The following is a 114,338-nucleotide window of genomic DNA, read 5'->3' as shown; positions in this document are numbered from 1 at the left end:
CCTGGAGCTGCGCAAGAACACCGGCGACGACCGCCGCCGCACGCACGACATGAACACGGCCAACTGGATTCCGGACCTGTTCATGAAGCGCGTGATGGAGAACGCCGAGTGGACGCTGTTCTCGCCGTCCACCTGCCCGGACCTGCACGACAAGGTCGGCAAGGCCTTCGAGCAAGCCTACGTGGCCTACGAGGCCAAGGCCGCCAGCGGCGAGCTGAAGCTGTTCAAGAAGGTGCCGGCCATGCAGCTCTGGCGCAAGATGCTGGGCATGCTGTTCGAAACCGGCCATCCGTGGATCACGTTCAAGGACCCGTGCAACATCCGCAGCCCGCAGCAGCACGTGGGCGTGGTGCATAGCTCGAACCTCTGCACGGAAATCACGCTGAACACGAACGACAGCGAAATCGCCGTGTGCAACCTGGGTTCGGTGAACCTGGTGGCCCACCTGAAGCAGCAGGCCGACGGCACTCACGTGCTGGATCACGCCAAGCTGCAGAAGACGATCCGCACCGCGATGCGCATGCTCGACAACGTGATCGACATCAACTACTACGCGGTGGAGAAGGCGCGCAATTCGAACCTGCGCCACCGTCCGGTGGGCATGGGCATCATGGGCTTCCAGGATTGCCTGCACGTGCTGCGCACCCCGTACTCCAGCGACGCCGCGGTGAAGTTCGCCGATACGTCGATGGAAGCGGTCTGCTACTACGCGTACCACGCCTCGACCGAACTGGCCGAGGAACGCGGTCGCTACACCACGTACGAAGGCTCGCTGTGGGACCGTGGCATCCTGCCGCAAGACTCGCTGAAGCTGCTGGCCGAAGAGCGCGGCGGCTACCTGGACGTGGACATGTCGTCGTCGATGGACTGGACGTCGCTGCGTGCCCGCATCAAGCAGCACGGCATGCGCAACTCGAACTGCATCGCCATCGCCCCGACCGCCACGATCTCGAACATCATCGGCGTGTCCGCATGCATCGAGCCGACGTTCCAGAACCTGTACGTGAAGTCGAACCTGTCGGGCGAATTCACGGTGGTGAACGACTACCTCGTGCGTGACCTGAAGGCGCGCGGCCTGTGGGACGAGGTGATGGTTGCCGACCTGAAGTACTTTGACGGCTCGTTGGCCCGTATCGACCGCATTCCGCAAGATCTGCGCGACATCTACGCCACGGCGTTCGAAGTGGAACCGAGCTGGCTCGTGGAAGCGGCCAGCCGCCGCCAGAAGTGGATCGACCAGGCCCAGTCGCTGAACATCTACATGGCCGGCGCATCGGGCAAGAAGCTGGACGATACGTACAAGCAAGCCTGGCTGCGCGGCCTGAAGACGACGTACTACCTGCGTACGATGGCTGCCACGCACGTGGAGAAGTCCACTGTGTCGCGCGGCTCGCTGAACGCGGTGTCGTCGGGTTCGGACAACGGCTCGGCCATGGACGCCGCCGCTGCCGCAGCCCCGGCGATGCCCGAAGCCGAAGGCGCAGTCTGCACGATGCGCCCGGGCGACGCCGGATTCGACGAGTGCGAAGCCTGCCAGTAACAAACTGATTCACCCTCGGTCTGCTCCCCTCTCCCGCTGCGCGGGAGAGGGGCCGGGGGAGAGGGCGGACGCGTCAGATGCCACGGCGTCGCGCCAGAGCCGCCCCTAAATACTGCGAATTTCCGGAGAAACACCATGCTGAGCTGGGACGACGACGTTCAAGCCACCCCGCAGGCCGCACCGCAGCCTGCCCTGCAACCTGCATCCGCCGCATCGGCCGCCGTCGACCAGCATGGCGCACTGCCGCCGGCCGCCACGGCGCCGACTGGCATCCTGGGCAACAACCCCAACGCTGCCGCCGCGCAGAGCTCGCGCCGCGTGAGTGCCGCCGACAAGCGCGTGATCAACGGCGCCACCGACGTGAACCAGCTGGTGCCGTTCAAGTACAAGTGGGCGTGGGAAAAGTACCTGGCCGGCTGCGCCAATCACTGGATGCCGCAGGAAATCAACATGTCGCGCGACATCGCCCTGTGGAAGGACCCGAACGGGCTGACCGAGGACGAGCGCCGCATCATCAGCCGCAACCTCGGTTTCTTCGTGACGGCCGATTCGCTGGCCGCCAACAACATCGTGCTGGGCACCTACCGCCAGATCACGGCGCCGGAATGCCGCCAGTACCTGCTGCGCCAGGCTTTCGAGGAAGCCATCCACACGCACGCCTACCAGTACATCGTGGAGTCGCTCGGCCTGGACGAAGCCGAGATCTTCAACGCGTACCACGAGGTGAAGTCGATCCGCGACAAGGACGAGTTCCTGATCCCGTTCATCGACACGCTGACGGACCCGTCGTTCAAGACCGGCACGCCGGAAAACGATCAGAAGCTGCTGAAGAGCCTGATCGTGTTCGCCTGCATCATGGAAGGCCTGTTCTTCTACGTGGGCTTCACGCAGATCCTGGCGATGGGCCGCCAGAACAAGATGACCGGTGCCGCCGAGCAGTACCAGTACATCCTGCGCGACGAGTCGCTGCACTGTAACTTCGGCATCGACCTGATCAACCAGATCAAGCTCGAGAATCCGCACCTGTGGACGCCCGAGTTCAAGGCCGAGATCACGGAACTGTTCAAGAAGGCCGTGGACCTGGAATACCGCTACGCCGAGGACACCATGCCGCGCGGCGTGCTGGGCCTGAACGCACCGATGTTCAAGGGTTACCTGCGCTTCATCTGCAACCGCCGCTGCCAACAGATCGGCCTGGATCAGCTCTTCCCGAACGAGGAAAACCCGTTCCCGTGGATGAGCGAGATGATCGACCTGAAGAAGGAACGCAACTTCTTCGAAACGCGCGTGATCGAGTACCAGACCGGCGGCGCGCTGTCCTGGGATTGATCGGCGCGGCGACGACGAGACGCCACGATTGAAGGGTCGGCTGCAGCAGTACGAGAAGTCAAAAATGTAGAAACAAGTCCAGCAGCCAGGACGGGTGAGAGGCGGCCATCGGGTGAGAACCCGGTGGCCGTTTTTCTTTTTGGGGGCGATATCGGGCAACTTCACTTGATCCGATACCACCTCATCCCCCTTTTCAGAATCGGCTCAAATCGTTCGGCATTCCTCCTCCTTACGATGGCTTCCGACATCACCAAGGAGGTCGTCACGATGCAAGCTGTAGTGCTGGAAAACCTGGGGGAAGCGCCTCGCTTCGCCACATTTCGCGATCCGGTGGTTCGCGATCAGGAGGTCTTGGTACGCGTGGGTGCCGCCGCGATCCGTCCGGGCGATCTTAAGATTGCGCGGGGTCATCATCCGCGGATACCCATGGAACTGCCCCACATCTGCGGACGAGATGGCACGGGGTACATTGCCAACGGGCAGCCGGTGTACTTCCGGACCATCCGGAGTCCGTACGGGTCGATGGCAGAGTACGCGCCGGCGGATTGGACCGTGCCGATTCCGGAAGGCGTGGACATGGCAATGGCCGCCGCACTGATCGGGCCGGCAATGCGTGCCTGGCTGCCGCTGACCATGCGTGCCGACCTGGAGCCCGGCGAAACGGTGCTGGTGTTGGGCGCCTCGGGGATCATGGGGCGGCTGGCGGTGCAGGCCGCGCGCCTGCACGGCGCTGGCCGTGTGATCGTGGCGGGGCATCGTATCGACCTGCTATCGGTCACGGGGGCCGATGCGCTGATTGATCTCGGGCAATCGCCGAGCATGCTGCACTATGCATTTGCTTCGCATGTGGCGGACGGAATAGATGTCGTGCTCGATTTTGTATGGGGCGAGACCTTGGAATTGCTGCTGGCCGCGTTGATCGAGCCGGTGGGCGCCGCACACGCATCCGAGTACCGGGAGGTCCGCATCGTGTCCGTGGCAGAGCGTGGAGCGAGCAGCCTGATGATGGCGCCAACCGCGCTGCGGGATTCACGGGCCGTGTTGATGGGATCGGGGCCAGCGAATCATCCCGGTGTGGAGGACACGAGGCTGCTGGTCGAGGAAATCCTCGCTTGTATGCGCAAGGGCGACCTGCAGATGGTCGTGGATGCGATGCCGATGGTGTCGGTGGAGACCGCCTGGCAGGCCGCCCGCGACCCTGCGCGCAGGATCGTGCTGACGCTGGATTGAGGGACAGCGGGACAAAGGACCCTCAATCCAGCCTCTTGTCAGGCTGCCTTGCGCTGCTCCACCGGGGCTGCGCCTTCGGGCCGGCGTTCGCCGCCCAGGGCATCGGTGAGGTCGGTCAGCAGGCTGGCCAGTTCGCCGGCCATCAACGCGAAATCGGCGTCGAAACGTTCGGCTTCGTCATGGAGCGTGGCGTCGGCCTGCTCCTTGATGACGTCGAGCGGGTTCACGCGCTTGACGGCCAGCGCGTCGGTCAGCACAAAGGAGACACGGTCGTTCCACGTCATGGCCAGTCGCGTGCAGCGCTTGCCGGCGGCGATGTGGCGGCGCAGGTCTTCGGGATCGAGCGGATGGCGCACATAGCGGACCGTGGCCTTGCTCTCGTTGCTCGATTGGAGCTCGATTTCCTGATCGACTGTGAAGCCGGCCGGGGCGGTCTCGGTCGCCAGCCATTCGGTCATGGCGGCAACGGGCGAGAGGTTGACCTGCAGGCCGACTACCGGCAGCGGGTCGATGGCCTTGAACAGCATGCCGCGCACTTCGTCCGCCTTGGCAGTACCAGCAGCGTCGATGGCGAGCCAGCCGCTGACGGGATCGATCCAGACGCGCGTATCGCGTCGAATGCTGAACGCCCGGGGTAGCAGCTCCTCGGTGATCTGCTCCTTGAGTTCCTTGAGTTGCTTGCGGCCGGGCTTGAAGCCTTGCTGCTCTTCGAGTTCGGCGGCGCGTGCCTTGGTGACCTGGTTCACCACGGTGGCGGGCAGCAGCTTCTTCTCGGTTCGGAGCACCAGCAGCATCTGGCGGTTGACGGTATGCACGAGTTGGTCGTTATCGCGCGGCGATGCCCAGCCCTGGGTTTGCATTTCGAGGCTGGTGCCCGGATAGAACGCGTGCTTGGCCAGGCAGGCTTCCACGTCTTCGGCGCTCAGCGTCCACGGGGCGGAGAAACGATGGATCTGGAGATTCTTGAACCACATAGGGAATTCGGCCTCGCGTACGGATTGGAAATTGGCAAGGGACGAATTCTAACGGGTCGGGGCCGCGCGGCGCGCCAAGAAAAACGCCCATTGCGCGGAGGCTTCCGCACAATGGGCGCATTCAAAGTCCCTCGGCTTGCTCAGATGTCGAGCTTCGAGATCTTGGTGCCTTCCAGGCTCAGGCCCGCCATCACGCCGGCGTTGGTCATCGCGAAACCGATGATCGGCTGCTGCGCCGTGTTGGTATCGATCTGGCCGTTGGCGCCAATCGTGGCGAGTGCCACGGTGGCATCTGCACCAACTTGCCAGCCGCTGCTGCGTACGAACTTGTCGTAGGCGTCCTGCGTCATGAACATCAGCACGAAGGCTTTGGACTGCGCGCCGATCTGCCAGCCGATCGAGCCGGAGATTGCGCGATAGTAACCACGGTTGGCGCCACCGGAGCGCAACACGCCATCGCCGTATTCGCCACCCACGATGAAGCCGGCGGACAGCAGCTTGGGGAAAATCAGGATGCCCTTGGCCTTGGCGCCCAGGTCACGCGCGCCGCTGGCGGTGGCGTAGAGGCGATTCAGCGTATCGCTGGCATTGGTATCGATTTCGCGGCGCTTGGACGCGGGATCACCCCCGTCCTTGGGGCCAGTGAAACTGCAACCCGTAAGCGACAGCGCACCGAGGGAAAGACCGGTAAGTCCGACAACACCGGCGCTGCCGGCGGACAGGAAGGTTCGACGTTTCATTATTTCCTCCAGGGGGTTCGTGTGTTGCAACCGCCTCTACAGCATAGGCGGGCAAGGCACTTCCGCAAATGCGATTTTGTCTGACACGGGGCCGGAGGGACTCTGACATGACCTCTACATACTTTCTTGCAAATTGACGGAACTTATTCAGGAACTGCATTGTTCGATGGGAGTCTTTGAGTCATGCACAAGACATATGCCCCCTCCGCAAGCGCCGCACGCCAACCCGGTCGTGTGGATTCCCAACCTGTCGCGGCTGCGATTGATGCAGTGCAGCGATGCACGCCGCGCCTGCCCAGCAGCCGTCTGGGTGCCGCCGCGGTGCCCCTGGCGGCGCTGTTTCTGGCGGCGTGTTCCTCGGCGCCTTCGGTAGAAACACCCGAAACCAAGCAGGAAGTTGCCCAGCTGAATTCTGGCTGGCAGGCCGAGCGCGCTAAATATATGGAGTGCGTCCAGGAAAAGGCGGACACGGGCGCGAAGGGTAAGGGCACCTCGCGCGACGTGGCCGCCGGTGCCCTCGATGCCTGCAAGGGTCAACTTACCGTCATGCACGACGCCTTCCAGTCCTACCTTTCCGCGCAGATGAGTTCGGCTCATGGCCAGAACAGCGCCCGCCAGGCGGCGGATCGCGTGACGACGGATACGCGCGAGAAGGCGCGCACATATCTGACGCGTTATGTGGAAGTGGAGCGCTACAAGGCGGGGCAGCGCTGAATTTCTTCTCACGCGCCGATAGAAATAGCTAACGACGATGCGACGCCCCTAAGCGTCGCATTTTTCTTTTTTTAAAGCATGGCGAGCGGCTGTGCATGGCGGGGCGGCGGAAATAGTTGATCGAGTTCTGCCCGCTGGGCCACCGTCAGCGTGATGGAGAGCGCGCCCGCGTTCTCACGCAGACGCTCGCGGTTGCCCGTCTTGGGAATGGCGATGACGTCATCCCGATCAATCAGCCATGCCAGCGCCGCCTGCGCTGGTGTCATGCCATATGTTTGCGCGAAGTCTTTCAGGCCCGGGTTGCGCAGTAGCCGGGCCTGTTCGATGGGGGAGTACGCCATCACCGGCACGTTGCGATCGCGCAACCATGGCAGGAGGTCGAACTCGATGCCGCGCCGGCTCAGGTTGTAGAGCAACTGGTTGGCAGCCACGGCGTCGCCGCCCGGCGTATCCCAGAGTTCCTCCATATCGGCGAGGTCCAGATTGCTGACGCCGAAGTACCGGATTTTTCCGGCCTGCTGCAAGGCGAGGAATGCCTCGATGGTTTCCTCAAAGGGGATGTCACCGCGCCAGTGCAGCAGATACAGGTCGAGATGGTCGGTACCCAGCCGGCGCAGGCTGCGCTCGCACGCGGCCACCGTGCCCATGCGGCTGGCATTGTGGGGATAGACCTTGCTGACCAGGAAGGCGTCATCGCGGCGGCCGGCCAAGGCTTCACCGACCAGCGATTCCGATAGCCCTTCGCCATACATCTCGGCGGTGTCGATCAGGCGCAGACCCATGTCCAGACCGAGGCGCAGCGTGGCGATTTCCTCGGCGCGCGACTCGCGATGATCGCCGACATTCCAGGTGCCCATGCCCAATGCGGGAACGCGCTCGCCGCCGGGTAGCGTGACGTGCTTCATGCGGTGTCTCCGGTGCAGGAAGATAGACCCTCCACACTAGTGAACATCGCCTCCCGGTACAAGCCCGCCGCTTGCATGGCAGTCGTGCACCGGGCGCAGCAATCAGAGCACTGGCCGTTTCGTCCGCGATCAACCGTGCTGGTGGCGGAACTCCTGTGTCTTGCCGCCGTAGCCATAGGCCGCGGCCCGGGCGTCGATCACGTAGATATAGGACACCGGATTGACGTCGCCGATGATCTCCGACAGCGTGGCGAAGGTCTGCTTCAGGTACTCGGCTTTCTCGGCCTTGGTGTTGGTCTCGTCGGTCACGCTGATATCGAGCTGAAACGCATTGCGGCCCGTGCTGTATTCGGACAGCGGCTTGCCGCCGATGAACCATTGCTCGCGCGGCAGGAAGGTGACCGTGGTGGCAATCACCGGCGCTTCCTTGCGTAGCACGCGCTGGGTGAGTTCGCCCACGGCGGCCACGGCTTTCTGCATCAGTTCGGTATCGGGATGGCCAGAGATCTGCAGGGAAATGTGGGGCATGACAGGCTCCTTGAACGGTGATTTTCCTCGGGTGCAGTGCGTCGACAGAAGCGCTGCGTCGATGTCATCGTAGTGCCTGCCTTGATATCGGAAAAGCGGGAATATACGATACCATCCATCGGAATAACCGAATCGACTACGGATCGACATACCATGCGCAGTTTCGAGACCGACCAGCTCAGGACCTTTGTCGCCGTGGCCGACAGCGGCAGCCTTTCTGCCGCCGCGCCACGGTTGTTTCTTTCGCAATCCTCGGTGAGCGAGCAACTGCGCAAGCTGGAGGAACGCGCTGGCGTTTCGCTGCTCAAGCGCGGGAAGAAAGGGGCGGCACTGACTCCCGCCGGCGTGCGTTTGCTCGACTACGCCCGGCGCATCCTGACGCTCAACGAACTGGCGATGGCCGAGTTGCACGGCCAGTCGCTGGACGGCGAACTGCGGCTCGCAGTGACCGATTATTTCCGCCCCGGCGAGATCGCCGGCATGCTGCGCCGCCTGCGCGATCGCTATCCGTATCTGAAGCTGCACGTCACGGTGATGAAGAGCGCAGCCATCGACGCCGCAGCGGACATGGATGCATTCGATATCGGTCTCGGCATGCGGCTCGTTGGCAGCGGCGCCCAGTCCCGCTCCGCCGCGCGAGGCGGGGTGGTGTTGCGGCGCGAGGAACTGGCGTGGGTGGCCGCGCCCGAGGTGGCGGAGGCGGCAACGGAAACGCTGCCGCTGGTGCTGTTGCCCGATACCTGTTCGATGCATCAGTTCGTGGTGCAGCTGCTGATCCGCCGCAAGCGCACGTTCGACATTGCGCATTCGGCGTCCGGCGTGGCGGGTTTGCACCTGGCGCTGGCTGCGGGCCTGGGTGTGTCGTGCCTCAACGCGTCGGCCATCGGCCCCGGTGTGCAGCCGCTGGATGCGGCGGCCGTGGCCAAATGGAAACTGCCGGCCCTGCCATCGGCGGAGTTCTATCTGCTAGGGGCGCGGCGCGGTGAGAGCGAGTTCATTGGTCAGGCGCGCCAGGCGCTGGCGGAACAGTTCGGCTAGTGGCCGGTATGCACGATGCTTCGCATGCGTCGCGCGATGACTATATATAAGGAACAAAGCCCGCTCGAAGCGGGCCTTGTTTGCAGTTGACAGCGAGCGGCAGGCAGCGCGCGGGAAGAATTACTCGGCGCTCATGTGCGCGTTCTTCGCGATACGTCCCAGACGATCGCGCTCGGACTTGATGAACGCGACGAAGCTCTCCACCGAACCACCGGCCGGCTCGATACCGTTCTGGATCAGCCGTTCGCGGATCTCGGTGTTCTGCATGCCTGCCGTCAACTCTGCATTCAGGCGCTTGACGATGGCGGGGTCGGTCCCCTTGGGCGCGAAGATGCCCGCCCAGTGGCCGATGCGAACTTCGGGCAGGCCTTGCTCGGCCGTGGTCGGGATATTGGGTGCGGCGGGCATGTGCTTGTCCCACGTCGCGCCCAGCGCCTTGAGTTTGCCGGCCTTGATCTGCGGCAGCACCACGATCGACGCTTCCGAAGTGGCAGCCACCTGGCCGCCGATCACCGCAGTGATGCTTTCCGAACCGCTCTTGTAAGGCACCACGGTCAGGTCGGCGCCTTTCTCCTTGAGCATCTCTTCCACGAAATGCGGCGTGCTGCCGCTGCCTGCCGTGGCGAACGGTACGCCACCCTGCTTCTTCGAGTAGGCGACCAGTTCCGAGACATTGTTCACCGGCAGCGACGGCGATGCCACGATGACCGACGGACTCACCGCGATGAGTCCGACCGGCACGAGGTCGTCAGGCTGGTAGGGCATCTTCGGCCGAATCAGGCCGTTGGTGACGGTGCCCACGGCGCCGACCAGGAACGTATAGCCATCGGGCTTGCTCTTGGCCACGTAGTCCGCGCCCACCACGCCACCTGCTCCCGGACGGTTCTCGATTACCACGGGCTGGCCGATGCGCTTGCTGACGGCTTCGGCACCGGCACGCGCCACGAGGTCGTTGGCGCCGCCGGCCGTGAACGGCACGACGAACTTGATGACGTGATTCGGCCACGGGTCGGCGGCATGCGCAAGCGGAGCGAGGAGCGTGGTGGCGGCGGTAGCAGCGGCGAGTGCCAGAACCCGGACGGGTCCTTGGAGGGAATCGGTCATGCTTCAGTCTCCGGAATGTTATGTGGGTTTGAGATACCCATCCTACCGAAGGAAGCTGTCAGTTACCTGTAGCGAGTGGAGGCAGGCTGGGTCGCCTGCCTGCCGCCCCCACAGCCCCGCGATAATGCGCAGCGATGGGCGCTGGCCATCACTGCTGGCGGATCCAGCTCTGCGTGCGGCCAATCAGGCTGATGCCGATGAAGCCGCGCACGTTGAGGGTCTTGCCGTCGTCGGCCAGCGACATCTTGCACTTGTAAAGTTTGCCGGCCTCGGGATCCAGAATTTCACCGCCGGTCCATTCGTTGTCGCCGGTCTTCTTCAGTCCGGTGAGGATCGTCATGCCGATGATCGGCTGATCCTTGCGCGAGTCGGTGCACTTCTCGCAAGTGGATGGCTTGCCTTCGGTCGGCACCAGGCTCTTCACGAGCTTGCCGCTGTACACGCCATCCTTCTCGGTGATCTCGATGACGCCGCGCGGCTTGCCGGTGGTGTCGTCGATCGTGTGCCACGTGCCGGCCGGCGTGGCCTGGGCGGCGGCCATTGCGCTGGCTGCCATGGTGCCGACAAAAGTGGAAGCCAGGATGGCGGCGCGAAGCAGGGCGCGGATGTCGGTCAGGCGCATTGAAGTCTCCTTTTCAGAGTGTCAGTGTTTCGGTCGTTTAGTCGTGCAGTGTCGCAGGGTTGCAGCAAGGCGAGGAACGTTGCGTCAGGGCGTTGCCACACGCGACGCCAATCTACTGGGGGTCGGTGCGCTCCGCAATGACCCCCATCATTTGCGTACGCACCAGAGCAACCCCCGTGACATAGCCAGAGCGACTGGCGGTTGGCGGCTGTACGGGATTTTGTCGTGCAGCATATCGGGAGGGCAAGATCGTCCGAGGTATTCCTCTAGCCCTCCGTTCTTGGTGCGCTCCTGCGCCAGGTATTGGTAGGAACCCGGAGGCGCACACGCGTGTTCGCACCACGTTCGCCATCGGAGTGGATAGCGACCCACGACTGTCAGGTCAGACATCAAGAGATCGTTCGCCTGCCGTGCATCGACGATGCCGATGCGCGGTTGATGCGCTATCGATCCAATCTGCAAGCAAGCGATGCAAGCCGGAGACGGATGCGCGCGTGTGTCGACGCCTGTCGCGCATGTCGAATTCGATTCGAGTTGGTATCGATCGATGCCGATGCATGGACGCAAACACGCGTCGCAGAGACAAACCGTTGCGCTGACGCATCACTCTTTCGTCGTACTGAAGCGACCGCCGAATCGATGCGTGCGCAACGCGTCGTTGCATCGGCGCGATGTGCGAACGAGCGATTTATTTTCTCTGCGCAAGGATGTCGAAACGACGACGTCTCGGTTGGGCCAGAAGCGGCGGCGCCTCTTGCTCGACGTTGCGCGCGACAAGCGCGAGAGACATGCGCATGATCCGAAAAGCCAATGTTCATGCGGTTCTCCAGCCGTTGGCTTGTGCGTGGGCGTGGAGTTTCGAAGCGCATCGCGATGGTGACTGCGCACGTGTTGCACCGTGCGTGAATGCAATGCGCGCATGCTCGACGAAGACGCGTGACGACGCGTCGGACCATCATGCCGACACACGCCGATGGAACTTCGTTGATGGTATGGCAGTCGAGATCGATGTGTGTGTCGATGGTGTTGTCATCGCAGAGCGCGCACGAAGTAGATCGATTCGATCTTGCGCGCAAGTTTTTTTGCACTTTTTTCTTAACATCATCGAGCAAACGAATTATGATTCGCCTTGACAAGAGTCTCACTTCATTGCATCGCGTGTCGTGTCACAACAAGCAAGCACAAGTAACGATGACACGATGCTCGATGACCGAGTGAATGCGGGTAGCCGAGGAGCACCAGAACTTTGACGCAGACCGAGCCGATCCGGTTTTCTACAACGCGTGCAGTGTGCTGTAGCCCAATGACGGGATGGGCGAGCTACCCTCTGATGAATGCCGTCTGCAGTGCGCGAGGCCAAGCCCGTGCTGCAGGCCTGCTGACCGATATCTCCTCTTTTCTGGCTGCGCGCCGACACGACGGACGGCGCGGGCCAATCGAATATTCCAGGGCACGGCCTGCCCCGGAGATCCGCCTGTACGCTGGCTTTGTGACCAGCGCGCGGATCTCGTGCCGCCGTGAACGAACCATGCCGCGCGGTGCGACGCGCGATGGTTTCCCTGCCACCGAATTCATTAGCGTGCGGTTAGAGAAGTGTCGTGCGCCGATGAATCGCTCGCTCGATTGGGGATCGCGTCAGACGCGCCTCGGGTCGGTCGGGTCGTCCATTTAGGTCATTCGATATTTCACGTTAGTGAAGGAGTTATCCATGGCAACTGCTGCAAAGAAAAAGCCGGCGGCTAAGAAGGCCGCCAAGCCGGCCGCCAAGAAGGCCGTCGTGAAGAAGGTCGCCGCCAAGAAGGCTGCTCCGGCCGCCAAGAAGGCAGCAACCAAGAAGGTCGCCGCCAAGAAGGTAGCAACGAAGAAGGTTGCCGCCAAGAAGGCAGCACCGGCCAAGAAGGCTGCAGTGAAGAAGGTTGCGGCCAAGAAGGTTGCAACCAAGAAGGTCGCCGCCAAGAAGGCAGCACCGGCCAAGAAGGCTGCAGTGAAGAAGGTTGCCGCCAAGAAGGCAGCGGTCAAGAAGGTCGCCGCCAAGAAGGCAGCACCGGCCAAGAAGGCCGCAGTGAAGAAGGTTGCCGCCAAGAAGGCTGCACCGGCCAAGAAGGCTGTTGCTGCCAAGAAGCCGGCTGCCAAGAAGGCTGCTGCACCGGCCAAGAAGGCTGCTGCCAAGAAGCCCGCTGCCAAGAAGGCTGCCAAGCCTGCTGCGGCGCCTGCCGTTGCCCCTGCAGCTGCTGCAAAGACCGCGCTGAACCCGGCTGCGGCCTGGCCGTTCCCGACGGGCAACCGTCCGTAATCGCTCCGCCTCGTGCGAGCGGTCACCACAGGGAATTGCCTGGGCACGCATCGCGTGCCGCACTGACCGGATACGGCGTATCCGGTCCGCAAGACAGCAAGTCTTGCCGACCCGCCGATGGCACACGTGCCCGGCGGGTTTTTTATTTGCCGAAGCACCGGAAGCGGAAAGACAAAACGCCGCGGCCCGAGGGCACGCGGCGTCTGTTTTAGAACGGATAAGGGAATCAGTGCGTCACGCGCGTCACGCCGCCCGATGACAGCAACCTGACGCGATCGCCGGGACGGAACATCTCGTCGGCTTCCTGCGTGATGGCGCGCACGTCGCCGTCTTCCAACTGTACGGTGATTTCCAGGCCACGGCGCTGGGTGATGCGATTCTCCGCGGCGCTGCCAGCCAGTCCACCAAGCACGGCGCCCAGCAGGCCAGCCGCTACGGAACCGCCACCGCTGCCGATGGTGCTACCTGCTGCCACGCCGCCGATCGCACCGCCGGCGATGGTGCCGGCGCCGGTGGATGCCCCCTGGATCATCACCTCGCGCACGCCTTGCACAACGCCGTAGCGCACCACCTGCTCGCGCTGTGCCTGGCCCGGCGAATAGACGCTGCCGGAGTTCGAGTAGTTGGCGCAGCCACTGACCAATGCTGCCGTGGCCAGTATCGCCACGCCGCCAATTCGGAAGATCTGATTCATGGCAACTCCCGTCTGAATGCCGCGCCGTTCGTGTTTCAGGTCCGATGCGCGCGGTGCATCGTTTCCATCTTACGCGTAACGATATCCGAACGCCGATTCGAACCGGCTGCCGATCTCTTCACGCGAAATCCAGTGATTCTGCGGCCCTTGCTGAGCGATCTTGAGGGCGCCCATCAGCGAGGCGAGGCGACCCGTGGTTGGCCAGTCGAGGCCATTCTCGATGCCGTAGAGCAGACCGCCGCGGAAGGCGTCGCCGCACCCCGTGGGATCGACCACGCGTTCGGCCTGCACCGCCGGGATGGCGTGCTGCTGGCCATCTGCATAGATGGTGGCGCCACGTTCGCCGTGCGTCACGATGAACGCGCGGACCTTGGCGGCGATGTCGGCACTGGTCCATGCGGTGCGAGACAACATGACCTGCGCTTCGTAGTCATTGACCGTCACGTAGCTGGCGAGTTCAATGAACTGCCGGAGGTCCTCGCCGTTGAACAGCGGCATGCCCTGTCCCAGGTCGAAGATGAATGGGATACCTTCCTCGGCGAACTGGCGTGCGTGGTGCAGCATGCCCTCGCGGCTGTCCGGGGCGACGATGCCCAGTGCCGGACGCTGGCCCGACTTCACGGTGTCCCGCACGCTGTTGAGCGCCGACTGGTTCATCGCACCCGGGTGGAAAGCGGTGATCTGGTTGTTCTCCAGATCGGTGGTGATCATGGCCTGCGCGGTGAAGGTATCGGGCAGCGTACGGATGTGGTCCGTGCCGATGCCGAGGTCGCGGAAGTGATCCAGGTACGGGCCGGCATCCTGGCCTACCGTGGCCATCACGACCGGATCGCCGCCGAGCATCTTCAGTGTGAACGCGATGTTGCCGGCGCAGCCGCCGTACTCGCGACGCATGCCCGGCACCAGGAAGGAGACGTTCAGCATGTGAATCTGATCCGGGAGAATGTGTTCGCGAAAGCGCCCGTCGAACGTCATGATGGTGTCGTAGGCAACGGAGCCGCAGATCAGGCTGGACATTTCTTCTCCAAGTGGCCCGCGCACTCAGGGCCGTAACAAGTAAATTAAATAATTCCGCCCGTGCATGACGGGCGGATGGGTAACAATCGATTGTGTCCTACCGCACAGATTTACTTGAGCGCGGCCAGGGCAGCATCGTAGTTGGGTTCCTGCTTGATTTCGGCAACCAGTTCGCTGAACTTGACCGTATCGTTCTCATCCACCACCACGACGGCACGTGCGCATACGCCGGCCAGCGGGCCCGACTTGATGTCCACGCCGTAGGCGTTCTTGAACTCCGCGCCGCGCATCGTCGACAGCGTGACCACATTGGCCAGGCCTTCGGCGGTGCAGAAGCGGCCCATGGCAAACGGCAGGTCGGCCGATACCGTCAGTACTACGGTGTTGGTCAGGTTGCTGGCGGCTTCGTTGAACTTGCGCGCCGATGCCTGGCACACGGGCGTGTCCAGGCTCGGGACGATGTTCAGCACCTTGCGCTTGCCGGCGAAATCGGCAAGCGTCACATCCTTCAGATCCTTGCCAACCAGCGAGAAGGCCGGGGCCTTGTCGCCAGCCTGGGGAAACTTGCCGCCAACTTCAATGGCGTTGCCGCCGAGGGTCACGTTGCTCATGGTGCGTTCTCCTGATGGAATGGATGAAATACGGCCCGCCGGTCCAGTACATTGCCGGCCGGCGTGGCGGGGGCGATGGAATTCAGGGGTAGAAGATCAGCACGCGGTAGTTTGCTGCCGCCTGCTGCGTCCGGAATCGTACCCGAACCGGTAGCTCGCTGCCCGCGCGCAGACCCGTTGCAGCAAAACCGCGCTGTGCGGCCTCCAGGTACTCGGCAGGCAGCAGCACACGGCGCAGCAGTAGCTGGTCCTGCAGATCCGTCATGACAAGTTCGATAGCGGGCAGGGCCGTGGTCGCACGCCCCTGATTGCGCAGCGTGACGGCCAGTTGGTAGGCGTCGGTGCCTTCGTCCTGCTTCTGCAACTGGGAGCTTTCAATGCGTAGCGATTCAAGGTCACGCCACGGCGGCACGTCGCAACCGAGCGGCGCGCAGGCGGCTTCGAGCAATGGCCGCAACATCGGTACGCTACCGGCAAGATACGATCGTGTGAGATAGGTAGTCTGCGCAATTGCGCCGATCGCCAACACGACGACCGCAGCGACCTTCCAGCCACGCGTGTTCTTCGGTCGCGACACGGTCCTGGCCGGCGTGCGAGCTTGTTCGCGCCCGCGCGTATGGCGAAGGAAGTCGGGCGCGAAGCCCGGGCCCGACGGGTTTGATGACGGTGCAGAAGCGTCCGGACTCAGCCAGTGGCGCGTGGTGGCTTCGCGTGCTACGGCATCGGGTGTGCCATCGCGCGGCGTGACGCCGAGATCGTGCTCGATGACATCCTTGGCCTGTGCTGCCCACGCCTCGGCTTCGGGATCGGTCGGGTCTGCCACGCGAAGAAAACCGCTGGCACTGGGCACGATGTCCACGGGAGCAGGCGGCGGGGGCGCATCTGGCGGGGATATCCCATCGATGGTCAGGTCCGGCACGGATGCTGGCGCCGGCACCGATTGCACCGCATGGGGCGCCTGAGGCGCTTCCGCTGGAAACAGCGCGGGCCAGCTTGCCTTGGCGCTATAGGCGCCCGATGGTGGCTGGGTCGATGGATTCTGCGGAGCGAATGCGGCTGCCGGGTCCAGTGACGAATGCGAACCTGGCGAACCCGGCGAACTTTGCGGGCTCGTCGCTTCAGGTGCGGCGCTGGGAGACTCGTCGTGGTCGAACGTCCCATGGTCCAGAATCGGCCACGGCACCGGCGGTGCGCTGCGGGGCGCGTAGAGATCGTCGGCGTCGGGGACCGAAGCCTCGGTTTCGTCGGGGTCCGATGGTCGCTCAGGTTCAGGTTCTGGTTCTGCTTCCGGTTCCGGTTCCGGTTCCGGCGAAGGCACAGGTGCAGGTTCGCCCTCCGGCTCACCTTCCGACTCCGTCTCCAACCGGTCTTCCGTCGTCGGTTGTTCGTCAGCGGGCGGCGTGACCTCGGGTTCCGACATCATCGTCGTCGGCGAGTCGAGCGCGGGCACTTCGTAGCCGGGATCGAAGCCGGGGTCGAACGGTGCTTCCTGTTCGCGGGCCCGCGCGCTGTCCTGCATCCGCTCCGCGTGCGCCAGCGCGGCAGCCATCGTCACGGCTGAGGCTGTTGCGGAGGCGGGTGCGGTGTCAGGTGCTGCAGGGTTCGCAGGCGAAGTTGGGGACGGGGGCGCCGGTGCTGCGCCGGGCGTGCGCACGGGCACCTCGATCAGGTGTTCGCGCGCGTCGAAGACGGTGTCGCATTGTCCGCAGCGCACCAGGCCCTGGCGCAGCCGCAACTGGTCCGCGACAAGCCGGAACGCGGTGCGGCAGGCCGGACAGCGCGTAACGAGCTTGGCAGCAGCCATAGTGAAGGATCAGGATTGTTGGGGGATGTTTGCCGGACGCGTGCCGTGCAGGCACACCCAGCCTTCCTCGCTGCGCCATACCGACATGGCGATCCACGGCGCGTAGGACGCGGCCACTTCGTCGGCTTGCCGTTCCAGCACGCCGGACAGGATCAACCGCCCGCCCGGACGCACGCGTGCGCTGAGCATCGCGGCCATCAGCTTGAGCGGGTTGGACAGGATATTTGCCACCACCAGATCGTGCGTGGCTTCGGACACCGCTTCCGGCAGCGCAAAGCTGGCTTCCACGCGGTTGCGTTCGGCGTTATAGCGCGACGCTTCCACGGCATTCGGATCGATGTCGATGCCCACCGCATCGCCGGCACCGAGCTTCTTCGCCACGATGGCCAGGATGCCCGAGCCGCAGCCGTAGTCGAGCACGGTCTCGCCTGCCCGCACGTTCTGCTCCAGCCATTGCATGCACAAGCGCGTGGTCGGGTGGCTGCCCGTGCCAAACGCCAGGCCCGGATCGAGTTCCAGGATGACAGCGTCGGGGTCGGGCGCATCGTGCCAGGACGGCACGACCCAGATCTTCTCACCAATGCGGATCGGTTCGAATTGCGACTGGGTCAGACGCACCCAGTCCTGGTCTTCCACGGCGCGCAGCGTGAACGCCGGCACTGGGTCAACTCCGAGCTGATTCGCAGCCGCCGTGACCACCAGTGCGGGATCGGTCTCTTCGTCGAAGAGCGCCACCACGCGCGAACGGTTCCAGGCGAGCCGCGTCGGCTCCATCCCGGGCTCTCCGAAGAGCGGTTGCTCGTCGGGCGTATCGGCATCGGCGTCTTCCACCGAGACCGACAGCGCGCCGAGGTCGAACAATGCGTCGGACCAGACTTCAGCCTGTTCCTGCGCAATTTCGATCACACATTCCTGGAAAGCCACGGGATTCCTTTTCTACTGCAGGGCCGGCCCGCAGGCCACGCGTCAGGGTTTGCCGCCCGACGCGTTGGCCTTCTGGGCCAGGCGGTGTTCAAGATAATGGATGCTGGTGCCGCCTTCCACGAAGTTGGCGTCGAGCATCAGTTCGCGGTGCAGCGGCACGTTGGTCAGGATGCCGTCCACCACCATCTCCGACAGCGCAATGCGCATGCGGGCGATGGCCTGGTCACGCGTGGCGCCGTACGTGATGATCTTGCCGATCATCGAATCGTAATTGGGCGGCACGAAGTAGCCATCATACGCGTGCGAGTCCACACGGACGCCAGGACCGCCGGGCATGTGCCAGGCAGTGATGCGGCCCGGCGACGGCGTGAACTTGAACGGGTCCTCGGCGTTGATGCGGCACTCGATGGCGTGGCCGGTCAGCTGCACGTCCTTCTGGCGGAAGCGCAGCTTCTCGCCAAAGGCGATGCGGATCTGTTCCTGCACGATGTCGATGCCCGTGATCATCTCGGTGACCGGGTGCTCGACCTGCACGCGCGTGTTCATTTCGATGAAATAGAACTCGTTGTTTTCGTACAGGAATTCGAACGTGCCGGCGCCACGGTAGCCGATCTTCTTGCAGGCTTCGGCGCAGCGATCGCCAATGCGTTCGATCAGGCGGCGCGGAATGTGCGGAGCCGGCGCTTCCTCGATCACCTTCTGGTGGCGGCGCTGCATCGAGCAGTCGCGTTCGCCCAGCCAGATGGCTTGCTTGTGCTGGTCGGCCAGAATCTGGATTTCCACATGGCGCGGGTTCTCGAGGAACTTCTCCATGTAGACCTCGGGATTGCCGAAGGCACGGCCGGCTTCTTCGCGCGTCATATTGACGGCGTTGATCAGCGCAGCTTCCGTATGGACCACGCGCATGCCGCGACCACCGCCGCCACCGGCAGCCTTGATGATCACGGGGTAGCCCACGCGGCGCGCGGTGGCCAGGATTTCCTTGGGGTCGTCGGGCAGGGCGCCTTCGGAGCCCGGCACGCACGGCACGCCGGACTTGATCATGGCCTGCTTGGCCGACACCTTGTCACCCATCAGGCGGATGCTGTCGGCGGTCGGGCCGATGAAGACGAAGCCGGATTTCTCCACACGCTCGGCGAAGTCGGCGTTCTCGGAGAGAAAGCCGTAGCCCGGGTGGATCGCCTGGGCGTCGGTGACTTCGGCGGCCGAAATGATGGCCGGCATGTTCAGGTACGACAGCGGCGAAGGGGCCGGGCCGATACAGACGGCTTCGTCGGCCAGCTTCACGTACTTGGCTTCCTTGTCGGCTTCCGAGTACACCACCACGGTCTTGATACCCAGCTCGCGGCAGGCGCGCTGGATGCGAAGGGCGATTTCGCCACGGTTCGCGATCAGAATTTTTTCAAACATGGTCTCTCTCTGCGAGATCAGGGGCGGGCCCGGGCATACCTTGAAGGCGCCTCGGGCCGACGCTGACGGCCGGGAAACGTATCCGCGCGGCCGTCCACTGCAACCGGTCCGGGCCGGTTTAGCCGATCACGAACAGCGGCTGGCCGTATTCCACGGCCTGGCCGTTCTCGACGAGGATTTCCTTGATCACGCCGGCCTTGTCGCACTCGATTTCGTTGAGCAGCTTCATGGCTTCGATGATGCAGACGGTCTGGCCTTCCTTGACGGTATCGCCCACGTTCACGAACGGCGCGGCACCCGGCGACGGTGCGCGGTAGAACGAGCCCACCATCGGCGACGTCACGATGTGGCCGGCGGGTGCCTGCGGTGCGGCTTCGGCGGCAACTGGCGCGGCAGCGGCCGGTGCGGCGGCTGCAGCCGGCAGCGCTTGCATCTGCGGCATGGCCATCGGGGCGGCCACGACCTGCGGGGGTTGCTTGACGATGCGTACCTTGCCTTCGCCCTCGGTCACTTCGAGTTCCGAAATACCGGATTCGGCCACCAGGTCGATCAGCGTCTTCAGCTTGCGCAGGTCCATCTTCTTATCCTCCAGAATCGGGTTGCCCGGCCATCCTCCTGCAAACAGCAGGGAGTGCCGGCGTTGAGTCATTGATAGGCCAGCCACGCTGCGCGTGGCGGCCCCGGTTGTCTCTGTATCTATATAGGGAGCGAACTAGCTGCCCGGTGTTGCCTGTTCCTGCGCCAGCGCATATTCCAGCGCGAGCAGATAGCCTTGCCAGCCCAGTCCGCAGATCACGCCGACAGCCTGGTCGGAGAAATACGAATGATGGCGGAACGGCTCGCGGCGATGCACGTTGGACAGGTGGACCTCGACGAACGGGATCGCCACGCCAGCCAGCGCATCCCGCAGGGCCACACTGGTATGCGTGTATGCAGCGGGATTGATGACGATGAAGTCCACGCCTTCGCCACGCGCAGCCTGCACGCGATCCACGAGCGCACCTTCATGGTTGGACTGAAACGTATCCAGTTCGATACCCGTCTCGGCAGCCCGATTGCGCAGCGCTGCGTCGATATCTGCCAGTGTCGTGTGCCCGTACGTCTGTGGCTCACGGGTGCCCAGCAAGTTAAGGTTTGGTCCATGCAGGACCAGCACCTTGCGGTAGCGGGCGGAGCGGTTGACGGTAAGGGAAGTGGACACTGCGGCTCGACCAGTTCAACGAAATTGCGCGGAGATTACCGTAGCTTAGAGGGATTTGTCTAGCGTGGGATACAAGAGGCGTGTCGATTTCCAAGCACACACCGCCGATCACGGGGCGTTCTCGGCACAAATCAGCAATTTCTCGTTGATCGGCTGTGAGTTGGTGGCAGATCGGCGACTTTAGCGTGTAGTTCGGATGCAGATGTATCAAAAAGGAACCGCCTCCTGCTCACCACGCCCGACTCTGTCACTCCCTCGCCTCACGCTGCCTCAAGCGCCTGGTAATTCCTTGCGGAGTTCCTCGGCATGAACACGTCCCATCTTGCGGTACTTCACGGCACCGTCAGGCGTGATGACCACGGTGTACGGCAAGCCACCCTGGGCGTTGCCGAACTGCTTGGCAAGCTCGGTGCCAGAGAAGCCGGCCACCGCGAGCGGGTACTTGACCGGCACCTTTTTGAGGAATTCCTGAATATTGGTGGCGGAATCGATACCAATGCCGACAAATTCCACGTTGCGTGCCGCGTACTCGCCGTGCAGCGCGGTTAGTTCCGGCATTTCCTCGACGCAAGGGCCGCACCACGGGGCCCAGAAATTCACGACCAGCGTCTTGCCACGCAATGCCGACAGATCGAGTGCCGTACCCGATGGATCGGGCATCTTTGCTTGAAAAAGCGATTCCACGGCCGTATCGGATGCTGGCTTCGGCGACATGACGAAATGCGCGGCGAGTGCACCCGCAACAGCGGCCACGATCGCCAGGACAATCCAGACGGCGACAGGCGTTCGGCGGGAGGAGGGCGAGGAGGTTGCAGTCATAGTGTCTATATAGATAGTAGTTACCGGGCAGTCGGTAATCGGCAATGCGGGTCAGCTATCCGCCGCGGCCTTGTCGATCAGGGCACGCACCGCGTTGGCATCGGCACGGGGTACGCGCCCGGTGGCGTCGGCGCGCAGTGCGCCGCGTTCATCGTCCGCATCGTACAGCGCAATGTGGATGCCCACCGGCGCACCCAGTGCCTCGCGCACCTCCCCGGCCAGCAAACGGGTCTCGCGTGACGCCGGCCATTGCCCGCGCCACAGGAAGCTCAACGTCTCCACATCGCCCTTGCCGGCGAAGTGGCGCGATTCGCTGGTGTCGAAGTCGACCGAGGCATTGAGCAGGTGCAGCGCAACGTCCTTGGGGCTGTCGCAGAAACACTGGATATAGACATCGGAGTGTTCGGTGGCGGTGCCGTTGAGGACAGCACCCGCCAGATAGGGGCGGAATGGCGACAGATCGTCCATGGCGAGCACGGCCAGCCGGCGCAGCAGCGCCAGAATGCGAGGCTGGTTTTCACCCTGGAATAGCGCCTGGTAAGCGCGTACTTCTTCCTCGATCATCACGTTGTCAGGCAGCCATTCGCCGGCCACGCGCACGTCGCCCAGCAATTGGCGGGCGGCCTTGCGCTTGGCCGTGGCGTAGTCGGCGCCGTCTTCGGCGATCATGCGGGCAGCGGCCTGGGCGATTTCCTCGCGCAGGCGGGCGGGGTCGGAGGGCATACGTCGGGACATGGCCCGATGATACCCGCATGGCTGCCACGCTGACTGCGCGCAACCCCGGTTGCGGCCAGCCGCCGCAGGCCCGGGAACCCGGGGCATGCAGGTACAATCAGACCCTTCTTTGCTCCCGGCGGCAGTCGCCGCTGCGGATCCACGCATTTTCTGAAGCTTCCGAAGCATCTCCATGCATATTCACATCCTTGGCATCTGCGGTACGTTCATGGGCGGCCTGGCCGTGCTGGCCCGTCAGGCGGGACACCGCGTGACAGGCTGCGACGCCAACGTCTATCCGCCCATGAGCACCCAGCTCGAAGCCCAGGGCATCGACCTGATCGAAGGCTTTGATCCGGAGCAGCTGTCGCTGGAACCGGACCTGTTCGTGATCGGCAATGTGGTGTCGCGCGGCAATCCGCTAATGGAAGCCATCCTCGATCGCAACCTGCCGTATGTGTCGGGCCCCCAGTGGCTGGGCGAGCACGTGCTGAACGGCAAGTGGACGCTGGCCGTGGCCGGCACGCACGGCAAGACCACCACCACGTCGATGCTGGCCTGGGTGCTGGAGGATGCCGGCTATAACCCGGGCTTCCTGGTGGGTGGGGTGCCCCAGAACTTCGGTATCTCGGCCCGGCTGACGGACTCCGATTTCTTCGTCATCGAGGCCGACGAGTACGACACGGCCTTTTTCGACAAACGGAGCAAGTTCGTTCACTACCGTCCCCGCACGGCCATCCTGAACAACCTGGAATTCGATCACGCCGACATCTTTCCCGATCTGGCCGCCATCGAGACGCAGTTCCACCACCTCGTGCGCACTGTGCCCGGCCAGGGCCGCGTGATCGTCAATGGCGTGGAACCCGCGCTGGCCCGTGTGCTGGAGCGCGGCTGCTGGAGCGAGGTGGAGCAGTTCGGCGTGGGCGACTGGCGCGAAGGCGATGCCAAGGCGCCTGCACCGACCGGCAAGGATGCGTTCGATGTGTTCTTCCACGACGAACTGGTCGGCACCGTGGTCTGGGACCTCCAGGGCACCCACAACCGCATGAACGCCATCGCGGCAATTGCTGCCGCCCGCCATGTCGGCGTGCCGCCCGCGCAGGCCATCGAATCGCTGGGCCGCTTCGCCAACGTCAAGCGCCGCATGGAAGTCCGGGGTGTCGCCCATGGCGTGACCGTCTATGACGATTTCGCGCATCACCCCACGGCGATCCAGACCACGCTCGACGGCCTGCGCCGCCGCGTGGGCAATGCCCGTATCCTGGCCGTGCTCGAACCGCGCTCCAACACAATGAAGCTCGGCGTCATGGCCGCGCAACTGCCCGCCAGCCTGGAAGCCGCCGATCTCGTGTTTGGATATGGCGCGCCATCGGGCAAGGACGCGCTGGGCTGGAACCTGGGCGATGCGCTCGCGCCGCTGGGCGACAAGGCTCGCGCCTTCCAGGATCTGCCGACGCTGGTCGAGGCCGTGCGTGCCGCGGCGCGGCCGGGCGATCAGGTGCTGGTGATGAGCAACGGCGGGTTTGGCGGCGTGCATCAGAAGCTGCTCGATGCGATCGGCGCGGCCAACGCCGGCACCGACAACGCATAAGAGGCGAGAGCAACGATGCTGCTGTACCTGCACGGCTTCCGTTCCTCGCCGCAATCGATGAAGTCCCGGCTCGTCCAGGAGCGAATGCGTAAGTGGGGCTTGGAGAAATACTTCGCCTGCCCCGTGCTCAACGTTTCGCCATCGCAGGCGATTGCTCAGGCGGAAGCTGCGATTCGCGGCGCGCGGGCCGGCGGCGAGACCGATATCGCCATCGTCGGCTCGTCGCTCGGTGGTTTCTACGCGCGCTGGCTGGCCGAGCAGCATGGCTGCCGCGCTGTGCTGCTGAATCCCGCCATCCACCCGTGGACTGACCTGGAAAAGTACCTGGGCGAGCAGCCGCTCTACCACGGCGGCGGCTCGGTGACGGTCAAGCGCGAGCATCTGCAGGAATTGCTCGACCTGCGGGTGGACATCATCACCCAGCCCGAGCGCTACTACCTGCTGGCGGCGACCGGTGACGAAGTGCTCGACTATCGCGAGATGGTCGAAGCCTGCCCGGGTGCGCGTATCAAGATCATCGAAGGCAGCGACCACGGTATCTCGGAATTCGACGAGTACGTCGACGACGTGCTGGCGTTCTGCGGCTACACACCCGACGGACGCCTGCACGCATGACGGTCGGCATGACGGCCCTGCAAGGGCTGCGCGCCGCCTGGCACGCTCATTTACCGTATGACGCCGCGATTCCCGTGAACCAGCGCCGCTGGATCGTCGGGGAGGGCTCGCTGACGGCCCGCCTGATGTCGGCCGCGACGCAGTTTCGCGTGACCCGCCTTGCCCAGACGCCGGCCTTGCCGTTCGCGGACGAGTGGCAGGCATTGGGGCTGATCCGGCCCGTGCCCGCCATCACCCGCGAAGTGCTGTTGATCTGTGACGATGTACCGGCGGTCTTCGCACACACCATCGTCGATCCGTACCGTGCGCGGCGCGACTGGCCGTTCCTGCGCGGGCTGGGTAACCGGCCGTTGGGCGGTGCGCTGTTCGTGGACCCGCGCGTGCGGCGTGATCCATTCCAGTTCGCCCGGCTGTCGATGCACCATCCGCTCCGTCAGGCATTGCAGCGCGTACTGCCGGCCCTGGCCGCAGTGCCGATGTTGCCGGCGCGACGCTCGGTGTTTCGGCGCGATGGCGGCGCCATGCTGGTCACGGAAGTCTTTCTGCCGGATCTTCTGCGCCGGCCTGCACCGCCCAGTACTGGCGCAGGCGGCACACGGCTGCCGCGCCGTATCGATACCTTCCGCGCCCTGCCGGAGCAGGACGCGCGGCCCTGACCTGGAAGTGCCGCGCCTGTGGCCCGTTGGCCGAAGGCGCGGTGCGGTATCATCCCGGGTCGAATATCCAGCCCGAGCCGTCTGACTTCAAGTGCGCCAACGCGCACTGTTGCAGCGTGTTCCGGCCCTTGTGAAAGTCCAATCCATGCAGTTGCTGTTCGAAGAAGGCGGCGAGATCCGCGCCGGCACCGTCCTTGCCCAACAGGGCGAGGCCTACCAGGTGGAGTTGCCCGCTGGCAAGCGCACCAAGGTCAAGGCAAAGGATGTGCTGCTGCAGTTCGCCCAGCCGTCGGCAATCGAAATGGTGCGGCAAACCGGCGACCTGACCGCCGAGATCGATCTCGATTTCCTGTGGGAATGCGCGCCGGCCGAGGAATTCGGCTTTGCCGAACTCGCCGCCGAATACTACGGCGCCGATGCGGGCGCGGTGCAGCAGGCCGCGCTGGCCATGGCGCTGCATGGCAACCCCGTCTACTTCCGGCGCAAGGGCCGTGGCCGCTATGCGCGCGCGCCGGAAGATCAACTCAAGGCCGCGCTGGCGGCGGTCGAGCGCAAGAAGCAGCAGCTGCTGTTGCAGGCGGAGTACGAGGCGCAGCTGAAGGACGGCAAGCTGCCCGAGGTGTTCCGCGGCAAGGTGCTGCAACTGCTGTTCAAGCCCGACAAGAACAGCCTCGAATACAAGGCGATGGATGCCGCCTGCACGGCGCAGGGCATGTCGCCGATGCGCCTGATGGTGGCCGTGGGCGGAGTGGAAAGCCCGCGCGCGCTGCATGAAGCCAAGTTCCTGGCAGACTGCTTCCCGAAGGGCACCGGCTTCCCCGACGTGGACGTGCCGGAGCCGCCGAATGACCTGCCGCTCGCTGACGTGCAGGCATTCTCGATCGACGACGTCACCACGACCGAAATCGACGATGCCCTGTCGGTGACGCCTCTCGGCGACGGCAAGCTGCGCATCGGTATCCACATCGCAGCACCGGCCCTGGGCATCCGCCGTGGCGAGGCGCTCGACACCATCGCGCGTCATCGTCTGTCCACGGTGTACTTCCCTGGCGACAAGATCACGATGCTGCCCGACAGCGTGGTGGATCGCTACACGCTGCAGGAAGGTCGCACGTGCCCGGCCCTGTCGCTGTACGTGACCATCGACCCGAACGGCATCGATGGCATGACCATCCTCGGCAGCGAATCGCGTGCCGAACTGGTGCCGATTGCCGCCAACCTGCGCCACAACCTGCTGGAGGACGTGGTCACCGAGGCCGCGCTGGCCGCAGGCACCGGCGACTATCCCTTCCGCGAGGCTTTGACCGAGCTGTACCGGCTGGCCAATTTCCTGCACGACGAGCGCCAGAAGGCGCGACTCGCCAGCGGCCTGCGTCCGGAATCGCACAACCGCGCGGACTTCAATTTCTACATCGACCGGCAGGACGATGGCAGCGAGCGCGTGCGGATCGAGCAGCGCCGCCGTGGATCGCCGCTGGACAAGATCGTGGCCGAGCTGATGATCCTGGCCAACAGCACGTGGGGCAAGCTGCTGGCGGACAACGGTGTGCCGGGCATCTACCGCACGCAGAAAGCGTGGGGCATGCATCGCACGCGCATGCAGACCTATCCCGCGCCGCACGAGGGGCTGGGCGTGGCGCAATACGCGTGGAGCACCTCGCCGCTGCGTCGCTACGTCGACTTGGTGAACCAGTGGCAAATCCTGGCCGTGGCCCAGCATGGCGTGACCGCCAAGCTCGTCGCTCCGTTCAAGCCCAAGGATGCGGATCTGCTGGCCGCCGTGGCGGATTTCGAAGGCACCTATGCGGCCTATGCCGATCACCAGTCCACGATGGAACGTTACTGGTGCCTGCGCTGGCTCAAGCAGGAAAACCGCGACAAGCTGATGGCCACCACGCTCAAGGAAGGCGCGGTGCGCTTCTCCGAGATTCCGCTGGTGACCCGCGTGCCCGAATTGGCGCAGGCCGCGCGCGGCACCCAGGTTTTGCTCGAAATCGGCGCCACCGACGAGATCACGCTCGAAGTCTCCTGTCGGGTGCTTGAGGTATTCGCTGGCGAAGGCGAACTGCCCGAGGAAGAGCTGGCGGGTAACGATCAAGGCGACGAGGGCGACGAGGGCGATGAAGTGCTGGCGGAGGTGTCGGCCGAAGCCGCCGCTGAAGCCGCTGCGGAGGATGCTGCGGAAGCCGCTGCCGAAGACGCGCCCGAAGGGACGGATGACGAGGCGTCGGCGCCACGCGACACCGATCCCGGTCCGGCTGCCTGAGCGCTTCGACAAACAGGGCGGCTCCCGTACAATCTGAGTCTGCGCCGGCCATCCCCCCGCCGTGGGGTGGCCGGCACGTATCGATTCTGTCCGACGATCGCTGCCCGATCGCCTTTCGCCTTCCATCAAGCCTCTGACCACAGTGAACGCCGTTCTCTCTGCTCCCCGCCACCCGCGCGATTGGTGGCAATCCAGCGGCACGCTGGCCAAGGCGATTGTCGTCTCGCTAGTCATTCATGCGGTGCTGCTGATGGTGCGGTTCGCCGCGCCGGAAGTCTTCGAGATCAAGCGTTCCGACCCGCAGCTCGACGTTGTGCTGGTCAACTCCAAATCCGCCGAGAAGCCGCGCAATCCCACAGTTCTGGCCCAGGCCAATCTCGATGGCGGCGGCGACCACGATGCGCAGCGTGCCACCACGCCGCTGCCGGCGCAGACCGAGTCCCGCGATGGCGATCTGATGAAGCTCACGCAGCGCCGGCTCGAGCAACTCGAGGAAGAGCAGCGCCGCTTGATGACGCAGTCGCGCGAGGCCGCGCCGTCGGTACGCAGCCAGCCCCTGAAGCCCGGCGACAAGCCAACCGAGGCGCCGGTGCGCGGCCAGGACGACCGCACGACCACGACCGAGATGGCTCGGCTGGAAGCGGAAATCGGCCGCAATCTCGAGCACTATGCCAAGCGCCCCAAGCGCATGCAGCTGACGGCCACGAGCGCCCAGGCCGTGGACTATGCGCAGTACTACGATCGGCTGCGTCGCAAGATCGAGATACGCGGCACCAGCGATTTCCCGCAGAAAAACGGCAAGCCCATCTATGGCCAGTTGATCCTGGTGATCAACGTCAACCGCCAGGGCAAGCTCGGCTATAACCGGGACGGCTACAACATCGAGGCCATCGACGTGGCGAAGAGTTCGGGCGATCCCGCGCTCGACCGTCAGGCCGTGGCCATTGTCCGTGCGGCGGCGCCATTCGGCGCGTTCACGCCCGAGATGCAGTCGAAGCAGGACATCCTCGAAGTCATTTCCACTTTCAAGTTTACGCGCAGCGGGCTGGACGTCCGGCTGCAAGGACGCTGATGACCGCAGAACAGCAATCCGCCGACCGCTACGTCGTGGTGGGCAATCCCGTTTCGCACAGCCGCTCGCCGGCGATCCACGCCGCCTTTTCGCGCCAGACTGGCGAGGCGGTGCAATACGATCGCCTGGAAGCGCCGCTCGACGCGTTTGCCGACACCGTGCGCAAGTTCCTGGCCGACGGCGGCCACGGCTTCAACGTGACCACGCCGTTCAAGCTCGAAGCCTATGATCTGGCAGACCGCCTGACGCCGCGTGCGGAAGCCGCTGGCGCCGTCAATACGATGTGGATCGAGGATGGCTTGATCCATGGCGACAACACCGATGGCATTGGCCTGGTGCGCGATATCCAGGACAACCTCGACGTGCTGCTGGAAGACAAACGCATCCTCGTGCTGGGCGCCGGGGGGGCGGCCATGGGGGCGATGCTGCCGCTGATCGAGTGCCGTCCGTCGCGGATCGTGGTGGCCAACCGCACCGCGCAGAAGGCCAGCGACATGGTCGAGGAATTCGTCGAGGCAGCGGACCAGTACGGGGTGGAACTCTGGGCCGGTGGCCTGGATGCACTCGACGCGCTATCCGAGGACGAGCGCTGCGACGTGGTGATCAACGCATCGGCCAGCAGCCTGCAGGGCGAAGTGCCGCCGATGCCGGATTTCCTGCTTGGCGAAGGCGTGCTGGCCTACGACATGATGTACGACGCCAAGCCGACCGTGTTCCTCGCGCACGCGGCCCGGTGCGGCGCGCAGACCGCCGATGGCCTGGGGATGCTGGTGGAGCAGGCCGCCGAGGCGTTCTACAACTGGCGCGGCGTCCGGCCCGCCACGGCACCGGTACTGGCCGAGCTGCGCGCTGCGCTGCAGGCCGAAGCCGATCGCTGAAAGACGCCGGCCTTGGCCCGCCAGCGCAGCACTACCGCCCGGCCCTCGGCCAGATTGTCCGGCGCCGCCAATCCGCTGCGCTGGATCGGCTATTTCGGCGAATGCCTGATCATCGGCGTGCTGGCGATGCAGGTGTACTTCTTCCTGCAGATTGGCGCGTGGCAGGTTCTGAATCCGTCGTCCACATCGTTCATGCGCGCGGAGCAATGGCGGCTATGCGGCTTCAATTTCTGGAGCTGCAAGGTCGATCACCAGTGGGTGAGCTACGACCAGATGTCGCGCAACATCAAGCGCGCGGTCATCGCCAGCGAGGATGCTGACTTCGTCAACCATCCCGGCTACGAACTCGATGCCATGCTCGACGCATGGGAGCGCAACAAAAAGCGCGGGCATATCGTGCGTGGCGGTTCCACGATCACGCAGCAACTGGCCAAGAATTTGTTCCTCGCATCGGAGCAGTACTACGTACGCAAGGGCCAGGAACTGGCGATTACGTGGATGCTCGAATTCTGGCTCGACAAGCAGCGCATCTTCGAGATCTACCTGAATTCAGTGGAGTGGGGCGAGGGCGTGTTCGGCGTAGAGGCCGCCGCGCAGCACTACTTCCGCACCTCGGCATCGAAGCTGACCGTAGGCCAGGCCGCAAGACTCGCCGCCGCGCTGCCCGCGCCGAAATGCTTCGACAAAAAGGAATACTGCGCCAACGTACGCGTGAACTTCCGCGTGAAGGCGTCGATCATCGCCAGACGGATGGGCGCGGCGACGCTGCCGGATTAGTACCGATATCCGCTGCTATGCGCCACGCCCTTAGCTGAGCCAACCTTTGCGCCTGAAATACACCAACGGAATCGCGGCCGACACCGCCATCAGCGCGATCGCCCATGGATAGCCAATGGCCCAGTCCAGTTCCGGCATCAGCTTGAAGTTCATGCCGTAGATGCTGGCGATCAGCGTGGGCGGCATCAGTGCCACCGACACCACCGAGAACAGTTTGATGATCTTGTTCTGGTTGATGTTGATGAAACCGACCGTCGCGTCCATCAGGAAGTTGATCTTGTCGAACAGGAACGCGGTGTGGTTTTCGATGGAATCGATATCGCGCAGGATTTGGCGGGCCTCGTCCTGTTGCTCGGCTGACAGCAACTGACTGCGCATGAGGAAGGACACCGCGCGGCGCGTATCCATGACATTGCGACGGATGCGGCCGTTCAGGTCTTCCTCGCGGGCGATGGTTTCCAGCACATCGGCCGCGGCGGCATCGGTCACGTTCTCGGCCAGCACGCGGCGGCTGGCTTCTTCCAAGCGCTCGTAGATCTCCTCGATCGAATCGGCCGAGTATTCGGCGTCGGTCGCGTAGAGATCCATCAGCACGTCCTTGGCGTTGCGCACCGAACCGGGACGCATCCGCGCGCGCAGCCGTACCAGCCGGAACACGGGCAGGTCTTCGTCGTGGATGGAGAACAGGACATCGCGCGTCAGCACGAAGGCCACGCGCACGTTACGCGACGCTTCCTCCTCGTCGAGCAGGAAATCGGTGCGGATGTGGATATTCTCGTCCTCACCTTCGAAGTACCGCGCCGACGCTTCCAGGTCGCCCAGGTCTTCCAGTTCGGGCAGGACGACACCGTAGGCTTCCTTGATCCACGCGAGTTCTTCGTCGTCGGGGCTGACCACGTCGATCCAGATGGGCTTGTGCTGCAGCAGCTCATTGCGCTCGTCGACCTGCTCCTGGGCAAGCCGACCTTTCTGCAGGACGAACAGATTGATCATCCCTAGACTTCCTTGTGACTGATTGCGCTGTGTCGAGGCATCGGAGACAGGCGCAGGCACGGCATCGGCAACAACCATGGGGCGGCCGGCAAGCGTGATCGCGCTGCATGCGCACAGCCATAGGGGCGTGGCGATGCAAGGCGATGGCGTTTGCCTGTTGCCTGGTTATGGCTGGCTGGCCGGGGAGAGGGAAGATCCGAAGCGCGACACGGCAGCCGTGGCGGCCGCCGCTGGGGGAAACGGAAAGACACTCACCCGCAGGTGTCTGCGGGCAAGCGCGGCGAAGGGCAGGGCGATGGCCCAGCCCGGTTCGACGTTACGCAGCCCGCAGTGACATGGCATCCGACGATGGCGCGATATTGTCGCGACAACCCGAACACCCGATGCTACTGCCCACGTACTTTCTCCGGGATTCTGATGGCCGCGAGTGTAATCCAACGCGGGGGGGCTTGTTAAGCGAAATCTAGGGTGTTGTACGGATGGCGCTCAGCGCCCCCGGCGCAGCAACGGCGCCAGCATGACAGACGACAATGCCGCGAACATCAGCACGATGGCCGCGTAATCCTGCCAGTGCGGCGTCTCCCCCAGCAGCCACATGCCGGAGAACACGCCGACCACGGGAATGAACATGATCGACAGGCTCGACACCACTGGCGGCAGGCTGCGCGCCAGCGAGAACCACACCAGGTGGCAGTACGCAAAGACCACCACGGCGTTGTAGACGATGGCACCCCATTCGATGGCGGTGGGCATGCGCCAGCCGGCCTCGAACAGCAGCGAGCCGATGGCGAGGAACGGCAGCGTGACAGCCAGCATCCAGAACGTGAGCGCCCCGATGGGCACGTCCAGCGGGGTGCGTTTCATCAGTTGGGTGCCGAAGCCCCAGCCTGCGGCGGCCACGAGCATCAGCAGCGTGCCGGCCGGGCTGCCGGTCAGCGCGGCAATCTCGCCGGACAGTAGCAGGACGGTGCCGGTCAGCGCGCAGCCGATGCCAATCCATGCTGACAACGCGATGCGTTCGCGGAAGATCAGGAGCCCCCAGACCACGGCCCAGATCGGCATGGTGTAGCCCAGGATGGCTGCCCGGCCCGAAGACAGCATCTTGACTGCGCAGATCGCGAACAAGTGCCAGATGACCATGTTCGGGATGGCCAGCTTGACCACCGTGGGCCATGTGGCACGCGGAATGTTCAGCGAATCGCCGCGTAGTTTCAGCGCCAGGCCCAATGCCACCAGCCCGCCGGCCATGCAGAGCAGGCGAAAGCCCATGGCGGGGAAGTGGGCGACGCCGATTTTCATGATCGGCCAGTTCAGGCCCCAGGCGAGGGTGAGGAATACGAGGAGGAGAAGACCGCGGCGGTCGAGTTGCATGGGACGTGGCGACGCAGACTGTCGCTCTTTTAAGCGGAAGCTGCAGACAATAGCACGCCAGGGGTTGGGCCAGCGGGTAGAATTGGCGTCACCCCCGATACAGATTTACCGAGCCCCTCATGACTTTTACCGAGCAGCTGTCCGCCGCATGGCAGCGTAACGATTCCCTGCTGTGTGTCGGTCTGGATCCGGACCCGGCCAAGCTGCCGGTGTCCCTGACCAGCACTGGCGGGGCGATTTTCTCGTTCTGCCGCGAAATCGTCGATGCCACCGCCGACCTGGTCTGCGCATTCAAGCCGCAGATCGCCTATTTCCACTCCCAGCGCGCCGAGGACCAGCTCGAGCAACTGATCGAGTACATCCATGACGCGCACCCGGGGATTCCGGTCATTCTCGATGCCAAGCGCGGCGATATCGGCTCCACGGCCGAGCACTACGCCATCGAGGCATTCGACCGCTACAAGGCCGACGCGGTGACGGTCAGCCCGTACATGGGTTTCGATTCGATGTCGCCGTATCTGGCGCATCCGGGCCGTGGCGTGATCGTGCTGTGCCGCACGTCGAACCCGGGCGGCTCGGACGTGCAGTTCCTGCAGGTCGACGGCAAGCCTCTCTACCAGGTGGTGGCCGAAGCCGCCCGCGAGCGCTGGAATACCAATGGACAGATGGGTCTGGTGGTCGGCGCGACGTTCCCGAACGAGATCGCCAAGGTGCGCCAGATCGTCGGCGACATGCCGTTGCTGATCCCCGGCATCGGCGCCCAGGGTGGCGACATCGAAGCCACCGTGAAGGCTGGCCGCACGGCTGACGGCACCGGCATGATGATTAACTCATCGCGCGCTATTCTCTATGCGAGCCGGGACAAGGACTTTGCCGTGGCAGCGCGCAATGCGGCGCTGCAGACCAGGGAGTTGATTAACCGGTACCGGCACGGTTGAACCAGCGGGGCCTCTCCTGCTGATGGTTTTCTCCCCTCTCCCGCATGGCGGGAGAGGGGAGCACTCCGAGCAGCTGTCAGAGTTACTCCTCGTTCCGAATCATCTCGATTAACCCGCGCATGGCATGCTCCGCCGCCTGCCTGCGGATCTGGGCGCGGTCGCCCTTGAAGCGTTGGGTGTCGGTGCGGGTGGTGATGCGGTTGCTCCAGCCGAAGCAGACCATGCCTACCGGCTTCTCGGGTGTGCCCCCGTTGGGTCCGGCCACGCCGGTGATCGATAGTGACACTTGCGCACGGCTGTTCAGCAGCGCGCCTTCGGCCATGGCGTGCGCCACCTCTTCACTGACCGCCCCGTGGTCGCGGATCAGCTTGGCGGGCACGCCGATCATCGTCGACTTGGCTTCGTTCGAATAGGTCACGAAGCCGCGCTCGAACCATCCCGAAGATCCCGACACATCGGTAATGGCAGCGGCGACCAGTCCGCCCGTGCAGGACTCTGCCGTGGCGAGCATGAGAGAACGTTCCGCGAGGACGGTTCCGGCCTGGATGGCAAGCTGGTCTAGCAGGCGGCTGACTGACATGGCGCGGCTCTAAGTGGATAAACGGTGCGGAAGCGGGCGGCGCTCAGATCGAACGCCACAGTGCGAACACAAGCAGCGTGTAGAACGCCGCGAAGATATCGTCGAACATCACGCCGAACGCGCCGTTAAAGCCCGGTCCCTTGAGGGTGCGGTCGTAATAGCGGATTGGCGCCGGTTTGACGATATCGAAGAAACGGAACCATGCGAAGGCTGCAAACTGGCCCCAGAAGCCGGTTGGCGTGACGAACACCAGCACCAGCCAGAACGCGACAATCTCGTCCCAGACCATGCTGCCATGGTCGTAGACACCCATGTCGCGCGCCGTGCGCAGGCAGGCCCAGATCCCGATGGCGAAACCGGCGGCAATGATGTACAGCCAGGTCGTCGGCTCGATCCACATCGAGATCACGACAAACGACAGCCAGCCGTAGAGCGTGCCCACCGTGCCGGGGCTGACGGGCGACAGGCCGGAGCCGAACCCGAGTGCGATCAGACGAGCCGGATGGCCCAGCATGAAGCGCGCGGTGGGGCGCGTGATTCTGGCAGTCTGGCCAGCTTCCAGCGTGACGGGTTCTACGGGGTCGCTCGGCGCGGCACCGGGGGGGTAGGCGGACATCAAGAAATAGCTCGTCTGTATTTGTTATCTATTGCGCGCACGCGGTGGCTCCCGCTACGCGCATGGCGGCATCATGACACGGCTTGCGGCCCGTGTCAGGCAGGTATCAGGGCGCTGCGAAGTGGTCGAACGATGTGCCGGTGTAGTCGAACGGATTACCGTCACCATCGACGATGCGCAGGCCCGCCTCCGGGGTGATTGATCCGACACGCGAAAGAGGAAGATCGAGCTGGCGGCTGATGCCGGCAATGGCTTCACGGGCGCCAATCGGTGCCGAAAAGCAGAGTTCGTAGTCGTCGCCACCGGCCAGCACGCACTCGCGCTGGCACGCCAGGGGCTGGCCAGACAGGATGCGAGACCGTGGCAGCGCGTCCACATCGATGATCGCACCCACCGAGGAGCGATTGAGGATGTGGCCCAGGTCGCCGATCAGGCCATCGGAAATATCGAGCGCGGCGTGAGCCACGCCCCGCAACGCCAGCCCCAGCGCCACGCGCGGCGTAGGGGTGTCCATGCGAGGACGGATCACGGTGAAATCGGGCTCGGGCAGTAGCCATTCACCACGGCAATCACCGAGCGCCAGTCGTGCGTCGCCAAGCGTGCCGGAAATCCAGATATCGTCGCCGGGGCGCGCAGCGTCACGGCGCAGCGCCTGGCGCGCCGGCACATCCCCGAACACAGTGATCGAAATGGTCAGCGGTCCCTTGGTGGTATCCCCGCCGATCAACTCGCAGCCGTGCGCATCGGCCAGCGCCAGCATGCCGGCCGCGAACGGCTCCAGCCAGGCGGGGTCCGCCTCGGGCAGCGCCAGCGCCAGCGTGAAGGCGCGCGGCTCGGCGCCCATCGCCGCCAGATCCGACAGATTGACCGCCAGGGCCTTGTGTCCCAGCGAGTGCGGCGGCACGTCGGGAAAGAAATGGCGGCCGCTGACCAGCATGTCGGAGCTGATGGCGATCTGGTGGCCGGGGCGCGGCTCGATCAGCGCGCAGTCATCGCCCACACCCAGCACAGCCTTGCGTACCGGGCGCGTGAAGAAACGGCGAATCAGGTCGAATTCGGAGAGCTGGGCAGGCTGGACGGCCGGAGAGGCGGGACTCGGGGCAGGCATGGAGCGTGGGATGACCCGTTGGCGGGCGGGGATGGTGGGGGATGGAGTTCGAAGACCAGTGGAAATGCTGAGACACTCCGGCTGGTCAAGCCCACCGGCATGCGGCATATTGTACCGAATCGAAAAGGTGCCCCGCGCAAAACGCTTATTGTGAAAGAGTATTTCACAATATAAAATGCGCAATTCTTATAGCGCCCCAGGCGGAGACAAACGGGTTCGTGGAGCCGGCCCGTACTCATCGCCCGTGTTATTCAGTGTGGCTCCACCGATCGGAAGATGCGCAGATGACAAGCCCTCAGCAGCCCCCGTCCCAAGACGATCTGAAACAGCAGCAGCGTGAGGCGCTGCGCAAGGCCGCACTCGAATACCACGAGTTTCCGACCCCCGGAAAGATTTCAGTCACCCCCACCAAGCCGCTGTCGAACCAGCGCGACCTGGCCCTGGCGTATTCGCCGGGCGTGGCCGCTGCCTGCGAGGAAATCGTTGCCGATCCGGCCAATTCCTTCCGCTACACCGCGCGCGGCAACCTCGTGGGCGTGATCACCAACGGCACGGCCGTGCTGGGCCTGGGCGACATCGGCGCCGCAGCGTCGAAGCCGGTCATGGAAGGCAAGGCCGGCCTGTTCAAGAAGTTTGCAGGCATCGACGTCTTCGACATCGAAATCGACGAGAAGGACCCGGAAAAGATCGTCGATATCATTGCCTCGCTGGAACCCACGTTCGGCGGTATCAACCTTGAAGACATCAAGGCGCCGGAGTGCTTCTACGTGGAGCGCAAGTTGCGCGAGCGGATGAAGATTCCCGTCTTCCACGACGATCAGCATGGCACCGCCATCGTGGTGGGCGCCGCCGTGATCAACGGCCTGAAGGTGGTTGGCAAGGACATTTCCAAGGTCAAGCTCGTGGCCTCGGGCGCTGGCGCCGCAGCGCTGGCCTGCCTGGACCTGCTCGTCGACATGGGCCTGCCCATCGAGAACATCTGGGTAACGGACCTGGCCGGTGTGGTCTATGAAGGCCGTACCGAACTGATGGACCCGGAAAAGGCGCGCTTCTCGCAGAAGACCGACAAGCGCAAGCTCGCCGAAGTCATCGACGGCGCCGACATCTTCCTGGGCCTGTCCGCCGCTGGCGTGCTGAAGCCGGAGATGGTGCAGAAGATGGCCGAGAAGCCGCTGGTGCTGGCGCTGGCCAATCCGAATCCGGAAATCATGCCGGAACTGGTCAAGGAAATCCGCCCGGACGCCGTGATGGCCACGGGCCGCACGGACTATCCGAACCAGGTCAACAACGTCCTGTGCTTCCCGTTCATCTTCCGTGGCGCGCTGGACTGCGGCGCCACCACGATTACCCGTGAGATGGAAATCGCCGCCGCGAACGCCGTGGCGGAACTGGCTCGTCAGGAACAGAGCGATATCGTGGCCTCGGCCTACGGTATCCAGGACCTGTCGTTCGGCCCGGAATACCTGATCCCGAAACCGTTCGATCCGCGCCTGATCGTCAAGATCGCACCGGCCGTGGCCGAGGCCGCCGCCAAGTCCGGCGTGGCCGCGCGCCCGATCGAGGACATGGACGCGTACCGCCTGCAACTGCAGCAGTTCGTCTACCACTCGGGCACGCTGATGAAGCCGATCTACGCGGCTGCGCGCAAGGTGGAGATGGAGAAGAAGCGCATCGTCTTTGCCGAGGGCGAGGAAGAGCGCGTGCTGCGTGCGGTGCAGGTGATCGTCGATGAAAAGCTGGCGAACCCGATCCTGATCGGTCGTCCGGCTGTGCTGGCGCACCGCATCGAACGCTTTGGCCTGCGCCTGCGCATGGGCACGGATTTCACGGTGGTGAACCCCGAGCACGACGAGCGCTTCCGCGACTATTCGGATACGTACTACGGCATGATGGCCCGCGAGGGTGTCACGCAGCAGTACGCCAAGCTGGAAATGCGCCGCCGCACCACGCTGATTGGCGCGATGCTGCTGAAGAAGGGCGAGGCCGACGGCATGATCTGCGGCACGGTCAGTACCACGGCTGCCCATCTGCGCTATATCGACCAGGTACTCGGCGGCACCAACAAGGTGTACGCGGCCATGAACGGTCTGGTCCTGCCGGGCCGCCAGATCTTCCTGGTGGATACGCACGTCAATGTGGACCCGACCGCCGACGAGCTGGCCGAGATCACGATCATGGCTGCAGAGGAGCTGAAGCGTTTCGGCATCGAGCCGAAGGTGGGCCTGCTGTCGCACTCGAACTTCGGTACGTCCGAAGCACCGTCGGCCCGCAAGATGCGCGACACCCTTGCCATCCTGCGTGAGCGTGCACCGGAACTGGAAGTCGACGGCGAAATGCATGGCGACAGCGCGCTGGACGAAAAGCTGCGAGATTCACTGGTGCCGGACGGTTCGCTCAAGGGCGAAGCCAACCTGCTGGTCTGCCCGAACATCGACGCCGCCAATATCTCGTACAACCTGCTCAAGGTGGCGGCCGGCAACAACGTGGCGATCGGTCCGATCCTGCTCGGCGTGAAGGCGCCGGTGCACATCCTGACCCCGTCGGCCACGGTGCGTCGTATCGTCAACATGACCGCTCTGGTCGTGGTGGATGCCGCTGCCAAGGTCTGACACGCCGCGATATTCTCTTCGCATCACGCGCATCGGCTAAGTCATTGCCGATGCCGCGTCGTAAAGCCGGGCTTGCCCGGCTTTTTTCATGTGCGCCAGCCTGTCTTGTCCGTAAGGTTAGTATGCGCACACATTTCAATAACACATTGAAACAATTGAGGAATTTCGGCGCCCCAGAGCGCAGGGATTGATTAATGCGCGACATCCGCGTAACCTTACGCCTTTGAATGCAGGCGTTCGTCCACGCGCGCCCCGCCACTTTTCCCAATCATTTTCGATAACGTGGGTCCCCGGAATCTCGCGAGCCAGTCGCAGCGGCAGTCAACTTGGCAGTCCCTGAACCTGACGCGGAGCCTGGGCCGCGCGTTGGCCGGTGCGGCATTGTCCGTCGCGCTGGCGATGTCGCCGCAGGGCGCCGTCGCGAAGCAGTCGTCCGTGGCGGATGTGGAAGGGGTGGTGGGAACCATCGCGGCCCCGCAGTTGCCAAACGAGGCGCGGCAGACGCTGGAGCTGATCCAGTCGGGCGGCCCGTTTCCGTATGACAAGGATGGTTCGCGGTTCGGCAACTACGAACGGCACCTGCCGACGCAATCTCGCGGCTACTACCGCGAATACACCGTCAAGAACAGCAAGAGCCGGAATCGGGGAGCCAAGCGGATTGTTTGCGGTGGTGATCAACGCGCCGCCAACGACTGCTATTACACGGAAGACCACTACAACAGTTTCAAACGGATAACCAAATGATGACTGACATTTTCGGATTGGGCGACGCCCTTGCCGCCCGCGAGGAGCGCGGCGCCGGAGATGGCTGGCAGAGGGCCCACCATCAGGCCCAGAACCTTTACGACAATGTGCTGATGATGCCGCGCCAGGATCTGACGCACCCACTGCCGCCTACCTGCTCGCCGGCCATTGCCACGTGGGCTGACGACGGTACCAACGAGGGAGCCATGAATCTGTTCAAGACGGTGCGCCCGAACATCGTCCAGTCGATCCGCGCGTTCCGCGTGCCGGAGTTGGCCCAGGCGGCCACGGCGCTGAACCAGCACTTCCTCTACGCCAACTGCGCCGATTGCGCCAGCAAGGCCGAGATCCTGGAGCGCATCGCCACCGAGTTCACGTTTCCGAAGCATTTCGGCAAGAACTTCGATGCGTTGTCCGATTGCCTGACCGACATGATCTACAAGGCCGGTCCGCAACCCGGTTTTGTAATCGTGCTCGAAGGCTTGCCGATTGCGCTCAAGTTCGACAAGGAAGCGCGTGAGGTGCTGCTGGACGTGTTCCGTGACGCCGCCGAATTCTGGCTGGAGCGCAAGGTGCAGTTCCGGGTGTTCTACTCGTTCGCCTGAACGCCTTCCCCGGCCGCAATGAAAAAGCCCGCTGTCACCAGCGGGCTTTTTTGCGTCCTGCGCCAGCGCTGCACCGGCTCAGGCTGCAGGCGGTAGCTGGCCGCCCGGCGTCAACCGGTCGATCAGTTCCGGCAGGCCTTCGCTGAGGCTCGCCGCCACGTCGTCGGAAGACATCCCGGTGGTTTCGGCCAGCGACTGCAATGCACCGGTATTGCCCAGCGCACCCTGCAGGTCGGCTGCACTGACGGCCTCGTTTCCGCCGGTGCCGATCCAGGAATCGACCTGCTGGCCCAGCCCGGCCTGGCCGAGTATGTCGCGCAACGCGCCGATACCGCCAGCGGCCGCTCCCATCGCCTGCGCCGAGTTCGTGGCATCGCCCTGACCGCCGAGCAGTCCGCCCAGCAGCGATCCGAGATCGAGTCCGCCCGGGGCCGGGGCGCTGCCGCCACCCAGCATGCCGCCGAGCATGCCGCCAAGACCGCCGAGTCCTCCCAGGCCGCCGAGGGCACCGCCCGCCGCATCGCCGGCGTCGGCGGGGGCAACGCTGCCATCCGCACCCTGGCTCTTGTTACGCATGGCCAGCATCGCCAGCAAGCCCAGCGCCATCATGAGCTTGGGATTCATCCCTCCGCCGCCGGCTTGTTGCTGGCCGCCGCCCTGACCGAGCATTCCGCCCAGCACGCTATCGAGTAGTCCCATATTCGACTCCTTTGACCTGTCCTGGTCAGAATCCGCCAAGGATGGCGTTCAGCGTGGCGAGGCACGCGAGGCCCGCCGTCTCGGTACGCAGAATACGCGGCCCCAGCGACACGCCGATGAAACCGGCATGGCGCGCCGCTGCTTCTTCCTCGGGCGACAGCCCGCCTTCGGGGCCGATCAGCAACGTCACGCCCTTGGCACGCCAGGCATCGGCGTGAGTTCGTGCAAGCTCGGGCAGGGGCGCTACGGCACGCGGCGACAGCAGCAGCCGGTTGCCCGTGGCAGGCGCCGCCGCAAGCCATGCATCAAAGGTAGACACCGGCGCCAGCGCCGGCAAGCGGTTACGTCCGCATTGCTCGCACGCCGCCTCGATCAGGGCCTGCCAATGGGCTTGGCGTTTGGCAGCCCGCTCGCCGGATAGCCGCACCACGGAGCGCTGGGCCTGCAGCGGCTGGATCGCCGCCACGCCAAGCTCCACGGCTTTCTCGATCAGCCAGTCCATTTTGTCGCCGCCTGCCAGACCCTGCGCCAACGTCACCGCAAAAGGCGGTTCGGCCTCGGTGGCGTCATGGGCGGAGATACGGGCCGATGCGCTGCGCTTGCCGATCTCCGCGAGCGTGGCGCTGTAGCTGCCGCCCTGACCGTTGAAAAGCGTGATGGGGTCTTCGGGCGACAGGCGCAGCACATGGACGTGACGTACGACGGTGTCGGGCAACTCCACGACGGTATCGGCAGCAAGCGCTGCATCGACAAAAAATCTAGGTGGCATCAGGAAAGAAAGATCAGGATTCGGACGAGGGATCGACGTCCGCGGCCTTCGGCAGCGGCGTGCCGAAGCCCCAACGGTAGCCGTCAGGGTCCTCGACCATGCAGTAACGGTCGCCCCAGAACTGGTCGGCGGGCGCCATCACGCTGACCGCGCCGGCACCAATGGCCTGCGCATACATGGCATCGACATCGTCGCAATAGACATAGAACGTCTGAGACGCCTCGACGCCAAGGGAGCGGGGCGTGCGCGCGGTACTGCCCCATGCGCCTTCGGGCGCGAACATCACGACAAGCTCGCCCTTGTAGTGCAATTCGGCGTGGGTCGGAACGCCGTTCTCGTCGACCACATGGCCCGCGGTGAAGCCGAACGCGCGCTGGTAGAAATCGATTGCGGCGCGGCCGCTGGCAACCGTCAGGTAGGGCGTCAGCCAGGGCGTGTTGGACGGTCTGGGCATGCTGGTCTCCCGGAGGGTGGCTCGGAGGAAGTCCCGGCCGCTCGGCGGCGATCGGGACGAAAGTGCATGTTACGCGGGTCGGCTGGCGCTGTCGAAGATCGGCTGCAGATGGCGCGGATGCACGAAGAGCGCTGGGTGGAGATCTGCATGATAGGCGCGCAGTGCCGTGTCCAGGCGCCATTGCCGCAGCCGAGCTGCGATGGACGCGGCAGGTGCGGCGGCAATGTCCAGCGTATCGCTTGCCAGCGCGATGCCCCACAGCGCGCCGTACGCTGGCACATACGCGGCTAGCGGCGCCACATTCGGAAAGACTTGCCGCAGGCGCGACAGCAGCAACCGCGCCGCGTCGGGACGATGGAGCAGGGGGCCAAGATGCAGCGAGAGCGCGCCACCCGGCGCCAGACACCTGCGCGCCGTTTGCAACCCGTGCGTGGTGAACAGCGCGGCCGCGGGGCTGCCGTCGTCGGCCTCGGTCAGGTCGTAGACGATGAGATCGAAACGGCGGCCGGTACGGGCGAATGCTTCCATTAGGCCCAGTCCGTCACCGATGGCGAGATGCAGGCGTGGATCACCCGGTTCGTCGAGCGCTCCGCGATGGATGCCGGGCAGCCATTCGCGCGCCAATCGCACAACCTCGGCATCCAGCTCGGCCACCACCACATCCCGCATTGTGGGAATTCGCAACAATTCGAAGGCCGAACCGCCATCGCCGCCACCCACAACCAGCGCGCTACGTGGCGTACCGTGCACAGCAGCCATTGGCACGGACATCAGTTCGTGCAGGATGAAGGCATCGGCCTCGGTGCTCATCACCACGCCGTCCAGCCGGAAGATCCGCCCCAGGCCTGGGTTTTCGCCGATCTCCACCTGCTGGTACGCCGAACGCGTGGCCGCCAGGACGGTGATCTCGCCCAGCGTGGTGCCCGTACCGGGTGCCAGCCATTCCGTCCAGGTTTGATGGCCTCTTCGGGACGCGCCTTCGCGCCCGGAAATGCCGCCTGCTTCTGCTAAAATTGCGGTTTTCCCGCCGTCAGGTTCTCGCATGTCTGCCCTCGCCCATCCCGCAACAAGTCCTTTCGCCAACCAGCCCGTCAAACTGATGGCCGACGCCATCCGCGTGCTTGCCATGGACGCCGTCCAGCAAGCCAACTCCGGTCACCCCGGTGCGCCGATGGGGATGGCGGATATCGCCGTGGCGTTGTGGGGCCGGCATCTGAAGCATAACCCCGTGAATCCGCAGTGGGCCGACCGCGATCGCTTCGTGCTGTCGAACGGTCACGGCTCGATGCTGATCTACGCGCTGCTTCACCTCACGGGTTACGACCTCCCGGTGGAAGAACTGAAGAACTTCCGTCAGTTGCACAGCAAGACGGCCGGCCATCCGGAATACGGCATCACGCCGGGCGTGGAAACCACGACCGGTCCGCTGGGTCAGGGTATTACCAACGCCGTGGGCATGGCGCTGGCAGAGCGCTTGCTGGCCGAAGAATTCAATCGTCCGGGCTTCGACATCGTCAACCATCACACCTATGTGTTCATGGGCGATGGTTGCCTGATGGAAGGTATCAGCCACGAGGCTTGCTCGCTGGCTGGCACGTTGAAGCTGAACAAGCTGATTGCACTGTGGGATGACAATGGCATTTCGATCGACGGCGACGTGGTGCACTGGTTCGCCGACGATACCCCGAAGCGTTTCGAATCCTACGGCTGGAACGTGATTCGCGGCGTGGACGGCCATGACGCCGTGGCGGTGGACAATGCCATCGCGCAGGCCAAGGCCAGCGACAAGCCAACGCTGATCTGCTGCCGCACGCTGATCGGCAAGGGTGCTCCGAACAAGGAAGGCGGTCACGACGTGCACGGTGCCCCGCTGGGCGGCGCCGAAGTGCTGGCCACGCGCGAAGCGCTGGGCTGGGTGCATGCACCGTTCGAACTGCCGCCGGAAGTCTATGGCGCGTGGGATGCCAAGCATACCGGTGCCGCGCTGGAAAAGGCCTGGGACGCGCTGTTTGCCGCCTACGCCGAAGTCCATCCGTACGAAGCCGGCGAGTACACGCGCCGCATGCGCGGTGAGCTGCCGGGCGCGTTCGACGAGGCTGTCGATGCCTTCCTCGCCAAGTGCGAAGAAAAGGCAGAGACCATCGCCACGCGCAAGGCCAGTCAGAACACGATCGAGGCGCTCGCGCCCGTGCTGCCGGAATTCCTGGGCGGCTCGGCCGACCTGACCGGCTCGAACCTGACCAACTGGTCCGGCAGCAAGGCTGTGCGTGTAGATGCCTGGGGCAACCACATCAACTACGGCGTGCGCGAATTCGGCATGAGCGCCGTGATGAACGGCATCACGCTGCACGGTGGCTACATCCCCTACGGTGCCACGTTCCTGACGTTCTCGGACTACAGCCGCAACGCGCTGCGCATGGCCGCGCTGATGAAGATCCGCACGCTCTTCGTGTTCACGCACGATTCGATCGGCCTGGGAGAAGACGGCCCGACGCACCAGTCGATCGAGCACGTGGCCAGCCTGCGCCTGATCCCGAACATGGATGTCTGGCGTACTGCCGACACCACCGAGACTGCCGTGGCTTGGGCCGAGTCGATCCGCCGCGAGAATGGTCCGAGCTGCCTGATTTTCAGCCGCCAGAACCTGCCGTTCCAGAAGCGCGACGACGTGACGCGCGCCAATATCGCTCGCGGCGGCTACGTGTTGCGCGATGCGAAGAACCCGCGCAAGAAGGCGCCGGACGCCGTCATCATCGCCACGGGCTCGGAAGTGGGCCTGGCCATCGGCGCCGCCGATGCACTGGCTGCCGAAGGCGTGCATGTGCGCGTGGTGTCGGTGCCGGCAACAACCGTGTTCGACAAGCAGGATGCCGCGTACAAGGCCAGCGTGCTGCCGGCCGGCGTGCCGCGTATCGCCGTGGAAGCCGGCGTGACCGATTTCTGGTGGAAGTACCAGGTCCAGGCGGTCGTCGGCATCGACACGTTTGGCGAATCGGCTCCGGCAGGCGTGCTGTTCAAGCACTTCGGCTTCACGGTAGAAAACGTGGCCGACACCGTGCGCGCCACGCTCGCCCAGTAATTCCCGCCCGTGTGCCCCGCCGGTGCGACGCGCCGGCTGGCGGCACCGGCCCAGGCTTCATCGATTGCACTCTAGGAGATAGACATGACCATCAAGATCGGCATCAACGGCTTTGGCCGTATCGGACGCATGGTGTTCCGCGCCGCCGCCGCGAACTTCAAGGACATTGAAGTCGTCGCCATCAACGACCTGCTGGAGCCGGACTACCTGGCGTACATGCTGAAGTACGACTCGGTGCATGGCCGCTTCGATGGTGAAGTGTCGGTGGATGGCAACACGCTGGTCGTGAATGGCAAGAAAATCCGTTTGACCGCTGTCAAGGATCCGTCGGAACTGAAGTGGGGCGAAGTCGGCGCCGATGTCGTGATCGAATCGACCGGCATTTTCCTGACCAAGGAAGGCGCACAGAAGCACATCGACGCGGGCGCCAAGAAGGTGATCATGTCGGCTCCGTCCAAGGACGACACCCCGATGTTCGTGTACGGCGTGAACCACGAGTCGTACAAGGGCGAAGCGATCGTTTCGAACGCCAGCTGCACCACGAACTGCCTGGCCCCGGTTGCCAAGGTGCTGAACGACAAGTGGGGCATCAAGCGCGGACTGATGACCACCGTGCACGCTGCCACGGCGACGCAGAAGACCGTTGACGGTCCGTCGAACAAGGACTGGCGCGGTGGCCGCGGCATCCTGGAAAACATCATCCCGTCGTCGACCGGTGCTGCCAAGGCCGTGGGCGTGGTGATTCCGCAACTGAACAAGAAGCTGACGGGCATGTCGTTCCGCGTGCCGACCTCGGACGTTTCGGTGGTTGACCTGACCGTCGAGCTGGAAAAGTCGGCCACGTACGCCGAAATCTGCGCCGAGATGAAGGCCCAGAGCCAGGGCGCGCTGAAGGGCGTGCTGGGCTACACCGAAGACAAGGTCGTGGCCACGGACTTCCGCGGCGATGCACGGACCTCGATCTTTGACGCCGAAGCTGGCATCGCGCTGGACGGCACGTTCATCAAGGTTGTGAGCTGGTACGACAACGAGTGGGGCTATTCGAACAAGTGCCTGGAAATGGCACGCGTCGTCGCCAAGTAATCTGGCGGCGGTCCCAAGAAAAACGCGCCTTCGGGCGCGTTTTTTTGTGGGTCAGAGTTTCAGCGGCTTCGCATCGATGACATCGCCGTCGACGATGAAATGTCCGCCCGCCACGTGATGGATCGTGCGGAGGGAATCGTGGCCCGTGAAATCCCAACGGCCTTCCCGGAACACGCGACTGTCGGCGTGCGCGGCGACGACTTCGCCGAGGAACAGGTCATAGCTGTTCTGGATAGCGGGCTCGGGCAGCAGGCGGCATTCCAGCCAGGCGGCGCAACCTTCGAGCAACGGCGCACCGACAAGGTTGCCGTCAAACGTTTGTAGTCCGTAGGCGGCAAACTTGTCGATGCCATGTTCCTCGGAGATCTTCAGGCCGGAACTCGATCCGAGCGCCTGAGTAATGTCCACCTGGGCCACGGTGGGCACATGCAGCGCGAATTCGCCGCTGGCTTCGAGCAACTGGCGCGTCCATGTGGCCTTGTCGAGCACGACGGCCACTTTGGGCGGTGCGAAATCGAGCGGCATCGCCCATGCGGCAGCCATGATGTTGCGTTGCCCGCTATGGGCTGCGCTCACCAGGACGGTGGGGCCGTGGTTGAGCAGCCGATAGGCTTTGGATAGATCAACGTTGTGACGATGAGTACTCATGATATCTCTGCAATCTCAGGGATATGTGTCCGAGCGCAAGGCGGAAACATCCCACTACGACGAATATAGCGAGTTCCGCGCATAAGAACGCGTGGGCTTTTTGACATTATCTGTTCCGAATGTGCCCGGAAGCCGCTGGAAATCATCCGATAACCCGTTTGCTTAGTGCGAGAAATGCCGAATTTGCTTTTCCCTGCCGTTTTTTTCTCATACACTCGGAAGAATCTGTTGATATCTGATGTGCAGCCAGTGAAAGTGGTGGGGCCATCGAATGTGGAACACAATAACCGGGCCTGATCATGGTGAACGTGGATACCAAGCTGCTTGTGATTTTCACAGAGCTGCTGAGTAAACGAAACGCCACTTATGTGGCGGAGAAAATGCACATGACGGCACCTGCCGTCTCGCATTCGCTCGGCCGACTGCGCGAAATCTTTGACGATCCTCTTTTTATCCGTGTCCCCCACGGGCTGACGCCGACGCCCCGCGCGTTGGAGCTGGGTCCAAAGATTCGGGACATGTTGGATCTTTGGTCGTCGATCAACGAAGGTGATGCCGACAATTTCGATCCGGCAATCGCTACCGGCACGCTGAGCGTGGGCTTTGCAGCCGAGCTGGGCGATACCGTGTTCAACCGGTATGTGCTGCGCATCAAGCAACTGGCTCCCGACCTGCATATCCGCCTCGTGGAATCGCATTCCTGGGAAAGTGACGTTGCGGCGATGCGCGCCAATGAATTGGACTTGGGCTTCTCGCCGTTCCCGACTCGCCATCCGGAGATCGTCGAGGAAATGGTGACCTCGCTGAATCTTTGGGTTTGCGCGCGCAAGAACCACCCGCTGCTCATTAACGATTGCACGCTCGAACAGTATCTGGATTGCAGCCATATCTTCATGGCGCATTCCGGTGGCGCAGGCCGTCCGGCACCCGCGCTCATTCCGCTCGACTACGCGCTGCAGCAGCGTGGGCTCAAGCGAAATGCAACGCTGACGGTGCATTCGTGGCGCGCACAGGCTGAACTGGCCGCCCAGACGGACATGATTTTCACGGTCAACGCGCTGACCAAGGACATGGCCTGCGAGACCTATGGTCTGAAGGCGTTCCCGTTGCCGGCTGAGTTGGATACGACGCTGGGCCTGAACATGTTCTGGCACCGCAGCCGCAATACCCATCCGATGCTGGTATGGGCCCGCAATCTTTTTCGTCAGGTTGTCGGAGAGTTCGTAGGCGTGCCACAGAACTCGGCAACCCGCCTGCTACGTGTGGTGGCCGAGCAGGATTTGCCGCAGGAGTAACGACGGGAAGGTCAGGTGAGTCGATAAAGAAAAACCGGCGTCTGGACGCCGGTTTTTTCATGCCTGCTGCCGGAATCGTCGCCGGCGCGGCTTATCGTTTGGGTCTGTGGGTACAGTTGTCTTTTGTGCAATTGCCGTACAGCGACAATGCGTGTTCCTGCAATGCGAAGCCGCGCTCGCGCGCAATGCTCTGCTGGCGGTGCTCGATGTCCGGGTCGAAGAATTCTTCGACGCGGCCGCAGTCCAGGCACACCAGGTGATCGTGATGCTTGCCCTCGTTCAGTTCGAAAATGGCCTTGCCCGATTCGAAGTTGTTGCGCGACAGGAGGCCGGCTTGTTCGAACTGGGTAAGGACGCGATAGACCGTGGCGAGGCCGATATCCATATGTTCGTTGAGCAGGATACGGTAAACGTCCTCAGCGCTGAGGTGCCGCTGTTCGCTGGTCTGGAAGATCTCGAGGATCTTCAGGCGGGGGACAGTCGCCTTGAGGCCAATATTTTTGAGGTCCGCCGGACTCGGCATGGGCGTGACTCCCTAGAGTACAATGTCTGGATAGTTGAATCATAAGGGTTTTGGCGGCAAATGTCGCCCCGGTGCCATGACGCCCGGACGCCACCCCTGCGGCGGCGTGTCCCGAAGCGCCTGGCCGTGCCCCGACGCCGCTACGTATTGTGCAGCGCGCCGGCTCCGGCACAGAGTCACTCCCGTCTGGAAGCGAGATACATGCGTTCATTCCGTTCGACCGCCACGCGCCCGGCGCTGGTATTTTCCCTGCTGGCAGCGGCGCTGCTGGCCGGTGCCTGCTCCGCTTACGACAGCACGTCGCGCAAGGTGGTGCAATCCATCACGCCTTACCGCATCAATATCGTCCAGGGCAATTTCGTGTCCCGCGAAGCTACCTCGCAGTTGCGTGAAGGCATGACGCGCGATCAGGTTCGCTTCCTGCTCGGCACGCCGCTGCTGCAGGACGTGTTCCATGGCAATCGCTGGGACTATTATTTCTCGTTCCGTCGCGGCGCCACCCCGGTCGTGCAATCGCGCCAGTTCACGGTGTTCTTCGACGGCGACAAGCTCGTGAAGTGGCAAGGCGATGAACTGCCTTCGGAATACGAATTGATTGCCGAGATCGACGGCATGAAGGCAGCGCAGCGGAACAACACGTCGGGCAAGGCCGTGTCGACGCCAGCCGCAGCACCAGCTTCTACCTCGACGACCCCCGCGCCGGAAGCGGCGCCGGCAGCACCGGAAGCGCCAGCGGCGTCGGCCGTACCCGCCGCGCAGGAAAAACCCGCCAACTGATCGGACCGGGCCCACGCTATCGCATAGACGACATCGTTGGCCGGTTCCTTCCAGACTGCCCGGCCTGTGGACCGGGCGCTGTCCCCAATTACCCCCGTACACCATGAAAATCGCCATCGCAGGTGCATCAGGCCGCATGGGCCGCATGCTGATCGAAACCGTCCTGAACACCGAAGGCGTGACGCTGACCGGCGCGCTGGACATTCCGGGTGCTGCCGCATTGGGGCAGGATGCGGCCATGTTCCTGGGCCGCGAGACCGGCGTGAAGATTTCGGACGATATCGAAGCGGTACTGGGTGCTTCGGACTGCCTGATCGATTTCACGCGGCCGGAAGGCACGCTGGCCCATCTGGCCGTGGCGAAACGCCTGGGCAAGAAGATCGTGGTCGGTACGACCGGATTCGATACAGCTGGCAAGCAGGCACTCGAAGATGCGGCGAAGTCGATCGGCGTGGTCTTCGCCTCGAACTTCAGCGTGGGTGTGAATGCCACGTTCAAGCTGCTCGAAGTGGCGGCCAAGCTGCTCTCGACAGGTTATGACATCGAAGTCATCGAGGCCCACCATCGCCACAAGGTGGATGCACCGTCCGGCACGGCGCTGACGATGGGCGAGGTGATTGCCAAGGCAGTCGGCCGGAATCTGGACGCCTGCGCGGTGTATGCCCGCGAAGGCCACACCGGCCCGCGCGATCCGAAATCGATCGGGTTTGCCACGATTCGCGGCGGCGATATCGTGGGCGACCACACGGTGATGTTCGCCGGCATCGGCGAGCGCATCGAGATCAGCCACAAGTCGTCGAGCCGCCAGTCGTACGCCGATGGTGCCGTGCGCGCGGCGCGTTTCCTGGCCGACAAGCCCAATGGCCTGTTCGACATGCAGGACGTGCTTGGCCTGAAGTGATGTCGGGCCCGTTTCGGCGGGCCGCCCCAGCGCCCTGGCGCATTGCCGTGGCAGCCCGGATTGGCCGGGCGCCACGGTTATAATCGTTTCTTTCGCAAACCGATCCCCCGGCCGTCCGGCGCGCCTGTTGCCGCCGGACTGGTGTCCAGACTGCCGTCCCGACCATGCAAGACAAATATCTTCCGTCCGCCGTTGAACAAGCTGCGCAGCAGCACTGGCAAGCCATCGATGCCTACCGGGTGTCCGAGTCTGCCGTCGGCCCGGATGGCAAGGAAAAGCAGAAGTTCTACGCCTGCTCGATGCTGCCGTATCCCTCGGGCAAGCTCCACATGGGGCACGTGCGCAACTACACGATCAACGACGTGATGGCGCGCTATCTGCGCATGAACGGACGTAACGTGCTGATGCCGATGGGCTGGGATGCATTCGGCATGCCCGCCGAGAACGCCGCGCTGAACAACAAGGTGGCACCGGCCGCCTGGACCTACGACAACATCGCTTACATGAAGAAGCAGATGCAGTCGATGGGCCTGGCGATCGACTGGTCGCGCGAAGTGGCGACCTGCAGCCCTGACTACTACCGATGGAACCAGTGGCTGTTCCTGAAGATGCTGGAAAAGGGCATTGCCTACCGCAAGACCGGCACAGTGAACTGGGACCCGGTCGACCAGACCGTGCTCGCCAACGAGCAGGTGATCGATGGCAAGGGCTGGCGTTCGGGCGCGGTGGTGGAAAAGCGCGAGATTCCGATGTACTACCTGCGCATCACCGAGTACGCGCAGGAACTGCTGGGCGATCTGGACGGCCTGGGCTGGCCCGAGCGTGTCAAGATCATGCAGCAGAACTGGATCGGCCGCAGCGAAGGCGTGCGCTTTGCGTTCCCGCATGATATCCGCGATGCGGCAGGCAACACCATCCAGGACGGCAAGCTGTACGTGTTCACCACGCGCGCCGACACGGTCATTGGCGTGACGTTCTGCGCCGTGGCTGCAGAGCATCCGCTGGCTACGCACGCCGCCGCGAACAATCCGGAACTGGCTGCATTCATCGAGGAGTGCAAGCACGGTTCCGTCATGGAAGCCGACATGGCGACCATGGAAAAGAAGGGCATGCCCACTGGCCTGCAGGTCACGCATCCGCTGACCGGCGCGCAGGTGGACGTCTGGGTCGGCAACTACGTGTTGATGAGCTACGGCGACGGCGCCGTGATGGGCGTGCCGGCTCACGACGAGCGTGACTTCGCCTTCGCCAACAAGTACAACCTGCCGATCAAGCAGGTGATCGACGTCAAGGGCCAGCCGTACTCCACAGATGCGTGGCAGGAATGGTATGGCGACAAGGAACAGGGCGTCTGCATCGAAAGCGGCAAGTACGATGGCCTGGCCTACAAGGCTGCCGTCGACGCGATTGCCGCCGACCTCGCCGCCAAGGGCCTGGGCGAGAAGAAGGTGACATGGCGCCTGCGCGATTGGGGTATCTCGCGCCAGCGCTACTGGGGCACGCCGATTCCGCTGATCCATTGCGATGCCTGCGGCGTGGTGCCCGTGCCCGAGCAGGATTTGCCCGTGGTGCTGCCGGAAGATCTCGTGCCGGACGGCACGGGCAATCCGCTGAACAAGGACGAGCGTTTCCTGGCCTGCACCTGCCCGTCATGCGGCAAGCCCGCGCGTCGCGAGACCGACACGATGGATACGTTCATCGACTCGTGCTGGTACTACATGCGCTATACGTGCCCGGATGCCACCACGATGGTGGATGGCCGCAACGACTACTGGATGCCGATGGACCAGTACATCGGCGGCATCGAGCACGCGATCCTGCACTTGCTGTACGCACGATTCTGGACCAAGGTCATGCGCGACATGGGCCTGGTCAAGTTCGACGAGCCGTTCACGAACCTGCTGACGCAGGGCATGGTGCTCAACGAGACGTACTACCGTGAAGATGTGTCGGGCAAGAAGACCTGGTACAACCCCGCCGACGTCGATGTGAAGACGGACGAGCGTGGCCGCCCCGAAGGCGCCACGCTGAAGGCGGACGGGCAGCCCGTGGTGATCGGCGGCGTGGAAAAGATGTCGAAGTCCAAGAACAACGGCATCGACCCGCAGGCCCTGATCGACCAGTACGGTGCCGACACCGCGCGCCTGTTCGTGATGTTCGCCGCGCCGCCGGAGCAGCAGCTCGAATGGAGTGGCTCTGGTGTGGAAGGCGCATCGCGCTTCCTGCGCCGCGTGTGGAACTACGGCGTGGCCAATGCGCAGGCCATTCGCGATGGCGCCGGCACGAAGCCCGTCGCCGGAGATGCCGACCTGCGCCGCGAACTGTACACGGTGCTCAAGCAGGCCAACTACGATTACGAGCGGATCCAGTACAACACCGTGGTGTCCGCCACGATGAAGATGCTGAATGCGCTGGAAGATGCCAAGGGCGCATCGCCGGCTGCGCGCCGCGAGGGCTTTAGCATCCTGCTGCGCGTGCTGTACCCGGTGGTGCCGCATATCGCGCACGGGCTGTGGGCCGAACTCGGCTATGCAGCTGAGTCCGGCGACGTGCTCGACGCCGCCTGGCCGCAGGTGGACGAGTCCGCGCTGGTGCGCACCGAGATCGAACTGGTGCTGCAGGTCAACGGCAAGGTCCGTGGCAGCCTGACCGTGCCGGCCGGCGCGGACAAGGGTGCGATCGAAGCCATGGCCGCGGCCAGCGAGACCGTGGCGAAATTTGCCAACGGCGCGGCACCGAAGAAGATCGTGGTCGTGCCCGGCCGCCTCGTCAACGTAGTGCTCTGACGCAAGTCGCCAGATATCGCCAGCAACAGCCAGGAAACAGAATGGATCGACCGGACATGGGACGCCGCGGATTTCTCGCCATCGGTGCTGCAATGGCAGCGGCCGGCCTGCTGGCTGGCTGCGGCTTCCACATGCGTGGCAATGCCGACTTCGCATTCAAGCGGCTCTATATCGGTCTGCCGGCCGGTTCGCTCATGGGCGCCGACCTGCGCCGCAACATCCGCAACGGGTCGGACACCAAGGTCGTCGAGGACAAGGCGGATGCCGATGCCTTCCTCGACGTGCTGGCCGATACGCGGGGCAAGTCGATCCTCTCGATCACGGCCCAGGGCGTGGTGCGCGAGTTCCGGTTGAGCCAGCGGTTCGTGTTCCAACTGCGCGACGCCGCGGGCAAGGAACTGATTCCGCCGTCGACGCTGCTGCTGACGCGGGACCTGACGTACAACGAAGCCAGTACGCTAGCCAAGGCGTACGAGGAAGAGCAGCTTTATCGCGACATGCAGAAGGATGTGGTGCAGCAGTTGATGCGCCGTCTGGCGGCCGTCAAGACGATCTGACCCCCTTCTGGCCACGCATTGGCGATGCAACTCAAGCTCGACGCACTCGACGGACATCTGAAGCAGGCCCAGGCCAAGGGCCTGGCGCCGCTTTACGTGGTGCATGGCGACGAACACCTGCTCGTGCTGGAAGCGGCCGATCGGCTGCGGCGTGCGGCGCGTGATGCCGGCTTTACGGAGCGCGAGGTGCTGGTGGCGGAGCGCGGGTTCCATTGGAGCCAGCTCGTCGAGGCCCAGCAGTCGATGTCGTTGTTCGGCGACCGCAAGATCGTGGAACTGCGCATTCCGACGGGCAAGCCCGGCAAGGATGGTGGAGAAGCGCTGCGCGCTGTCGCGGCGCAGCCGTCGCAGGATGTGGTGATGTTGGTGACGCTGCCCCGGCTGGACTTTGCCACGGCGAAGTCGGCGTGGTTCCAGGCGCTGGAATCTGCAGGCGTCTCGATCAAGGTGGATGCCGTGGATCGCACCCGGCTGCCCGCCTGGGTGGGCGAGCGGCTTGGCCTGCAGCAGCAGCGCGTGGAGCCCGGCGAAGCGGGCCGGCGCGCGTTGCAGTTCATCGCGGACAAGGTGGAAGGCAACCTGTTGGCCGCGCATCAGGAAATCCAGAAGCTCGGACTGCTGTATCCGCCCGGTGTGCTGACGTTCGATCAGGTACATGATGCCGTGCTCAACGTGGCGCGTTTCGATGTTTTCAAGCTGTCCGAAGCCATGCTTGGCGGCGATGTGCCGCGCCTGACACGCATGCTCGAAGGGCTGCGGGGCGAGGGCGAGGCCACGGTGCTGGTGCTGTGGGCGCTGACCGAGGAAATTCGCGTATTATCCAAGGTCCGGCAAGGGCTGGCGGGCGGTAAGCCGGCCGGTGTGCTGATGCGCGAACTGCGCGTCTGGGGGCCGCGCGAGCGGCTCGTGCCGCAGGCGGCCCAGCGGCTGTCGATGCCGCAGTTGGAAGCGGCGCTGGCCATGGCTGCCCGGTTGGACCGACAGGTCAAGGGACTGGGAGACCTACCGGGTGCAGGGGGCACGGCAGGGGGGCTGCCCGCCGAGCCTTGGGATGGGCTGCTGCAACTGGCGTTGCTGATCGCCCGGCCAGCCTGACATCCTCACCCAAATGGAATTTCGCCGGCAGCCGCGCCGGCGCCAAGCATCGCGGCACCATGAATCGTGGCACCACGCAGTGCCGCACCCACAGCAGACCGGGCTCGTGCCCGGACACATCATGACCGAGTCCGATCTCCACGCATACATGAACCGCGTCGGCCAGCAGGCCCGCGCGGCATCGCGCGCCATGGCGCGTGCCTCCACGGCTGACAAGAACCGCGCGCTGATGACCATTGCCGCCGCGATCCGCCGCGACGCCGACAAGCTCAAGGCCGTCAATGCACGCGATGTGGAGCGCGCGTGCGCCAACGGGCAGGACGCCGCCTTCATCGATCGCCTGACGTTGTCGGACAAGGCCATCGACACCATGGCTGCGGGCCTCGAACAGATCGTGGCGTTGCCGGACCCGATCGGCGAAATCTCCAACATGAAGTTCCGCCCGACCGGTATCCAGGTGGGGCAGATGCGCGTGCCGCTGGGCGTGATCGGCATCATCTACGAGTCGCGCCCGAACGTGACGATCGACGCCGCGGCGCTGTGCCTGAAATCAGGCAACGCGACGATCCTGCGCGGCGGCTCCGAAGCCATCGAATCGAACACGGCGCTGGCCGCGCTGGTGGCAGAAGGGCTGTCGTCGGCCGGACTGCCCGCCGAGGCCGTGCAGGTTATCGAGACCACGGATCGGGCCGCAGTGGGCCGCCTGATCACGATGACCGAATACGTGGACGTGATCGTGCCGCGTGGTGGCAAGAGCCTGATCGCGCGGCTGATCGAGGAGGGACGCGTGCCGATGATCAAGCATCTGGATGGCATCTGCCACGTCTATATCGACGATGACGCCGATCTCGACCGTGCGGTGCGCATCTGCGACAACGCCAAGACGCAGCGTTATGCGCCGTGCAACACCATGGAGACGCTGCTGGTGTCGCGTCCGGTTGCCCGGCAGGCGCTGTTGCCGCTGTGCCGCATCTATCAGGAGAAGGGTGTCGAGCTGCGGGTCTGTGCCGAAACGCGCGCCATGCTCGAAGCCGCAGGCTTCTCGGGGCTGGTGGATGCCACCGAGGAAGACTGGCGTACCGAGTACCTGGCGCCGGTGCTGGCGATCCGCACTGTCGACGGACTCGATGCGGCCATCGACCACATCAACACGTACGGCTCGGCACACACTGATTCGATCGTGACCGAAAACTACAGCACGGGCATGCGATTCATCCGCGAGGTGGATTCGGCCAGCGTCATGATCAACGCGTCCACGCGCTTTGCCGATGGCTTCGAGTATGGGCTCGGCGCGGAGATCGGCATCTCCAACGACAAGTTGCATGCGAGAGGTCCGGTGGGCCTGGAAGGGCTGACTTCGCTCAAGTACGTCGTGTTCGGGCACGGCGAGATTCGCGTTTAAGCGGAGGCAGTAAACAGATGCTCTGGGTCAAGGCGTTTCACATCCTGTTCGTGACTTCGTGGTTTGCCGGGTTGTTCTACCTGCCGCGTATTTTTGTCAACCTAGCGATAGAAACCGAGGCGGCCAGCGTACAGCGGCTACTGCTGATGGCGCGCAAGCTGTTCCGGTTCATGACGATGCTGGCAGTGCCTGCCGTGGTGCTCGGGCTCTGGCTCTACCTCGGCTATGGCATCGGACGCGGCACGGGGCAGGGCTGGATGCATGCCAAGCTGGCACTGGTGCTGGTGCTGATCGGCTATCACCATGGCTGCGGCGTGCTGCTGCGCAAGTTCGAGCGGGGCGCCAACAAGCGCTCGCACACGTTCTATCGGTGGTTCAACGAAGTGCCGGTGCTGGTGCTGTTGGCCATCGTGATTCTGGTTGTCGTAAAGCCGTTCTAAGCTGTCGGATCTTTCCTGATATCTGATGAGGTCGTGATGAGCAAGCAGGTCGAGTATTTTCTGGCGCCGCATTCCCCGTATGTCTATATGGGGCATGCGCGCTTCGTTGAAATCGCCCGGCGCCATGATGCGCAGGTGCTGCTCAAGCCGATGGACCTGGGCAAGCTGTTTTCCGTTTCGGGCGGGCTACCGCTGGCACAGCGTCCGCCGCAGCGGCAGGCGTACCGGCTGGTCGAACTCGAGCGCTGGCGCAAGTTTCTCGACATCCCGTTCAACCTGCATCCCACGTTCTTTCCGGTATCCGGCGATGCCGCCGCACGGCTCATCATTGCCGCGCAACTGGCGCACGGCACGGCACGCGCGTTGGAGTTGACCGGCGCCATCACCCGTGGTGTCTGGGCCGACCAACGCAACATCGCCGATGCTGCCACGCTGTCGCTGATTGCCGACGAACTGGATTTCGACGGTGCGAGTCTGCTGAAGGCCAGTGAAGCACAGGCCGTGCAGGCGGCTTATGCACAAAATACGCAGGATGCCATTTCGGCCAATGTGTTCGGCGCCCCGTGGTATGTCCACGACGGCCAGCCGTACTGGGGCCAGGACCGTCTCGATTTCCTCGATCGCGCACTTGCGGCGGGCTGAGAGACGGTCAACACCACGCTTTCCCGTCCGCTGCTGTTGCGGACGTTTTTGTTTCAGGATGACACGTCATGACCCAAGCATTTTTCGCTCCCTGCCCACGCGGCCTTGAACAGGCACTGGCCGAGGAGTTGCGCGAGATCGCGCAGTACCCGGCTGTGGTGGCCTCGGCGCCGTTCACGGTGCATCGCGATGTGCCCGGCGGCGTGACATTCTCCGGCGACATGTCTGCGGCGTACGCGGTCAACCTGCATTCGCGGATTGCCAGCCGCGTGCTGCTGCGTGTGGCGCAGCGCGGCTATCGGCACGAGGACGATATCTACACGCTGGCGCGCCAGCAGCGCTGGGAACAATGGTTCTCGCCCAACGAGACGCTGCGCGTTGATATCACGTCGCACAAGTCGCCGTTGCGCAGCCTTAATTTCACGGCGTTGCGGGTCAAGGATGGTGTGTGCGATGCCATGCGCGAACGCCTGGGCGAGCGGCCGAGTGTGGATACCGTCAGCCCGGATGTCCGCATCTACGCGCACCTGACCGAGACCGACTGCACGCTCTATCTCGATACCACGGGCGAGCCGCTGTTCAAGCGCGGCTGGCGCATGGAGAAAGGCGAGGCGCCGCTCAAGGAAAACCTTGCGGCCGGCATCCTTCGGTTGGCGGGCTGGACGCCGGGTAATACCAACCGTCCGTTCTTCGATCCGATGTGCGGCAGCGGCACATTCCTGGTAGAAGCCGCGCAGGTGGCGCTGGGCATTGCACCGGGCGTGGCCCGCACGTTTGCGTTCGAATGGCTCAAGGGCGCCGACATGAAGGCATGGCAGGCGCTGCGCAGCGATGCCCAGCATGCCCGCGAGCGGGCCGCGAACCGAGGCGATGCGCTGCATATCGCAGGCTCGGATATCTCCACCGACATGCTTTACATGGCGGAAGCCAACTGGCGCCGCGCCGGATTGCCCGGTGACGTGCAGTTGAAACAGGTCGATGCACGGTTCGTGCAACCGCCGTTTGCCGAGGCGGGACTGGCAATCATGAACCCGCCTTATGGCGAGCGTATCGCAGTGCGCGGCGAACGTCGCGATCCCACGTATGACGCTCCGCCGGACGAAGCCGAGGAAGCGGCAGCCAACCAATTCGCAGCGGCCTTTGCCACGACGTTGAAGCAGCATTTTTCCGGCTGGCAGGCATGGGTATTCACAGGCGATCTGTCGATGCCGAAACGTCTGCGTTTGAAGGAGTCGCGCCGTACCCCGCTATACAACGGCAACATCGAATGCCGGTTGTTCCGGTTCGATATGGTGCGTGGCGGGAATCGGGAGGGGAAGAAGGAGTGAGGTGGTTTTCTCCCCTCTCCCGTTTTGCGGGAGAGGGGAGAAAAACAAGCGGCGGATTCTAAGCCAGCTTGTTCCTACCCGTCATTGCCTGCCCATTGCGTGAGAACTCCGACAGGAAGCTTTGCAGGCTGACGATCGGTTCCTGCAGCAAGTGACGCGGCAGGTCGAACAGGGCGTAGAAGTATTCCTCGCGGCCTTCGCAACGTTCGGCCGGCAGGCAGTACTGTTCCCAGTCTACACAGGCCGGGGTGTACATGCCGTTGCCGGGCCAGAAGAACGGCACGATACGGCCTTCGCGCAGACCCTCGATCAGCGCGGCGGGCGCCTCGTAGGCTTCGGCCGACTCCACCTGGTTCAGCAGGCCGGCGCGCGTTTCGATCACCATCAGCGTGGCATGGCCCTGCGCAGTCAGCAGCAGCATGCCCACGGGATTCGGATACAGGTAATACTCCACGAAGCCATAGCGCGCCGCCGTCTGGCGTACACGCTCGGCCATGACCGGGTCCGACAGGAACGAGTACGAATGCCGTGTCAGCAAATCGCGCAGCGTGCGCGAAATCGACGCGAAATACTGTTGCTGCAGCGCGTCGATTTCCTCGTTCAGCCGGGCCACCATGTCCGGGTCATGCTTCTTGACGTAGCGATCGATCAGCCCGTGATTGAAACCCTGCACGGCGATGCTTTCGTCGGCCGTGCCGGTCAGGAGAATTGTCTTGCACGGCAGGTCTTCCAGTGCCTGGCAGAACTCGAGGCCATCCATCTGTGGCATCGAGTAATCGACCACGATGACGCCGGGCTGCAGGAAGCGATGCACATCGTGAATCTGACGATGGATGCGGTCGACATCGAGCTGCACCGTGCGGCGCTCCGACAGGAACGTCAGGTCGTCGTGGGTGACGCGCACCGGGAGGAAGGCCGGATGCCGCGTGGCATAGGCTTCGCGAATCCACGCGAGTGCTTCGCGCGGGTCCGTGAAATTGACGACCGCGCGCGATGCATCCATCTGGAATGCAAGGCTGTCGATGAACGACTTGCTGTCGTCCACCAGCACCGTCAGAACGGGGTGATGGAAGACCGACAGGTTCCTGTCATGCGCGGTAAATGTCATGGTGCGATTGAATCTGGCCGCCTGCTGCAAAGGGGGAATGGAAAGGGGCAAGCCAGTATAGCGCCGGAATTCCCGCATGCAAGCCAGTCGCACAAAAGGAAACGGCCGGCGTTGGTTGCCGGCCGCACCAGTTCGATTTTATTGATTTCAGGTCTGCGCGTTGCTTTATTCACCCTGCGGACCTGACGCCGTCCGCAGGGTTAACGGCAACTTATTCCACGGCCTTGAACATGTCTTCCACCACCTTCTTGGCGTCGCCGAAGACCATCATCGTCTTGTCCATGTAGAACAGTTCGTTGTCGAGACCCGCGTAGCCGGCGGCCATCGAACGCTTGTTCACGATGATGGTCTTGGCCTTGTAGGCTTCCAGGATCGGCATGCCGGCGATGGGCGATTGCGGATCGGTCTTGGCGGCCGGGTTGACCACGTCGTTGGCGCCCAGCACCAGCACCACGTCGGCTTGCCCGAACTCGCTGTTGATGTCCTCCATCTCGAAGACCTGGTCGTACGGCACCTCGGCTTCGGCCAGCAGCACGTTCATGTGGCCGGGCATGCGACCCGCCACGGGGTGGATCGCATACTTGACCGTCACACCGTGCTCGGTGAGCTTTTCGGTCAATTCCTTAAGTGCATGCTGCGCCCGCGCCACGGCCAGGCCGTAGCCCGGTACGATGATCACGGTCTCGGCATTGCTCATCACGAACGCTGCATCGTCGGCAGAACCCGACTTCACGTTGCGCGCGGCCTGCGAACCGGCAGTGGCGCCAGCCGTGGCATCGGCGCCGAAGCCACCGAGCAGCACGTTGAAGAACGAGCGGTTCATCGCGCGGCACATGATGTACGACAGAATGGCACCGCTTGAGCCCACCAGCGAGCCGGCGATGATCAGCATCGGGTTGTTCAGCGAGAAGCCGATACCTGCCGCCGCCCAGCCCGAGTACGAGTTCAGCATCGACACCACCACGGGCATGTCGGCGCCGCCGATCGGAATGATGATCAGTACGCCGAGCACGAACGCAATGGCCAGCATCAGCAGGAACGGCAGCCATGCCTGCGTCATGAAGAAGATGATGCCGAAGCCCACCATCGCCACGGCCAGCAGCAGGTTCAGCCAGTGCTGTCCGGCGAACACCACCGGTGCGCCCTGGAACAGCCGGAACTTGTAGCGGCCCGACAGCTTGCCGAACGCGATCACCGATCCCGAGAACGTGATGGCACCCACGAAGCAGCCGATGAACAGTTCGATGCGGTTGCCCAGCGGGATGTCATGCGAGCCGGCCGGCGTGATGCTGAAGGCGGCCGGTTCGGCCACGGCAGCTACGGCGATGAACACTGCCGCGAGACCGATCAGCGAGTGCATTGCTGCCACCAGTTCCGGCATCTTGGTCATTTCGACCTTGCGCGCCACGTAGGCGCCGATGCCCCCACCGACGACCAGCGCGCCGAAGATCAGCCCGAGGCCCGTAGTGACCGACGATTGCGCCGCGCCCGCCGCAAGGAACTCGTGCTTGAGCTTGACGATCAGCACCAGCGTGGTCACCACGGCAATCGCCATGCCGATCATGCCGAACGCATTGCCCTTGCGGGCCGATGCCGGATGCGAGAGACCCTTCAGCGCCTGGATGAAGCAGACCGACGCCACCAGGTACAGCAGCGTCACAAGGTTCATGCTGACGGCTTCCATCACGCACCTCCCTTGGCGGCTTCAGCCCCGGCCTTGGCCTTTGGCTCCTTCTTCTTGAACATCTCCAGCATTCGCTGCGTCACCAGGAAGCCGCCGAACACGTTCACCGCGGCCAGTGCCACAGCCAGCGTGCCCATGATGCGGCCGACGTTGCCTTCGGTGAGGCCAGCGGCCAGCATGGCGCCGACGATGATGATGGCCGAGATTGCATTGGTCACGGCCATCAGCGGGGTGTGCAGCGCGGGTGTGACTGTCCAGACCACGTGGTAACCCACGTAGATTGCCAGCACGAAGATGATCAGGTTGATCACCGTGTGGTTCACCATCTCCATCGACTTCTCCTCCGTTGCTTTGAATACGGTGCCACGCCCACGCGTGCGGGGCGCGGCGTACCGTGGCGCGCAGGCTCGGCGCACCACGGCAACATCAGGGGCGATTAAATCAGGCGGCTTCGCGGATGACCTGGCCGTCCTTGCACATCAGGCAGGCGGCGACGATGTCGTCTTCGAGGTTCAACGTGTAGCGGCCGTCCTTGTCGATGATCAGCTTGAGGAAGTCCAGCACGTTGCGCGCATAGAGCGCCGACGCATCGGCGGCCACCATGCTTGCCAGGTTGGTGTGTCCGATCAGCGTCACGCCATGGCGTTCCACAACCTCGTCAGCCACAGTCAGCGGACAGTTGCCACCCTGCGCGGCCGCCAGGTCCACTACGACCGAGCCGGGCTTCATCTGCTTGACGGTGTCTTCCTGCAGCAACACCGGCGCCTTGCGACCCGGGATCAGTGCCGTGGTAATGACGATATCGGCCTGGATGGCGCGCTGGTGGACCAGTTCGGCCTGGCGGCGCATCCAGTCAGCGGGCATCGGGCGGGCATAGCCGCCAACACCCTGGGCAATCTCGCGTTCCTCGTCAGTGACGAAGGGCACGTCGAGAAACTTGGCGCCAAGAGACTCAATCTGCTCTTTGACTGCGGGACGCACATCGGAGGCTTCGATCACCGCACCCAGCCGCTTGGCCGTGGCGATGGCCTGCAGGCCGGCCACGCCAGCGCCAAGGATAAGCACGCGTGCCGCTTTCACGGTACCCGCGGCAGTCATCAGCATCGGCATGAAGCGCTGGTAGTGGTGCGCAGCCACGAGTACTGCCTTGTAGCCAGCGATGTTGGCCTGTGACGACAGCACGTCCATGCTTTGCGCGCGCGTGGTGCGCGGCGCGGCTTCCAGCGCGAAGGCGGTGATCGCCGAGCTGGCCATGCGGGCGTTGTTTTCGATATCGAAGGGATTGAGCATGCCGACGAGCACGGACCCGGCCCGGAACTGCGCACGCTCGGCATCGTCGGGAGCACGTACCTTGAGTACCAGTTCGGCGCCCAGCGCATCGGATGCAGATCCGATGCGCGCACCAGCCGCCTCGAACGCTGCATCCGGAATGCTGGCACGTACGCCAGCGCCGGTCTGCACCGTCACCTGATGGCCCTGAGCCACGTACTTCTTGACGGTCTCCGGGGTGGCGGCGACACGCGTCTCACCTGCCCGCGTCTCGAGCGGGATACCGATATGCATCGTCAATTTCTCCTGTCTGGCGTCGTTCGAATCTGGTTGTCGGGGCTACGTCCATGCCCGTTGGTGCATTGCAAAACCCGCACCAATTTTTGCGCAGCTTACCCGAAACTTACGCTCGGTGGTGGCTGGCCGGTCAGAGATTTGTGCGTCGGCGGCGACTCATTTTTGTTCCGCATGAAACGACTCCTTTCATGCAAGGCTGATTCCTGTTGAAAAGCGTCTTTATCGGAAGGTGTCGGCACCGTCCCTTTTCTTGATGCCGATTTGATATGCGTCTGCGTATCGTGGCGCCCACGCCTCCTCAAGGGGCGCATTCCCAACGCAACGCTATTCCATTTCATGATTGCCACCCGCCTGATGACTTCGGTGCCTGCCTCGCTGGCCGCCGCCATCCTCCTCGTCGCCCCGTTCTCTACCGCATTTGCGCAAGAAGCCACCGCCACGCCCGAAGCGCCTTCGCAAACCTCGCCGCACACCTTCACCGCCAATGTCTCGGTGGTCTCCGACTACCGCTACCGCGGTATCAGTCAGACCGACCGTCGCCCCGCCATTCAGGGCGGCTTCGACTATGCGCATGCCAGCGGCTTCTATCTGGGCAACTGGAATTCGAGCATCAGCTGGCTTGGAGATTCTGACGCGTCAGTGTCTGCGCCGATCGAGATGGATTTCTACGGCGGCTTCAAGAACACGTTCCAGCTAGGCGGCCAGGACTTCAACTACGACCTCGGCGTGCTGGAGTACTACTACCCCGGCGCGTACACGGCCACGCGGCCATACACCACCGAGCTGTACGCCGGCATCGGCTGGGGTCCCGTGTTCCTGAAGTACTCGCATGCCGTGACGAACCTGTTCGGATTCGCCGACAGCAAAAACAGCTACTACGTCGATCTCTCGGCCAACGTGCCGCTCGATGTGTGGGGCCTGACGCTGAATGCGCATGTGGGCTACCAGGGCGTGCAGCATTTCAGCGATGCCTCGTACGCGGACTGGAAGATCGGCCTGACGAAGGATCTTGGTCAGGGCTTCTCCGTGGCCGTGGCATATATCGACACCAATGCGAAGCAATCGGTCTACACGAATACACGCGGCCGATACCTCGGCAAGTCTACGGCCTTCGTCTCGCTGACCAAGACGTTCTGATCGTTGCCGATGGCGGGGTCTTTTACGCGTTCTTGATGCGCCCCGCCCGTAACGCTGCATCAAATTGATGCCCGCCTCCCTAGCATGGGAGGCATGTTCAACAGACGATCCGCCACGCGCGGATCATCGCTTCATGCGACAGTCATCGAGTCTCGCCATCGCCTTTGCATCCGTACCGCGACGCCGGATCGTTGCGGACGACGCCTGGATCCGCCTGCGCCTCGCCGTATCGTCGACGCAGGTCTTTGCCCTGCGCCAGACCCTGCATCGGGCTATCGGCAACATGGCGCGGATCTACGTGGTGCAAGTCGATCATCGCCATGGCGAGACCACGCTGCATGTGGAAGTGGAGCGCGCCGACCGCGACGCGGCCATGCACGCCATCATGGAAGCGCTGCCCGCCGCCGAGTTCGGTGCGGCCACCGTGCTGGGAGCCGACCATGCCGCGCACTGAAACGCAGCGTGGCACCGTTACCGACGGCTTGTGGCTACCGATGGTCACGCCGCTGCGCAACGACCAGGTGGATCTGGACGCAGCACAACGGCTGGCCTTGCACTATGCGGAAGCCGGCGTCGATGGCCTGATCGTGCTGGGCACCACGGGGGAGGGCGGGCTGCTGACGGACGCCGAACGCTTCATGCTGACGGCGTCGGTGACCGAAGCCGTGCATGGCGCCATACCTGTGATGGCTGGCGTAGGAGGCGTGGCCACGCATGCGGTGTGCGAACAGGTGCGCAGGCTCGACCGCCTGCCGCTGGCCGGCTACCTCGTGCCGCCGCCTTACTATCTGCGTGTTTCCGATGAGGGGATCGCCTGGCACATGCGCAGCATCGCTGGCCACACCAACAAGCCGTTGATGCTTTACAACGTGCCCAAGCGCACCGGCTGCACGATCTCCCCGGAACTGGCGTGGCGACTGGCGGCGCATCCGCAGATCGTCGCCATCAAGGAATGCGATCCCGCGAACATGCGCACGCTGGCAATGCAGGATCTGATCGGCGTCTATTGCGGCGACGATGCATCGATGCTCGACCATTTGCTGGATGGCGGGCAGGGGGTGGTGCCGGCCGCCGCGCATGTGCGGCCTGACCTGTTCGTGCGGTTGCTGCAATATGCCCGCACGGGTCGCGCCGACGCCGCGCGTGCGTTGTTCCAACAACTGTCGCCGCTGATCGCCCTGATGTTCGCCGAACCGAATCCCGCGCCGGTGAAGGCGGCGCTGGCCTTGCTCGGTCAGGCGACGGCAGAGGTGCGCCGTCCGCTGATGCCGGCATCGAAGGCGCTCACGGCGCAGATCGATGCGGCCATGGCGTTGCTGCCGCCTGTGTTCATCGCCAAGGCTGCGTGACACCCCGAGCCATGCACGTTCGAACGGCAACCGGTAAAATGCCGGATTGCTTAAAAAATGTGCATCATGTCACGTGAATGGAATGCCAGTGTCACGGTTGCCGCCGTTATCGAACGGGGTGGCCGCTTCCTGCTGGTGGAAGAGGAAACGGCGGATGGCCTGCGCCTGAACCAGCCGGCGGGCCATCTCGAAGCGGGCGAAAGCCTGATCCATGCGGTGATCCGTGAAACGCTCGAGGAAACCGCGCACACCTTCGAGCCGCGCGCACTGGTGGGCTGCTACATGAGCCGCGGCCGTTCGTCGCGCGATCAGGGCGACACCACCTATATCCGCTTTGCCTTCACCGGTGACCTCGGCGCGCTCGACGCCGGCCGTCAACTCGACGCGGGCATCGTACGCACCGTCTGGATGACCGCCGAGGAACTGCGCGCGAGTACCGACCGGCATCGCACGCCGCTGCTGATGGCGTGCGTCGAAGACTACCTGGCCGGCAAGCGCTTTGCGTTGGATGTGCTGCATACTCATCCCACTGCGGTGGCGGAGGCGGCGCTTGTCGCAACGCCTGCAACTCCCGCAACGACCGGATCGGCATCATGACCGGCAAGCGCGTAGTGGTGGGCATGTCCGGCGGCGTGGATTCGTCGGTCACGGCATGGCTGCTCAAGCAGCAGGGCTACGAGGTCATCGGCCTGTTCATGAAGAACTGGGAAGACGATGACGACAGCGAGTATTGCTCCACGCGGCAGGACTGGCTCGATGTGGCGTCGGTTGCCGACGTCATTGGCGTGGATGTCGAAGCCGTGAACTTCGCGGCCGAGTACAAGGATCGCGTGTTCGCCGATTTCCTGCGCGAGTACTCGGCAGGGCGCACGCCGAATCCCGATGTCCTCTGCAATGCCGAGATCAAGTTCAAGGCGTTTCTCGACCATGCAATGTCGCTGGGCGCGGACACCATCGCCACGGGCCACTACGCCCGCGTGCGGCAGGCGACGAATGGTCGATTCGAACTGCTCAAGGCGTTCGACCACACGAAAGACCAGAGCTACTTCCTGCATCGCCTGAATCAGTCGCAACTGTCGCGCACGCTGTTTCCACTCGGGGAAATGCCGAAGACGCGCGTGCGCGAGATCGCCGCGGAAATCGGCCTGCCCAACGCGAAGAAGAAGGATTCGACGGGCATCTGCTTTATCGGCGAGCGTCCGTTCCGGGATTTCCTGAACCGCTACCTGCCGACCAAGCCCGGTCCGATGAAGACCGACGAAGGCAAGGTGGTGGGCGAGCATATCGGCCTGGCCTTCTACACGCTGGGCCAGCGCAAAGGCATCGGTCTGGGCGGCAGCAAGGACGGCAATGGCGATGCATGGTACGTGGCGCGCAAGGACATGGCGGCGAATACGCTGTATGTCGTGCAGGGACACGATCATCCGTGGCTGTTGACGCCGGCGCTGAACGCGGCCGATCTCTCGTGGGTGGCTGGTGAACCCCCGGCTGCAGGTGCCGTGATGGCGGCCAAGACGCGTTACCGGCAGAGCGATGCGCCGTGTACCGTGGTGTCGGCGGACGGCGAGGCGCTGAAGCTGTCGTTCGCCGAGGCGCAGTGGGCGGTTACGCCCGGACAGTCGGCGGTGCTTTACGACGGCGAGGTGTGCCTGGGCGGGGGGATTATTCAGTAGTGCAGGGATGCAGAGGGTGGCCGGAGCCGGCCACCCGGGCGCGCCGGTCAGGCGGCGGGAATTGCAGTGTCGATGAACGACTGGCGCTTCTCGATCTTCTCCTGGAACGCGACGAGGTTGGCGTACTGCTCGCGCCATGCCAGATCCGGGAAGCGGAAGTCCAGGTAGGCCAGCGCACAGCCCACGGCCACGTCGGCCAGCGTGAAGTGGATGCCGGTGCACCACGGCTTGTCGGCCAGGCCGGCGGACATCGCGGCCAGTGCCGCGTCGATCTTGCCGCGCTGGCGGGCTACCCAGCTTTCGCTGCGTTCGTTCGGCTGGCGTTGCGTGGCTTCCAGGCGCACGAGCAGGGCGGCGTCGAGCAGGCCATCGGCCAGTGCTTCCCAGCAACGCACTTCCAGGCGTTCACGGCTACCTTGCGGAATCAGTCGGCCGACTGGCGACAGCGTGTCGGCATACTCGGCGATGACGCGCGAATCGAAGACCGCGCCGCCGTCTTCCATGACCAGGCACGGCACCTTGCCGAGCGGGTTGAACTGGGAAATGGTGGTGTCGGGTGACCAGACGTTCTCCTCGATCATCTGGTAGTCGATCTTCTTTTCCGCCAGCACCACGCGCACCTTGCGCGCATACGGGCTGGTGTGGGACGCATACAGCTTCATGTTCTCCCCTTGAGCATGTTATGAAGTGCATCGGCGCTCTATGGCACACGGTGCGGCAGGCGCGGCCGCGTGCCCAATGCACTTCATAACAGGCTAACGGATGGGCGAGCGGGAGTATACCCGCGCGTCTGCCCGGATGCCGCGCCAATGCGGCCTGTCGCACCGATCACCGCCCATCGCATGGGACGGTCCGCACAGCGCCATGGTGCGATGGTAAAATCGCGCGTTACGCGTTTTGGCCCTGGCCACTGAGCGGCGCATCCGCCGCTTGCACGAGCCGCCTTCGCGACGCCTATCCTCTGGTTCCGGCGCCCCCGCACGAACCCCCGATTTCTCTTCTCTCCGGTTGCCCAGCATGTCCACGTCTTCCCTTTCGCCGCTCTCCGCCCTGTCCCCCATCGATGGCCGTTATGCCGCCAAGGCCGACGCGCTGCGCGAGTGGCTGTCGGAAGCCGCATTCATGCGCAACCGCGTCAAGGTCGAGGTCAACTGGCTGATCGCACTGGCCCAGGCCGGCCTGCCTGACGTGCCGAGATTCTCGGCCGAATCCGAAGCGAAGCTGCAGGCGCTGGTGGATGATTTCACCGAAGCCGATGCCGGCCGGATCAAGGAAATCGAAGCCGTCACCAACCACGACGTGAAGGCGGTGGAGTACTGGCTCAAGGAACAGGTCAAGGGCAACGCCGAGCTGGAAGCCGCGAGCGAGTTCATCCATTTCGCCTGCACCTCGGAAGACATCAACAACACGTCGCACGGCATGATGCTCAAGGGCGCCCGCGATGGCGTGATCGTCCCGGCGCTCAAGCGCGTGCACGCCCGCCTGGTGGAACTGGCCAAGCTCAATGCCACGCAGCCGATGCTGTCGCGCACGCACGGCCAGCCGGCCAGCCCGACCACGCTGGGCAAGGAAATGGCCAATGTGGCCGCCCGCCTGGCCCGCGCCATCGAACGCGTGGAGCGCGTGGAACTGCTCGGCAAGATGAACGGCGCCGTGGGCAACTACAACGCCCACCTGTCGGCCTATCCGTCGTTCGACTGGGAGTCGTTCTCGAAGCAGGTGATCGAGCAGCGCCTGGGCCTGACGTTCAACCCGTACACCATCCAGATCGAGCCGCACGACTACATGGCCGAACTGTTCGATGCCGTGGCGCGCGCCAACACGATCCTGCTGGACCTGAACCGCGACATCTGGGGCTACATCGCGCTGGGCTACTTCAAGCAGAAGACGAAAGCTGGCGAGATTGGCTCGTCGACGATGCCGCACAAGGTCAATCCGATCGACTTCGAAAACTCGGAAGGCAACGTGGGCCTGGCCAATGCCGTGCTGCGCCACCTGTCGGAAAAGCTGCCCTTGTCGCGCTGGCAGCGTGACCTGACCGATTCCACCGTACTGCGCAACATGGGCGTGGCCTTCGGCTACAGCCTGCTGGCCTACGAGGCATGCCTGCGCGGCCTGGGCAAGCTGGAAACCAATCCGGAGCGCCTGAACGAAGACCTCGACAACTGCTGGGAAGTGCTGGCCGAGCCGGTGCAGACCGTGATGCGCCGCTTTGGCGTGCCCAACCCGTATGAACAGCTCAAGGAGCTGACGCGCGGCAAGGGCATCTCGCGCGAAGCGCTGCAGACGTTCGTGCAGGGGCTGGCGATTCCCGACGACGCCAAGAAGGTGCTGCTCGACATGACGCCGGCCAGCTACATCGGCAAGGCCGTGGAACTGGCGAACCGCATCTGATTACCTTCGCGCTCCGCAAGGAGCGTGGCGGCAGGACAACAGGGGCTGACCTTCGGGTCGGCCCTTTTTGTTTGGCGCGGTTTCAAACGGGCAACGACTGGCCGGACAGGGTGACACCATCGGCCAGTGCCGTCTGTCACCGGTGTGCGCTACGATCGGTTCCCGGTTGGCTGGTGCGACATTACGGCACATCAAATGATTTGAACGACTTCATGAAGTTCGGGGCTTCCCAGCATCGGGCGCGCACCCAATAATGCGAAGATTGCTGGTCACGCATGGCGCGGCGCAGGCGGCCTTGGGGCCTGACGTGATTGTCGTGGCGGATCGTCTTGCATGATGGATGGTCGCCAGACAGGCCGGCGCAACAAATAAAAGCAACAAACGAAGGGATTGACTGACATGGGTTCCATTGGATCCTCGACGGGGGCGCCGGCGCGCTATACGCCTACGGCGATCGGCCTGCACTGGCTGATTGCGTTCGGCATCTTTGCCGCGTTCGGCCTCGGCCTCTACATGACCGGTATCCCCGGTTTCACGCCCACCAAGCTCAAGCTGTTCTCCTGGCACAAGTGGCTTGGCGTAACGATCTTCGTGCTGGCCGTGCTGCGCGTGATCTGGCGCGCCACCCATGCCGCACCGGCCGTGGCGCCGGGCACGCCGGCCTGGCAGGCACGGGCCGCGGCCGCCGCGCACCATCTGCTCTACCTGCTGATCATCGTCGTCCCGATCACCGGCTATCTGTACAGCCTGGCTGCTGGCGTGCCGGTGGTCTACCTGGGGCTCTGGAAGCTGCCGGTCCTGATCGAGGCCAGCGACACATGGAAGCCGATCCTCCAGAATGCCCATATCTGGCTCAACTACCTGATGGCGGCGATTGTCGTGGTGCATGCCGCTGCAGCCATCAAGCACCAGATCATCGACCGTGACGGCACGCTGGGCCGCATGATCCCGTTCCTGCGCTGAACCGCGCGAATCCATCACCCGATCACCCCATTACCACTGGAGTCTCAGATGAAACGCATGTCCCGTTCCGGTCCAATCCTCGTGGCCGCCGTGCTGGCCACGGCGGGCATGGCCGCCAACCTGGCATGGGCCCAGATCGATGCCGCAAAGAGCTCGGTCACGGCCGTTGCCAAGCAGATTGGCGTGCCGATGGAAGGCAAGTTCAAGAAGTTCGATGCCACCCTCGACTTCGATCCGGCCAAGCTCGCCACCTCGTCGGCCAAGGTCGAGATCGATGTGTCGAGCTTCGAGATCGGCGATGCCGAGACCACGAAGGAGGTCAAGGGCAAGGATTGGTTCGATGCAGGCAAGTTTCCGAAGGCCGTGTTCCAGTCCACCAGCATCAAGGCTGGCGCCGCAGGCAGGTACGACGTGGTGGGCAAGCTGACCATCAAGGGCAAGACCATCGACGTGACCGTGCCGGCCACGTACAAGCAGGACGGCGGTGCGCAGGTCTTCGACGGCGTGCTGCCGATCAAGCGTACCGTGTTCAACATCGGCGACGGCGAGTGGAAGGACACTTCCGTGGTGGCCGACGACGTCCAGATCAAGTTCCATATCGTGACCCCGGCAAAGAAGGGCTGAGGCAGGCTTAGTCCCGCTGACCGCTCCTTGGCCGATTTATGACCTTCCTCTCCAACTTTTTGACGGGAGATTCAAGATGAAAATGCGCACCCTGATCGCCGCTGCCGCGGCAGCCTCCGCCACGTTCGCCGCCGGCGCCGCCATGGCCAACGCGTCGACGTACAACATCGATCCGACCCACACGTACCCGAGCTTCGAAGCCGACCACCTGGGCGGCCTGTCGAAGTGGCGTGGCAAGTTCGACAAGTCCACCGGCGTGGTGACGCTGGACCGTGCTGCCAAGACCGGCACGGTGGACATCAAGATCGATGCGGCGTCGATCGATTTCGGCAACGGCAAGCTCAACGAGCACGCCAAGGGCCCGGAGATGTTTGACGTACAGGCTTTCCCGGATGCCACGTACAAGGGCAAGTTCTCGAAGTTCAAGGGCGACGTGCCGACCGAAGTGGAAGGCGTGCTGACGCTGCGCGGCGTATCGAAGCCGGTCAAGCTCGAGATCAAGGAATTCAAGTGCATCCAGCACCCGATGCTCAAGCGTGAAGCTTGCGGCGCCGATGCCGTGGCCGAGTTCAACCGCGCCGACTTCGGCATCGACTACGGTGTGAAGTACGGCTTCAAGCAGGACGTGAAGCTGGCGATCCAGGTCGAGGCCGTCAAGGCGGACTAAGGTTCGGACTGGGTTCGACGGTGATCCGTACACAAGGACGGATCACGGCGCGATGCAATATTTCGGTGCATCGGCGCTATCGGGGAGATGTCATCTTCCCAAGACATGGGCCGGCAGGGAATGCCGGCCCATTTTTTATGCGTGTTGGCATACCCCACTATTTGGCTGGACTGGCCGGTTGTGCGTTGTCGAACAGCCACAGTACAATGGGTCGCCGCAGTCCCACCCTCTGGGGCGGCGCCCGCCAGTGCAATGGCCAGTTCCGCCAGCCTGCCGGTGCGCGCCTTCCCGCAACAGGTCACGCGCATCGATATGAGCATAGGCTGCATTCCCTGACTGGTAGTTCGCCTCAAGTCCCTTGCCTGAGCCGTAATCGGCCGGCTGCCCCTTGGCGCCGAGCCCGCAGTGTTTCTCGGAATTCCCCTGGCGCGATACCGTGTACTCCAAAACGCAAATCGATCCGGTAGTCAGCTTCCGCAACTCGCAGGGCGAGCAGGTGCGGGGCACGATTATCAATCTCCAGCGCAAGTCGCTGGTGATGGAAATCTACAATCCCTATTCGATTGTCCAGGTCAGCGAGGTACTCAGCGAACTGAACGTCCGCATGGGCGCCAAGAACGCTTACCTCGGCAAGGCCGTCGTCATGAGTCTCGTCAACACGGGCCTGACCGCTGTGGTCTCGCTGACGCTGATCGACGAATGGCGCGAGCTGACGGACGTGGGCGACGCGCCCAAGTCGGTCGCCCACGAGGCGAATCTCTTTGTCCAGGACTGGGACACGCGCTTCAATATCCGGCGCGATTACCAGATCGTGGTCAACGAGATGCGCGCATTCCTCTCGGAAGTCTCGCGCTGGGTCGAGCAGGTGGACCTGACCGAGTCGCTGCCGAAGAAGGAAGGCCGGCTGCGCGAGGACGTGTTCTACGAACTGGCCTCGCCGCTGATGGGGAAGGTGAAGACCTACCTCGACTGGCTCGAGGGTGAAGCACAGAGCGTGGACAGCGAACTGGCGCCGGTGCACCGCACCTATGCGCAGGCCGCGCTGCATCCGCTGCTGCTGCGGGCACCGTTCGTGTACCGCACCTTCACCAAGCCGCTGGGCTACGCCGGCGACTACGAGATGGTGAACCAGATCCTCAGCGATCCGCAGCAGGGTCCGACCACGTACTTCCAGATCGTCAACACCGCGTTCCTCAAGGCTGCGGTGGCTACGGCGCACCGCAACCGCATCGACCTGCTGGTGGACTTCCTGACACGGCAGGCCGAGCGCGCGCGGGCCGCGGGGCGTCCGTTCCGCATCCTCAACGTGGGGTGCGGGCCGGCATTCGAGATCCAGCGCTTCGTGCGCGAGTACCCGAATCCGGAGTTGCTGTCGTTCCAGCTGGTCGATTTCAGCGAGGAAACGCTCGAATACACACGCAGCTCGATCGAGCGATCGGCGGCGGCGGCCGGGCACAAGGTATCGGTGGAGATGCTGCATCAGTCGGTGCATGAACTGCTCAAGCGCCGGATTGCCATGGACGACCCGAGCGTGCGGGAGTTCGACGCGGTCTACTGCGCCGGCCTGTTCGACTATCTCTCGGACAAGGTCTGCGCGCGTCTGCTGTCCTATTTCGCATCGCGATCGAAGCCGGGCGGGGAGATGCTGGTCACCAATGTCCACTCCGACAATCCCGAGAAATTCGGCATGGAACATTTGCTGGAGTGGTACCTGATCTATCGCGACGAGGCGGGGATGTCCTCGCTGCTGCCGGAGAATTCGCATGCCCACCGACTCTATGTCGATGAAACCGGCGTCAATGTCTTCGCCGAAGCCACCATCCGCTGAGATAGAGGCGGCGCCTGCCAGGGTCATGAGCTCGAACCAACTCTATGCCGGCTATCAGTCGGAACTGGCCGACTTCCGCCTTGCGTTCAGTCGGGGCGGCGCCTACACGGCCATCGCCCTCGTGCTCCTTGGTGTCGGGCTCGACTACGGCCAGTACCCGCATCTGCAACTGCCTTTTGCGATTGCGCGGGTCGTCGTGTCGTTGCTGATTGCCGGCGTGGTGGTGGCGCTCTACAGCCAGGCGGGGCGCCGCTTCGCGCCCTGGCTGACGATGTCGTGGCTGCTGCTGCCGCAGATCATGATTGCGTGGATGATTTCGCAGACCGAAGGGGTGCAGTCGCCTTACTACGTGGGCCTGAACCTCGCGATCTTCGCCTCGGGCATCGCCCTGCCATTCGGACTCTGGCAGAACCTGGTGTTCGGCATTCTCTCGTACGTGCTCTACGCGCTGGCTTGCCTGCTGCATTCCGGCGGCATCGAGCCGATGGGCACGTTCATCGTGAACTCGCTATTCCTGCTGTTCGCGGCGGCTGCCAGCGGCGTGTACACGTTCTTCAATGAACGCGCGCGCTTCATGCTGTTCCGGCTCAAGGCCGAGGTGGCAGACAAGAACACCGAGCTCGAAGTCATCAATCGCAAGCTGGTGGATATCAAGGGCCAGATGCTGCAGCAGGAAAAGATGGCCGCCATCGGTACGCTGGCGGCGGGGCTGTTGCACGAAGTCAACAATCCGGTGAATTTCTGCCTGATGGCCATCGAGGTGGCCATGGAGGAGCCGGCGGCCAAGAACGAGCCGGGGATCCAGGAGTGCCTGGTGGATGCCAAGCAGGGTATGCAACGCATCCAGCATATCGTCTCCGACCTGAAGACGTTTGCGTACCGCAAGCCCGGCGCCGAGGTGGAGGGCACACCTTTCCTTTTCGAAAAGGCGCTCGACTCGTCCCAGCGGCTGACGGCGCACGAATTGCGCGGCGTCAAGATGACGCGCGAGATGCCGATGGATACGCTGGTGCTCGGCGACGAGGCTGCGATCATCGGCGTGCTGATCAACCTGTTTTCGAATGCCGCGCTGGCCATGCGCAAGGCGGGCACGAAGGAACCGGCGATCCATACGACCGTGCGCTGGGACGTCAAGCGCCTGCACGTGACGGTGCGCGACAACGGCCCCGGCATTGCGCCGGAAAACCTCGCGCGGGTGTTCGAACCGTTCTTCACGACGCGCGAAGTGGGGCAGGGGTTGGGGCTGGGCCTGTCGATCAGCTATGCGGTGATCGAGCGCCACGACGGCGTGCTCTATGCCGAGAGCGAGGTCGGCCAGTGGGCTGCCTTCAGTTTTGACCTGCCGCGCGCGGAGTGATGTTGTCATGATCGAAGTTACGCAGGCGCGTCCTACCATTCTCTACGTCGATGACGAGGAGATGGCCTGCAAGTATTTTGCCCGCGCTGTGGGCAGCGAGTACGAAGTGCTGTCGGCCACGGGTGCCGACGAAGCCATCGCCATCCTGCGTGCGGAGCACGCGCGGATATCCGTGCTGGTGACCGATTTCCGGATGCCGGGCCGCGATGGTGGCGACCTGTTGCGCCAGGTGTCGCTGGAGTATCCGCAGATCGTGCGGATTCTGGTCACGGCCTACGCGGACAAGGATGTGCTGCTCGAAACCGTGAACAACGGCGAGGTCTTCCGCATCCTGGAGAAGCCGATTGGCGTGGCGGGTGCGCGGGATGTCCTGCGGCTGGCCGGCGAACGGTTCCGCGAGCGCGCGGTGCGCCAGCAGCGGCTGATGGCCATCGACGAGACGCTGGCCTTTCTTGCCCACGAACTGAATACGCCGCTGGCGGCCATCGCCAACTTCGCGCGTGGCATCGAGTCACGCGTCGGAGGTGAACTGAGCCAGCAGCGCCAGACCGAGATCGGCCATGCCGCTGGTGCGATGCACGATAACGCCCAGTATTGCCTGGCGGTGCTGTCGTCATTCCTTCAGTCGGTGCGGAGCAGCGCGGGTGGTACCAAGCCCCGGACCGGACCGGGGCAGGAGGTCAGTGCGGGCGCGCTGGTGGCATCGCTACTGGATAGCTACCCTTTTGCCGATAACCAGCGTAGTTGGGTACAGGTCGATGTGATCGGTGATTTTCCGGTGCTCACGCTGCCCAATTGCGTGGCGCTGGTGCTGTCGTCGGTTATGAGCAATGCATTGCGGGCACTGGCCGACGTCGAGGCGCCGTTGCTGCGCTTTGTCGTGGAGTCCGGTGACCGGCCGGAAATCCGCATCGCGGACAACGGCCCCGGCATCCCGCCCGAGGTGATGGGCCGGCTGCTGGTGGACCCGGTGACCACGCACGCCTCGGCGGGTGGCAGCGGCATGGGCATGATTTTCTGTAATCGCGTAATGCAATCTTTTGGTGGCGGCATCCGGATAGCGTCCGCATCGGGCGCAGGCACCACCGTTACCCTCGATTTCCCCAATTTCAAGAATCGTATGCACAGGAGTGATCGATGAGCGAACCGAATATGACGCAGGCACCCCCGGCGATTCTGTTCGTCGACGACGAAGCTACCGCAGTCAAGTATTTCCAGCGCGCCATCGGGCAGCTTGCACCGGTGGTGACCGGCCAGTCGGTGGAGGAGGGCAAGGCGCTGCTCGATGCCCACGCCGAGAGCCTTGCCGTGCTGGTGTCCGACCAACGTATGCCGGGCGAGTATGGCAACGAACTGCTGCGGTATGCGCGCGAGCGCTACCCGCACATCGTGCGCATCCTGACCACGGCCTACTCGGAGCTCGACCAGACCGTCGAGGCAGTCAACCAGGGCCAGATCCATCGCTACATCAAGAAGCCGTGGGACATTACGGCGCTGCGCATGGAACTGAAGCAAGCGCTGGAACTGTCCGGGCTGCGCCGCGAGCGCGACCAGCTTGTACGCGAGAAGCTGATGGTGCTGCAGAAGCAGACCGTGGCGACGCGCGTGGGCATGGTGCATGCGCTGTGTGCGAGCCTGATCGGTCCTGGAAAATTCCAGCCGGTGGAGACGTATCTGTCGGGTACCTCGCTGGCCGGTGCGAAGAATGCCGAGCCGGACTGGCAGCGCATGGACTACGCGGACGTGATCGGCGCGGAAAGCCAGCGCAGTGGATCGTTTGGCCATGCGGTCGGCTTGAGGCTCGCGGCGTTGCGCGCAGCGGGCCGTGGCGCTGGCGATGTGGCGGCGGTGTTGGCCGAGGCGCTTGGCGCGTCCGTGCGCCGTGATGGCGACGTCATCACCTGGACGTCCCCCGCAGCGTTGAGCGAGTTTGTCGCCAATCCAGTGGGCGAAGCCGTGTCGGCCGAACACGCTGCCTGGCTGGCTACGCTGCTGTGGCTGGAGGAAGCAGGCGGGGCGCTGCAACTGGTGCGCGAGGGCGATGCCATTTCGGCGCGCACCGGCACCCGTACCGAGTCGTTTGCGTCGGATCGCCTGGCGGTCTGGATCGAGAACCTGACGGAAGTCTGATGGCTCGGCCGGTAGCGGCCCGGAGGAAAATAAAAAGGCACCCGAAGGTGCCTTTTTATTTTGTCGCTTCTTTGTCGCTTCTTTGTCGCTTCTTTGTCGCTTTCTTTGTCGATGACAGCGATGACCGTCAGGCCTGCGCCCCGAAGTTCGGGTCGTTGCGGTCGGTGGAGTCGCCTCCCTTCTTGTCGCCCTTGACCAGGTCTTCGCGCTTGACGCCCAGCCACATGGCCAGTGCCGCAGCCACGAACACCGACGAGTAGATACCGAACAGGATACCCACGGTCAGGGCCAGTGCGAAGTAGTGCAGCGTCGGGCCGCCGAAGAAGAACATCGACAGCACCATCATTTCGGTCGAGCCGTGGGTGATGATGGTCCGCGACATCGTGCTGGTGATGGCGTGGTCGATGACTTCGTGGGTGCTCATCTTGCGGTACTTGCGGAAGGCTTCGCGAATCCGGTCGAAGATCACGACCGATTCGTTCACCGAGTAACCGAGCACCGCAAGGATTGCCGCGAGCACCGACAGCGAGAACTCCCACTGGAAGTACGCGAAGAAGCCCAGGATGATCACCACGTCGTGCAGGTTGGCGATGATGCCCGCCACGGCGAACTTCCATTCGAACCGGAACGACAGGTAGATCACGATACCGGCCACCACGCAGAGCAGCGCCAGCAGGCCGTCGGTGGCCAGTTCCTTGCCTACCTGCGGCCCCACAAATTCCACGCGCTGGAGCTTGGCGTCAGGCGCGGAGGCGGTCAGCGCGCCCATCACCTGTTCGCTCTGCTGCGCCGAGGTTACGGGCTTGCCGTCCGGACCCTTCTGCAGCGGCAGGCGGATCATCACGTCGCGCGAGGTGCCGAAGTTCTGCACCTGCACGTCGCTATAGCCGAGCTTGCCTACCTGGCCACGGATCTTTTCGAGATCGGCGGTCTGCTGGTAGTTGACTTCCATCACCGTACCGCCGGTGAACTCGATCGACAGGTGCAGGCCCTTGTGCCAGAGGAAGAAGACGGCAGCGGCAAACGTCAGGAAGGAGACCACGTTGAAGATCAACGCGTGCTTCATGAACGGAAAGTCGCGCTTGATGCGGAAAAATTCCATGATGTGTGTTCCTGTCCTGGCTTACTTGGTGACCGGGGTATCGGGGCCCGGCTTCCAGACCTGGCCAATGGCCAGGCTCTGCAGCTTCTTCTTGCGGCCGTACCAGAGGTTGACGATGCCGCGGTTGAAGAACACCGCCGAGAACATCGAGGTCAGGATGCCCAGGCAGTGCACCACGGCAAAGCCGCGCACAGGACCCGAGCCGAACGCCAGCAGCGCCAGGCCTGCGATCAGTGTGGTCACGTTCGAGTCCAGGATGGTGGCCCAGGCGCGGTCGAAGCCGATGGCAATGGCCATCTGCGGCGACGCGCCCGCGCGCAACTCTTCCCGGATACGTTCGTTGATCAGCACGTTCGCATCGATGGCCATGCCGAGCACCAGCGCGATAGCGGCGATGCCGGGCAGCGTCAGCGTGGCCTGCAGCATCGACAGCAGCGCGATCAGCAGCAGCAGGTTCACGCCCAGCGCGATTACCGAGAACACGCCGAACAGCATGTAGTAGAAGATCATGAACACGCCCATGGCCGCAAAGCCGTAGGCGACGGAGTCAAAGCCCTTCTGGATGTTGTCCGCGCCCAGCGACGGGCCGATCGTGCGTTCCTCGATGATTTCCATCGGTGCGGCCAGCGAGCCGGCGCGCAGCAGCAGCGCCAGGTCGTTGGCAGCTTCGGTCGAGTAGGAGCCGGTGATCTGGAAGCTCGAACCCAGTTCCGACTGGATCGTCGCCACGGTCAGCACTTCGCCCTTGCCCTTTTCGAACAGGACGATGCCCATCGGCTTGCCGATGTTCTCGCGCGACACGTCACGCAGCGTGCGGCCACCCTGTGCATCGAGCTTGATGTTGACGGAGGGGCGCTGGTTCTGGTCGAAGCCGGCCGACGCGCTTTCAATGCGGTCGCCCGTGAAGATCACCTGCTTGCGCAGGATCACCGGCGCGCCGTTACCTTGCGTGAACAGTTCGTCGCCAAACGGCACCGGGTCGCCCGGACGCGGGTTGCGCGGTGCGTCCGGATCGGCCAGGCGGGCTTCCAACGTGGCGGTACGGCCGATGATGTCCTTGGCCTTGGCCGTGTCCTGCACGCCCGGCAGTTGCACGACGATACGGTCGGCGCCCTGCTGCTGGATCACGGGCTCGGCCACGCCGAGTTCGTTCACGCGGTTGTGCAGCGTGGTGATGTTCTGCTTGACGGCGGCGTCCTGCACGGCCTTGCGGGCAGCATCGGTAAACACGCCGGTGACGTTGTTGCCGTCCACGGTGAATGCCAGCTCGCGCAGGCTATCGGCCAGGACAGCGCGTGCGCGGTCGGCCTCGCCAGCATTGCCAAAGCGCACGGTCAGGCGGTCGCCGTCACGGTCGATGCCGGAATGGCGGATGTTCTTGTCGCGCAGCAACGTACGGGCATCGCCCGAGAGGCTGTCGAGCTTCTTGTCGACGGCACCCTTCATGTCGACTTGCAGCAGGAAGTGGACGCCACCGCGCAGGTCCAGGCCCAGGTACATCGGCAGTGCGTGCAGGGAGGTGAGCCACTGCGGCGAGCCGGACAGCAGATTCAGCGCCACCACATAGGTGGGATCGTTGGCGTTGGGATTGAGCGCGCGGGACAGGACGTCCTTGGCCTTGAGCTGCTCGTCGGTCGTGCGGAAACGTGCCTTGACCGAGCCGGACTGGCCGGCGAGATCGAAAAAGACCCCGTCGGGCTGCAGCTGGTTCTGGGCCAGCACTTCCTCGACCTGTTTCTGCATGGCCAGGTCGACCTTGACCGTGGCCTTTGCGGAGGACACCTGCACAGCGGGTGCCTCGCCGAAGAAGTTCGGCAGGGTGTAGATGATCCCGATGGCCAGGGCCACCAGAATCACGATGTACTTCCAAAGCGGGTAACGATTCATCTTTGGCCAGTCGTTGCAGTTGGCGTGGCCGATTGTCGCGCGCAGTGCGCGCCGGATCGGCCGGACCGGTTGGCAAACAGCCGCCTGGCAGCTCCGGGCCGGGTCCGGGTGGACCCGCGGGCTGGTTCAGGCGGCTGCGCAGGGGGCGGTCTCTCGCGGCGGTTGCTGCGGTAGACCGTGCCGGGATCAGGCGATTGAGGCAGTCCGGATCAGAGCGACTTCAGCGTGCCTTTCGGCAGGACGGTGGTCACGGCGTTCTTCTGCACGGTGATTTCCGTGCCTTCCGCCACTTCTACCGTCACGTAGTTCTCATTGACCTTGGTTACACGACCCAGGATGCCGCCGGCGGTCACGACTTCGTCGTTCTTTGCCAGTGCTTCCATCATGGCCTTGGCTTCCTTTTGCCGCTTCATCTGCGGGCGGATCATGATGAACCACAGCACCGCGAACATCAGGATGATCGGCAGGAAGCTCATCAGGCCACCCGCTGCGCCGCCAGCGCCAGCGGTCTGAGCAAAAGCGTTCGAAATCAGCACGTTACTTCTCCGTCACAAAGGTCATTCAGTGAATCGGGCATTCTATCACCCGTTGTCGTCCCGCCTTGGGCATTCTAGGGCGAATTCCGGGTTTGCTCGGGGTGCTCCGAAAGTACTTTAAGTACGTGACAGAAATACCTCGTTCCCGGAGACCACCCGCTCGGCGGGCAGGTATTCGACCATCAGGCCGCGAAAAGTTCTACCGGGCTTTCCGCTACCTGTCTGGTTTTGGATACATGGAGGCTATTTGGTGCCGCGCGCGCGGTTCTCGGCGAACTGGCGACGGAACGCCTCGAAGCGGTGTTCCTCGATGGCGGTGCGCATTTCGCTCATCAGTTCCAGGTAGTAATGCAGGTTGTGGATCGTGTTGAGCCGTGCGCCGAGGATCTCGCCCACGCGGTGCAGGTGGTGCAGGTAGGCACGCGAGAAGTTGCGGCAGGTGTAGCAGCCGCACTGCTCGTCGAGCGGGCGCGGATCGTTGCGATGGGCGGCATTGCGGATCTTCACGTCACCGAAGCGCGTGAACAGCCAGCCGTTGCGCGCGTTGCGCGTCGGCATCACGCAGTCGAACATGTCCACGCCATGCGCCACGCCTGCGACCAGGTCTTCCGGCGTGCCCACACCCATCAGGTAGTGCGGCTTGTTGGCCGGCAGGCGCGGACCCACGTGTTCCAGCACCCGCATCATGTCTGCCTTGGGCTCGCCCACCGACAGACCGCCGATGGCGTAGCCGTGGAAGTCCAGTTCCGACAGGCCGGCCAGCGACTCGTCGCGCAGGTCCTCGTACATGCCGCCCTGCACGATGCCGAACAGCGCGTTCGGATTGGCGAGCGACTCGAATTCGTCGCGCGAGCGCTTGGCCCAGCGCAGGCTCATGCGCATGGATTTGGCCGCTTCCTCGTGCGTGGCGGGGCGGCCATCGATCTCGTAGGGCGTGCATTCGTCGAACTGCATGACGATGTCCGAATTGAGCGTGCGCTGGATCTGCATCGAAATCTCGGGCGACAGGAACAGCTTGTCGCCATTGACCGGCGACGCGAACGTGACGCCTTCCTCGGTGATCTTACGCAGTTCACCGAGCGAAAACACCTGGAAGCCGCCCGAATCGGTCAGGATCGGCTTGTCCCAGCCCATGAACTTGTGCAGGCCGCCGTGGGCTTCCACCACGTCCAGTCCGGGACGCAGCCACAGATGGAATGTGTTGCCGAGGATGATCTGGGAGCCGATCTCGTTGAGTTCCAGCGGCGACATCGCCTTGACCGACCCATAGGTGCCCACGGGCATGAAGATCGGCGTTTCCACGACGCCATGGTTCAGGGTGACGCGGCCGCGGCGGGCGTTGCCATCGGTGGTCAGCAGTTCGAAATCGAGCATGTTCTTGGTCCTGGGATTCGGTCAGTCCTGCGTCTCGCAACGGTCACGGACAGTCAGCAGCATGGCATCGCCATAGCTGAAGAAGCGGTAGCGGCCTTCCACGGCGTGGCGGTAGGCGGCGCGGATGGCTTCCACGCCCGCCAGCGCCGACACCAGCATCAGCAGCGTGGACTTGGGCAGGTGAAAGTTGGTGATCAGCGCATCGACCACGCGGAAACGATAGCCGGGGGTGATGAAGATATCGGTGTCGCCCTGGGCGACGGCCAGCGTGCCGTCTTCGGCGCCCGCCGATTCCAGCGCGCGTAGCGACGTGGTGCCCACGGCGATCACGCGGCCGCCTCGCGTGCGGGTCTCGCGCACGGCATCGGCCAGTTCGGGCGGAATCGAAAACCACTCCGAGTGCATCTTGTGCTCGGCCAGGTTCTCGGTACGCACGGGCTGGAACGTGCCCGCGCCAACGTGCAGCGTCAGGAAGCCACGGCGCACACCGGCCGCGTCGAGGCGCGCGAACAGCGCATCGTCGAAATGCAGCCCGGCGGTGGGCGCGGCCACCGCGCCTGGATTGCGCGCATACACGGTCTGGTAGCGCGTTTCATCGTAGGCGTCGGGGTCGTGCGTGATGTACGGCGGCAGCGGCAGGCGGCCGTAGCGCTCGATCAGGTCGAGCGCAGGCTCGGGGAAGCGCAGCGTGAAGAACTGGTCCACGCGCGGGCCCACGGTCACCGAAAAGGCATCGTCGGCCAGCAGCAGTTCGCTACCTTCGGCGGGTGTCTTCGAGGCGCGTACTTGGGCCAGCACGGTGTGGGTATCCACCACGCGCTCGACCAGCACCTCGATCCGGCCGCCGCTGGGCTTCTGGCCGAAGAAGCGCGCCTTGATCACGCGCGTGTCGTTGAAGACGAGCAGGTCGTCGGGACGCAGGTATTCGAGGATGTCGCTGAATGCGCGATCCACCATCCGCACGGCGTCGGCAGTGTCTTCCGGGGCTGTCCGATCCACCACCAGCAGGCGGCTGGCGCTACGGTCGGGCAGGGCGGACTGCGCGATCAGTTCGGGCGGCAGCGGGAAATCGAAATCGGACAGAGTCAGCATGGGTTTGACAAACGGCGCGGCCACGCAAAACGATGCGCGGGCGGCACTCGTGACGGAGTGCTGCCGCAGGCATCGGCATGGCATGGGTACAATCGGCGAATCCGATATTGTAAGGCTTGGGCGCCCCGCGCTGCCCACGCCCCGCTTGTGATCTCCATATTCCCGCGCTGATGCCAGGCACCGCCAACGATCCGATCGACGAACCCGCACACGCTGAGGCCCCCGGCAAACCGGCCCGGCGTGGCAAGTCCACCCCAGCCAAGGATGGGTCGGGGCCGAACGCGGCCAAGCCGTCCACGGCCGCCGCCCGGCTGGCCAAGCTCGGCTTGCGCCGGCCCGTCGACCTCGTCCTGCATCTGCCGCTGCGCTACGAGGACGAGACCACGCTGGAAACCATCGGCGAGGCCACCCGGCGCGCAGGGCTTGGGCTGGCGGCGCAGGTCGAGGGCGAAGTGGTCTCCAACGAGGTGACATTTCGACCGCGTCGGCAACTCGTGGTCAAGATCGCCGATGACACCGGCGAACTCACGCTGCGCTTCCTGAACTTCTACGGCAGCCAGACCAAACAGATGGCCGAGGGCGTGCGGCTGCGCGTGCGCGGGGAGATCCGTGGCGGTTTCTTCGGTGCCGAGATGGTTCATCCGACGGTGCGCCCCGTGGTGGCCGAAGAGGCCCTGCCGGATCGCCTGACGCCGGTCTACCCCGCCACGGCCGGCATTTCGCAAGCCTACCTTCGCAAGGCTATTGGTGGCGCGCTGTCTCGGACGCCGATGCCCGAGACATTGCCGCAACCGGTGCTGCGCGGCCCGCTGGCGTCGCTGAAGCTGGCGCCACTGATGGATTGCCTGCGGCTGCTGCACAACCCGCCGCCGCAGGAGAGCGAAGCCGCGCTGGCCGATCGCTCGCATCCGGCGTGGATCCGCATCAAGTTCGACGAACTGCTTGCCCAGCAGATATCGCTGCGCCGCTCGCAGGCGGCCCGGCGCGAGAAGAATGCGCCATCAATGCCGCGTCGCGCGGATGGCCTGCTGACCCGCTTCCTGGCCGCGTTGCCGTTCAAGCTGACCGGCGCGCAGCAGCGCGTGGTGGAGGAAATCGCCGCCGACATGACCTTGCCGCACCCGATGCATCGGCTCCTGCAAGGCGATGTGGGCAGCGGCAAAACCATCGTGGCGGCACTGGCCGCGTGCCAGGCCATCGATGCCGGTTATCAGGCCGCATTGATGGCACCCACGGAAATCCTGGCCGAACAGCACTACCGCAAACTCTCGGCATGGCTGGAGCCACTGGGCGTGCCTGTAGCGTGGCTGGCGGGTAGCCTCAAGGCGAAGGCGAAGCGCGAAGCCGTGGCGCTGGCCGAATCGGGCGAAGCCAAGCTGGTGATCGGCACCCATGCACTGATTCAGGACGGCGTGCGCTTTGCCAATCTGGGGCTGGCCGTGGTCGATGAACAGCACCGCTTTGGCGTGGCGCAGCGGCTGGCGCTGCGCGGCAAGGCGGGGGCAGCCGATGCTACGGCTCCATCGGACAAGGCGCCCCATCAACTCATGATGTCGGCCACGCCGATCCCCCGGACGTTGGCGATGACCTACTACGCGGACCTCGACGTGTCCGTGATCGACGAACTGCCGCCAGGCCGCACGCCGATCGTCACGCGGCTGGTCAACGATGCGCGTCGCGATGAAGTCATCGAGCGCGTGCATCATGCCGCCGCCGAAGGTCGGCAGGTCTACTGGGTCTGTCCGCTGATCGAGGAAAGCGAGGCGTTGCAGTTGCAGACCGCCGTGGAGACGTATGAAACGCTGGTGGCCGCGCTGCCCGACCTGCGCGTCGGGCTGGTGCATGGCCGGCTGCCGCCCGTCGAGAAGGTGGCGGTGATGGAAGATTTCAGCGCGAACCGCATGCAGGTGCTGGTCGCCACCACTGTGATCGAGGTGGGCGTGGACGTACCCAATGCCTCGCTAATGGTCATCGAGCATGCCGAGCGTTTCGGGCTGGCGCAGTTGCACCAGTTGCGCGGCCGGGTGGGGCGGGGCAGTGCGGAATCCGTCTGTCTGTTGATGTACCAGGCCCCGCTGTCGCCCACGGCCAAGGAACGGCTGGCCACGATGCGTGAGACCACCGACGGTTTCGAGATCGCGCGGCGCGACCTGCAGATCCGTGGTCCCGGCGAGTTCCTCGGCGCGCGCCAGTCGGGGGAGGCCATGCTCCGGTTTGCCGATTTGGAGACCGATGCCTGGCTGGTGGATCCCGCGCAGGAAGCTGCTGAGCTGATGCTCGCCCGGTTCCCGGAGGCTGTGGAGGCGCATCTCTCGCGCTGGCTTGGCGGTCGGGAACACTTTCTGAAGGCCTAGCGTTGTTCGCGGAATGTTTGATGCGTCAGCGAAGTGATGTATGCCTGACATTACTTCGTCGATCTGACAGACGGCGGAATCGAAGCTAAAATCTATCGCCTAACCGGAATTGATTAATCATGACGCTCACCGAACTGAAGTACATCGTCGCCGTTGCGCGCGAGCGCCATTTTGGCCGTGCGGCCGAGGCGTGCTTCGTATCGCAGCCAACGTTGTCAGTCGCCATCAAGAAGCTGGAAGACGAGCTGACCGTGCAGATCTTCGAGCGGGGCACCTCCGAGGTGTCGGTGACGGCGATTGGCGAGCAGATTGTGGCGCAGGCTCAGCGTGTGCTGGAGCAGACCATGGCGATCCGCGAAATCGCCAAGCAGGGCAAGGATCCGCTGGCCGGTCCGCTGCGCGTGGGCGTGATCTACACGATCGGGCCGTACCTGCTGCCGGCGCTGGTCAAGCAGATGATCGACACCGTGCCGCAAATGCCGTTGATGCTGCAGGAGAACTACACGAACAAGCTTATAGAACTGCTCAAGCAGGGCGAGATCGATTGCGCGATCATGGCCGAGCCGTTCCCGGATTCGGGTTTGACCGTGCGTCCGCTCTATGACGAGCCGTTCGTGGTGGCTGTTCCGCGCGGGCACGCCCTGGCCGAACAGGCCAAGGTGGACCCTGACGAGCTCAAGCAGCAGACCATGCTGCTGCTTGGCAGCGGGCATTGCTTCCGCGATCACGTGCTGGGCGTGTGCCCGGAACTGTCGCGCTTCTCGCAGGCCGCCGACGGTATCCAGAAGACGTTCGAAGGATCGTCGCTCGAGACGATTCGCCACATGGTGGCCAGCGGCGTGGGTATCACCGTGCTGCCGCGCACGTCGGTGCCGGACCTGAAGCCGCGTAACGACCTGCTGGCCTATGTGCCGTTTGCCGATCCGGTGCCAGACCGCCGCGTGGTTCTGGCATGGCGCAAGAGTTTCACGCGTCTGCCGGCCATGGAGGCCCTGGCCCGCGCCGTGGCCGCGTGCGATCTGTCCGGCGTGCGCCGACTCTCCGATGCGTCCGCCGTCGAGGCAGTGGCGGCCTGACAGCCTTTCGATAATCCATCGCCAACGGCAGGGTTCTCCTGCCGTTTTTTATTTCCCGCCAACGCCGTCCGGCCAACATAGCCCCAGCCTATTCAATAGTTTTAAATTATCGAATAGTCACATTAGTAGTTGATGCATACACTCCATTCCATCGGGTCTTGCGGTGCTGCTTGCAGCGGCGCAAGACCTCCAGTGACCGCATGGGGAGCACAACATGGCAATGGTTGATCTTTTTGTTTCCGAATTCCGGCAATTGCAGGCGCAGGCCACTAAACAGCGCCTGGCGCGCACCGGCGATGCCGCCCGGCTGCGCCGCAAGGTGGTGCGCAAGGAGATCGGCATGGCGATTGTCGCGCTGGGGGCAATGGCGATGTTCCTCGACGCGGCACGGGGTCTGACCTTCCTCGCGGCGTGATCCTGGTGCGATAATGATCGCCGTCTTGTCCGCCATCATGTTCGCAACCGGCGGCGGACGCCGATCCTCGTGCTTGAACAAAAAATGGAGCTGAAACACCATGGCAAAGAAGAATGAGATGAGCGTGAATATTGGTATTTCGGACAAGGACCGCAAGAAGATCGCGGAAGGGCTCAGCAAGCTGCTGGCTGACACCTACACCCTCTATCTCAAGACCCACAACTTCCACTGGAACGTGACGGGTCCCATGTTCAACACCCTGCATACGATGTTCGAGACGCAGTACACCGAGCTGGCGCTGGCCGTCGACTCCATCGCCGAACGTATCCGCGCGCTGGGCTACCCGGCACCGGGCACGTATCGCGAGTTTGCCAAGCTGTCGTCGATCGCCGAGGAAGAGGGCGTGCCCGAAGCCACGGACATGATCCGCAAGCTCGTGGAGGGCCAGGAAGCCGTGGTGCGCACCGCGCGCTCGCTGTTCCCGGCTATCGATGCTGCTGGCGACGAGCCGTCGGCCGACCTGCTGACCCAGCGCATGCAGACGCACGAGAAGACCGCGTGGATGCTGCGCTCGCTGCTGGCCTGATCCTCATCGGCCAGTGACCGGTTGATCCGGTACGACGCGCCCCGGCAAACCATGCCGGGGCGCGTTTTTGCTTTACAGATTGCTACGAAGTCCGCCATGTCCCAACCCTCTGCCGCCCCCCGACACCCGAGCCGCCTCGCGCTTTACGCGCGGCTGGTGCGCATCGACAAGCCCATCGGCACGCTTCTGCTGCTCTGGCCCACGCTGTGGGCGCTTTGGATGGCCGATGGGGGGCCGCCTTCGTGGCAGATGTTCTGGATTTTCTTCGTCGGTACGTTCCTGATGCGCTCGGCGGGTTGCGCAATGAACGACTGGGCAGACCGCGATTTCGACCGCCATGTGAAGCGCACGAAGGAACGACCGCTGACCGCCGGCCTGATCGCGAGTTGGGAAGCCCTGATGGTGGCGGGCGTGCTCACCGTGGTGTCGTTCCTGCTGATCCTGCCGCTGAACGGGCTGACCAAGTGGCTGGCCGTGGTGGCGGCAGTGCTGGCCGGCACCTATCCCTTCTTCAAACGTTTCTTCGCCATCCCGCAGGCTTATCTGGGCATCGCGTTCGGCTTCGGTATCCCGATGGCGTTCGCGGCTATCCAGGGCCAGGTGCCTTTTGTGGCCTGGCTGATGCTGGCAGCCAATGTGTTCTGGGCCGTGGCCTACGACACCGCTTACGCGATGGTCGATCGCGATGACGACCTGCTGCTCGGCATGAAGACTTCGGCCATTACGTTCGGACGCTTTGACGTGGCCGCGATCATGATCTGCTACGCGGTGTTCCTGGGCCTGATGGCTTGGGCTGGACTGCTGCTGGAACTGGGCTGGCCGTACTTCGCGGGGCTGGCGGCTGCGGCGGTTCTCGCTGGCTATCACTACACCCTGATCCGCGAGCGCGACCGGATGAAATGCTTCGCGGCGTTCCGGCATAACAACTGGCTGGGGGCCTGTGTGTTTGCTGGGACGTTTGGGGCGTATTGGATGAGGTAAGCGCAAAGCCCCTAAACTCCGCTGAGTTTGCTCCCCTCTCCCTCAGGGAGAGGGGTTGGGGGTGAGGGCAAGCGTGTCGCCCGTGACAAACGCTTCCGTTCACCACAGGCCAACCCTCACCCCCGCCCCTCTCCCGCAAGCGGGAGAGGGGAGAAAGAATGGAAGCGGGAGAGGGGAGTAACAAGCGGAGTGGACTACCCCTCAATCCTTCCCGAATTCCGCCCCCATCTCCCGGCCGCGCTCCGCAGCCGCGTGCATCGCCTTCACAAACGCTTCCTTCATCCCGCTCGCGTCCATCGCCGTCAGCGCCGCGTAGGTCGTGCCGCCCTTCGATGTCACGCGCTCGCGCAGCAGCGACACGGGCTCGGGCGACTCGGCGGCCAGCGCCGCTGCGCCGCGGAAGGTTTCCACCGCAAGCTGGCGGCCCTGTTCGGCGGAGAGTCCCATTTCCATGGCGGCGCGTTCCATCGCTTCCACGAAATAGAACACGTAGGCCGGGCCGCTGCCGGAGATGGCGGTGACGGCGTCGATCTGGTCGTCGTTGTCGACCCAGACACACTGGCCCACGGCTTCGGCCACGGCGCTTGCGACGGCGCGGTCGGCCTCGGACAGCCCCGGGGCGGCCGCCAGTCCGGTCATGCCCATGCCGGCCAGCGCCGGGGTATTCGGCATGGCACGCACCAGACGGGTACGGCCGAGCCAGCGGGCCATGTCCTGCAGGCGGATGCCAGCCGCCACGCTGATGATCAGGCTGTCGCCCAGCAGGGCTTCCAGCGGAGCCAGGGCGTCGCGGAACTGCTGCGGCTTGACGGCCAGCACGATGACGTCGCTGGCGCCGAATGCGGCGTCCGGAGCGGCCAGTGCATGGACGCCCGGCGCCTGTGCCAGACGTTTGCGGGCGTCTTCGGAGGGGTCGACCACGCGGATCGAACCGGCGGGTACGCCACGGGCCACCAGGCCGCCAATCAGCGCGGAGGCCATGTTGCCGCCGCCAAGGAAGCCAAAGGTGAGGGAATCGAGCATCAAAGTTCCTGGTCTGCCAGCGCGCCGCCATTGGCTGGATCGGCTGGCGTTCTTGTCATGGGTTCGGGGGCCGGCGCGGACCCGTTGGGGCAGTCAGCCCCGCGCGCCGAAAATCGCGGTACCGATGCGCACGAGCGTGGCGCCTTCGGCAATGGCCGCGTCCATGTCTGCAGACATGCCCATCGAGAGCGTGTCCACGTTTAGCCCGGATTGGCGTAGTTGATCAAGCAACCTGCGCAAATCGGCAAACGGCCGGCGCTGTGCCACCGGATCGTTCGCCTGCGCCGGAATTGCCATCAGCCCACGCAGTTGGAGATTCGGCAAGGCTGCGATGGCCTGGGCCAGCGCAGGCACTTCATCGGGCGCCACGCCGCTCTTGGTGTCTTCACCGCTGATATTCACCTGGATGCAGACCTGCAGCGGTGCCAGGCCGGCCGGCCGCTGGGCGGAGAGCCGCTCGGCAATCTTCAGCCGGTCGATGGCATGTACCCAGTCGAACTGCTCGGCCACCACGCGGGTCTTGTTGCTTTGCAACGGTCCGATGAAATGCCAGACAATGCCGCCGCGCAGATCGTCCAGCGCCCCGATCTTTTCCACGCCTTCCTGTACATAGTTTTCGCCGAACGCGCGCTGTCCGGCCTCATATGCCTCGCGGATCCTGGCCACCGGAACGGTCTTGGAAACGGCCAGCAAGGCGACCTCCGAAGCGGGTCTTCCCGCCTGTTGTGCAGCCGCCGCGATGTCACTTTCCACGGCTTGCAAGTTGGCGGCGATTACAGACATAATCCGGCGAACATATATATCAAGAAGTAAAACAATAAGCGGGTTTTTAGGGTGGGGTCATTATAGATGGACATCGCACAGCTTCTGGCCTTCGCGGTCAAGAACAAGGCTTCCGATCTTCACCTCTCGGCTGACATGCCGCCGATGGTGCGGATTCACGGCGATATGCGCCGCATCAATGTCGCAGCCATGACGCACAAGGATGTGCACGCCATGGTGTACGACATCATGAGCGACGTGCAGCGCAAGATGTACGAGGAACGGCTGGAAATCGACTTCTCGTTCGAGATCTCTGGCCTGTCCCGCTTCCGGGTCAATGCCTACACCACGCAGCGCGGCGCCGCCGCCGTGTTCCGGACGATTCCGTCGAAGGTACTCACGCTCGACGATCTCCGGGCACCGGCGGTGTTCGCGGATCTCTGCATGAAGCCGCGCGGGCTGGTGCTGGTGACCGGACCTACGGGCTCGGGAAAGTCCACCACGCTGGCCGCAATGGTGGATCACCGCAACGATAGCGACATGGGCCACATCCTCACGGTCGAGGACCCGATCGAATTCGTGCACGAGTCCAAGAAGAGCCTGATCAACCAGCGCGAACTGGGTCCGCACACGCACTCGTTTGCCAACGCACTGCGCTCGGCACTGCGTGAAGACCCGGACGTGATCCTGGTGGGTGAATTGCGCGATCTGGAAACCATCCGGCTGGCACTGACCGCGGCCGAAACGGGCCACCTGGTCTTTGCCACGCTGCACACCAGTTCCGCTGCCAAGACGATCGACCGGGTGGTGGACGTGTTCCCGCCCGAAGAAAAGGACATGGTCCGCACCATGCTGTCGGAATCGCTCGAAGCGGTGATTTCGCAGACGCTGCTCAAGACGCGCGATGGCAACGGCCGGATTGCCGCGCACGAGATCATGATCGCCACGCCGGCCATCCGACACCTCATCCGCGAGAACAAGATCGCGCAGATGTACTCGATGATGCAGACCTCCAGCGGCATGGGCATGCAGACGCTGGACCAGGGCCTGAGTGACCTGATCAAGCGCGGGTCGATCAACTACAACGATGCGCGGGCGATTGCCAAAAACCCCGACGCCTTCATGGGCTGAGGAAACTGCTTCAGGAGGATTCTGGCGTCGTTGCGCGGCCTTGCCGTACTGTTTGTACTGTCTGCGGCCGCGCGCCTGGTCAGAACCGCTACGCTCCCTCCTGAACCAGTTTCCAAGTGAAACGGAGTGACTATGCTCGACCGCGAATCTGCATCGAAGTACATCAACGACTTGCTTGAGCTGATGGTGAACAACCGCGGCTCGGACCTGTTCATCACCTCCGAATTCCCGCCGGCCATCAAGGTGGATGGCAAGATCACGCCGGTCTCGCAGCAGCCGCTGAATCCGACGCAGGCGCTGGGCCTGGTGCGCTCGATCATGAACGAGCGGCAGGTGAGGGAGTTCGAAGAGTCGCGCGAGTGCAATTTCGCGATCACGGCGCCCAATGCGGGCCGCTTCCGTGTGTCGGCGTTCATCCAGCAGGGCCGGGCCGGCATGGTGGTGCGGACGATCAACACGCAGATCCCGTCCGTGGACGATCTGGACCTGCCGAAGTCGCTGCAGGACATCGTGATGTCCAAGCGCGGCCTTGTGATCGTGACGGGGGCAACGGGTTCGGGCAAGTCCACTTCACTGGCGGCGATGCTCGACCACCGCAATGCGCACTCGTACGGGCACATCATCACAATCGAAGACCCGATCGAATACGTCCACGCGCATCAGAACTGCATCGTGACGCAGCGAGAGGTCGGTATCGATACGGAGTCGTGGCACATCGCGCTCAAGAATACGCTGCGTCAGGCGCCCGACGTGATCCTGATCGGCGAAATCCGCGACCGCGAGACGATGGAGTACGCAATGCAGTATGCCGAAACGGGCCACCTGTGCCTGGCTACGCTGCACGCGAACAATGCCAACCAGGCCATTGACCGCATCGTCAACTTCTTCCCCGAGGAGAAGCGCCATCAGTTGCTGATCGACCTGTCGCTGAACCTCAAGGCGATGATCTCGCAGCGCCTGCTGCCGCGCGCGGGTCGCAAGGGCCGGGTGCCGGCCGTGGAAATCATGATCGGCACGCCGCTGGTGGCCGACCTGATCTTCAAGGGCGAGATTGCCGAGCTCAAGGAGGTGATCAAGAAATCCCGCGAGCAGGGCATGATCTCGTTCGATCAGGCGCTCTTCGAGCTCTACGAGGCTGAGAAGATCACGTACGAGGATGCGCTCAAGAACGCCGATTCGCTCAATGACCTGCGACTGATGATCAAGCTGCACAGTGCGCGCCATCGCGATACCGATCTCGGTGCAGGTACGGAGCATCTGAACGTTATCTGACCAGTACGGCAGCGTTCAAGCTTCACCCTTCACCCTGGACGGGTCAGGCGGAGTATTCTTCGGCCTGACCCGTTTCACATTCCGAGGAGCCCATGATGGCCAATGTCTACGAATTCGAAGCCAGTTCGCTGTCGGGCAAGCCAGTGCCGCTCGACGATTTTCGCGGCAAGGTGCTGCTGATCGTCAACACGGCCAGCGAGTGCGGTTTCACGCCGCAGTATGCGGGCCTACAGACGTTGCAGGATACGTATCAGACGAAGGGTTTCGATGTGCTGGGCTTTCCGTGCAACCAGTTCGGCAAGCAGGAGCCGGGCGATGCGGAGCAGATCGGCGCGTTCTGCGAGTCGCGTTTCCACGTCACGTTCCCGATGTTCGGAAAGATCGACGTGAATGGAAGCGACGCCCATCCGCTCTACAAGTGGCTGACTGCCGAGAAGCCCGGCCTGCTCGGCACGCAGGCCATCAAGTGGAACTTCACCAAGTTCCTGCTGCGCCGCGACGGCACGGTCTTCAAGCGCTACGCGCCAACGACGAAGCCCGACGAGATTCGCGGCGACATCGAATCGCTGCTCGCGGACCCGGGCGTCTGATCGAACGGTGAGAATCAGCGCGGCATGAAGGTGGCCAGCACGGGAACGAGGATGGCCGTCAGCACGCCGTTGAGTCCCATGCCGAGGGCGGCAAACGCGCCGGCCTCCTGGCTGACCTGGAAGGCGCGGGCCGTGCCGATGCCATGCGCGGCCACGCCCGTGGCGAAGCCGCGTACTGTGTAGTCGCGCACGCGCAGCAGGTTCAGCAACCCCGTGGCACTGATCGCGCCGATGATGCCGGTGGCCATCACCAGCACAGCGGTCAGCGAAGGCAGTCCGCCGATCTTCTCCGACACACCCATGGCGATCGGAATCGTCACCGACTTCGGCGCCAGCGATCGCACGACCTCTGGCGACGCGCCCAGCGCATATGCCACGCCCACCGCCGACACGACAGCCGCCAACGAACCCGCCACCAGCCCGATCAACAGCGGCAGCACGTTGCTGCGCAGCTTCGGCAACTGGGTATAGAGCGGCACCGCCAGCGCAACGGTAGCGGGTCCAAGCAGGAAGTGGACGAACTGCGCGCCATCGAAATACGTCTTGTACGGCGTGCCAGTTACGGTCAGCACGGTGACGAGCAGTGCCACCGAGATCATCACGGGGTTGGCCAGTGGCGAGAATCGCGCGCGCTCATAGATGCGGAACGCGAAGACGTAGGCGATCAGCGTGGCGGTCAGCCCGATCAGCGGGCTTGCTGCCAGATAGACCCAGATTTCGTTGAGGCGCGGAGACATCATGGCTGCGCTCCCTCGTTGGGCACAGTTGGGGTGGCAGGCGGCTTGCGCATCAGCGCGCGCGTGACCAGCGCGGTAACCGCGATCGCCACCCAGGTGGAGACAACGAGCGCGATGATGATCGGCATCCATTCGCTGCTGATACGGTTGGCGTGCACCATGATGCCGACACCGGCAGGCACGAACAGCAGGGACAGGTGCTTCAGCAGTTCATTGGCCGAACCCTGGATCACGGGCAACAGCCGGTTGTCGAACACCAGCCAGCCGAACAGCAGCAACATCCCGATCACGGGGCCAGGAACGGGCAGGCGCAGCGCGTAGCTGATCACCTCTCCCACGGTCTGAAAGACCAGCAGAATGGCAAACGTCTGAAGCATGGGGGCAACTTGGGATTTCCAAAATTGCCGACATGGTACTCCCGTACAAGATGCGTGCAAGGTGCCGATGAGGTGTCCCGTCTCCCACGGTTTTGCTCCCCTCTCCCGCGCGCGGGAGAGGGGAGCAAAACCAGAGGGAAAATCACACAGTCACCATCCGATCCACCAATTCCACCCAGTGCATCACCGGCGTTTCCGTCCCGCTCTGCAAGTGCGTGATGCAACCAATGTTCGCCGTGACGATCGATTCCGGCGCCGTGGCCTGCAGCTTGGCCAGCTTGTCATCGCGCAGCTTGTACGACAGTTCCGGTTGCAGCACCGAGTACGTACCGGCCGAGCCGCAGCACAGGTGGCTGTCGGCGCAAAGGCGCACGTCCACGCCGAGGCGCGTCAGCAGGGCTTCCACGTTGCCGCGGATCTGCTGGCCGTGCTGCAGCGTGCAGGGCGGATGCCAGGCCACGCGTCGGCCATCGCGCGGGACGGCGCCGGCGAGCTTGTGCAGGTCGTCGGTGAAGGCTGGCAGCAGTTCGGAAAGGTCACGCGTCAGCGCCGATACGCGTGCAGCGCGCTCGGCGTATTGGGGATCGTCGCGCAGCAGGTGGCCGTAATCCTTGACCATCGCACCGCAGCCCGATGCCGTCATGACGATGGCCTCGGCGCCGGCTTCGATCTGCGGCCACCATGCGTCGATGTTGGCGCGCATATTGTCGAGGCCGCCCGGATGGTCGCCCGTGTGGAAGCGGATTGCGCCACAGCAGCCGGCCTGGGGCGCGACGATCAATTCCACGCCGAGCTTGTCGAACACGCGTGCCGTGGCGGCATTGATGTTGGGCGACATCGCGGGTTGCACGCAACCGTCGAGCAACAACATCTTGCGTGCGTGGATGTTGCGCGGCCACGTGCCGGGTGCCGTGGGATGCGCCGGCACCTTGTTGCGCAGGGTCTGCGGCAGCATCGGACGAACCAGCTGCCCTAGCTTCAGCGCCGGGCCGAACAGCGCCGGACGCGTCAGCCCTTCACGCAACGCCCAGCGCATCACGCGCTGCCCCAGCGGACGCTGTACACCCTGGGCTTCCAGCCGCTCGTCGACGATCTGCCGGCCGATATCGACCAGCCGGCCATACGTCACGCCAGAAGGGCAGGTCGATTCGCAATTGCGGCAGGTCAGGCAGCGGTCCAGGTGCAGCCGCGTGCTTTCGGTCACCGGATTGCCTTCGAGCACCTGCTTCATCAGGTAGATGCGGCCGCGCGGGCCGTCCAGCTCGTCGCCCAGCAACTGGTAGGTGGGGCAGGTGGCCGTGCAGAAACCGCAGTGCACGCATTTGCCGACGATCGATTTGGCTTCTTCGCCCTCGGGCGTGTTGCGCAGGAATTCGGCCAGGGTGGTTTGCATGGTGGGGGATCGTTATATGGGCCTGTGCGTCTGACGTGTTGCGCCGGATCAGAGCCCGTTGTACATGCGTTGCGGATTGAAGATGCCGGCCGGATCGAACGTGGCCTTGAGTCGCTTGTGGATCGCGGCGAGTGGCGTGGCCAGTGGCGTGAATACGCCCACTGACTTGTCGCCATTGCGGAACAGCGTGGCGTGTCCGCCCGCCGCCTGGGCCACTGCGCGGACATGGTCAGCGGAAGCGGCACTATCGTCGGGCGCCAGCCACCAGCGCTGGCCGCCGCCCCATTCCACGAGTTGCGCGCCCGGCAGGTCCAGCGGCGGCGTGACGGTGGGCACGGCAATGCGCCACAGCGCGGCGTTGGCATCGTGCGCCGGGCCGAAGAACGGGTGCGTCTGCTCGCGCAAGGCAGACCACAGCAGTTGGGTGTGGCTGTTGTCGACCACCTCGCCGCCCAGGCTGTCGCGCGCCGCGCAGACCGCTGCCGTGGCACCGCTCAATCGCACATGCAGCGCGCCGTCATGCCACGCAGAGGCGGCAATCGGCAGCGGCTTGCCGCCCCATTTGTTGAGCTGGTCGATGGCGTCGGCCTGCGACATCGCGAAACGCAGCGTGGCATCGTCGAACGGCACGGGCAGCACCTTCAGCGAGACCTCGGTGATGAGGCCAAGCGTACCGAGTGATCCGGCCAGCAACCGCGAGACATCGTAGCCGGCCACGTTTTTCATGACCTGTCCGCCGAAGTTCAGGATCTCGCCCTGGCCATCCATCAGTTGCGCGCCGAGCACGAAATCGCGCAGCGCCCCCACTGACTGCCTGCGCGGTCCCGACAACCCGGCGGCCACCGCGCCGCCCAGCGTGGCTTCGCTGGCTTGTCCGCGTGCGGCGAAGTGGGGCGGCTCGAAAGCCAGCATCTGGCGCCGCTCGGCCAGCACGTCCTCGATCTCCCGCAGCGGCGTGCCGCAGCGCGCCGTGATCACCAGTTCGGCTGGGTCGTATTCGACGATGCCGCGATACGCACGGGTGTCGAGCACGTTGCCGGCCAGCGCCTGGCCATAGAAGTCCTTGCTGCCGCTGCCGCGCAGGCGCAGCGGCGTGCGGCTGTCGCCGGCCTGGCGGATCGCATCGCGGAAGACTCCGAGGGTGGCGTCGAGAGTGGCTTGCATGAGGGGCGTGGGTATCGTTATTGGAATGCGTGTGGGATCAGCGTCGAGGCCGCTTCGGGGGTGGGGCGTTGTCGAGCGCGCCTTCGAGTTTCGAATCGGACTGGTACTCGGGTAGCGCCGTGCCGCAATGCTTGCAGTAATTGGCGTCGGGCTCGTGCCCCTCGGTCAGGCAATGCTCGCAGCAGCGGGTGGTCAACGGTCGCTTGATGATGCTGGCGGCGAGCTCGGCGCCGACGATGCCAGTCGGGAACGCAATGATCCCGTAGCCCAGCAGGATGGTCAGCGACGTGATGAACTGGCCGATTGGCGTGCGCGGCACGATATCGCCGAAGCCCGTCGTGGTCAGCGTGACCACGGCCCAGTACATGCTGAGCGGGATGCTGGTGAAGCCATGCTCGGGCCCTTCCACCACGTACATCACGGTCCCGAGGATCACGGTGATGATGCACACCGTGCCGAGGAACACGAAGATCTTGCGGCGGCTGTTGGACAGCGCCCGGGCCAGGACCTCGGCTTCCTCAAAGTAGACGGTGAGCTTGAGGATCCGGAACACGCGCATCAGGCGCAGCAGGCGCACGTCGATCAGGAACGCCAGTTCGGGCACGAAGAACGAGGCCCACGTGGGCATGATCGAGATGAAATCGATGATGCCGTAGAAGCTGAACACATAGCGCAGCGGGCGTCGCACCACGGACAGCCGCATGATGTACTCGGCCGTGAACAGCAGCGTGAACATCCATTCGAGGACCGTGAACAGCGTGCCGAAGCGCGCGTTGATCCTCGGGATGCTGTCGAGCATCACCACGGCCACGCTGGCCATGATGGCCACGAGCAGAACCACATCGAACAGTCGACCCTGGCGCGTGTCGGCTTCGAAGATGATCGTGTACCAGCGCTGGCGCCAGCCCGATTCGGGTTGGCCCAGACGTTGGCGGTTGAGGGCGTTGAGGTTGCGTTGTGGCATATCGGACGGTTGGGTAACGGAAACACGCGGCACGCCGCTTTCCCGCAACCTTGCCCGGTGGTTCAGAACCGTGGCAGGTCCGGATGCGGCAGCAATCCGCGCCTGACGTGCATCTTGCCGTACTCGGCGCAGCGGGCCAGCGTGGGGATGGCCTTGTCCGGATTCAGCAGCCTGGCCGGGTCAAAGGCGGCCTTCACGCCGAAGAATGCCTCGCGCTCGGCCGTCGAGAACTGCACGCACATCGAGTTGAGTTTCTCCACGCCCACGCCGTGCTCGCCGGTGACCGTGCCACCCAGTTCCACGCAGGTCTCGAGAATGTCGGAACCGAACAGCTCGGCGCGATGCCACTGGTCAACGTCGCCGCCATCGAACAGGATCAGGGGGTGCATGTTGCCATCGCCCGCGTGGAACACGTTGATGCATCGCAAGCTGTACTTCCGTTCCATCTCCTCGATCCGCTTGAGCAGCGTACCGATGTGCTTGCGCGGGATGGTGCCGTCCATGCAGTAGTAGTCGGGCGAGATACGACCCGCCGCCGGGAAGGCGTTCTTGCGGCCGCTCCAGAAGCGCAGGCGCTCCGCCTCGGACTGCGACACCGTGATGCGGGTTGCGCCGGAGGCGCGCAATACCTCGCTCATGCGGCCGATTTCCTCGGCCACTTCCTCGGGCGTGCCGTCCGATTCGCACAGCAGGATCGCGGCGGCATCGAGGTCGTAGCCCGCCTTGACGAATTCCTCCACGGCCGCTGTGGCGGGTCGATCCATCATTTCCAGGCCGGCCGGGATGATGCCGGCGGCGATCACGTCGGCCACGGCATTGCCGCCTTTTTCCACGTCGTCGAAGCTGGCCATGATGACCTGCGCGAGTTGCGGCTTGGGCACGAGCTTGACCGTGACTTCGGTGACCACGGCGAGCATGCCTTCGGAGCCGATGACGGCGGCCAGCAGGTCAAGTCCCGGCGCATCGGGCGCCTCGGAGCCGAAGACCACCACATCGCCTTCCATCGTCACGCCACGCACGCGCAGCACGTTATGCACCGTCAGGCCGTACTTGAGGCAGTGAACGCCGCCCGAGTTCTCGGCCACGTTGCCGCCGATGGAGCACGCAATCTGCGAGGAAGGATCGGGTGCGTAGTAGAGGCCATGCGCGGCCGCGGCTTCCGAGATGGCGAGATTGCGCACGCCGGGCTGGACCACGGCGGTACGCGAATAAGGATCCACCGACACGATGCGCTTGAACCGCGCCAGCGAGAGCACAAGGCCACCTGCAATTGGCATCGCGCCACCGGACAGGCTCGTGCCCGAACCGCGCGGCACCACCGGCACGCCGAGTTCGTGGCACAGGCGCAGCACGGCGCAGACCTGGGCTTCGGTGTCGGGGAGTACCACGGCGTCGGGCACCTGGCGATACGCGGCCAGGCCATCGCACTCGTAAGGCACGGTGTCCTCGGCTTTCCAGAGGATGGCGGCATCGGGCAGGATTCTGGCGAGCTGTGCCAGCAAGGAGGCGCGACGGGCCTCGGCGGATTCGCCCGCCACGGTTTGTGCGTCTTGCGGTGCGTTCATGGTGACTCCTGTGACGAACCGGGCGCGGCGCATGTACTGCGTGCCTGCGGCCGGGGAGGGGGACGGCCGACTATAGCGCAGCCCACGCGCCGAGCGCACGTCAACGCACATGAATTCGGCACGGCAGGCCGATCAAAATGGTTCATGCCGCGTGGAGAACGCAGCACGCCCGGAGACCTCTTCCAGCGTAGTGGCTGCGCCGCTACCAGTCCAGCCCGAGCAGCCAGTCGATGAACGCGCGCGCTTCGGGCATCAGCGGCGCCTGTTCGCGTTCGACGATGTAGTAGCCGTGCGGCGAGACCGATTCCACATCGAGCATCTTCACCATCTGGCCCGATGCCAGCCACTGCCGCGCCATGCGCTGCCGCACCAGTCCCACGCCCTGGTTGGACACGATAGCCTCCAGCATCAGGCCGATGTCGTTGAACTGCGCACCGGTCTGCGGCTCGGGCCACTCCAGGCCGGCTGTCTCGAACCACGGGCGCCACGGCTCCAGCGGACTGCGCAGCAGCGTCAGATTGTGCAGATCCTGGGGCTTGGTGATCGCGAAGCCGTTCACGCGCTCGTAGTATTCGCGGCCGCACGCCGGGAACACCGGCTCTACCAGCAGCTTCGTGGTCTTGAGGTCGTGGTAGCGCCCGGTGCCGTAGCGGATCTCGACATCGGTGTCCTCTGCCTTCACGTCCAGGAACGGCACGGACAGGTGCAGTTCGAGATCGATGTGCGGCTGCAGCGCCTGGAACTCCGGCAGCCGCGGCACCAGGTGCTGGCGGCCGAACGTGGGCGGGATGGCCACGCGCAGCCGCGTGCGCAGCTTGTTGTACTCGGGGCGCGCAAGTTCGTTGAGGGACTTCAGCGCATCCTCCACATTGCGGTGGTAGCGCATGCCGGCGGCGGTGAGCCGCAGCGCGGCATTGGAGCGCACGAACAGGTCCTCGCCCCAGAGTTCCTCCAGGTTCTTGATGCGGTGCGAGACCGCGCTCGGCGTGACCGAGAGTTCCTCGGCCGCACGCGCGAAGCTGCCAAGCCGTGCGGCGGATTCGAACGCAATCAGCAGGTGCAGCGGCGGAACACGCTGGAAGACGGATGCCATGGCGCCGGCCTCAGCGCGCGGCGTTGAAGATCTTGCCGGGGTTCAGGATGTGATTCGGATCGAGCGCGTCCTTGATGGCGCGCATCAGATCCAGCGCATCCTCGCCGTGCTCCTGCACGAGGAAACCCATCTTGTGCAGGCCCACGCCGTGCTCGCCGGTGCAGGTGCCGCCCATCGCCAGCGCGCGCTGCACAATGCGCCGGTTGATGTCCTCGGCCTCGGCCATTTCCTCTGGCTTGTCCGGATCGACCAGGATCGCCACGTGGAAGTTGCCGTCGCCGACGTGGCCGACGATCGGGCAGGGCAGCGACGACGCATTGAGATCGCGCTCGGTCTCGGTCACGCAGTCCGCCAGGCGCGAGATCGGCACGCAGACATCGGTCGTCACGGACTTGCAGCCGGGCTTCAGTTGCAGCATGGCGAAGTACGCGGTGTGGCGCGCATTCCAGAGCCGCGAGCGGTCTTCGGGGCGCGTGGCCCATTCGAAGCCCTTGCCACCATGCTCGGCCGCGATTTCCTGCACGGTTTCGGCCTGCTCGCGCACCCCGGCTTCGGTGCCGTGAAACTCGAAGAACAGGTGCGGCGTTTCCGGCAACGTCAGATTGTCGTGGCGGTTGATCGCGCGGATGGCCAGCGCATCGACAAACTCCACACGCGCCACGGGCACGCCAAGCTGGATGGTCTGGATGGTGGCGCGCACGGCATCGCCCATGCCCGGGAACGCGCAGACCGCCGCCGAGATGGCCTCTGGCTGCGGGTAGAGCTTGACGGTGACTTCGGTGATGATGCCCAGCGTGCCTTCGCTGCCGATGAACAGGCGCGTCAGGTCGTAGCCAGCCGACGATTTGCGCGCATGGGTGCCGGTGCGGATGACGCGGCCGTCGGCGGTAACCACGGTCAGTGCCAGCACGTTGTCGCGCATCGTGCCGTAACGCACGGCGTTGGTCCCCGAGGCCCGTGTGGCACACATGCCGCCCAGCGACGCATCGGCGCCAGGATCGATCGGGAAGAACAGGCCGGTGTCCTTGATTTCCTGGTTCAGCTGCTTGCGCGTGACGCCCGGTTGCACGGTTACGGTCAGATCCTCGGGCTGCACGGCCAGCACGCGGTTCATCTGCGAAAGATCGAGGCTCACGCCGCCCGCCACGGCCAGCAGATGGCCTTCGAGCGAGGAGCCCGCGCCGTAGGGAATCAGCGGTACGTTGTGCGCGTTGCAGAGCCGGGCGACCTCGGCCACTTCCTCGGTGGAGTGCGCAAACACCACGGCATCGGGCAGGGCGGGGGCAAAGGGCGATTCGTCGCGCCCGTGGTGCTCGCGTACCCCATTCGAGGTTGTGAACCGGTCGCCAAAGCGGGTGGTCAGGGCATCGGCCAGCTCGGACGGAAACGGACGGCGCGCCAGCGCGGCGGCAGGGGTGGGGTGGTTCATGCGGGTCTCCGTCGGGGCCGTTCGGCTCTGTATGCAAGGGAATGCCCGCTATTCTACGACTCCCCCACACCGTGCGCGTCACCTGCCGGCCCGGCAATTTGCAGCCGACGGCCGATCAGCGGTCAATCCGGGCGGGAAGCGCGCCATAATTGCGCCACTTTCTGAAAACCATCACAACCGACACCAAGGAGACCGGCATGGGCAACCGCCTGTCGAAGATTGCCACGCGCACCGGCGACGCTGGCACCACGGGCCTGGGCGATGGGAGCCGCGTGGGCAAGAACAGCCTGCGCATCGCCGCCATTGGCGACGTGGACGAGCTGAACAGCCATATCGGCGTGCTGCTGGCCGAGGACGGCCTGCCGCCGGACGTGAGCAGCGCGCTGCTCCACATCCAGCATGACCTGTTCGATTTGGGCGGCGAGCTGTCGATTCCCGGCTACACGCTGCTGCAGGCGCCTCAGGTGGCGCAGCTCGACGAATGGCTGGAGCATTACAACGCCGCGCTGCCCCGGCTGGCGGAGTTCATCCTGCCAGGCGGAAGCCGGACTGCCGCGCAGGCCCATGTCTGCCGCACCGTGTGCCGCCGCGCCGAGCGCGCGCTGGTGGACCTGGGCGCCACTGAACCGCTCAACGACGCGCCGCGCCAGTACCTGAACCGGCTGTCCGACCTGCTCTTCGTGCTGTCCCGGGTGTTGAACCGCGCTGCCGGCGGTACCGACGTGCTGTGGCAGCGGGAGAGAAAGTCCTGATTAGTGACGTTTGAATTACTTTCAAGCGAAATGGGGTGAGGGCGCCATAAGCTGAGAAAATTACTCGGAATTGCGGATTACGCCCTTGAAATGGCCTCGACCGGCCACATTTCGCACTCAGGTTGAATTGCAGTCCCTGACGAGAGACAGGGCTCAATAGGAGAGAACACTATGGGTAAGATCATCGGTATCGACCTCGGTACCACAAATAGCTGCGTCGCGATTCTGGAAGGCAACGCCCCGAAGGTCATCGAGAACGCCGAAGGCACTCGCACCACCCCCTCGATCATCGCCTACATGGAAGATGGCGAGATCCTGGTTGGCGCACCCGCCAAGCGCCAGGCCGTCACGAATCCGCGCAACACGCTGTACGCCGTGAAGCGCCTGATTGGCCGCAAGTTCGAAGAGAAGGAAGTCCAGAAGGACATCGGCCTGATGCCGTACGCCATCGTCAAGGCCGACAACGGCGACGCATGGGTAGGCGCGCGTGACCAGAAGCTGGCACCGCCGCAGGTATCCGCCGAAGTGCTGCGCAAGATGAAGAAGACCGCCGAGGACTACCTGGGCGAGCCGGTGACCGAAGCCGTGATCACGGTGCCGGCCTACTTCAACGACTCGCAGCGCCAGGCCACCAAGGATGCTGGCCGCATCGCCGGTCTGGAAGTCAAGCGGATCATCAACGAGCCGACGGCTGCCGCACTGGCATTCGGCCTGGACAAGAACGAGAAGGGCGACCGCAAGATCGCCGTGTATGACCTCGGCGGCGGTACGTTCGACATCTCGATCATCGAGATCGCGGACGTGGACGGCGAGAAGCAGTTCGAAGTGCTGTCGACCAACGGCGATACGTTCCTGGGCGGCGAAGACTTCGACCAGCGCATCATCGACTACATCATTGCCGAGTTCAAGAAGGAACAGGGCGTGGATCTGTCGAAGGACGTGCTGGCCCTGCAGCGCCTGAAGGAAGCCGCTGAAAAGGCCAAGATCGAACTGTCGAGCGCGCAGCAGACCGAGATCAACCTGCCGTACATCACGGCGGATGCCTCGGGTCCCAAGCACTTGAACCTGAAGATGACGCGCGCCAAGCTCGAATCGCTGGTGGAAGAACTGATCACGCGCACGATCGAACCGTGCCGCACCGCGATCAAGGATGCCGGCGTCAAGGTCAGCGACATCGACGACGTGATCCTGGTGGGCGGCATGACGCGTATGCCCAAGGTGCAGGAGCAGGTGCGCGACTTCTTCGGCAAGGAAGCCCGCAAGGACGTGAACCCGGACGAAGCCGTGGCCGTGGGCGCTGCTATCCAGGGTTCGGTGCTGTCGGGTGACCGTACCGACGTGCTGCTGCTGGACGTGACGCCGCTGTCGCTGGGTATCGAGACGCTTGGTGGCGTGATGACCAAGATGATCACCAAGAACACGACCATCCCGACCAAGCACGCCCAGGTCTTCTCCACCGCCGACGACAACCAGCCGGCCGTGACGATCAAGGTGTTCCAGGGAGAGCGCGAGATGGCCAGCGGCAACAAGCTGCTGGGCGAGTTCAACCTGGAAGGCATTCCGCCGTCGCCGCGCGGCACGCCCCAGATCGAGGTCGCGTTCGACATCGACGCCAACGGCATCTTGCACGTGGGCGCCAAGGACAAGGCCACCGGCAAGGAAAACCGCATCACGATCAAGGCGAACTCGGGTCTGTCGGAAGACGAGATCCAGCGCATGGTCAAGGACGCCGAAGCCAACGCCGAGGAAGACAAGAAGGCCCGCGAGCTGGCTGACGCTCGCAACCAGGCCGATGGTCTGATCCACTCGACCCGCAAGGCGCTGACCGAGCATGGCGACAAGCTCGAAGCCGGCGAGAAGGAAAAGATCGAAGCTGCGATCAAGGAACTGGAAGACGCCGCACGCGGCGGCGACAAGGCCGAGATCGATGCCAAGGTCGCTGCGCTGTCGGAAGTCAGCCAGAAGCTGGGCGAGAAGGTCTACGCCGACATGCAGGCGCAGGCGGGTGAAGCCGGTGCCGCAGGCGCTGCCGGTGCAGCCGGCGCCCAGCAACAGGCGCAGCCGCAGGACGATAACGTCGTGGACGCCGAGTTCAAGGAAGTGAACGACAAGAAGTAAGCGGGAGGGGGCGGCGGCGCGGGTGATGCCGGCGCCGCTGCCCGTCCCGACGCCGGGCGACGGTGGTCTGACTTGCGGTGAAAACCACGGTCGGACACCGCGCTCGGCTTTTTTGCTTATCGCGCGGCGGGGTTTCAAGGCCCGCCGGGCCCATCAGGTATGAGCCACCATGGCAAAACGTGACTACTACGAAGTGCTCGGGGTAGGCAAGGACGCGAGCGACGACGAGTTCAAGAAGGCTTATCGCAAGCTCGCGATGAAGTACCACCCGGACCGTAATCCGGACAACAAGGAAGCCGAAGAGAAATTCAAGGAGGTCAAAGAGGCCTACGAGATGCTCTCGGACCCCGAGAAGAAGGCGGCCTACGACCAGTACGGCCATGCCGGCGTGGACCCGAACATGGCCGGCGGCTTCGGCGCGGGTGGTTTCGGCAACGGCGGCTTTGCCGAGGCATTCGGCGATATCTTCGGCGACATCTTCGGTCAGCAGGCTGGCGGTGGACGTCGCGGCAACGGTCCGCAAGCCTATCGCGGCGCCGATCTGCGCTACAGCATGGAAATCTCGCTGGAGCAGGCCGCACACGGCCACGAGGCGCAGATCCGCGTGCCGCACTGGGACGACTGCGAACACTGCCACGGCAACGGCGCCGAGCCGGGTTCGTCGGTGGAGACCTGCCCGACGTGTAATGGCGTGGGTCAGGTACGCGTGTCGCAGGGCTTCTTCACGATGCAGCAGACCTGCCCGAAGTGCCACGGCAGCGGCAAGTTCATTCCCAAGCCGTGTACCAAGTGCCATGGTCAGGGCAAGCTGAAGTCGCAGAAGACCCTTGAGGTCAAGATCCCGGCTGGTATCGATGAAGGCATGCGCATCCGCTCGTCGGGCAACGGCGAGCCGGGTATCAACGGCGGCCCTCCCGGCGATCTGTACGTCGAAGTCCACATCAAGCAGCACGAGGTCTTCGAGCGCGATGGCGACGACCTGCACTGCCAGATGCCGATCTCCTTCGCATCCGCGGCACTGGGCGGCGACATCGAGGTGCCCACGCTGAACGGACGGGTCAGCTTCCCGGTACCGGAAGGCACCCAGGCCGGCAAGACGTTCCGCCTGCGCGGCAAGGGCATCAAGGGCGTACGCTCGGGCTATCCGGGCGACCTGTACGTGCATGTGAACGTGGAAACGCCGATCAAGCTGACCGACGCGCAGAAGGAACTGCTGCGCCAGTTCGATCGCTCGGTACACGATGGCGGCTCGCGCCACAGCCCGCAAGAGCAATCCTGGCTGGACAAGGTGAAGGGGTTCTTCAGCTGATCGCGCACTGCTGCGAACGATGAAACCGGCTACGTGATAAACGTGGCCGGTTTTTTTATGTATTGTGGGTGTTTGAAAGGCTGGCCCTCTCCCCCGCCCCTCTCCCGCTAGCGGGAGAGGGGAGAAAACCGATGGCATTCGAATCGCCGTGGGTTCGCTCCCCTCTCCCGCTGTGCGGGAGAGGGGCTGGGGGGAGGGCCAGCGTTCGAATCACCAACCACGCCTGAACCCGTTTGCAAACGACCCCCTTCGTCCTCCTCGACGACGCCCACGCCCCCGGCGTAGCCGCCTCGCGCCTCTACACCGACTTCGTTCGCGAGGATCGCGTCCAGCCCGGTGCCGACACCGCCACACTCGACATCCTGCTCGATGCAGGCTGGCGTGCGGGCCTCCACGTCACGCTGTTCGCCCCTTATGAATTTGGCGGCGCGCTGGTCGGTGCGCCGGTGCATGTCGGTGATGACCTGCCGTTCCACGATGGCGCGCTGCGCCTGCTGTGGTTCCGCAACCTGTCGATGCTCGACGCGAGCCAGGCGGCCCAGTGGGTCGACGAACGTGCGGCGTCCGGCCCCGCTGGCGCCATCGACATCGCCGGCAACTTGACCTCGCAGCAGTACGCCGATGCCATCGCCCGCATCCACGCCTACATCGAGGCCGGCGATACCTATCAGGTCAATTTCACGCAGCGTCTTCGATTCGGCACATTCGGTGATCCGGTGGCGTTCTATGCGGCGCTGCGTGCCGCGCAGCCGGTCCCGTTCGGTGTGCTGGCGCAGTTGCCCGGTGACGAATGGGTGCTGTCGCTATCGCCGGAGTTGTTCGTGGCACACGATGGCGAAGGACATCTCGTCGCGCGTCCGATGAAAGGCACCGCGCCACGTTCGGGCGACGCGCAGCAGGATGGGCAGGCCGCGAAGGCGCTGGCCGCCGACGCCAAGAATCGCGCCGAGAACGTGATGATCGTCGATCTGCTGCGCAACGACCTGGGCCGTGTCGCTGTCCCGGGGAGCGTGGCCGTGCCCGATCGGTTCGTCGTAGAGCCATTCGGCCGCGTGTTGCAGATGACCTCGACGGTGACGGCCACCGCGCGCCCGGCCACGACGTTCGGCGAACTGATGCAGGCACTGTTCCCCTGCGGCTCGATCACGGGTGCGCCGAAGCGTCGCACCATGCAGATCATCGCCGAGTTGGAAGACTCGCCGCGTGGCCTCTATACCGGTTCGATTGGCTGGCTTGATGCGCCATCGGACAGCATGCCGCTTGGTGCCTTCGGCATGTCCGTTGCCATCCGCACGCTGGTGCTGGGTGCAGCGAATCCCGAGGGTTTGCGTCGCGCCGAGATGGGCGTCGGCGGCGGCATCGTCCATGACAGCGTGGCCGATGACGAGTTTGCCGAGTGCGGCTGGAAGGCACGCTTCCTGACCTTGCACGACCCCGGCTTCACGCTGTTCGAGACGATGCATGCATGCGATGGCGACGTGCGACATGCCGAGCGGCATCTGCAGCGGATCGCGACATCGGCGCGCGCATTCGGGTTTGCACTCGACCTCTCCGCCACGCGCGCCGCATTGCAAGCCGAAGCGGCACGTCTCGGCAATGGCGACTGGCGCCTGCGGATGAGCGTCGACAAACGCGGCACGCTCACCTTCGCACATGGCGCGTTGGTAGCCTTGCTCGATGGCGTCGTAGCGGTGGAACTCGCAACGCAACGACTGCCGGTCTCAGATGTCCTGCGCCGACACAAACTCAGCGCACGCGCCACCTACGACGCCGGCTGGCAGACCGCCGAGCAACACGGCGCGTTCGACGCGCTGTTCTTCAACACACGCGACGAACTGCTCGAAGGCGGCCGCTCATCGGTATTCGTCCAGGTGGATGGGCAGTGGATGACGCCACCGTTGTCGGCGGACATCCTGCCCGGCGTCATGCGCGCGGTGGTGCTGGAAGAGGGCGATGCGCTGATCGATGGGCCGGTGGTTAAGGCGACGATCACGCGGGAGATGGTGCTGCGGGCAGGACAGATCGTCCTGGTGAATGCGTTGCGAGGGGTGATGCGGGCGGTATTGCGCCTCGTATCGCACTAACCTGTTCCCCTCTCCCGCGGTGCGGGAGAGGGGAGACAACCAGTGGGATGGAGGCGCGCTCACGCCGCAAACGTATGCTCCACCGCCGGAAAACTTCCGTCCTTCACCGCTGCCACATACGCGCGCACCGCCGCTTCGATTGACGTCTGCCCGTCCATGAAGTTGCGTACGAACTTGGCCTTGCGGCCAGGGTAGATGTTCAGCATGTCCTGCAGCACCAGCACCTGGCCCGTGCAGTCCACACCGGCACCGATGCCGATGGTCGGCACGGTCAGCAACTCGGTCACTTCGCCTGCCACCTTGGCTGGCACGGCTTCCATCAGCACCACCTGGGCACCGGCCTGTTGCAGCGCCAGTGCATCGCGCTTGAGTTGCGCGGCACCGGCCTCGGTCTTGCCCTGCACCTTGAATCCGCCAAACGCGTGCACCGACTGCGGCGTCAGGCCGATGTGTGCGCACACCGGAATGCTGCGCTCGACGAGGAACTTCACGATGGGCGCAGCCCATTCCCCGCCTTCGATCTTCACCATCTGCGCGCCCGCGCGCATCAGTGCGGCGGCACTCTCGAACGCCTTCTCGGGCGTGGGGTACGTGCCGAAGGGCAGGTCCGATACTAGCAGCGCGGTCTGGTTGCCGCGCGCCACGCACTCGGTGTGATAGACCATGTGATCGAGCGTGACCGGCAGCGTGGTCTGCTGGCCCTGCATCACGTTGCCGAGCGAGTCGCCGACCAGGATCATTTCAACGCCACAGTAGTCGAGCAATGCGGCAAAGCTGGAGTCGTACGCGGTCAGCATGACGATCTTTTCGCCGGCGTCGCGCATGGCCTGCAGTTTCGGGGCGGTGATGGTCTTGCGGGAGGGTTCGAGGAGGTAACTCATGGCAGTGCCCGTAGGAGTGGCGGCCAGGTTGTACGCCGGAATGTGCGGAAGGTGCGCACCGGCGGCGGCCGTTGTCGTTATCGTATGGTGCTGCAGCGACTCAGGACGCAGCGAGATTCAGGAAGGCTCTGCGGCCCCGCATGTTCTCGATGCGCGACAGTAGTGTACGGAAATCACCGTCGTTGTCCACCGGATTGAAGTGGGCGGTATCGACGATCATGACGGGCGCATCATCGTACGTGTGGAACATCTCGCCGTAGGCATCGGTGAGCCGTTGCAGATACTGTTCCTCGATGCCGGTTTCGCCTGGCAGGCCCCGGCGCGCAATGCGCTCGCGCAGCAGCGACGGCGTGGCCTGCAACATGATGACAAGGTCCACGCGCTGCGTCGGCACTTGCAGCCGTGCCGCCAGCGTGTCGTAGAGCGCCAACTCGTCGGCTTCGAGCGTCAGCGACGCATAAAGACGGTCTCGCGGATACAGGAAATTGCCGATCATCCGATGGCCGGCGAGCATTGCCGCATGCCACTGCTGAAGCTGGGTGGCGCGCTGATTCAGGCAGGCCAGTTGCATGGCCAGCGCATAGCGCTGCGGTTCGCGGTAATAGCGTTCGAGGAAGGGATTGTGACGCGCACTGTCGGGCAGTTCGCCGGCACGCAGCGTTTGCGCCAGGCGCTGGGCCAGCGCTGTCTTGCCCGATCCGATCGGGCCTTCCACGACGATGCGGCGCAGATGGTCGAGCATGGTTCAGATGCTCCGTGGCGTAGCGCGTGTGAGGCGTCTCACGACGCCGTGCCGCCTTCCTGCAGCCGCGTGCATTTGCATGAGGAAAGCTTCTCGATGCGCTGATTGCTGACGTTAGCGACAAAATCGGCGGCGCGGCCACGGCCTGGAATTTCCAGCGCGGCATCGAGTTCCAGCAGCGGCACGAGCACGAAGGCGCGCTCGGTGATGCGAGGGTGCGGCACAGTCAGTGTCTCGGTATCGATCGAGACATCGCCGAACAGCAACAGGTCGAGGTCCAGCGTGCGGGGCGCGTTATGAAACGGGCGCTCGCGGCCGAACTGGTCCTCGATGTGGTGACAGATGCGCAGCAGTTGCGCCGCCGTGAACGTCGTCTCGACCTTCACTACGGCATTGCAGTAGTCGTTGCCCGTGGCATCGACCGGCGCGGTCCGATAGAACGAGGACCGGGCGGCCACCGTGATGCCGACCTGCTGGGCCAGGCACACGATGGCGTCTTTCAGCGCCTGGCGCGTATCGCCCATATTGGCGCCAATGCCGATGAAGGCAAGCGTCATGTTATTCCTCCGGCTGGGCGCGGCGTGACCCCTCCGCGGCCTGGTCGCCGTCGGCAGAATCCGCCCCGCTGCGGGAAGACACTGTATCCGATTTCCGGGGACTCCGCCGACGGCGCCGTTTGCGTGCCGGCGCTTCGCCTTCCACCTCGTCCGCCACCTCCGGACCCCCTGCGTCCACGGCCTTGTTGCCCTTGCCACGTGCAGGTTTCACCGACTGGATCAGCGCCTCGCGCTCGTCAGGCGGCGAGTTCTGGAAATCGGTCCACCACTGGCCCAGTTCAGCCGGCTGTTCGCCAGCCTCGCAGCGCAGTTGCAGGAAGTCGTAGCCGGCACGGAAGCGCGGCGATTCGAGCAGGCGGAAGGGCATGCGGCCCACGCGCTTCTCGAAGCGCGGCTGCATGCCCCAGATGTCGCGCATGTCGGTCACGAAGCGGCGCTGGATGGCCAACTGGCCGGTCTGCTTTTCCAGCACCATGTCCATGGCCGTGTTCAGCGCGGCGATCGGATGCTCGCCGCCTTCGCGCAGCTTGGTCCAGCGCTGCAGCACGTGGTGCCACAGCAGCGACGCGAACAGGAAGCCCGGCGAAACCGGCTTGCCGGCCTGTACGCGACGGTCGGTGTTATCCAGGGCAAGCTGCACGAAGCGCTGGCCCATCGGTTGCTCGATCGCTACATCCAGCAGCGGCAGCAGGCCCTTGTGCAGGCCAGCCTTGCGCAGCTCCTGCAGCGATGCCCAGGCGTGGCCGGACATCAGCAGCTTCAGCATCTCGTCGAACAGGCGCGCGCTCGGCACGTTATGGATCAGCGGCGCCAGTTCGGCGATGGGCACGCGCGTATCTTCATCGATGCCGAAACCGGTCTTGGCCGCAAAGCGCACCACGCGCAGCATGCGCACGGGATCTTCGCGATAGCGCGTGACCGGATCGCCGATCATGCGCAGCGTCTTCGCGCGGATGTCTTCCATGCCGTGATGGTAGTCATGCACGGTCTGCGCGGCCGGATCGTAGTACATCGCGTTGATCGTGAAATCGCGGCGTTCGGCGTCCTCGGCCTGCGAGCCCCAGACGTTGTCGCGCAGCACACGGCCGCTGGCGTCGATCGCATGCGTCTTGGTGTCGAGCTCGGCGCGCTTCAGGCGGCGGCCTTCGGGCAGCGTCTCGCTGGCCACGGCATCCACAAGGGCGCGGAACGTCGAGACTTCGATGATTTCCTGGTCGCGTCCGCCGTAGAACGTCACGTGCACGATCTGGAAGCGGCGGCCGATGATGCGCGAGCGGCGGAACAGCGCCTGTACCTGATCGGGCGTGGCGTTGGTCGCCACGTCGAAATCCTTGGGCTTGATGCCGAGCAGCAGATCGCGGACGGCGCCGCCCACGATGAAGGCCTGGTAGCCGGCCTGCTGGAGCGTGGACGTAACCTTGACCGCGTTGCGCGAGATCAGCGTCGGGTCGATGCGATGTTCGTCCACACCGACCACGCGCGGCGTATGGGCGCGGCCGATGCGGCGCTGCTTGGGGCCCGGCTTGCCGAGCAGCCGGTTGATGAGCTTCTTGATCACGTCAGAACAGGTCCATGATGCGCCAGCCGGCCTCGGCTGCGCGGTTGCGCAGGCGATCGTCAGGGTTGGCGGCCACCGGCTCGCTGACGATTTCCAGCAGCGGGAGGTCGTTGGCCGAATCGCTGTAGAACGTAGTGGTGCCGAAGTCTTCCCACTTGGCGCCCAAACTCTTCAGCCAGCTGTTGACGCGCGTGATCTTGCCTTCGCGGAAGCTCGGTACGCCGAACACTTCGCCCGTGAAGGGGCTCTCCGGCTTGCCGTCGAGCGTGGCGGGTTCGGTGGCGATCAGGTGCTTGATACCGAACGCCTGGGCGATCGGGGCGGTGACGAAGCTGTTGGTGGCAGTCACCACGGCGCACAGGTCGCCCGCTTCCAGGTGCTTGTACACCAGGGCCTTGGCCTGCGGCGTGATGACGGGCTCGATGACCTCGTGCATGAAGCGCACACGCCACTGGTCCAGGCGATCGCGCGGATTGGCGGCCAGCGGGGCCAGCGCAAAACGCAGGAATTCCTGGATATTGAGCGTGCCAGCCTTGTATTGGCTATAGAACTCGTCGTTCTTGCGACGATAGGATTCCTCGTCGACGACGCCCATGCGGACCAGGAAGCGGCCCCATTCATGGTCGCTATCGGTCGGGATCAGGGTGTGGTCGAGGTCAAACAGTGCCAGATTCATGGGGCGCGATTTTACATTAAGGTGCAACAGGCGGGCGGGTTGTCCCGGCGCAGGTTGGGAGCGGGTTTTGTGCCAGCGCGCCGGGATGGCAGCGCTGGCGGACATCTACTCGCGAAATTCGGCAAACATCTCCCGAAGCAGCGGCAGTGTCACGGCGCGCTTGCGCTCCAGCGCGTACATGTCGAGGGCGTCCAGCAGGGCCATCAGGCTGGGCATGTCGCGATAGTGGCGCGTGACGAGCCAGTGCGGAATTTCCGGCGCAAGCTGGAGCCCGCGCTCGCGTGCCGCCTGGACGAGGGCGGCCATCTTGTCATCGTCGGACAACGATTCGAGTTGGTACACCAAGCCCCAGCCCAGCCGTGTGCGCAGATCTTCACGCACGGGCATGGCGCGGGGCGCCAGGTTCCCCGCCACCACGATCGCACAGCGCACATGCGCCCGTACTTCGTTGTAGAGCGAGAACACGGCGATCTGGCGTGCTTCGTCCAGCAATTCCACATCGTCCACCGTATACAACTGGCATGACGGGTCGAAGATGAAATCGGACAGCGCGTGGTGCGGACTCAGGTAGCGGCAGTTCAGGCCCCCATGCAGCGCGGCGTCGCACACGGCATGCAGCAGGTGCGTGCGGCCCGAACCCGCCTCGCCCCACAGGTAGAACAGGCGGTCATGGGCCTGCTCGCGCGCCACGAGGCCGGGCAGCTCGCGAAGCCGCTGCACGGGTTCCCGGTTGGCGGCCACGAAGAAGTTCTCGAACGTGGACGGCGGAGGGCTGCCCAGTTCGAGTGACAACTGCTTGTGGGAGGGTCGCAAAGACATGGCGCGCGTGACTGGGGCGAATTAAGTCAAAAACTTCAAATAGGGCGAAAAGGTGGCTTCAGCCGTGACTTTGGCGTACGCGGGGCAGGGCTGGCAGTGTGGCACTGGTCGCCGGGAGCCTGTATCCGTTAAAATCGCGATTTTACTGGAGTCGCGCCCTCGATCCGCGCCCGATTCGCCTCAATGGCATCGGAGTGTGATTAATAGGTGATGATTTCAGCACTTCACCCTCCTCAAAGACAAGCAGGTTCTCATGAGCGCATCCCCGACCGCCGGCCAGGCAGGCCTTTCCTACCGCGATGCCGGTGTTGACATCGAAGCCGGCGACGCCCTGGTCGACCGTATCAAGCCGTTTGCCAAGCGCACCATGCGCGAAGGCGTGATGGCCGGCATCGGCGGGTTCGGCGCGCTGTTCGAACTGTCGAAGAAGTTCCAGGAGCCGGTGCTGGTCTCGGGCACCGACGGCGTGGGCACCAAGCTCAAGCTGGCGTTCCAACTGAACCGCCACGACACCGTGGGCCAGGATCTCGTGGCGATGAGCGTCAACGACATCCTCGTGCAGGGCGCCGAGCCGCTGTTCTTCCTGGACTACTTTGCCTGTGGCAAGTTGGACGTGGACACCGCCGCCACCGTGATCCAGGGCATCGCCCATGGTTGCGAACTGGCCGGCTGCGCGCTGATCGGCGGCGAAACCGCTGAAATGCCGAGCATGTATCCGGACGGCGAATACGACCTGGCCGGTTTCGCGGTCGGCGCCGTGGAAAAGAAGAAGATCATCGACGGTTCGACGATCCAGCCGGGCGACGTGGTGCTGGGCCTGGCCTCGTCGGGTGCGCATTCGAACGGTTACTCGCTGGTGCGCAAGATCCTCGACGTGGCCAAGCCGGACCTGAACGCCGACTTCCACGGTCAGCGCCTGCAGGACGCCATCATGGCGCCGACGCGCATCTACGTGAAGCCGCTGCTGTCGCTGATCGAAACCCTGCCGGTCAAGGGCATGGCCCACATCACCGGCGGCGGCCTGACCGAAAACGTGCCGCGCGTGCTGGCCGACAACCTGACCGCTGTCATCAAGAAGGACGCCTGGACGCTGCCGCCGCTGTTCCAGTGGCTCCAGCAACAAGGCAACGTGGCCGACGCCGAAATGCACCGCGTGTTCAACTGCGGCATCGGCATGGTCGTGATCGTCGCCAAGGAAGACGCCGAACGCGCGATTCGCCATCTGCAAGCCGCTGGTGAAGCGGTATGGCAGATCGGTGCGATCGAGGCTCGCGCCGAAGGGCAAGCACAGACCGTCGTAGTCTGATTGTGTTTTTCCCCTCTCCCTCTGGGAGAGGGGCAGGGGAGAGGG

108 protein-coding genes (1 of these 108 running past the window's edge) are annotated in these 114,338 nt (G+C 64.1%); 55 read left to right on the top strand and 53 right to left on the bottom strand.

Annotated elements, in window-relative coordinates:
- The 3 genes from FFS21_RS02395 to FFS21_RS02385 form a co-directional block, all read left to right on the top strand.
- Positions 1–1,540, top strand: the 3' portion of a protein-coding gene (locus FFS21_RS02395) for a ribonucleoside-diphosphate reductase subunit alpha (RefSeq protein WP_137923340.1). 1,400 nt of this gene lie to the left of the window's left edge; only the last 1,540 of its 2,940 coding nucleotides appear in the window; its start codon lies beyond the left edge, outside the window; the stop codon is at positions 1,538–1,540.
- Positions 1,541–1,675: 135 nt separating this feature from the next.
- Entirely contained in the window at positions 1,676–2,869 is a 1,194-nt protein-coding gene (locus FFS21_RS02390; protein ID WP_137923339.1) for a ribonucleotide-diphosphate reductase subunit beta, read from the top strand.
- A 234-nt stretch (positions 2,870–3,103) separates the two neighbouring features.
- Complete coding sequence (locus FFS21_RS02385) at positions 3,104–4,099, top strand: quinone oxidoreductase family protein (RefSeq protein ID WP_502705148.1); 996 nt, start codon at positions 3,104–3,106, stop codon at positions 4,097–4,099.
- A gap of 38 nt (positions 4,100–4,137) precedes the next feature.
- Here FFS21_RS02385 and FFS21_RS02380 read toward each other — a convergent pair whose 3' ends face one another.
- A complete protein-coding gene (locus tag FFS21_RS02380) occupies positions 4,138–5,073 on the bottom strand; it encodes a recombination-associated protein RdgC (protein WP_137923337.1) in 936 nt (311 codons plus the stop codon).
- Positions 5,074–5,213: 140 nt separating this feature from the next.
- Complete coding sequence (locus FFS21_RS02375) at positions 5,214–5,813, bottom strand: BPSL1445 family SYLF domain-containing lipoprotein (protein ID WP_137923336.1); 600 nt, start codon at positions 5,811–5,813, stop codon at positions 5,214–5,216.
- Between the two features lie 183 nt (positions 5,814–5,996).
- On the opposite strand from FFS21_RS02375, the gene FFS21_RS02370 reads away from it, so the two are divergent.
- Entirely contained in the window at positions 5,997–6,527 is a 531-nt protein-coding gene (locus FFS21_RS02370; protein ID WP_346811358.1) for a hypothetical protein, read from the top strand.
- 71 nt (positions 6,528–6,598) lie between these two features.
- Here the strand turns inward: FFS21_RS02370 and FFS21_RS02365 are convergent, their stop codons facing one another.
- On the bottom strand, positions 6,599–7,432 hold the full coding sequence (locus FFS21_RS02365) for an aldo/keto reductase (protein ID WP_137923335.1): 834 nt from the start codon (positions 7,430–7,432) through the stop codon (positions 6,599–6,601).
- A gap of 129 nt (positions 7,433–7,561) precedes the next feature.
- A complete protein-coding gene (locus tag FFS21_RS02360; RefSeq protein ID WP_137923334.1) occupies positions 7,562–7,960 on the bottom strand; it encodes a tautomerase family protein in 399 nt (132 codons plus the stop codon).
- A gap of 153 nt (positions 7,961–8,113) precedes the next feature.
- Here FFS21_RS02360 and FFS21_RS02355 point away from each other — a divergent pair, with 153 nt between their 5' ends.
- Positions 8,114–8,998 (top strand): LysR family transcriptional regulator, encoded by an 885-nt coding sequence (locus FFS21_RS02355; protein ID WP_137923333.1) that lies wholly within the window; start codon positions 8,114–8,116, stop codon positions 8,996–8,998.
- Positions 8,999–9,118: 120 nt separating this feature from the next.
- Here FFS21_RS02355 and FFS21_RS02350 read toward each other — a convergent pair whose 3' ends face one another.
- Positions 9,119–10,102, bottom strand: coding sequence for a Bug family tripartite tricarboxylate transporter substrate binding protein (locus FFS21_RS02350; RefSeq protein ID WP_137923332.1), 984 nt, complete (start codon positions 10,100–10,102; stop codon positions 9,119–9,121).
- Positions 10,103–10,250: 148 nt separating this feature from the next.
- Positions 10,251–10,724, bottom strand: coding sequence for a DUF2147 domain-containing protein (locus tag FFS21_RS02345; protein WP_137923331.1), 474 nt, complete (start codon positions 10,722–10,724; stop codon positions 10,251–10,253).
- A 1,708-nt stretch (positions 10,725–12,432) separates the two neighbouring features.
- On the opposite strand from FFS21_RS02345, the gene FFS21_RS02330 reads away from it, so the two are divergent.
- On the top strand, positions 12,433–13,017 hold the full coding sequence (locus FFS21_RS02330) for a histone H1-like DNA-binding protein (protein WP_137923328.1): 585 nt from the start codon (positions 12,433–12,435) through the stop codon (positions 13,015–13,017).
- A gap of 226 nt (positions 13,018–13,243) precedes the next feature.
- On the opposite strand, the gene FFS21_RS02325 is transcribed toward FFS21_RS02330, so the two are convergent.
- The 10 genes from FFS21_RS02325 to FFS21_RS02280 all read right to left on the bottom strand — a co-directional run bounded on the left by FFS21_RS02325 (position 13,244) and on the right by FFS21_RS02280 (position 22,232).
- A complete protein-coding gene (locus FFS21_RS02325; protein WP_137923327.1) occupies positions 13,244–13,711 on the bottom strand; it encodes an outer membrane lipoprotein in 468 nt (155 codons plus the stop codon).
- A gap of 69 nt (positions 13,712–13,780) precedes the next feature.
- Positions 13,781–14,728 carry a carbohydrate kinase family protein gene (locus FFS21_RS02320; protein WP_137923326.1) on the bottom strand — a complete coding sequence of 316 codons (948 nt, stop codon included), beginning with the start codon at positions 14,726–14,728 and terminating at the stop codon, positions 13,781–13,783.
- Between the two features lie 110 nt (positions 14,729–14,838).
- Positions 14,839–15,339 (bottom strand): thiol peroxidase, encoded by a 501-nt coding sequence (gene tpx, locus FFS21_RS02315; RefSeq protein ID WP_137923325.1) that lies wholly within the window; start codon positions 15,337–15,339, stop codon positions 14,839–14,841.
- Between the two features lie 82 nt (positions 15,340–15,421).
- Positions 15,422–17,143 (bottom strand): DUF3426 domain-containing protein, encoded by a 1,722-nt coding sequence (locus tag FFS21_RS02310; protein WP_137923324.1) that lies wholly within the window; start codon positions 17,141–17,143, stop codon positions 15,422–15,424.
- A gap of 9 nt (positions 17,144–17,152) precedes the next feature.
- Entirely contained in the window at positions 17,153–18,067 is a 915-nt protein-coding gene (gene prmA, locus FFS21_RS02305) for a 50S ribosomal protein L11 methyltransferase (RefSeq protein WP_137923323.1), read from the bottom strand.
- Positions 18,068–18,109: 42 nt separating this feature from the next.
- Positions 18,110–19,477: an acetyl-CoA carboxylase biotin carboxylase subunit gene (gene accC, locus FFS21_RS02300; protein ID WP_137923322.1), complete on the bottom strand. Its 1,368-nt coding sequence runs from the start codon at positions 19,475–19,477 to the stop codon at positions 18,110–18,112.
- Between the two features lie 118 nt (positions 19,478–19,595).
- A complete protein-coding gene (gene accB / locus FFS21_RS02295; RefSeq protein WP_137923321.1) occupies positions 19,596–20,054 on the bottom strand; it encodes an acetyl-CoA carboxylase biotin carboxyl carrier protein in 459 nt (152 codons plus the stop codon).
- Between the two features lie 135 nt (positions 20,055–20,189).
- Positions 20,190–20,633, bottom strand: coding sequence for a type II 3-dehydroquinate dehydratase (gene aroQ / locus FFS21_RS02290; RefSeq protein ID WP_370459308.1), 444 nt, complete (start codon positions 20,631–20,633; stop codon positions 20,190–20,192).
- A gap of 315 nt (positions 20,634–20,948) precedes the next feature.
- A complete protein-coding gene (locus FFS21_RS02285; protein WP_137923319.1) occupies positions 20,949–21,497 on the bottom strand; it encodes a TlpA family protein disulfide reductase in 549 nt (182 codons plus the stop codon).
- A 51-nt stretch (positions 21,498–21,548) separates the two neighbouring features.
- The gene (locus FFS21_RS02280; protein WP_137923318.1) at positions 21,549–22,232 is read right to left on the bottom strand and encodes a UDP-N-acetylmuramate--alanine ligase; all 684 of its coding nucleotides are present in this window, start codon (positions 22,230–22,232) and stop codon (positions 21,549–21,551) included.
- A gap of 172 nt (positions 22,233–22,404) precedes the next feature.
- Between FFS21_RS02280 and mpl the strand changes: the two genes are divergently transcribed.
- The 7 genes from mpl to mtgA all read left to right on the top strand — a co-directional run bounded on the left by mpl (position 22,405) and on the right by mtgA (position 30,066).
- A complete protein-coding gene (gene mpl / locus FFS21_RS02275; protein WP_137923317.1) occupies positions 22,405–23,802 on the top strand; it encodes a UDP-N-acetylmuramate:L-alanyl-gamma-D-glutamyl-meso-diaminopimelate ligase in 1,398 nt (465 codons plus the stop codon).
- 15 nt (positions 23,803–23,817) lie between these two features.
- On the top strand, positions 23,818–24,417 hold the full coding sequence (locus tag FFS21_RS02270) for a YqiA/YcfP family alpha/beta fold hydrolase (RefSeq protein WP_137923316.1): 600 nt from the start codon (positions 23,818–23,820) through the stop codon (positions 24,415–24,417).
- Between the two features lie 17 nt (positions 24,418–24,434).
- The gene (locus FFS21_RS02265; RefSeq protein ID WP_137923393.1) at positions 24,435–25,073 is read left to right on the top strand and encodes a chorismate--pyruvate lyase family protein; all 639 of its coding nucleotides are present in this window, start codon (positions 24,435–24,437) and stop codon (positions 25,071–25,073) included.
- 145 nt (positions 25,074–25,218) lie between these two features.
- Entirely contained in the window at positions 25,219–27,339 is a 2,121-nt protein-coding gene (locus FFS21_RS02260; protein ID WP_137923315.1) for a ribonuclease catalytic domain-containing protein, read from the top strand.
- Positions 27,340–27,481: 142 nt separating this feature from the next.
- Positions 27,482–28,411 carry an energy transducer TonB family protein gene (locus FFS21_RS02255; protein ID WP_137923314.1) on the top strand — a complete coding sequence of 310 codons (930 nt, stop codon included), beginning with the start codon at positions 27,482–27,484 and terminating at the stop codon, positions 28,409–28,411.
- Positions 28,411–29,289 (top strand): shikimate dehydrogenase, encoded by an 879-nt coding sequence (gene aroE, locus FFS21_RS02250; RefSeq protein WP_137923313.1) that lies wholly within the window; start codon positions 28,411–28,413, stop codon positions 29,287–29,289. Before FFS21_RS02255 ends, aroE begins: the two co-directional genes overlap by 1 nt.
- 75 nt (positions 29,290–29,364) lie before the next feature.
- Positions 29,365–30,066, top strand: coding sequence for a monofunctional biosynthetic peptidoglycan transglycosylase (gene mtgA / locus FFS21_RS02245; RefSeq protein ID WP_137923392.1), 702 nt, complete (start codon positions 29,365–29,367; stop codon positions 30,064–30,066).
- Positions 30,067–30,096: 30 nt separating this feature from the next.
- On the opposite strand, the gene corA is transcribed toward mtgA, so the two are convergent.
- Positions 30,097–31,059, bottom strand: coding sequence for a magnesium/cobalt transporter CorA (gene corA / locus FFS21_RS02240; protein WP_137923312.1), 963 nt, complete (start codon positions 31,057–31,059; stop codon positions 30,097–30,099).
- 486 nt (positions 31,060–31,545) lie between these two features.
- Positions 31,546–32,430, bottom strand: coding sequence for a DMT family transporter (locus FFS21_RS02235; protein ID WP_137923311.1), 885 nt, complete (start codon positions 32,428–32,430; stop codon positions 31,546–31,548).
- Between the two features lie 119 nt (positions 32,431–32,549).
- Here FFS21_RS02235 and pyrF point away from each other — a divergent pair, with 119 nt between their 5' ends.
- Entirely contained in the window at positions 32,550–33,368 is an 819-nt protein-coding gene (gene pyrF, locus FFS21_RS02230; protein WP_137923310.1) for an orotidine-5'-phosphate decarboxylase, read from the top strand.
- Positions 33,369–33,450: 82 nt separating this feature from the next.
- On the opposite strand, the gene FFS21_RS02225 is transcribed toward pyrF, so the two are convergent.
- The 3 genes from FFS21_RS02225 to thiL all read right to left on the bottom strand — a co-directional run bounded on the left by FFS21_RS02225 (position 33,451) and on the right by thiL (position 35,672).
- Positions 33,451–33,948: a CinA family protein gene (locus tag FFS21_RS02225; protein ID WP_137923309.1), complete on the bottom strand. Its 498-nt coding sequence runs from the start codon at positions 33,946–33,948 to the stop codon at positions 33,451–33,453.
- A gap of 43 nt (positions 33,949–33,991) precedes the next feature.
- The gene (locus tag FFS21_RS02220) at positions 33,992–34,564 is read right to left on the bottom strand and encodes a phosphatidylglycerophosphatase A family protein (protein WP_137923308.1); all 573 of its coding nucleotides are present in this window, start codon (positions 34,562–34,564) and stop codon (positions 33,992–33,994) included.
- 106 nt (positions 34,565–34,670) lie between these two features.
- A complete protein-coding gene (gene thiL, locus FFS21_RS02215) occupies positions 34,671–35,672 on the bottom strand; it encodes a thiamine-phosphate kinase (protein WP_249359054.1) in 1,002 nt (333 codons plus the stop codon).
- Positions 35,673–35,956: 284 nt separating this feature from the next.
- Between thiL and FFS21_RS02210 the strand changes: the two genes are divergently transcribed.
- From FFS21_RS02210 to FFS21_RS02200, 3 genes are all read left to right on the top strand, one after another.
- Positions 35,957–38,281 carry an NADP-dependent malic enzyme gene (locus tag FFS21_RS02210; protein ID WP_137923306.1) on the top strand — a complete coding sequence of 775 codons (2,325 nt, stop codon included), beginning with the start codon at positions 35,957–35,959 and terminating at the stop codon, positions 38,279–38,281.
- Between the two features lie 399 nt (positions 38,282–38,680).
- The gene (locus FFS21_RS02205; RefSeq protein ID WP_137923391.1) at positions 38,681–39,025 is read left to right on the top strand and encodes a ribonuclease; all 345 of its coding nucleotides are present in this window, start codon (positions 38,681–38,683) and stop codon (positions 39,023–39,025) included.
- Positions 39,022–39,630, top strand: coding sequence for a barstar family protein (locus FFS21_RS02200; RefSeq protein ID WP_137923305.1), 609 nt, complete (start codon positions 39,022–39,024; stop codon positions 39,628–39,630). The genes FFS21_RS02205 and FFS21_RS02200 overlap by 4 nt, the downstream gene beginning before the upstream one ends.
- Before the next feature lie 78 nt (positions 39,631–39,708).
- Here the strand turns inward: FFS21_RS02200 and FFS21_RS02195 are convergent, their stop codons facing one another.
- The 4 genes from FFS21_RS02195 to FFS21_RS02180 all read right to left on the bottom strand — a co-directional run bounded on the left by FFS21_RS02195 (position 39,709) and on the right by FFS21_RS02180 (position 42,596).
- Complete coding sequence (locus FFS21_RS02195; protein ID WP_137923304.1) at positions 39,709–40,329, bottom strand: YidB family protein; 621 nt, start codon at positions 40,327–40,329, stop codon at positions 39,709–39,711.
- 25 nt (positions 40,330–40,354) lie between these two features.
- Entirely contained in the window at positions 40,355–41,098 is a 744-nt protein-coding gene (locus FFS21_RS02190) for a 16S rRNA (uracil(1498)-N(3))-methyltransferase (protein ID WP_137923303.1), read from the bottom strand.
- Between the two features lie 13 nt (positions 41,099–41,111).
- A complete protein-coding gene (locus FFS21_RS02185) occupies positions 41,112–41,552 on the bottom strand; it encodes a VOC family protein (RefSeq protein ID WP_137923302.1) in 441 nt (146 codons plus the stop codon).
- Between the two features lie 69 nt (positions 41,553–41,621).
- Entirely contained in the window at positions 41,622–42,596 is a 975-nt protein-coding gene (locus FFS21_RS02180; protein ID WP_137923301.1) for a spermine/spermidine synthase domain-containing protein, read from the bottom strand.
- Between FFS21_RS02180 and tkt the strand changes: the two genes are divergently transcribed.
- Complete coding sequence (gene tkt, locus FFS21_RS02175; protein ID WP_502705147.1) at positions 42,544–44,631, top strand: transketolase; 2,088 nt, start codon at positions 42,544–42,546, stop codon at positions 44,629–44,631. The genes FFS21_RS02180 and tkt overlap by 53 nt on opposite strands.
- 84 nt (positions 44,632–44,715) lie before the next feature.
- Positions 44,716–45,714, top strand: coding sequence for a type I glyceraldehyde-3-phosphate dehydrogenase (gap, locus tag FFS21_RS02170; protein ID WP_137923299.1), 999 nt, complete (start codon positions 44,716–44,718; stop codon positions 45,712–45,714).
- A 51-nt stretch (positions 45,715–45,765) separates the two neighbouring features.
- On the opposite strand, the gene FFS21_RS02165 is transcribed toward gap, so the two are convergent.
- The gene (locus tag FFS21_RS02165; RefSeq protein ID WP_137923298.1) at positions 45,766–46,362 is read right to left on the bottom strand and encodes a flavin reductase family protein; all 597 of its coding nucleotides are present in this window, start codon (positions 46,360–46,362) and stop codon (positions 45,766–45,768) included.
- Positions 46,363–46,661: 299 nt separating this feature from the next.
- Here FFS21_RS02165 and FFS21_RS02160 point away from each other — a divergent pair, with 299 nt between their 5' ends.
- Positions 46,662–47,657 carry a LysR family transcriptional regulator gene (locus tag FFS21_RS02160; RefSeq protein ID WP_137923297.1) on the top strand — a complete coding sequence of 332 codons (996 nt, stop codon included), beginning with the start codon at positions 46,662–46,664 and terminating at the stop codon, positions 47,655–47,657.
- A 91-nt stretch (positions 47,658–47,748) separates the two neighbouring features.
- Here FFS21_RS02160 and fur read toward each other — a convergent pair whose 3' ends face one another.
- On the bottom strand, positions 47,749–48,180 hold the full coding sequence (gene fur / locus FFS21_RS02155) for a ferric iron uptake transcriptional regulator (RefSeq protein ID WP_137923296.1): 432 nt from the start codon (positions 48,178–48,180) through the stop codon (positions 47,749–47,751).
- Positions 48,181–48,381: 201 nt separating this feature from the next.
- On the opposite strand from fur, the gene FFS21_RS02150 reads away from it, so the two are divergent.
- The 9 genes from FFS21_RS02150 to FFS21_RS02110 all read left to right on the top strand — a co-directional run bounded on the left by FFS21_RS02150 (position 48,382) and on the right by FFS21_RS02110 (position 58,108).
- Entirely contained in the window at positions 48,382–48,957 is a 576-nt protein-coding gene (locus FFS21_RS02150; protein WP_137923295.1) for an outer membrane protein assembly factor BamE, read from the top strand.
- A 103-nt stretch (positions 48,958–49,060) separates the two neighbouring features.
- The gene (dapB, locus tag FFS21_RS02145; protein ID WP_137923294.1) at positions 49,061–49,858 is read left to right on the top strand and encodes a 4-hydroxy-tetrahydrodipicolinate reductase; all 798 of its coding nucleotides are present in this window, start codon (positions 49,061–49,063) and stop codon (positions 49,856–49,858) included.
- A 164-nt stretch (positions 49,859–50,022) separates the two neighbouring features.
- On the top strand, positions 50,023–52,644 hold the full coding sequence (gene leuS / locus FFS21_RS02140) for a leucine--tRNA ligase (RefSeq protein ID WP_137923293.1): 2,622 nt from the start codon (positions 50,023–50,025) through the stop codon (positions 52,642–52,644).
- 41 nt (positions 52,645–52,685) lie between these two features.
- The gene (locus FFS21_RS02135; protein WP_137923292.1) at positions 52,686–53,201 is read left to right on the top strand and encodes an LPS-assembly lipoprotein LptE; all 516 of its coding nucleotides are present in this window, start codon (positions 52,686–52,688) and stop codon (positions 53,199–53,201) included.
- A gap of 24 nt (positions 53,202–53,225) precedes the next feature.
- Positions 53,226–54,296, top strand: coding sequence for a DNA polymerase III subunit delta (holA, locus tag FFS21_RS02130; RefSeq protein WP_137923291.1), 1,071 nt, complete (start codon positions 53,226–53,228; stop codon positions 54,294–54,296).
- 121 nt (positions 54,297–54,417) lie between these two features.
- Positions 54,418–55,698, top strand: coding sequence for a glutamate-5-semialdehyde dehydrogenase (locus FFS21_RS02125; protein ID WP_137923290.1), 1,281 nt, complete (start codon positions 54,418–54,420; stop codon positions 55,696–55,698).
- 17 nt (positions 55,699–55,715) lie between these two features.
- Complete coding sequence (locus FFS21_RS02120; RefSeq protein WP_137923289.1) at positions 55,716–56,138, top strand: CopD family protein; 423 nt, start codon at positions 55,716–55,718, stop codon at positions 56,136–56,138.
- A 36-nt stretch (positions 56,139–56,174) separates the two neighbouring features.
- Positions 56,175–56,780, top strand: a complete 606-nt coding sequence (locus FFS21_RS02115) for a 2-hydroxychromene-2-carboxylate isomerase (protein WP_137923288.1) — start codon at positions 56,175–56,177, stop codon at positions 56,778–56,780.
- Between the two features lie 68 nt (positions 56,781–56,848).
- Positions 56,849–58,108 (top strand): THUMP domain-containing class I SAM-dependent RNA methyltransferase, encoded by a 1,260-nt coding sequence (locus FFS21_RS02110; protein WP_137923287.1) that lies wholly within the window; start codon positions 56,849–56,851, stop codon positions 58,106–58,108.
- Between the two features lie 58 nt (positions 58,109–58,166).
- Here FFS21_RS02110 and FFS21_RS02105 read toward each other — a convergent pair whose 3' ends face one another.
- The 4 genes from FFS21_RS02105 to FFS21_RS02090 form a co-directional block, all read right to left on the bottom strand.
- Positions 58,167–59,216 carry a response regulator gene (locus FFS21_RS02105; protein ID WP_137923286.1) on the bottom strand — a complete coding sequence of 350 codons (1,050 nt, stop codon included), beginning with the start codon at positions 59,214–59,216 and terminating at the stop codon, positions 58,167–58,169.
- A 211-nt stretch (positions 59,217–59,427) separates the two neighbouring features.
- Positions 59,428–60,903 carry an NAD(P)(+) transhydrogenase (Re/Si-specific) subunit beta gene (locus tag FFS21_RS02100; RefSeq protein ID WP_137923285.1) on the bottom strand — a complete coding sequence of 492 codons (1,476 nt, stop codon included), beginning with the start codon at positions 60,901–60,903 and terminating at the stop codon, positions 59,428–59,430.
- On the bottom strand, positions 60,900–61,232 hold the full coding sequence (locus FFS21_RS02095) for an NAD(P) transhydrogenase subunit alpha part 2 (protein WP_130389211.1): 333 nt from the start codon (positions 61,230–61,232) through the stop codon (positions 60,900–60,902). The genes FFS21_RS02100 and FFS21_RS02095 overlap by 4 nt, the downstream gene beginning before the upstream one ends.
- Positions 61,233–61,341: 109 nt before the next feature.
- Complete coding sequence (locus tag FFS21_RS02090) at positions 61,342–62,463, bottom strand: Re/Si-specific NAD(P)(+) transhydrogenase subunit alpha (RefSeq protein ID WP_137923284.1); 1,122 nt, start codon at positions 62,461–62,463, stop codon at positions 61,342–61,344.
- A gap of 339 nt (positions 62,464–62,802) precedes the next feature.
- Here FFS21_RS02090 and FFS21_RS02085 point away from each other — a divergent pair, with 339 nt between their 5' ends.
- From FFS21_RS02085 to mnmA, 5 genes are all read left to right on the top strand, one after another.
- Entirely contained in the window at positions 62,803–63,603 is an 801-nt protein-coding gene (locus FFS21_RS02085) for a TorF family putative porin (protein WP_137923283.1), read from the top strand.
- A 133-nt stretch (positions 63,604–63,736) separates the two neighbouring features.
- Positions 63,737–64,057 carry a hypothetical protein gene (locus tag FFS21_RS02080; RefSeq protein ID WP_137923282.1) on the top strand — a complete coding sequence of 107 codons (321 nt, stop codon included), beginning with the start codon at positions 63,737–63,739 and terminating at the stop codon, positions 64,055–64,057.
- Positions 64,044–64,952, top strand: a complete 909-nt coding sequence (dapA, locus tag FFS21_RS02075; RefSeq protein WP_137923281.1) for a 4-hydroxy-tetrahydrodipicolinate synthase — start codon at positions 64,044–64,046, stop codon at positions 64,950–64,952. The genes FFS21_RS02080 and dapA overlap by 14 nt, the downstream gene beginning before the upstream one ends.
- A gap of 57 nt (positions 64,953–65,009) precedes the next feature.
- Entirely contained in the window at positions 65,010–65,549 is a 540-nt protein-coding gene (locus FFS21_RS02070) for an NUDIX hydrolase (RefSeq protein ID WP_137923280.1), read from the top strand.
- On the top strand, positions 65,546–66,625 hold the full coding sequence (gene mnmA, locus FFS21_RS02065; RefSeq protein WP_137923279.1) for a tRNA 2-thiouridine(34) synthase MnmA: 1,080 nt from the start codon (positions 65,546–65,548) through the stop codon (positions 66,623–66,625). The genes FFS21_RS02070 and mnmA overlap by 4 nt, the downstream gene beginning before the upstream one ends.
- Before the next feature lie 47 nt (positions 66,626–66,672).
- Here mnmA and FFS21_RS02060 read toward each other — a convergent pair whose 3' ends face one another.
- Positions 66,673–67,287: a glutathione S-transferase C-terminal domain-containing protein gene (locus tag FFS21_RS02060; protein ID WP_137923278.1), complete on the bottom strand. Its 615-nt coding sequence runs from the start codon at positions 67,285–67,287 to the stop codon at positions 66,673–66,675.
- A gap of 355 nt (positions 67,288–67,642) precedes the next feature.
- Between FFS21_RS02060 and purB the strand changes: the two genes are divergently transcribed.
- The 8 genes from purB (at position 67,643) to FFS21_RS02020 (ending at position 76,588) form a co-directional block, all read left to right on the top strand.
- Complete coding sequence (gene purB / locus FFS21_RS02055) at positions 67,643–69,019, top strand: adenylosuccinate lyase (protein WP_137923277.1); 1,377 nt, start codon at positions 67,643–67,645, stop codon at positions 69,017–69,019.
- Between the two features lie 399 nt (positions 69,020–69,418).
- Entirely contained in the window at positions 69,419–69,982 is a 564-nt protein-coding gene (locus FFS21_RS02050; RefSeq protein ID WP_137923276.1) for a cytochrome b, read from the top strand.
- A 48-nt stretch (positions 69,983–70,030) separates the two neighbouring features.
- On the top strand, positions 70,031–70,606 hold the full coding sequence (locus FFS21_RS02045) for a YceI family protein (RefSeq protein WP_137923275.1): 576 nt from the start codon (positions 70,031–70,033) through the stop codon (positions 70,604–70,606).
- Between the two features lie 76 nt (positions 70,607–70,682).
- Positions 70,683–71,273, top strand: coding sequence for a YceI family protein (locus FFS21_RS02040; protein ID WP_137923274.1), 591 nt, complete (start codon positions 70,683–70,685; stop codon positions 71,271–71,273).
- A 436-nt stretch (positions 71,274–71,709) separates the two neighbouring features.
- On the top strand, positions 71,710–73,101 hold the full coding sequence (locus FFS21_RS02035; RefSeq protein WP_137923273.1) for a class I SAM-dependent methyltransferase: 1,392 nt from the start codon (positions 71,710–71,712) through the stop codon (positions 73,099–73,101).
- Between the two features lie 25 nt (positions 73,102–73,126).
- Positions 73,127–74,458 (top strand): sensor histidine kinase, encoded by a 1,332-nt coding sequence (locus tag FFS21_RS02030; RefSeq protein ID WP_137923272.1) that lies wholly within the window; start codon positions 73,127–73,129, stop codon positions 74,456–74,458.
- A gap of 7 nt (positions 74,459–74,465) precedes the next feature.
- Positions 74,466–75,599 (top strand): hybrid sensor histidine kinase/response regulator, encoded by a 1,134-nt coding sequence (locus tag FFS21_RS02025; RefSeq protein ID WP_137923271.1) that lies wholly within the window; start codon positions 74,466–74,468, stop codon positions 75,597–75,599.
- Entirely contained in the window at positions 75,596–76,588 is a 993-nt protein-coding gene (locus FFS21_RS02020; RefSeq protein WP_137923270.1) for a response regulator, read from the top strand. The genes FFS21_RS02025 and FFS21_RS02020 overlap by 4 nt, the downstream gene beginning before the upstream one ends.
- 127 nt (positions 76,589–76,715) lie before the next feature.
- On the opposite strand, the gene secF is transcribed toward FFS21_RS02020, so the two are convergent.
- The 5 genes from secF to queA form a co-directional block, all read right to left on the bottom strand.
- Positions 76,716–77,690, bottom strand: a complete 975-nt coding sequence (gene secF, locus FFS21_RS02015; protein WP_137923269.1) for a protein translocase subunit SecF — start codon at positions 77,688–77,690, stop codon at positions 76,716–76,718.
- Positions 77,691–77,711: 21 nt separating this feature from the next.
- Positions 77,712–79,577, bottom strand: coding sequence for a protein translocase subunit SecD (gene secD / locus FFS21_RS02010; protein ID WP_137923268.1), 1,866 nt, complete (start codon positions 79,575–79,577; stop codon positions 77,712–77,714).
- Between the two features lie 209 nt (positions 79,578–79,786).
- Entirely contained in the window at positions 79,787–80,113 is a 327-nt protein-coding gene (yajC, locus tag FFS21_RS02005; protein WP_137923267.1) for a preprotein translocase subunit YajC, read from the bottom strand.
- Positions 80,114–80,356: 243 nt separating this feature from the next.
- Positions 80,357–81,487 (bottom strand): tRNA guanosine(34) transglycosylase Tgt, encoded by a 1,131-nt coding sequence (tgt, locus tag FFS21_RS02000; protein ID WP_137923266.1) that lies wholly within the window; start codon positions 81,485–81,487, stop codon positions 80,357–80,359.
- A gap of 21 nt (positions 81,488–81,508) precedes the next feature.
- Positions 81,509–82,579, bottom strand: coding sequence for a tRNA preQ1(34) S-adenosylmethionine ribosyltransferase-isomerase QueA (gene queA / locus FFS21_RS01995; protein WP_137923265.1), 1,071 nt, complete (start codon positions 82,577–82,579; stop codon positions 81,509–81,511).
- A gap of 170 nt (positions 82,580–82,749) precedes the next feature.
- Here queA and recG point away from each other — a divergent pair, with 170 nt between their 5' ends.
- The 5 genes from recG (at position 82,750) to ubiA (ending at position 87,991) form a co-directional block, all read left to right on the top strand.
- On the top strand, positions 82,750–84,933 hold the full coding sequence (gene recG, locus FFS21_RS01990; RefSeq protein ID WP_137923264.1) for an ATP-dependent DNA helicase RecG: 2,184 nt from the start codon (positions 82,750–82,752) through the stop codon (positions 84,931–84,933).
- Between the two features lie 119 nt (positions 84,934–85,052).
- On the top strand, positions 85,053–86,009 hold the full coding sequence (locus tag FFS21_RS01985; RefSeq protein WP_137923263.1) for a LysR substrate-binding domain-containing protein: 957 nt from the start codon (positions 85,053–85,055) through the stop codon (positions 86,007–86,009).
- Positions 86,010–86,223: 214 nt separating this feature from the next.
- Positions 86,224–86,424: a hypothetical protein gene (locus tag FFS21_RS01980; RefSeq protein WP_137923262.1), complete on the top strand. Its 201-nt coding sequence runs from the start codon at positions 86,224–86,226 to the stop codon at positions 86,422–86,424.
- 100 nt (positions 86,425–86,524) lie between these two features.
- A complete protein-coding gene (locus FFS21_RS01975) occupies positions 86,525–87,010 on the top strand; it encodes a Dps family protein (RefSeq protein ID WP_130389234.1) in 486 nt (161 codons plus the stop codon).
- Between the two features lie 96 nt (positions 87,011–87,106).
- Positions 87,107–87,991: a 4-hydroxybenzoate octaprenyltransferase gene (ubiA, locus tag FFS21_RS01970; protein WP_137923261.1), complete on the top strand. Its 885-nt coding sequence runs from the start codon at positions 87,107–87,109 to the stop codon at positions 87,989–87,991.
- A gap of 201 nt (positions 87,992–88,192) precedes the next feature.
- Here ubiA and proC read toward each other — a convergent pair whose 3' ends face one another.
- On the bottom strand, positions 88,193–89,014 hold the full coding sequence (proC, locus tag FFS21_RS01965) for a pyrroline-5-carboxylate reductase (protein WP_137923260.1): 822 nt from the start codon (positions 89,012–89,014) through the stop codon (positions 88,193–88,195).
- A gap of 93 nt (positions 89,015–89,107) precedes the next feature.
- Entirely contained in the window at positions 89,108–89,797 is a 690-nt protein-coding gene (locus tag FFS21_RS01960) for a YggS family pyridoxal phosphate-dependent enzyme (protein ID WP_137923259.1), read from the bottom strand.
- A gap of 66 nt (positions 89,798–89,863) precedes the next feature.
- On the opposite strand from FFS21_RS01960, the gene FFS21_RS01955 reads away from it, so the two are divergent.
- The 3 genes from FFS21_RS01955 to FFS21_RS01945 all read left to right on the top strand — a co-directional run bounded on the left by FFS21_RS01955 (position 89,864) and on the right by FFS21_RS01945 (position 92,769).
- Positions 89,864–90,907 carry a type IV pilus twitching motility protein PilT gene (locus FFS21_RS01955; protein ID WP_137923258.1) on the top strand — a complete coding sequence of 348 codons (1,044 nt, stop codon included), beginning with the start codon at positions 89,864–89,866 and terminating at the stop codon, positions 90,905–90,907.
- A gap of 132 nt (positions 90,908–91,039) precedes the next feature.
- A complete protein-coding gene (locus tag FFS21_RS01950; RefSeq protein ID WP_137923257.1) occupies positions 91,040–92,179 on the top strand; it encodes a PilT/PilU family type 4a pilus ATPase in 1,140 nt (379 codons plus the stop codon).
- 95 nt (positions 92,180–92,274) lie between these two features.
- Positions 92,275–92,769: a glutathione peroxidase gene (locus tag FFS21_RS01945; protein WP_137923390.1), complete on the top strand. Its 495-nt coding sequence runs from the start codon at positions 92,275–92,277 to the stop codon at positions 92,767–92,769.
- Positions 92,770–92,783: 14 nt separating this feature from the next.
- On the opposite strand, the gene FFS21_RS01940 is transcribed toward FFS21_RS01945, so the two are convergent.
- The 8 genes from FFS21_RS01940 to FFS21_RS01905 form a co-directional block, all read right to left on the bottom strand.
- The gene (locus tag FFS21_RS01940) at positions 92,784–93,509 is read right to left on the bottom strand and encodes an LrgB family protein (protein ID WP_137923256.1); all 726 of its coding nucleotides are present in this window, start codon (positions 93,507–93,509) and stop codon (positions 92,784–92,786) included.
- Positions 93,506–93,883, bottom strand: coding sequence for a CidA/LrgA family protein (locus FFS21_RS01935; protein WP_137923255.1), 378 nt, complete (start codon positions 93,881–93,883; stop codon positions 93,506–93,508). The genes FFS21_RS01940 and FFS21_RS01935 overlap by 4 nt, the downstream gene beginning before the upstream one ends.
- Positions 93,884–94,025: 142 nt before the next feature.
- Positions 94,026–95,276: a glycolate oxidase subunit GlcF gene (gene glcF, locus FFS21_RS01930; protein ID WP_137923254.1), complete on the bottom strand. Its 1,251-nt coding sequence runs from the start codon at positions 95,274–95,276 to the stop codon at positions 94,026–94,028.
- 48 nt (positions 95,277–95,324) lie between these two features.
- Positions 95,325–96,440, bottom strand: coding sequence for a glycolate oxidase subunit GlcE (glcE, locus tag FFS21_RS01925; protein ID WP_137923253.1), 1,116 nt, complete (start codon positions 96,438–96,440; stop codon positions 95,325–95,327).
- Positions 96,441–96,477: 37 nt separating this feature from the next.
- Positions 96,478–97,404 (bottom strand): ion transporter, encoded by a 927-nt coding sequence (locus FFS21_RS01920; RefSeq protein ID WP_137923252.1) that lies wholly within the window; start codon positions 97,402–97,404, stop codon positions 96,478–96,480.
- A 62-nt stretch (positions 97,405–97,466) separates the two neighbouring features.
- Positions 97,467–98,969: an FAD-linked oxidase C-terminal domain-containing protein gene (locus FFS21_RS01915; RefSeq protein WP_137923251.1), complete on the bottom strand. Its 1,503-nt coding sequence runs from the start codon at positions 98,967–98,969 to the stop codon at positions 97,467–97,469.
- A gap of 202 nt (positions 98,970–99,171) precedes the next feature.
- Positions 99,172–100,062: a LysR substrate-binding domain-containing protein gene (locus tag FFS21_RS01910; RefSeq protein ID WP_137923250.1), complete on the bottom strand. Its 891-nt coding sequence runs from the start codon at positions 100,060–100,062 to the stop codon at positions 99,172–99,174.
- Between the two features lie 10 nt (positions 100,063–100,072).
- Entirely contained in the window at positions 100,073–101,491 is a 1,419-nt protein-coding gene (locus FFS21_RS01905) for an FAD-binding oxidoreductase (protein ID WP_137923249.1), read from the bottom strand.
- Positions 101,492–101,688: 197 nt separating this feature from the next.
- Here FFS21_RS01905 and FFS21_RS01900 point away from each other — a divergent pair, with 197 nt between their 5' ends.
- The 4 genes from FFS21_RS01900 to pabB all read left to right on the top strand — a co-directional run bounded on the left by FFS21_RS01900 (position 101,689) and on the right by pabB (position 107,754).
- The gene (locus FFS21_RS01900) at positions 101,689–102,243 is read left to right on the top strand and encodes a cob(I)yrinic acid a,c-diamide adenosyltransferase (RefSeq protein WP_137923248.1); all 555 of its coding nucleotides are present in this window, start codon (positions 101,689–101,691) and stop codon (positions 102,241–102,243) included.
- Between the two features lie 171 nt (positions 102,244–102,414).
- Positions 102,415–104,361 carry a molecular chaperone DnaK gene (gene dnaK, locus FFS21_RS01895; RefSeq protein ID WP_137923247.1) on the top strand — a complete coding sequence of 649 codons (1,947 nt, stop codon included), beginning with the start codon at positions 102,415–102,417 and terminating at the stop codon, positions 104,359–104,361.
- Positions 104,362–104,530: 169 nt separating this feature from the next.
- Complete coding sequence (dnaJ, locus tag FFS21_RS01890; RefSeq protein ID WP_137923246.1) at positions 104,531–105,670, top strand: molecular chaperone DnaJ; 1,140 nt, start codon at positions 104,531–104,533, stop codon at positions 105,668–105,670.
- 233 nt (positions 105,671–105,903) lie between these two features.
- Positions 105,904–107,754, top strand: coding sequence for an aminodeoxychorismate synthase component I (gene pabB / locus FFS21_RS01885; protein WP_137923245.1), 1,851 nt, complete (start codon positions 105,904–105,906; stop codon positions 107,752–107,754).
- A 59-nt stretch (positions 107,755–107,813) separates the two neighbouring features.
- Here pabB and panB read toward each other — a convergent pair whose 3' ends face one another.
- From panB to hda, 6 genes are all read right to left on the bottom strand, one after another.
- Positions 107,814–108,635, bottom strand: coding sequence for a 3-methyl-2-oxobutanoate hydroxymethyltransferase (gene panB, locus FFS21_RS01880; protein ID WP_137923244.1), 822 nt, complete (start codon positions 108,633–108,635; stop codon positions 107,814–107,816).
- A 100-nt stretch (positions 108,636–108,735) separates the two neighbouring features.
- Entirely contained in the window at positions 108,736–109,377 is a 642-nt protein-coding gene (locus FFS21_RS01875; protein WP_137923243.1) for a deoxynucleoside kinase, read from the bottom strand.
- A 38-nt stretch (positions 109,378–109,415) separates the two neighbouring features.
- The gene (gene folK / locus FFS21_RS01870; protein WP_137923242.1) at positions 109,416–109,934 is read right to left on the bottom strand and encodes a 2-amino-4-hydroxy-6-hydroxymethyldihydropteridine diphosphokinase; all 519 of its coding nucleotides are present in this window, start codon (positions 109,932–109,934) and stop codon (positions 109,416–109,418) included.
- Position 109,935: 1 nt separating this feature from the next.
- Positions 109,936–111,492 carry a polynucleotide adenylyltransferase PcnB gene (gene pcnB / locus FFS21_RS01865; RefSeq protein WP_137923241.1) on the bottom strand — a complete coding sequence of 519 codons (1,557 nt, stop codon included), beginning with the start codon at positions 111,490–111,492 and terminating at the stop codon, positions 109,936–109,938.
- A gap of 1 nt (position 111,493) precedes the next feature.
- Positions 111,494–112,168, bottom strand: coding sequence for a histidinol-phosphatase (locus FFS21_RS01860; RefSeq protein ID WP_137923240.1), 675 nt, complete (start codon positions 112,166–112,168; stop codon positions 111,494–111,496).
- Positions 112,169–112,273: 105 nt separating this feature from the next.
- A complete protein-coding gene (gene hda / locus FFS21_RS01855) occupies positions 112,274–112,981 on the bottom strand; it encodes a DnaA regulatory inactivator Hda (RefSeq protein WP_137923389.1) in 708 nt (235 codons plus the stop codon).
- A 259-nt stretch (positions 112,982–113,240) separates the two neighbouring features.
- Here hda and purM point away from each other — a divergent pair, with 259 nt between their 5' ends.
- Positions 113,241–114,293 carry a phosphoribosylformylglycinamidine cyclo-ligase gene (gene purM, locus FFS21_RS01850; protein ID WP_137923239.1) on the top strand — a complete coding sequence of 351 codons (1,053 nt, stop codon included), beginning with the start codon at positions 113,241–113,243 and terminating at the stop codon, positions 114,291–114,293.
- Positions 114,294–114,338 lie beyond the last annotated feature (45 nt).

Origin of the sequence: Cupriavidus sp. 2SB, from assembly GCF_005503625.1 — a bacterium.
Lineage (GTDB): Bacteria > Pseudomonadota > Gammaproteobacteria > Burkholderiales > Burkholderiaceae > Cupriavidus.
Note: the sequence above shows the minus strand (reverse complement) of the source record. Positions and strands in the feature narration are given on the sequence as shown.

Coding starts and splice junctions, on each gene's coding strand:
- FFS21_RS02210 (WP_137923306.1), top strand. CDS start 35,957: ATGACAAGCCCTCAGCAGCCCCCGTCCCAAGACGATCTGAAACAGCAG.
- FFS21_RS01985 (WP_137923263.1), top strand. CDS start 85,053: ATGACGCTCACCGAACTGAAGTACATCGTCGCCGTTGCGCGCGAGCGC.
- mnmA (WP_137923279.1), top strand. CDS start 65,546: ATGACCGGCAAGCGCGTAGTGGTGGGCATGTCCGGCGGCGTGGATTCG.
- FFS21_RS02365 (WP_137923335.1), bottom strand. CDS start 7,432: ATGAAGCACGTCACGCTACCCGGCGGCGAGCGCGTTCCCGCATTGGGC.
- FFS21_RS02040 (WP_137923274.1), top strand. CDS start 70,683: ATGAAAATGCGCACCCTGATCGCCGCTGCCGCGGCAGCCTCCGCCACG.
- secD (WP_137923268.1), bottom strand. CDS start 79,577: ATGAATCGTTACCCGCTTTGGAAGTACATCGTGATTCTGGTGGCCCTG.
- FFS21_RS02235 (WP_137923311.1), bottom strand. CDS start 32,430: ATGCAACTCGACCGCCGCGGTCTTCTCCTCCTCGTATTCCTCACCCTC.
- dapB (WP_137923294.1), top strand. CDS start 49,061: ATGAAAATCGCCATCGCAGGTGCATCAGGCCGCATGGGCCGCATGCTG.
- FFS21_RS02325 (WP_137923327.1), bottom strand. CDS start 13,711: ATGAATCAGATCTTCCGAATTGGCGGCGTGGCGATACTGGCCACGGCA.
- FFS21_RS02375 (WP_137923336.1), bottom strand. CDS start 5,813: ATGAAACGTCGAACCTTCCTGTCCGCCGGCAGCGCCGGTGTTGTCGGA.
- FFS21_RS01950 (WP_137923257.1), top strand. CDS start 91,040: ATGCTCGACCGCGAATCTGCATCGAAGTACATCAACGACTTGCTTGAG.
- folK (WP_137923242.1), bottom strand. CDS start 109,934: ATGACGCTTGCCTTCATCGGCATTGGCGCCAATATGGGCGATACGCGC.
- FFS21_RS02125 (WP_137923290.1), top strand. CDS start 54,418: ATGACCGAGTCCGATCTCCACGCATACATGAACCGCGTCGGCCAGCAG.
- FFS21_RS02095 (WP_130389211.1), bottom strand. CDS start 61,232: ATGGAGATGGTGAACCACACGGTGATCAACCTGATCATCTTCGTGCTG.
- FFS21_RS02260 (WP_137923315.1), top strand. CDS start 25,219: ATGCAGTTGCTGTTCGAAGAAGGCGGCGAGATCCGCGCCGGCACCGTC.
- mpl (WP_137923317.1), top strand. CDS start 22,405: ATGCATATTCACATCCTTGGCATCTGCGGTACGTTCATGGGCGGCCTG.
- FFS21_RS01980 (WP_137923262.1), top strand. CDS start 86,224: ATGGCAATGGTTGATCTTTTTGTTTCCGAATTCCGGCAATTGCAGGCG.
- FFS21_RS02135 (WP_137923292.1), top strand. CDS start 52,686: ATGGATCGACCGGACATGGGACGCCGCGGATTTCTCGCCATCGGTGCT.
- FFS21_RS02070 (WP_137923280.1), top strand. CDS start 65,010: ATGTGCATCATGTCACGTGAATGGAATGCCAGTGTCACGGTTGCCGCC.
- FFS21_RS02105 (WP_137923286.1), bottom strand. CDS start 59,216: ATGACATTTACCGCGCATGACAGGAACCTGTCGGTCTTCCATCACCCC.
- FFS21_RS01920 (WP_137923252.1), bottom strand. CDS start 97,404: ATGCCACAACGCAACCTCAACGCCCTCAACCGCCAACGTCTGGGCCAA.
- FFS21_RS01860 (WP_137923240.1), bottom strand. CDS start 112,168: ATGAATCTGGCACTGTTTGACCTCGACCACACCCTGATCCCGACCGAT.
- FFS21_RS02355 (WP_137923333.1), top strand. CDS start 8,114: ATGCGCAGTTTCGAGACCGACCAGCTCAGGACCTTTGTCGCCGTGGCC.
- tpx (WP_137923325.1), bottom strand. CDS start 15,339: ATGAGCAACGTGACCCTCGGCGGCAACGCCATTGAAGTTGGCGGCAAG.
- FFS21_RS02225 (WP_137923309.1), bottom strand. CDS start 33,948: ATGTCAGTCAGCCGCCTGCTAGACCAGCTTGCCATCCAGGCCGGAACC.
- FFS21_RS02280 (WP_137923318.1), bottom strand. CDS start 22,232: ATGTCCCGACGTATGCCCTCCGACCCCGCCCGCCTGCGCGAGGAAATC.
- pyrF (WP_137923310.1), top strand. CDS start 32,550: ATGACTTTTACCGAGCAGCTGTCCGCCGCATGGCAGCGTAACGATTCC.
- FFS21_RS02115 (WP_137923288.1), top strand. CDS start 56,175: ATGAGCAAGCAGGTCGAGTATTTTCTGGCGCCGCATTCCCCGTATGTC.
- FFS21_RS02220 (WP_137923308.1), bottom strand. CDS start 34,564: ATGTCCGCCTACCCCCCCGGTGCCGCGCCGAGCGACCCCGTAGAACCC.
- FFS21_RS02180 (WP_137923301.1), bottom strand. CDS start 42,596: ATGCGAGAACCTGACGGCGGGAAAACCGCAATTTTAGCAGAAGCAGGC.
- FFS21_RS02330 (WP_137923328.1), top strand. CDS start 12,433: ATGGCAACTGCTGCAAAGAAAAAGCCGGCGGCTAAGAAGGCCGCCAAG.
- FFS21_RS01960 (WP_137923259.1), bottom strand. CDS start 89,797: ATGTCTGTAATCGCCGCCAACTTGCAAGCCGTGGAAAGTGACATCGCG.
- FFS21_RS02270 (WP_137923316.1), top strand. CDS start 23,818: ATGCTGCTGTACCTGCACGGCTTCCGTTCCTCGCCGCAATCGATGAAG.
- dnaK (WP_137923247.1), top strand. CDS start 102,415: ATGGGTAAGATCATCGGTATCGACCTCGGTACCACAAATAGCTGCGTC.
- panB (WP_137923244.1), bottom strand. CDS start 108,635: ATGAGTTACCTCCTCGAACCCTCCCGCAAGACCATCACCGCCCCGAAA.
- FFS21_RS02160 (WP_137923297.1), top strand. CDS start 46,662: ATGGTGAACGTGGATACCAAGCTGCTTGTGATTTTCACAGAGCTGCTG.
- glcE (WP_137923253.1), bottom strand. CDS start 96,440: ATGCAAGCCACTCTCGACGCCACCCTCGGAGTCTTCCGCGATGCGATC.
- FFS21_RS02120 (WP_137923289.1), top strand. CDS start 55,716: ATGCTCTGGGTCAAGGCGTTTCACATCCTGTTCGTGACTTCGTGGTTT.
- FFS21_RS02045 (WP_137923275.1), top strand. CDS start 70,031: ATGAAACGCATGTCCCGTTCCGGTCCAATCCTCGTGGCCGCCGTGCTG.
- FFS21_RS02360 (WP_137923334.1), bottom strand. CDS start 7,960: ATGCCCCACATTTCCCTGCAGATCTCTGGCCATCCCGATACCGAACTG.
- tgt (WP_137923266.1), bottom strand. CDS start 81,487: ATGCTCGATTTCGAACTGCTGACCACCGATGGCAACGCCCGCCGCGGC.
- corA (WP_137923312.1), bottom strand. CDS start 31,059: ATGATCAATCTGTTCGTCCTGCAGAAAGGTCGGCTTGCCCAGGAGCAG.
- FFS21_RS02025 (WP_137923271.1), top strand. CDS start 74,466: ATGATCGAAGTTACGCAGGCGCGTCCTACCATTCTCTACGTCGATGAC.
- accB (WP_137923321.1), bottom strand. CDS start 20,054: ATGGACCTGCGCAAGCTGAAGACGCTGATCGACCTGGTGGCCGAATCC.
- dapA (WP_137923281.1), top strand. CDS start 64,044: ATGCCGCGCACTGAAACGCAGCGTGGCACCGTTACCGACGGCTTGTGG.
- FFS21_RS02345 (WP_137923331.1), bottom strand. CDS start 10,724: ATGCGCCTGACCGACATCCGCGCCCTGCTTCGCGCCGCCATCCTGGCT.
- purB (WP_137923277.1), top strand. CDS start 67,643: ATGTCCACGTCTTCCCTTTCGCCGCTCTCCGCCCTGTCCCCCATCGAT.
- fur (WP_137923296.1), bottom strand. CDS start 48,180: ATGCCGAGTCCGGCGGACCTCAAAAATATTGGCCTCAAGGCGACTGTC.
- FFS21_RS02370 (WP_346811358.1), top strand. CDS start 5,997: ATGCACAAGACATATGCCCCCTCCGCAAGCGCCGCACGCCAACCCGGT.
- FFS21_RS02085 (WP_137923283.1), top strand. CDS start 62,803: ATGATTGCCACCCGCCTGATGACTTCGGTGCCTGCCTCGCTGGCCGCC.
- tkt (WP_502705147.1), top strand. CDS start 42,544: ATGCCGCCTGCTTCTGCTAAAATTGCGGTTTTCCCGCCGTCAGGTTCT.
- ubiA (WP_137923261.1), top strand. CDS start 87,107: ATGTCCCAACCCTCTGCCGCCCCCCGACACCCGAGCCGCCTCGCGCTT.
- FFS21_RS02165 (WP_137923298.1), bottom strand. CDS start 46,362: ATGAGTACTCATCGTCACAACGTTGATCTATCCAAAGCCTATCGGCTG.
- dnaJ (WP_137923246.1), top strand. CDS start 104,531: ATGGCAAAACGTGACTACTACGAAGTGCTCGGGGTAGGCAAGGACGCG.
- FFS21_RS01905 (WP_137923249.1), bottom strand. CDS start 101,491: ATGAACCACCCCACCCCTGCCGCCGCGCTGGCGCGCCGTCCGTTTCCG.
- FFS21_RS01910 (WP_137923250.1), bottom strand. CDS start 100,062: ATGGCATCCGTCTTCCAGCGTGTTCCGCCGCTGCACCTGCTGATTGCG.
- FFS21_RS02320 (WP_137923326.1), bottom strand. CDS start 14,728: ATGTCCAGCCTGATCTGCGGCTCCGTTGCCTACGACACCATCATGACG.
- aroE (WP_137923313.1), top strand. CDS start 28,411: ATGACCGCAGAACAGCAATCCGCCGACCGCTACGTCGTGGTGGGCAAT.
- FFS21_RS02030 (WP_137923272.1), top strand. CDS start 73,127: ATGAGCTCGAACCAACTCTATGCCGGCTATCAGTCGGAACTGGCCGAC.
- FFS21_RS02285 (WP_137923319.1), bottom strand. CDS start 21,497: ATGACTGCAACCTCCTCGCCCTCCTCCCGCCGAACGCCTGTCGCCGTC.
- FFS21_RS02350 (WP_137923332.1), bottom strand. CDS start 10,102: ATGACCGATTCCCTCCAAGGACCCGTCCGGGTTCTGGCACTCGCCGCT.
- thiL (WP_249359054.1), bottom strand. CDS start 35,672: ATGCCTGCCCCGAGTCCCGCCTCTCCGGCCGTCCAGCCTGCCCAGCTC.
- FFS21_RS01945 (WP_137923390.1), top strand. CDS start 92,275: ATGGCCAATGTCTACGAATTCGAAGCCAGTTCGCTGTCGGGCAAGCCA.
- accC (WP_137923322.1), bottom strand. CDS start 19,477: ATGTTTGAAAAAATTCTGATCGCGAACCGTGGCGAAATCGCCCTTCGC.
- FFS21_RS02310 (WP_137923324.1), bottom strand. CDS start 17,143: ATGGCTGCTGCCAAGCTCGTTACGCGCTGTCCGGCCTGCCGCACCGCG.
- FFS21_RS01900 (WP_137923248.1), top strand. CDS start 101,689: ATGGGCAACCGCCTGTCGAAGATTGCCACGCGCACCGGCGACGCTGGC.
- FFS21_RS02020 (WP_137923270.1), top strand. CDS start 75,596: ATGAGCGAACCGAATATGACGCAGGCACCCCCGGCGATTCTGTTCGTC.
- FFS21_RS01955 (WP_137923258.1), top strand. CDS start 89,864: ATGGACATCGCACAGCTTCTGGCCTTCGCGGTCAAGAACAAGGCTTCC.
- FFS21_RS01940 (WP_137923256.1), bottom strand. CDS start 93,509: ATGATGTCTCCGCGCCTCAACGAAATCTGGGTCTATCTGGCAGCAAGC.
- FFS21_RS02385 (WP_502705148.1), top strand. CDS start 3,104: ATGGCTTCCGACATCACCAAGGAGGTCGTCACGATGCAAGCTGTAGTG.
- queA (WP_137923265.1), bottom strand. CDS start 82,579: ATGCTGACTCTGTCCGATTTCGATTTCCCGCTGCCGCCCGAACTGATC.
- proC (WP_137923260.1), bottom strand. CDS start 89,014: ATGCTCGATTCCCTCACCTTTGGCTTCCTTGGCGGCGGCAACATGGCC.
- FFS21_RS02080 (WP_137923282.1), top strand. CDS start 63,737: ATGCGACAGTCATCGAGTCTCGCCATCGCCTTTGCATCCGTACCGCGA.
- FFS21_RS02205 (WP_137923391.1), top strand. CDS start 38,681: ATGTCGCCGCAGGGCGCCGTCGCGAAGCAGTCGTCCGTGGCGGATGTG.
- glcF (WP_137923254.1), bottom strand. CDS start 95,276: ATGCAAACCACCCTGGCCGAATTCCTGCGCAACACGCCCGAGGGCGAA.
- FFS21_RS01875 (WP_137923243.1), bottom strand. CDS start 109,377: ATGCTCGACCATCTGCGCCGCATCGTCGTGGAAGGCCCGATCGGATCG.
- FFS21_RS02090 (WP_137923284.1), bottom strand. CDS start 62,463: ATGCATATCGGTATCCCGCTCGAGACGCGGGCAGGTGAGACGCGTGTC.
- purM (WP_137923239.1), top strand. CDS start 113,241: ATGAGCGCATCCCCGACCGCCGGCCAGGCAGGCCTTTCCTACCGCGAT.
- FFS21_RS02050 (WP_137923276.1), top strand. CDS start 69,419: ATGGGTTCCATTGGATCCTCGACGGGGGCGCCGGCGCGCTATACGCCT.
- leuS (WP_137923293.1), top strand. CDS start 50,023: ATGCAAGACAAATATCTTCCGTCCGCCGTTGAACAAGCTGCGCAGCAG.
- FFS21_RS02380 (WP_137923337.1), bottom strand. CDS start 5,073: ATGTGGTTCAAGAATCTCCAGATCCATCGTTTCTCCGCCCCGTGGACG.
- FFS21_RS02190 (WP_137923303.1), bottom strand. CDS start 41,098: ATGCCACCTAGATTTTTTGTCGATGCAGCGCTTGCTGCCGATACCGTC.
- FFS21_RS01935 (WP_137923255.1), bottom strand. CDS start 93,883: ATGCTTCAGACGTTTGCCATTCTGCTGGTCTTTCAGACCGTGGGAGAG.
- FFS21_RS02185 (WP_137923302.1), bottom strand. CDS start 41,552: ATGCCCAGACCGTCCAACACGCCCTGGCTGACGCCCTACCTGACGGTT.
- FFS21_RS02195 (WP_137923304.1), bottom strand. CDS start 40,329: ATGGGACTACTCGATAGCGTGCTGGGCGGAATGCTCGGTCAGGGCGGC.
- holA (WP_137923291.1), top strand. CDS start 53,226: ATGCAACTCAAGCTCGACGCACTCGACGGACATCTGAAGCAGGCCCAG.
- FFS21_RS01975 (WP_130389234.1), top strand. CDS start 86,525: ATGGCAAAGAAGAATGAGATGAGCGTGAATATTGGTATTTCGGACAAG.
- FFS21_RS02060 (WP_137923278.1), bottom strand. CDS start 67,287: ATGAAGCTGTATGCGTCCCACACCAGCCCGTATGCGCGCAAGGTGCGC.
- secF (WP_137923269.1), bottom strand. CDS start 77,690: ATGGAATTTTTCCGCATCAAGCGCGACTTTCCGTTCATGAAGCACGCG.
- FFS21_RS02390 (WP_137923339.1), top strand. CDS start 1,676: ATGCTGAGCTGGGACGACGACGTTCAAGCCACCCCGCAGGCCGCACCG.
- FFS21_RS02150 (WP_137923295.1), top strand. CDS start 48,382: ATGCGTTCATTCCGTTCGACCGCCACGCGCCCGGCGCTGGTATTTTCC.
- recG (WP_137923264.1), top strand. CDS start 82,750: ATGCCAGGCACCGCCAACGATCCGATCGACGAACCCGCACACGCTGAG.
- FFS21_RS02110 (WP_137923287.1), top strand. CDS start 56,849: ATGACCCAAGCATTTTTCGCTCCCTGCCCACGCGGCCTTGAACAGGCA.
- FFS21_RS01915 (WP_137923251.1), bottom strand. CDS start 98,969: ATGAACGCACCGCAAGACGCACAAACCGTGGCGGGCGAATCCGCCGAG.
- FFS21_RS02200 (WP_137923305.1), top strand. CDS start 39,022: ATGATGACTGACATTTTCGGATTGGGCGACGCCCTTGCCGCCCGCGAG.
- gap (WP_137923299.1), top strand. CDS start 44,716: ATGACCATCAAGATCGGCATCAACGGCTTTGGCCGTATCGGACGCATG.